This window comes from Streptomyces sp. NPDC001450, from assembly GCF_053597295.1.
Window position 1 is genome coordinate 1 of record NZ_JBSFHY010000019.1, and the last position, 114,056, is coordinate 114,056.

General features: G+C 70.9%; 89 protein-coding genes, 3 tRNA genes and 7 pseudogenes (1 of these 99 running past the window's edge). 39 read left to right on the top strand and 60 right to left on the bottom strand.

The features are described 5' to 3' along the window. Window positions 1-170 precede the first annotated feature (170 nt). Both ACWC5O_RS21790 and ACWC5O_RS21795 read right to left on the bottom strand, forming a co-directional pair. Window positions 171-1,035 (bottom strand): annotated as a pseudogene (locus ACWC5O_RS21790) (hypothetical protein). Continuing rightward, window positions 1,035-1,442, bottom strand: coding sequence for an ATP-binding protein (locus tag ACWC5O_RS21795; RefSeq protein WP_450589816.1), 408 nt, complete (start codon window positions 1,440-1,442; stop codon window positions 1,035-1,037). The pseudogene ACWC5O_RS21790 and the gene ACWC5O_RS21795 overlap by 1 nt, the downstream one beginning before the upstream one ends. A 198-nt stretch (window positions 1,443-1,640) precedes the next feature. Between ACWC5O_RS21795 and ACWC5O_RS21800 the strand changes: the two genes are divergently transcribed. Together ACWC5O_RS21800 and ACWC5O_RS21805 are read left to right on the top strand one after the other, a co-directional pair. Further along, window positions 1,641-2,492 carry a helix-turn-helix domain-containing protein gene (locus ACWC5O_RS21800; RefSeq protein ID WP_450589817.1) on the top strand — a complete coding sequence of 284 codons (852 nt, stop codon included), beginning with the start codon at window positions 1,641-1,643 and terminating at the stop codon, window positions 2,490-2,492. 8 nt (window positions 2,493-2,500) lie between these two features. Then, window positions 2,501-2,695, top strand: a complete 195-nt coding sequence (locus ACWC5O_RS21805) for a DUF397 domain-containing protein (RefSeq protein WP_450589818.1) — start codon at window positions 2,501-2,503, stop codon at window positions 2,693-2,695. On the opposite strand, the gene ACWC5O_RS21810 is transcribed toward ACWC5O_RS21805, so the two are convergent. From ACWC5O_RS21810 to ACWC5O_RS21830, 5 genes are read right to left on the bottom strand one after another with little or no spacing between them, the layout of a single operon-like run. Then, a complete protein-coding gene (locus tag ACWC5O_RS21810) occupies window positions 2,692-3,618 on the bottom strand; it encodes a dihydrodipicolinate synthase family protein (RefSeq protein ID WP_450589819.1) in 927 nt (308 codons plus the stop codon). The genes ACWC5O_RS21805 and ACWC5O_RS21810 overlap by 4 nt on opposite strands. Then, the gene (locus ACWC5O_RS21815) at window positions 3,618-4,634 is read right to left on the bottom strand and encodes an oligopeptide/dipeptide ABC transporter ATP-binding protein (protein ID WP_450589820.1); all 1,017 of its coding nucleotides are present in this window, start codon (window positions 4,632-4,634) and stop codon (window positions 3,618-3,620) included. Before ACWC5O_RS21815 ends, ACWC5O_RS21810 begins: the two co-directional genes overlap by 1 nt. Further along, window positions 4,631-6,607 carry a dipeptide/oligopeptide/nickel ABC transporter permease/ATP-binding protein gene (locus tag ACWC5O_RS21820; protein WP_450589821.1) on the bottom strand — a complete coding sequence of 659 codons (1,977 nt, stop codon included), beginning with the start codon at window positions 6,605-6,607 and terminating at the stop codon, window positions 4,631-4,633. The genes ACWC5O_RS21815 and ACWC5O_RS21820 overlap by 4 nt, the downstream gene beginning before the upstream one ends. Next, window positions 6,607-7,563: an ABC transporter permease gene (locus tag ACWC5O_RS21825; RefSeq protein WP_450589822.1), complete on the bottom strand. Its 957-nt coding sequence runs from the start codon at window positions 7,561-7,563 to the stop codon at window positions 6,607-6,609. The genes ACWC5O_RS21820 and ACWC5O_RS21825 overlap by 1 nt, the downstream gene beginning before the upstream one ends. A gap of 4 nt (window positions 7,564-7,567) precedes the next feature. Further along, window positions 7,568-9,202, bottom strand: a complete 1,635-nt coding sequence (locus ACWC5O_RS21830) for an ABC transporter substrate-binding protein (RefSeq protein WP_450589823.1) — start codon at window positions 9,200-9,202, stop codon at window positions 7,568-7,570. Window positions 9,203-9,503: 301 nt separating this feature from the next. Here ACWC5O_RS21830 and ACWC5O_RS21835 point away from each other — a divergent pair, with 301 nt between their 5' ends. Genes ACWC5O_RS21835 through ACWC5O_RS21850 form a run of 4 tightly spaced genes read left to right on the top strand, consistent with a single transcriptional unit; the run spans window position 9,504 to window position 12,750 of the window. Then, a complete protein-coding gene (locus tag ACWC5O_RS21835; protein ID WP_450589824.1) occupies window positions 9,504-9,719 on the top strand; it encodes a hypothetical protein in 216 nt (71 codons plus the stop codon). 49 nt (window positions 9,720-9,768) lie between these two features. Continuing rightward, on the top strand, window positions 9,769-10,515 hold the full coding sequence (gene recO / locus ACWC5O_RS21840) for a DNA repair protein RecO (RefSeq protein ID WP_450589825.1): 747 nt from the start codon (window positions 9,769-9,771) through the stop codon (window positions 10,513-10,515). Between the two features lie 20 nt (window positions 10,516-10,535). After that, window positions 10,536-11,384, top strand: a complete 849-nt coding sequence (locus tag ACWC5O_RS21845; RefSeq protein ID WP_450589889.1) for an isoprenyl transferase — start codon at window positions 10,536-10,538, stop codon at window positions 11,382-11,384. Between the two features lie 40 nt (window positions 11,385-11,424). Continuing rightward, window positions 11,425-12,750: a histidine-type phosphatase gene (locus tag ACWC5O_RS21850; RefSeq protein ID WP_450589826.1), complete on the top strand. Its 1,326-nt coding sequence runs from the start codon at window positions 11,425-11,427 to the stop codon at window positions 12,748-12,750. Here the strand turns inward: ACWC5O_RS21850 and ACWC5O_RS21855 are convergent, their stop codons facing one another. Genes ACWC5O_RS21855 through ACWC5O_RS21870 form a run of 4 tightly spaced genes read right to left on the bottom strand, consistent with a single transcriptional unit; the run spans window position 12,751 to window position 15,871 of the window. Next, a complete protein-coding gene (locus ACWC5O_RS21855; RefSeq protein ID WP_386571962.1) occupies window positions 12,751-13,164 on the bottom strand; it encodes a Fur family transcriptional regulator in 414 nt (137 codons plus the stop codon). A 60-nt stretch (window positions 13,165-13,224) separates the two neighbouring features. After that, window positions 13,225-14,127 (bottom strand): metal ABC transporter permease, encoded by a 903-nt coding sequence (locus ACWC5O_RS21860; protein ID WP_450589827.1) that lies wholly within the window; start codon window positions 14,125-14,127, stop codon window positions 13,225-13,227. Then, window positions 14,127-14,894, bottom strand: coding sequence for a metal ABC transporter ATP-binding protein (locus tag ACWC5O_RS21865; RefSeq protein ID WP_450589828.1), 768 nt, complete (start codon window positions 14,892-14,894; stop codon window positions 14,127-14,129). The genes ACWC5O_RS21860 and ACWC5O_RS21865 overlap by 1 nt, the downstream gene beginning before the upstream one ends. A 20-nt stretch (window positions 14,895-14,914) precedes the next feature. After that, window positions 14,915-15,871 carry a metal ABC transporter substrate-binding protein gene (locus ACWC5O_RS21870; RefSeq protein ID WP_450589829.1) on the bottom strand — a complete coding sequence of 319 codons (957 nt, stop codon included), beginning with the start codon at window positions 15,869-15,871 and terminating at the stop codon, window positions 14,915-14,917. A 160-nt stretch (window positions 15,872-16,031) separates the two neighbouring features. Between ACWC5O_RS21870 and ACWC5O_RS21875 the strand changes: the two genes are divergently transcribed. Further along, complete coding sequence (locus ACWC5O_RS21875; protein WP_450589830.1) at window positions 16,032-17,414, top strand: glycine--tRNA ligase; 1,383 nt, start codon at window positions 16,032-16,034, stop codon at window positions 17,412-17,414. 57 nt (window positions 17,415-17,471) lie between these two features. Here the strand turns inward: ACWC5O_RS21875 and ACWC5O_RS21880 are convergent, their stop codons facing one another. Continuing rightward, window positions 17,472-18,584 (bottom strand): endonuclease/exonuclease/phosphatase family protein, encoded by a 1,113-nt coding sequence (locus ACWC5O_RS21880; RefSeq protein WP_450589831.1) that lies wholly within the window; start codon window positions 18,582-18,584, stop codon window positions 17,472-17,474. Between the two features lie 193 nt (window positions 18,585-18,777). Between ACWC5O_RS21880 and ACWC5O_RS21885 the strand changes: the two genes are divergently transcribed. Next, window positions 18,778-19,389 carry a LysE family translocator gene (locus tag ACWC5O_RS21885; RefSeq protein ID WP_450589832.1) on the top strand — a complete coding sequence of 204 codons (612 nt, stop codon included), beginning with the start codon at window positions 18,778-18,780 and terminating at the stop codon, window positions 19,387-19,389. Between the two features lie 36 nt (window positions 19,390-19,425). Here ACWC5O_RS21885 and ACWC5O_RS21890 read toward each other — a convergent pair whose 3' ends face one another. Continuing rightward, on the bottom strand, window positions 19,426-20,478 hold the full coding sequence (locus ACWC5O_RS21890; protein ID WP_450589833.1) for a chitinase: 1,053 nt from the start codon (window positions 20,476-20,478) through the stop codon (window positions 19,426-19,428). A gap of 196 nt (window positions 20,479-20,674) precedes the next feature. On the opposite strand from ACWC5O_RS21890, the gene ACWC5O_RS21895 reads away from it, so the two are divergent. Together ACWC5O_RS21895 and ACWC5O_RS21900 are read left to right on the top strand one after the other, a co-directional pair. Then, complete coding sequence (locus tag ACWC5O_RS21895; protein WP_450589834.1) at window positions 20,675-21,685, top strand: aldo/keto reductase; 1,011 nt, start codon at window positions 20,675-20,677, stop codon at window positions 21,683-21,685. Between the two features lie 25 nt (window positions 21,686-21,710). Then, window positions 21,711-22,298: a TetR family transcriptional regulator gene (locus ACWC5O_RS21900; RefSeq protein WP_450589835.1), complete on the top strand. Its 588-nt coding sequence runs from the start codon at window positions 21,711-21,713 to the stop codon at window positions 22,296-22,298. Window positions 22,299-22,350: 52 nt separating this feature from the next. On the opposite strand, the gene ACWC5O_RS21905 is transcribed toward ACWC5O_RS21900, so the two are convergent. From ACWC5O_RS21905 to ACWC5O_RS21915, 3 genes are all read right to left on the bottom strand, one after another. Then, window positions 22,351-23,496, bottom strand: a complete 1,146-nt coding sequence (locus ACWC5O_RS21905) for a serine hydrolase domain-containing protein (protein ID WP_450589836.1) — start codon at window positions 23,494-23,496, stop codon at window positions 22,351-22,353. Between the two features lie 80 nt (window positions 23,497-23,576). Further along, window positions 23,577-23,801, bottom strand: coding sequence for a hypothetical protein (locus ACWC5O_RS21910; RefSeq protein WP_450589837.1), 225 nt, complete (start codon window positions 23,799-23,801; stop codon window positions 23,577-23,579). Between the two features lie 113 nt (window positions 23,802-23,914). Further along, complete coding sequence (locus ACWC5O_RS21915) at window positions 23,915-25,342, bottom strand: MFS transporter (protein ID WP_450589838.1); 1,428 nt, start codon at window positions 25,340-25,342, stop codon at window positions 23,915-23,917. A 101-nt stretch (window positions 25,343-25,443) separates the two neighbouring features. Here ACWC5O_RS21915 and ACWC5O_RS21920 point away from each other — a divergent pair, with 101 nt between their 5' ends. Next, complete coding sequence (locus ACWC5O_RS21920; protein WP_450589839.1) at window positions 25,444-26,334, top strand: helix-turn-helix transcriptional regulator; 891 nt, start codon at window positions 25,444-25,446, stop codon at window positions 26,332-26,334. On the opposite strand, the gene ACWC5O_RS21925 is transcribed toward ACWC5O_RS21920, so the two are convergent. Beyond that, a complete protein-coding gene (locus ACWC5O_RS21925; RefSeq protein ID WP_450589840.1) occupies window positions 26,331-27,782 on the bottom strand; it encodes an MFS transporter in 1,452 nt (483 codons plus the stop codon). The genes ACWC5O_RS21920 and ACWC5O_RS21925 overlap by 4 nt on opposite strands. 82 nt (window positions 27,783-27,864) lie before the next feature. Here ACWC5O_RS21925 and dusB point away from each other — a divergent pair, with 82 nt between their 5' ends. Continuing rightward, complete coding sequence (gene dusB / locus ACWC5O_RS21930; RefSeq protein ID WP_450589841.1) at window positions 27,865-29,031, top strand: tRNA dihydrouridine synthase DusB; 1,167 nt, start codon at window positions 27,865-27,867, stop codon at window positions 29,029-29,031. A gap of 215 nt (window positions 29,032-29,246) precedes the next feature. Here dusB and ACWC5O_RS21935 read toward each other — a convergent pair whose 3' ends face one another. From ACWC5O_RS21935 to ACWC5O_RS21945, 3 genes are all read right to left on the bottom strand, one after another. Further along, window positions 29,247-30,809, bottom strand: a complete 1,563-nt coding sequence (locus ACWC5O_RS21935; RefSeq protein ID WP_450589890.1) for a sulfatase-like hydrolase/transferase — start codon at window positions 30,807-30,809, stop codon at window positions 29,247-29,249. Between the two features lie 772 nt (window positions 30,810-31,581). Beyond that, window positions 31,582-33,519, bottom strand: a complete 1,938-nt coding sequence (locus ACWC5O_RS21940) for an amylo-alpha-1,6-glucosidase (RefSeq protein ID WP_450589842.1) — start codon at window positions 33,517-33,519, stop codon at window positions 31,582-31,584. After that, window positions 33,516-35,000: an MGH1-like glycoside hydrolase domain-containing protein gene (locus ACWC5O_RS21945; RefSeq protein WP_450589843.1), complete on the bottom strand. Its 1,485-nt coding sequence runs from the start codon at window positions 34,998-35,000 to the stop codon at window positions 33,516-33,518. Before ACWC5O_RS21945 ends, ACWC5O_RS21940 begins: the two co-directional genes overlap by 4 nt. A 120-nt stretch (window positions 35,001-35,120) precedes the next feature. Between ACWC5O_RS21945 and ACWC5O_RS21950 the strand changes: the two genes are divergently transcribed. Both ACWC5O_RS21950 and ppdK read left to right on the top strand, forming a co-directional pair. Continuing rightward, window positions 35,121-36,341, top strand: coding sequence for an ROK family protein (locus tag ACWC5O_RS21950; protein ID WP_450589844.1), 1,221 nt, complete (start codon window positions 35,121-35,123; stop codon window positions 36,339-36,341). 417 nt (window positions 36,342-36,758) lie between these two features. Continuing rightward, complete coding sequence (gene ppdK / locus ACWC5O_RS21955) at window positions 36,759-39,479, top strand: pyruvate, phosphate dikinase (protein WP_450589845.1); 2,721 nt, start codon at window positions 36,759-36,761, stop codon at window positions 39,477-39,479. A gap of 152 nt (window positions 39,480-39,631) precedes the next feature. On the opposite strand, the pseudogene ACWC5O_RS21960 reads toward ppdK, so the two are convergent. After that, window positions 39,632-39,967 (bottom strand): annotated as a pseudogene (locus ACWC5O_RS21960) (helix-turn-helix domain-containing protein); the annotation flags it as partial. Between the two features lie 216 nt (window positions 39,968-40,183). Next, window positions 40,184-40,636: an iron chaperone gene (locus tag ACWC5O_RS21965; RefSeq protein WP_384473555.1), complete on the bottom strand. Its 453-nt coding sequence runs from the start codon at window positions 40,634-40,636 to the stop codon at window positions 40,184-40,186. A 162-nt stretch (window positions 40,637-40,798) separates the two neighbouring features. Here ACWC5O_RS21965 and ACWC5O_RS21970 point away from each other — a divergent pair, with 162 nt between their 5' ends. Both ACWC5O_RS21970 and ACWC5O_RS21975 read left to right on the top strand, forming a co-directional pair. After that, a complete protein-coding gene (locus tag ACWC5O_RS21970) occupies window positions 40,799-41,389 on the top strand; it encodes a TetR/AcrR family transcriptional regulator (RefSeq protein WP_450589846.1) in 591 nt (196 codons plus the stop codon). A 673-nt stretch (window positions 41,390-42,062) separates the two neighbouring features. Then, window positions 42,063-42,245 (top strand): annotated as a pseudogene (locus ACWC5O_RS21975) (tyrosine-type recombinase/integrase); the annotation flags it as partial. A 101-nt stretch (window positions 42,246-42,346) separates the two neighbouring features. Here ACWC5O_RS21975 and ACWC5O_RS21980 read toward each other — a convergent pair. Further along, entirely contained in the window at window positions 42,347-42,880 is a 534-nt protein-coding gene (locus ACWC5O_RS21980) for a DUF4232 domain-containing protein (RefSeq protein WP_450589847.1), read from the bottom strand. Between the two features lie 411 nt (window positions 42,881-43,291). On the opposite strand from ACWC5O_RS21980, the gene ACWC5O_RS21985 reads away from it, so the two are divergent. The 5 genes from ACWC5O_RS21985 to ACWC5O_RS22005 all read left to right on the top strand — a co-directional run bounded on the left by ACWC5O_RS21985 (window position 43,292) and on the right by ACWC5O_RS22005 (window position 47,602). After that, entirely contained in the window at window positions 43,292-44,215 is a 924-nt protein-coding gene (locus ACWC5O_RS21985; RefSeq protein ID WP_450589848.1) for an oxidoreductase, read from the top strand. A gap of 86 nt (window positions 44,216-44,301) precedes the next feature. Further along, window positions 44,302-45,570 (top strand): ABC transporter substrate-binding protein, encoded by a 1,269-nt coding sequence (locus ACWC5O_RS21990; RefSeq protein WP_450589849.1) that lies wholly within the window; start codon window positions 44,302-44,304, stop codon window positions 45,568-45,570. Further along, entirely contained in the window at window positions 45,567-46,469 is a 903-nt protein-coding gene (locus ACWC5O_RS21995; protein WP_450589850.1) for a carbohydrate ABC transporter permease, read from the top strand. Before ACWC5O_RS21990 ends, ACWC5O_RS21995 begins: the two co-directional genes overlap by 4 nt. Then, on the top strand, window positions 46,462-47,295 hold the full coding sequence (locus ACWC5O_RS22000) for a carbohydrate ABC transporter permease (protein ID WP_450589851.1): 834 nt from the start codon (window positions 46,462-46,464) through the stop codon (window positions 47,293-47,295). Before ACWC5O_RS21995 ends, ACWC5O_RS22000 begins: the two co-directional genes overlap by 8 nt. Window positions 47,296-47,314: 19 nt before the next feature. After that, window positions 47,315-47,602: a hypothetical protein gene (locus ACWC5O_RS22005; protein WP_450589852.1), complete on the top strand. Its 288-nt coding sequence runs from the start codon at window positions 47,315-47,317 to the stop codon at window positions 47,600-47,602. A gap of 10 nt (window positions 47,603-47,612) precedes the next feature. Here ACWC5O_RS22005 and ACWC5O_RS22010 read toward each other — a convergent pair whose 3' ends face one another. From ACWC5O_RS22010 to ACWC5O_RS22050, 9 genes are all read right to left on the bottom strand, one after another. Continuing rightward, a complete protein-coding gene (locus ACWC5O_RS22010; RefSeq protein WP_450589891.1) occupies window positions 47,613-48,380 on the bottom strand; it encodes an SDR family NAD(P)-dependent oxidoreductase in 768 nt (255 codons plus the stop codon). A gap of 83 nt (window positions 48,381-48,463) precedes the next feature. After that, window positions 48,464-49,048 (bottom strand): TetR/AcrR family transcriptional regulator, encoded by a 585-nt coding sequence (locus ACWC5O_RS22015; RefSeq protein WP_450589853.1) that lies wholly within the window; start codon window positions 49,046-49,048, stop codon window positions 48,464-48,466. Between the two features lie 58 nt (window positions 49,049-49,106). Further along, entirely contained in the window at window positions 49,107-50,219 is a 1,113-nt protein-coding gene (locus tag ACWC5O_RS22020; protein WP_450589854.1) for a Vgb family protein, read from the bottom strand. 220 nt (window positions 50,220-50,439) lie between these two features. Next, a complete protein-coding gene (gene nirD, locus ACWC5O_RS22025) occupies window positions 50,440-50,799 on the bottom strand; it encodes a nitrite reductase small subunit NirD (RefSeq protein WP_450589855.1) in 360 nt (119 codons plus the stop codon). Further along, on the bottom strand, window positions 50,796-53,402 hold the full coding sequence (gene nirB, locus ACWC5O_RS22030; RefSeq protein WP_450589856.1) for a nitrite reductase large subunit NirB: 2,607 nt from the start codon (window positions 53,400-53,402) through the stop codon (window positions 50,796-50,798). Before nirB ends, nirD begins: the two co-directional genes overlap by 4 nt. Continuing rightward, the gene (locus ACWC5O_RS22035; protein WP_450589857.1) at window positions 53,403-54,617 is read right to left on the bottom strand and encodes an NAD(P)/FAD-dependent oxidoreductase; all 1,215 of its coding nucleotides are present in this window, start codon (window positions 54,615-54,617) and stop codon (window positions 53,403-53,405) included. Window positions 54,618-54,746: 129 nt separating this feature from the next. Then, on the bottom strand, window positions 54,747-55,367 hold the full coding sequence (locus ACWC5O_RS22040; protein WP_450589858.1) for a class F sortase: 621 nt from the start codon (window positions 55,365-55,367) through the stop codon (window positions 54,747-54,749). Window positions 55,368-55,521: 154 nt separating this feature from the next. Continuing rightward, a complete protein-coding gene (locus ACWC5O_RS22045; protein WP_450589859.1) occupies window positions 55,522-56,163 on the bottom strand; it encodes a hypothetical protein in 642 nt (213 codons plus the stop codon). Window positions 56,164-56,491: 328 nt separating this feature from the next. Continuing rightward, window positions 56,492-57,223 (bottom strand): TetR/AcrR family transcriptional regulator C-terminal domain-containing protein, encoded by a 732-nt coding sequence (locus ACWC5O_RS22050; protein WP_450589860.1) that lies wholly within the window; start codon window positions 57,221-57,223, stop codon window positions 56,492-56,494. Window positions 57,224-57,390: 167 nt separating this feature from the next. On the opposite strand from ACWC5O_RS22050, the gene ACWC5O_RS22055 reads away from it, so the two are divergent. Continuing rightward, window positions 57,391-58,887, top strand: a complete 1,497-nt coding sequence (locus ACWC5O_RS22055) for an MFS transporter (RefSeq protein ID WP_450589861.1) — start codon at window positions 57,391-57,393, stop codon at window positions 58,885-58,887. Between the two features lie 65 nt (window positions 58,888-58,952). Here the strand turns inward: ACWC5O_RS22055 and ACWC5O_RS22060 are convergent, their stop codons facing one another. Continuing rightward, window positions 58,953-60,602: a M4 family metallopeptidase gene (locus ACWC5O_RS22060; protein WP_450589862.1), complete on the bottom strand. Its 1,650-nt coding sequence runs from the start codon at window positions 60,600-60,602 to the stop codon at window positions 58,953-58,955. A gap of 152 nt (window positions 60,603-60,754) precedes the next feature. Here ACWC5O_RS22060 and ACWC5O_RS22065 point away from each other — a divergent pair, with 152 nt between their 5' ends. Beyond that, complete coding sequence (locus tag ACWC5O_RS22065) at window positions 60,755-61,186, top strand: gamma-glutamylcyclotransferase family protein (protein ID WP_450589863.1); 432 nt, start codon at window positions 60,755-60,757, stop codon at window positions 61,184-61,186. A gap of 1 nt (window position 61,187) precedes the next feature. On the opposite strand, the gene ACWC5O_RS22070 is transcribed toward ACWC5O_RS22065, so the two are convergent. The 3 genes from ACWC5O_RS22070 to ACWC5O_RS22080 all read right to left on the bottom strand — a co-directional run bounded on the left by ACWC5O_RS22070 (window position 61,188) and on the right by ACWC5O_RS22080 (window position 65,039). After that, window positions 61,188-62,018: an arylamine N-acetyltransferase family protein gene (locus ACWC5O_RS22070; protein ID WP_450589864.1), complete on the bottom strand. Its 831-nt coding sequence runs from the start codon at window positions 62,016-62,018 to the stop codon at window positions 61,188-61,190. Between the two features lie 83 nt (window positions 62,019-62,101). Beyond that, window positions 62,102-64,258, bottom strand: a complete 2,157-nt coding sequence (locus tag ACWC5O_RS22075; protein WP_450589865.1) for a molybdopterin oxidoreductase family protein — start codon at window positions 64,256-64,258, stop codon at window positions 62,102-62,104. 103 nt (window positions 64,259-64,361) lie between these two features. After that, window positions 64,362-65,039 carry a SanA/YdcF family protein gene (locus ACWC5O_RS22080; protein ID WP_450589866.1) on the bottom strand — a complete coding sequence of 226 codons (678 nt, stop codon included), beginning with the start codon at window positions 65,037-65,039 and terminating at the stop codon, window positions 64,362-64,364. A gap of 168 nt (window positions 65,040-65,207) precedes the next feature. Here ACWC5O_RS22080 and ACWC5O_RS22085 point away from each other — a divergent pair, with 168 nt between their 5' ends. The 4 genes from ACWC5O_RS22085 to dnaG all read left to right on the top strand — a co-directional run bounded on the left by ACWC5O_RS22085 (window position 65,208) and on the right by dnaG (window position 70,818). Next, window positions 65,208-66,068: a sirohydrochlorin chelatase gene (locus ACWC5O_RS22085; RefSeq protein WP_450589867.1), complete on the top strand. Its 861-nt coding sequence runs from the start codon at window positions 65,208-65,210 to the stop codon at window positions 66,066-66,068. Between the two features lie 168 nt (window positions 66,069-66,236). Continuing rightward, window positions 66,237-67,511 (top strand): deoxyguanosinetriphosphate triphosphohydrolase, encoded by a 1,275-nt coding sequence (locus ACWC5O_RS22090; protein ID WP_450589868.1) that lies wholly within the window; start codon window positions 66,237-66,239, stop codon window positions 67,509-67,511. Between the two features lie 104 nt (window positions 67,512-67,615). Then, window positions 67,616-68,881: an NAD(P)/FAD-dependent oxidoreductase gene (locus ACWC5O_RS22095; protein WP_450589869.1), complete on the top strand. Its 1,266-nt coding sequence runs from the start codon at window positions 67,616-67,618 to the stop codon at window positions 68,879-68,881. Between the two features lie 29 nt (window positions 68,882-68,910). Beyond that, the gene (gene dnaG / locus ACWC5O_RS22100; protein WP_450589870.1) at window positions 68,911-70,818 is read left to right on the top strand and encodes a DNA primase; all 1,908 of its coding nucleotides are present in this window, start codon (window positions 68,911-68,913) and stop codon (window positions 70,816-70,818) included. On the opposite strand, the gene ACWC5O_RS22105 is transcribed toward dnaG, so the two are convergent. Further along, window positions 70,815-71,801, bottom strand: coding sequence for a nucleotidyl transferase AbiEii/AbiGii toxin family protein (locus ACWC5O_RS22105; protein ID WP_450589871.1), 987 nt, complete (start codon window positions 71,799-71,801; stop codon window positions 70,815-70,817). The genes dnaG and ACWC5O_RS22105 overlap by 4 nt on opposite strands. Next, a complete protein-coding gene (locus tag ACWC5O_RS22110) occupies window positions 71,798-72,436 on the bottom strand; it encodes a hypothetical protein (protein WP_450589872.1) in 639 nt (212 codons plus the stop codon). The genes ACWC5O_RS22105 and ACWC5O_RS22110 overlap by 4 nt, the downstream gene beginning before the upstream one ends. 200 nt (window positions 72,437-72,636) lie before the next feature. Here ACWC5O_RS22110 and ACWC5O_RS22115 point away from each other — a divergent pair. Then, a pseudogene (locus ACWC5O_RS22115) lies at window positions 72,637-73,837 on the top strand (RNA polymerase sigma factor). Between the two features lie 36 nt (window positions 73,838-73,873). Here ACWC5O_RS22115 and ACWC5O_RS22120 read toward each other — a convergent pair. The 4 genes from ACWC5O_RS22120 to ACWC5O_RS22135 all read right to left on the bottom strand — a co-directional run bounded on the left by ACWC5O_RS22120 (window position 73,874) and on the right by ACWC5O_RS22135 (window position 79,607). Next, window positions 73,874-75,802, bottom strand: a complete 1,929-nt coding sequence (locus tag ACWC5O_RS22120; protein WP_450589873.1) for an ABC transporter ATP-binding protein — start codon at window positions 75,800-75,802, stop codon at window positions 73,874-73,876. Next, window positions 75,802-77,535, bottom strand: coding sequence for an ABC transporter ATP-binding protein (locus tag ACWC5O_RS22125; protein WP_450589874.1), 1,734 nt, complete (start codon window positions 77,533-77,535; stop codon window positions 75,802-75,804). The genes ACWC5O_RS22120 and ACWC5O_RS22125 overlap by 1 nt, the downstream gene beginning before the upstream one ends. A 131-nt stretch (window positions 77,536-77,666) precedes the next feature. Then, the gene (locus ACWC5O_RS22130) at window positions 77,667-79,124 is read right to left on the bottom strand and encodes a xylulokinase (RefSeq protein WP_450589875.1); all 1,458 of its coding nucleotides are present in this window, start codon (window positions 79,122-79,124) and stop codon (window positions 77,667-77,669) included. Between the two features lie 177 nt (window positions 79,125-79,301). Next, entirely contained in the window at window positions 79,302-79,607 is a 306-nt protein-coding gene (locus ACWC5O_RS22135; protein WP_450589876.1) for a YtxH domain-containing protein, read from the bottom strand. A 159-nt stretch (window positions 79,608-79,766) separates the two neighbouring features. On the opposite strand from ACWC5O_RS22135, the gene ACWC5O_RS22140 reads away from it, so the two are divergent. From ACWC5O_RS22140 to ACWC5O_RS22150, 3 genes are all read left to right on the top strand, one after another. Continuing rightward, window positions 79,767-79,839 (top strand) — tRNA-Asn (locus ACWC5O_RS22140). 6 nt (window positions 79,840-79,845) lie between these two features. After that, window positions 79,846-79,918: transfer RNA gene (locus ACWC5O_RS22145), tRNA-Asn, on the top strand. Between the two features lie 176 nt (window positions 79,919-80,094). After that, a tRNA-Ile gene (locus tag ACWC5O_RS22150) sits at window positions 80,095-80,171 on the top strand. 716 nt (window positions 80,172-80,887) lie between these two features. On the opposite strand, the gene ACWC5O_RS22155 is transcribed toward ACWC5O_RS22150, so the two are convergent. The 5 genes from ACWC5O_RS22155 to ACWC5O_RS22175 all read right to left on the bottom strand — a co-directional run bounded on the left by ACWC5O_RS22155 (window position 80,888) and on the right by ACWC5O_RS22175 (window position 86,938). Then, on the bottom strand, window positions 80,888-81,937 hold the full coding sequence (locus tag ACWC5O_RS22155) for a LacI family DNA-binding transcriptional regulator (protein ID WP_450589877.1): 1,050 nt from the start codon (window positions 81,935-81,937) through the stop codon (window positions 80,888-80,890). A gap of 155 nt (window positions 81,938-82,092) precedes the next feature. Next, a complete protein-coding gene (locus ACWC5O_RS22160) occupies window positions 82,093-83,496 on the bottom strand; it encodes a GH1 family beta-glucosidase (protein WP_450589878.1) in 1,404 nt (467 codons plus the stop codon). 160 nt (window positions 83,497-83,656) lie between these two features. Then, window positions 83,657-84,562 (bottom strand): carbohydrate ABC transporter permease, encoded by a 906-nt coding sequence (locus ACWC5O_RS22165; RefSeq protein ID WP_450589879.1) that lies wholly within the window; start codon window positions 84,560-84,562, stop codon window positions 83,657-83,659. Continuing rightward, complete coding sequence (locus ACWC5O_RS22170; protein WP_450589880.1) at window positions 84,559-85,506, bottom strand: carbohydrate ABC transporter permease; 948 nt, start codon at window positions 85,504-85,506, stop codon at window positions 84,559-84,561. Before ACWC5O_RS22170 ends, ACWC5O_RS22165 begins: the two co-directional genes overlap by 4 nt. A 127-nt stretch (window positions 85,507-85,633) precedes the next feature. Further along, on the bottom strand, window positions 85,634-86,938 hold the full coding sequence (locus ACWC5O_RS22175; RefSeq protein WP_450589881.1) for an ABC transporter substrate-binding protein: 1,305 nt from the start codon (window positions 86,936-86,938) through the stop codon (window positions 85,634-85,636). 782 nt (window positions 86,939-87,720) lie between these two features. Here ACWC5O_RS22175 and ACWC5O_RS22180 point away from each other — a divergent pair. Then, window positions 87,721-88,668 (top strand): annotated as a pseudogene (locus tag ACWC5O_RS22180) (glycoside hydrolase family 16 protein); the annotation flags it as partial. 472 nt (window positions 88,669-89,140) lie between these two features. After that, a complete protein-coding gene (locus ACWC5O_RS22185) occupies window positions 89,141-90,931 on the top strand; it encodes a coagulation factor 5/8 type domain-containing protein (RefSeq protein WP_450589882.1) in 1,791 nt (596 codons plus the stop codon). A 332-nt stretch (window positions 90,932-91,263) separates the two neighbouring features. Here the strand turns inward: ACWC5O_RS22185 and ACWC5O_RS22190 are convergent, their stop codons facing one another. Beyond that, window positions 91,264-92,400 carry a PP2C family protein-serine/threonine phosphatase gene (locus tag ACWC5O_RS22190; protein ID WP_450589883.1) on the bottom strand — a complete coding sequence of 379 codons (1,137 nt, stop codon included), beginning with the start codon at window positions 92,398-92,400 and terminating at the stop codon, window positions 91,264-91,266. Window positions 92,401-92,753: 353 nt separating this feature from the next. On the opposite strand from ACWC5O_RS22190, the pseudogene ACWC5O_RS22195 reads away from it, so the two are divergent. After that, a pseudogene (locus ACWC5O_RS22195) lies at window positions 92,754-92,954 on the top strand (VapC toxin family PIN domain ribonuclease); the annotation flags it as partial. Window positions 92,955-93,211: 257 nt separating this feature from the next. Here ACWC5O_RS22195 and ACWC5O_RS22200 read toward each other — a convergent pair. Then, entirely contained in the window at window positions 93,212-93,406 is a 195-nt protein-coding gene (locus ACWC5O_RS22200; RefSeq protein ID WP_450589884.1) for a hypothetical protein, read from the bottom strand. 219 nt (window positions 93,407-93,625) lie between these two features. On the opposite strand from ACWC5O_RS22200, the gene ACWC5O_RS22205 reads away from it, so the two are divergent. Next, the gene (locus ACWC5O_RS22205) at window positions 93,626-93,769 is read left to right on the top strand and encodes a universal stress protein (RefSeq protein WP_450589885.1); all 144 of its coding nucleotides are present in this window, start codon (window positions 93,626-93,628) and stop codon (window positions 93,767-93,769) included. 626 nt (window positions 93,770-94,395) lie between these two features. On the opposite strand, the gene ACWC5O_RS22210 is transcribed toward ACWC5O_RS22205, so the two are convergent. From ACWC5O_RS22210 to ACWC5O_RS22245, 8 genes and pseudogenes are all read right to left on the bottom strand, one after another. Then, a complete protein-coding gene (locus ACWC5O_RS22210) occupies window positions 94,396-95,043 on the bottom strand; it encodes a CBS domain-containing protein (protein ID WP_450591103.1) in 648 nt (215 codons plus the stop codon). A 267-nt stretch (window positions 95,044-95,310) separates the two neighbouring features. Then, window positions 95,311-95,460, bottom strand: a complete 150-nt coding sequence (locus tag ACWC5O_RS22215; RefSeq protein ID WP_450591199.1) for a hypothetical protein — start codon at window positions 95,458-95,460, stop codon at window positions 95,311-95,313. Next, window positions 95,460-95,699, bottom strand: a pseudogene (locus tag ACWC5O_RS22220) (dihydrofolate reductase); the annotation flags it as partial. The pseudogene ACWC5O_RS22220 and the gene ACWC5O_RS22215, both read right to left, overlap by 1 nt. 34 nt (window positions 95,700-95,733) lie before the next feature. Beyond that, window positions 95,734-96,267, bottom strand: a complete 534-nt coding sequence (locus ACWC5O_RS22225; RefSeq protein WP_450591104.1) for a hypothetical protein — start codon at window positions 96,265-96,267, stop codon at window positions 95,734-95,736. Window positions 96,268-96,332: 65 nt separating this feature from the next. Further along, on the bottom strand, window positions 96,333-96,929 hold the full coding sequence (locus ACWC5O_RS22230) for a TetR/AcrR family transcriptional regulator (protein ID WP_450591105.1): 597 nt from the start codon (window positions 96,927-96,929) through the stop codon (window positions 96,333-96,335). A gap of 208 nt (window positions 96,930-97,137) precedes the next feature. Further along, on the bottom strand, window positions 97,138-97,836 hold the full coding sequence (locus ACWC5O_RS22235; protein WP_450591107.1) for an NADPH-dependent F420 reductase: 699 nt from the start codon (window positions 97,834-97,836) through the stop codon (window positions 97,138-97,140). A gap of 109 nt (window positions 97,837-97,945) precedes the next feature. Beyond that, window positions 97,946-100,951 (bottom strand): carbohydrate binding domain-containing protein, encoded by a 3,006-nt coding sequence (locus ACWC5O_RS22240; protein WP_450591108.1) that lies wholly within the window; start codon window positions 100,949-100,951, stop codon window positions 97,946-97,948. A 75-nt stretch (window positions 100,952-101,026) separates the two neighbouring features. Then, the gene (locus ACWC5O_RS22245; RefSeq protein WP_450591109.1) at window positions 101,027-103,393 is read right to left on the bottom strand and encodes an alpha-amylase family glycosyl hydrolase; all 2,367 of its coding nucleotides are present in this window, start codon (window positions 103,391-103,393) and stop codon (window positions 101,027-101,029) included. Window positions 103,394-103,644: 251 nt separating this feature from the next. On the opposite strand from ACWC5O_RS22245, the gene ACWC5O_RS22250 reads away from it, so the two are divergent. From ACWC5O_RS22250 to ACWC5O_RS22260, 3 genes are all read left to right on the top strand, one after another. After that, window positions 103,645-104,388 carry an alpha/beta hydrolase gene (locus ACWC5O_RS22250; RefSeq protein ID WP_450591110.1) on the top strand — a complete coding sequence of 248 codons (744 nt, stop codon included), beginning with the start codon at window positions 103,645-103,647 and terminating at the stop codon, window positions 104,386-104,388. 209 nt (window positions 104,389-104,597) lie between these two features. Then, window positions 104,598-106,073 (top strand): extracellular catalytic domain type 1 short-chain-length polyhydroxyalkanoate depolymerase, encoded by a 1,476-nt coding sequence (locus tag ACWC5O_RS22255; protein ID WP_450591111.1) that lies wholly within the window; start codon window positions 104,598-104,600, stop codon window positions 106,071-106,073. Window positions 106,074-106,152: 79 nt separating this feature from the next. After that, on the top strand, window positions 106,153-107,427 hold the full coding sequence (locus tag ACWC5O_RS22260; RefSeq protein ID WP_450591113.1) for a protein kinase domain-containing protein: 1,275 nt from the start codon (window positions 106,153-106,155) through the stop codon (window positions 107,425-107,427). Window positions 107,428-107,651: 224 nt separating this feature from the next. Here the strand turns inward: ACWC5O_RS22260 and ACWC5O_RS22265 are convergent, their stop codons facing one another. Further along, window positions 107,652-108,152 (bottom strand): LysR substrate-binding domain-containing protein, encoded by a 501-nt coding sequence (locus tag ACWC5O_RS22265; RefSeq protein WP_450591115.1) that lies wholly within the window; start codon window positions 108,150-108,152, stop codon window positions 107,652-107,654. 8 nt (window positions 108,153-108,160) lie between these two features. Between ACWC5O_RS22265 and ACWC5O_RS22270 the strand changes: the two genes are divergently transcribed. Then, the gene (locus ACWC5O_RS22270) at window positions 108,161-108,694 is read left to right on the top strand and encodes an MFS transporter (RefSeq protein WP_450591116.1); all 534 of its coding nucleotides are present in this window, start codon (window positions 108,161-108,163) and stop codon (window positions 108,692-108,694) included. Between the two features lie 172 nt (window positions 108,695-108,866). Here ACWC5O_RS22270 and mreB read toward each other — a convergent pair whose 3' ends face one another. Both mreB and ACWC5O_RS22280 read right to left on the bottom strand, forming a co-directional pair. Then, on the bottom strand, window positions 108,867-109,904 hold the full coding sequence (gene mreB, locus ACWC5O_RS22275; protein ID WP_450591118.1) for a rod shape-determining protein MreB: 1,038 nt from the start codon (window positions 109,902-109,904) through the stop codon (window positions 108,867-108,869). A gap of 122 nt (window positions 109,905-110,026) precedes the next feature. Then, window positions 110,027-114,056 carry the 3' portion of an SAV_2336 N-terminal domain-related protein gene (locus tag ACWC5O_RS22280; protein ID WP_450591119.1) on the bottom strand. It continues 770 nt past the right edge of the window, so 4,030 of the gene's 4,800 nt are visible here — the last part of the coding sequence; its start codon lies beyond the right edge, outside the window — the gene reads right to left on this strand; it ends in the stop codon at window positions 110,027-110,029.

A 114,056-nucleotide genomic window follows, 5' to 3' on the forward strand; every position in this document is an offset into this window, starting at 1 on the left:
GTTTCCCCGGGCCGCCCGCTCGCTTCTTCCCCGTGCTGGAGCGAGCCGTGTCAAGGGTCGGCCGCAGGCCGATCGCCGAAGGCGACGCGGACGCGTAGCGGGAGCGCCCTTGACTCGGCTCGCGGAGGCACGACACTGGCCAAGAAGCGGGCGGCCCACTTCAGCCCCGCTCACTCCTCGACGAACAGCTCCGCCGCGTCCGTCGCGTGCACAGCTCGCTGGGCCCACAGCTCAAGTTGGTCCAGATCCGTGCAGGCGCTCACTCGCTCGCGGACAGTCTCGGGCACCGGGATGCCGCGCCACTCCAGGATGCGGAGTGTCATCTCCTGACGATCCTGGATACGGCCCTCCTCACGTACCCGCTCGGCCAGCGGGTGTCGCCAGAAGTACTGGATCGCCGTCATCAGGTCCCTCCACATCTGCTTCGCCTGGGGGTCGGCCAGGCATGAGTCGACGAACTGCACGAAGACCGCGGCGCTGTCGGGGTCGATGGTCCGCAGGGCGGATGCCAGGGACTCCAGTATGGCCGCCGCCTGCGGGCCCCGCCCGTGTGTCATGGCCGAGAGCACCGCAAGGGGGACGTCCCGCTCCGCCTGCCGCTCATCCGCGATCACCGGAACGTTGTCCGGGCCCAGCACCAGCGGCCGTACCGTCAGCGAGTGCCAGTCACGGAAACCGAGCCGGATCGGGCGGGACGCCACTTGGCCGTGGCGCTGCTCTGCGTGATGACGATCAGCACCGGCTCGCAGCGGTACTTCTCGTAGAGGTAGGAGAGGTAGTACGGCCAGCTGCCCCGCTTGCGGTCGTCCACCTTCCCCTGTGACTCCACCACCAGGAGATACGTGCCCTCGTCCGTCTCCGCCCGCAACAACGTGTCCACTCGACGCTCGACCGGCTCGATCTCCGTCAGGTCAGCGCCGCGATCTCACGCGGCTCGGGAAACGGCACGTGCAGCACCCGCTGTAAGGCCCGGGTCAGCAACGCCGGATCCTTCTGGAAGATCCGGTGCAACGCCTCATGCGACGAACCCACCATCACGCAGCCCCCAGCTCACACCACACGAACTTCCCCCGGTTCCCGAACCTCGCCGACGGCTGCCAGCCCCAGAAGTCCGCACAGGCCCGGACCAGCGCCAACCCCCGCCTCTCCTCCTCCAGCTCCGCTACCTGCTCCAACGGCCGCGGAGGCTTCGGCGGCCCAGGGTCCGTGTCCCACGCCCCGATCCACACCACCCCTTCCCCCGACCGACGCACCCTGAGCGCAGCTGGCCCCTTCGTGTGTCGTACAGCGTTGGAGACCAGCTCCGTCGCGAGGGGTTCGGCGATGTCCACCAGGCCGATCAGCCCGTGCATGGTCAGGATCAGACGCAGGGTGCGGCGGGAGATGGTGACGGCTCTTAGGTCGTTCGGGATGTACAGCGTGTAGTCCCAGGTTTCAGTCATGCGTCAACTCCGCTTCCGAGATGGGGATTTCGCGCGCAGTGGCATTGCCGCAGCGTCATGGCAGGACGGTGCAGTGCGCTTCCGATGCGTGTTCGTCGCATCACAGACGGTAGACCTAGATTTTTAAGTTTCGCAAGCCGACCGCGTAACCTGACCCCGAACGAGTCGCGCATACAGGCACGTTGGGAGGAGAGGGTCATGGCACTGAGGAGCGAACCAACGGCACGTCAGATGCGGTTGGCAGTTGAGTTGCGCAGGCTCCGCGACGCCGCAGGCCTCCAAGCCCGCGAGGCAGCGGCAATGCTCGGAGTGAGTTCAGCGCAGATCAGTCAGATCGAGACCGGCCTCACGGGCGTGAGCGAGAAGCGGCTGCGCCTTCTCGCCGCCAACTACTCCTGCTCGGACAGCGAGCTGATCGATGCCCTGGTGGCCATGGCGACCGACCGAACGCGGGGCTGGTGGGAGGAGTATCGGCAACGGCTGCCCACACCGTTCCTGGACCTCGCCGAGTTGGAACATCACTCCACGTACCGGCGCGACGTCGAGTTCCTGTTCATTCCCGGCCTGCTTCAGACGCCCGCGTACGCCCGCGCCGCGTTCTCCTCCAGGATTCCCGAACTCCCCGAGGAGGATCTCGAACTGCGTGTCCAGCATCGCATGCAGCGCAAGGCGATCCTCGTGGGGCCTGATCCCACCCCCTACGAGGCCGTCATCCACGAGGCAACACTGCGCATCAGACTCAGCGACCGAGACGATGCGCGGGCCCAGCTATTCCGTGTCCTGGAACTTTCCGAGGCTGACCACATCACCGTGCGTCTGATCCCCTTCGACCTGGACGGCTTCGGCGGGGCCTGGAGCCCCGTGATGCTCGCGGGCGGTGCGGTGCCCAAGCTGGACACGGCCGTTCGCGACGCACCTCACGGCACCGGCTTCATCGACGCCGAGGCTCAACTCGGCGTCTTTCGAACGCTCTTCCGTAGGGTAGAAGCTGTATCACTCGACCCCACTCGTTCGCGTGACGTCATCCACAGAGTGGCCAAGGAGCTGTGAGACCTACCGTGACCAACCCCGACAACTGGCGGAAGTCGTCCTACTCAGGCGGCGGCGACGGCAACAACTGCGTGGAGATCGCGACCTTGCCCGTCCACATAGCCGTCCGCGATTCAAAGGCCCCGGCCGTCGGCACCCTCACTTTCCCCTCCGCAGCCTTCACACCCTTCATAGATGCCCTGAAGGAGACCCCCCGCCCCTAGAGCAGCCCCGCCCCCGCCAAAAACTTCCCCACCCTCACCACCTCGTCCCCCGACAACGGCACCTGCGGCTCCGCCGTCACCGGGCAGGCGATGACGCCCCGCAGATGCAGCGCAGCCTTGAACGCGCCCAGTGCCGAAGAGCTGCCGCCCATCCGCGCCGGGTCCCCGACCCCGACCATTCCGAACAGCGCGCACAGTCGGTCCTGCTCGGCCCGGGCAGCCTCCCAGTCGCCCGACCGGCACAGGCGATACAGGCGGACGTACCCGTGCGGGTCCACGTTGGCCAGACCCGGCACCGCCCCGTCCGCGCCCAGCGCCAGCGCCGCGTCGACGATCAGCTCGGAACCGGTCAGGACGCTGAAGCCGGGGTGGGCGCGGGCGCCGGTGACGATCTCCCGGAAGGCGGCCAGGTCGCCGCTGGAGTCCTTCAGGCCGGCCAGCACCCCGTCGCCGGCGAGACCGAGCACCACCTCGGCGGGGAGCTTGGTGTGCACGGCGGACGGGATGTCGTAGGCGATCACCGGGACCGGGCTCGCGGCCGCGATCCGGCGGTAGTGGTGGACGATCTCGGCGGGGTGGGTGCGGGCGTAGAAGGGGGCGGTGACGACGACGGCCCGGGCGCCGGCGGCGGTGACCGCCGAGACGTGGTCGAGGACGCGCGGGGTGGTCATGTCGATGGCTCCGGCGAGGACGGGCAGCTGTCCGCCGATGTGGCCCACGACCGCCTCCACCACCTGCCGGCGCTGCCGGTCCGTCAGGAAGGCCGCCTCCGAGGTCGAGCCGAGCAGGAACAGCCCGTGGACCCCGCCCTCCACCAGGTGCTCGACCAGCCTGAGCAGCGAGGGGACGTCCACCTCGCGGTCCGGTGTCAGGGGGGTACAGACGGGCGGAACGACACCGGTCAGCGGGGCGGGAAGCGTCATCAAGGCTCCTGGGGCAGGTTCTGGCGAACCAGATCGCGGGTCGACCGGTCCTCCTCCACAGGATGGTGGCAGCGGTAGCGGTGTCCGGGCTGTGACGCGGCCGAGAAGCCCGGCATCGAACCTGCACAGACCTCGTCCGCCTTCCAGCAGCGCGTACGGAAGGGGCAGCCGCTCGGCGGGCGGGTCGCCGACGGCACCGGGCCGGTCAGCGGGATCGGGTCGATGGGGTCGAGCAGACCGGGCGTGGCCGAGAACAGGGCCCGGGTGTACGGGTGCCGGGCCTGGTCGGTGACCCGGCCGGCCGGGGTCTCCTCCACGATCCGGCCGAGGTACATGGTGATCACGCGGTCGCTCATCCGCCGTACGGTCTGGATGTCGTGGGAGACGAACACCAGGGCGAGACCGAGGCGTTCCCTCAGGTCCAGGAGCAGGTTGAGGATCTGTGCGCGGACCGAGACGTCCAGGGCGCTGGTCGGCTCGTCGGCGACGACGAGACCCGGGTCCAGAGCCAGCGCGCGGGCGATGGCCACGCGCTGCCGCTGCCCGCCGGACAGCTGCCCGGGCAGCGCGTCGGCGAGGGCCCGGGGGAGACCCACGAGGGCCATCAGCTCCCGCACCCGGTCCTCCCGCTCGGCCCGCGTCCCGCGCCCGTGGACGTCCAGCGGGTCGCGCAGGATGCGACGTACCGTCAGCCTGCGGTTCAGGGCGGTCGAGGGGTCCTGGAAGATCATGCCGGTCCCCGCGCCGACCGTGGCCCGGCGTTCGGCGGGCGGCATCGACCACAGGTCCCGGCCCCGGAACGACACCGTCCCGGAAGTCGGCCGCTCGATGCCCACCAGCACCTTCGCCAGCGTCGACTTCCCGCATCCCGACTCGCCGACCACCCCGACCGTCTCGCCGGGCGCCACGGTGAGATCGGCGCCGGTCAGGGCGTACACCCGGTCGCGGGTGAACAGGCCGCCGCTGCGGGCCTTGTGGACGACGTGGGCGTCCCGGACTTCCACGACAGCTGTCACTGCAGGGCCTCCTCGCTCTCCGCCGACGTCAGCTGCACCGCAGGGTGGTGACAGGCGGCCGTGTGCGTGGGGGTCCCGGAGAGGACGGGCGCCGTCGTACGGCACACCTCGGTCGCCAGCGGGCAGCGGTCGGCGAAGCGGCAGCCCGCCGGGAAGTCCGCGGGGGACGGTACGACCCCCTTGATCTGAGTCATCCGCTCCTCGGCCGACTCCAGCGAGAGCACGCTGCCGAGCAGGCCGCGCGTGTAGTGGTGCGCCGGTGCCTCCACCAGGTCTGCGGTCACGCCCGTCTCCACGATCTGCCCGCCGTACATCACCACCACCCGGTCGGTGACGTCGGCGACCAGCGCCAGGTCGTGCGAGACGAGGACCAGCGCGAAGCCCAGTTCCTCGCGCAGCCGCAGCAGCAGCTCCATGATCTGGGCCTGCACGGTGACGTCCAGGGCGGTGGTCGGCTCGTCGGCGACGATCAGGGCGGGGTCGCGGGACAGGGCCATGGCGATCAGGACGCGCTGACGCTGGCCGCCGGAGAGTTCGTGCGGGTAGCTGCGCAGCGTGCGGTCCGGGTCGAGGCCGACCAGCGAGAGCAGTTCGTGCGGGCTGCGGCGGCCACCGCGGCGGACGAGCTGTTTCAGCTGGGCGCGGATGGTCATCGCCGGGTTCAGCGAGGACAGGGCGTCCTGGTAGACCATCGCCATCTCGTGGCCGAGCAGCCGGCGTCGTACTCGCACGGGCTCGGCGAGCAGGTCCCGTTGGTGGAAGCGCACCTGCCCGCGTACCCGGGCCTCCTTCGGCTGCAGGCCCATGACGGTGAGCGCGGTCAGCGACTTGCCGCAGCCCGACTCGCCCACCAGGCCCAGCACCTCGCCGGGGTGCACCTCGAAGCTGACCCCGTCCACGATGTCCACGCCCCGGTGCCGGTCCGGGAAGCCGATGGCGAGGTTCTCCACCGCGAGCACCGGCCGGCCGCCGGGGGCGGGCCGGGGCCGGGCCCGGGAGCGCAGGCGACGGGCGGCCTCGGTCAGCCCCGGCAGCCGCACCACCTCCCCGCCGCCGGGTTCCGGTGTCTCCAGCCGGTCGTCGGGCGCGGCGACCTCGCGGGCGGCCGGGGCGGCCCAGGCGTCCGAGACGCCCTCGGAGAGGATGTTCAGGGACAGGACGGTGAGCAGGATCAGCAGTCCGGGGAAGACGGTCGCCCACCAGCCGCCGGTCAGCACCATGTTCTTGCCGTCGGCGATGACACTGCCCCAGGACGGGTCCGGGGGCTGTACGCCCGCGCCGATGAAGGACAGCGACGCCTCGAAGACGATGGCCTCGGCGACCTGGACCGTGCAGAACACCAGCACCGGGGCGGCACAGTTGACGGCCACGTGCCGCAGCACGATGTGCGCGGTGCGGGCGCCGATCACGCGTTCCGCGGTGACGTAGTCCTCCCCGTACTGGTCGAGCACGTTGGCCCGCACCACCCGGGCGACCGGCGGGGTGAACAGGAAGGCGATCGCGCAGATCAGCACGCCGATCCCGCCGCCGAAGACGGCGACCAGCACGGCCGCGAGCGCGATGCCCGGGAACGCCATCACCACGTCCAGACAGCGCATCAGCGTCTCGTCCACGGACTTGCGGGAGGTGGCCGCCAGCGCCCCGACGACCGCACCCACGACGAGCGCGAGCGCGGTCGCGCCCAGCCCGATCGCCAGCGACCAGCGGGCGCCGTACATCAGCCGGCTGAGGATGTCCCGGCCGAGGCTGTCCTGGCCCATCCAGTGCGCGGCCGACGGGTGTCCGGTGCCGTCGACCGGGTCCTGCTGGTCGAGCGGGTCGTGCGGGGCGAGCACCGGGGCGAGTACGGCGACCAGGACGACCAGGGCCAGGAAGCAGACGGCGGCCTTCGACAGCGGCGGCAGCCGGCGTCGGCCGCGGAGCCGGACGCCGGGCCGGGAGAGCCGCTCGGTGAGCTCGGCGCGCGTGACCATCAGGCCGCCCTCAGACGTGGGTTGACGAGCAGGTAGAGGATGTCGATGACGAGGTTGACGACGACGAACCCGGTCGCCGTGGTCAGCACGACCCCCTGGACGACGGCCGGGTCGCCGTTCTGCACGGCGTCGATCATCAGCTTGCCCATGCCGGGCAGCGAGAAGATCGTCTCGATGACGACGGCACCGCCGAGCAGATAGCCGACGCGCAGGCCGAGCACGGTGAGCGGATTGACCAGCGCGTTGCGCAGCACGTTCCGGCCGACCACCACCCGGGGCGGCAGGCCGCTGCCGATCGCGGTGCGCACGTAGTCCTTGTCCAGCTCCTCCACCACCGACGTCCGCACGATCCGGGTCAGCTGGGCGGCCACCGGCAGGGACAGCGCGAACGCGGGCAGGGCCATCGTCTTCAGCCAGCCGGTGAAGGAGTCGGCCGGGTTGATGTAGCCGCCGGTCGGGAACCAGCCCCGGTCCACCGCCAGGTACTGGATCATCAGCAGCGCCAGCCAGAAGCCGGGCGCGGCGACCCCGACGAGGGAGACGACCCGGATGACCTGGTCCGGCAGCCGGTCGCGGTACACGGCCGCGGTGACGCCACCCGCCAGCGCCAGGACGACCGCGATGCCGAGGCCGAGGAAGGTCAGCTGGAGGGTGAGCGGCAGCGCGGTGGCGACCTGGTCGGCGACCGGGGCCCGGGTCAGGGCGCTGGTGCCCAGGTCGCCGTGGAGCAGGTCGCCGACGAAGTGGACGTAGCGCACCGGGAGCGGGTCCAGCAGGCCGCCTCGCTCCCGGAAGTCGTGCAGTTGCTGCGGGGTCGGGTTCGCGCCCTGGAAGAACGCGGACGCCGGGTCGACGTCCGAGAACCGCATCACCAGGAACACGAACAGCACGATCCCGAGCAGCAGCGGCACGAGCAGGACGACGCGGCGGAGCAGGATCCGTACGACAGCCGTCATGCCGTCAGGTCCACTGGGCTTGCAGGAGGTTGACGCCCGGGTAGGGCTGCGGCCTTATCCCGGTGAGCTTGTGCGGGTCCCAGGCGGTCATCAGCTCGTTGTGCACGACCGGGTAGAGCACGGCCTGCTCGGCGACGACGTCGACGTAGTCCTGGATCATCGCCTTCTTCTTCGCCGGGTCCGGCTCCCGGGTGGCCCGGTCCATGTCCTTGAAGAGCTGCCCCGCGACCGGGTCGTCGGCCCACCGCGTGTACTGCATCCACAGGTTCTGGGGGCCGTAGTTGTAGTGCATGATCAGGTCGGCGTCGAGCCCGAACTGGTTGGGGTTCGAGGCCGCGGCCACCACCTGGTAGTCCTGCTTCTGGTCCATCTTGGTGAACACGGCCGTGGTCTCCTGCGGCGCCAGGGTCGTCTCCACGCCGATCGCGTCCCAGGAGGACTTGACGGTCGGCAGACAGTCCACGATCCAGCTGACGTTCACGGCGAGGATCTCGATCTTCAGGCCCTTGACCCCGGCGGCCTTCAGCAGCGCCTTCGCCTTCTCGGGGTCGTAGCCGTAGACGGTCTTCGCCCGCCGGTAGCTGGGGTTGCCCTCGTTGAGGAACGAGGACGCGGGCTTGCCGTGCCCCTTGAGCGCGACCTGCACCATCTTCTCGGTGTCGATCGCGTAGTGCAGCGCCTGCCGCACCCGCACGTCGTCGAAGGGCTTGTGCTTGGTGTTGAACATCAGGAACAGGTTGTTCATCCCGGCGCCGCCCGCGACCTTCAGACCGCCCTGCTCCAGGCGGGCGATGTTGGCGTAGGGGATGTTGTCGGCGATCTGCGCGCCCGCGCCGGTGCCGGAGATCTTGGCCACGCGCGGGGCCGCGTCCACGATCGTCAGCCAGTTCATCCGCTTGAAGGCGGGCTTGCGCGGGCCGTTGTAGGCGGCGAACGCCTCGAAGGTGGTGTTCGACTTCGGGTGGTGCGCGGTCTGCCGGTACGGTCCCGAGCCCACCGCGAGCCCCTTGATCGCGTCGTCCCAGGCGCCGGGCCGGGAGAACACGTGCCTGGGCATGATCTTGGCCAGCGTCAGCCGGGCGAGCCCGTCCGGGAAGGGGAACTTCAGAACCAGTTCCACGGTCTTCGCGTCGACCTTCCGGGCCTCCTGCAGCCAGCTGACGAAGAAGCCCTTGGCGAGGGTCTGGGTCTTCGGGTCGAGGATCCGGTCGAAGACGAAGACGACGTCGTCGGCGGTGACGGGCTTGCCGTCGTGGAAGGTCGCACCGGACCGCAGCGTGAACCGCCAGGTGGTGGCGTTCGGGTCCTTCGGCACCTCGGTGGCGAGCGCCGGGTACGGCACCCGGGAGATCGGGTCGGTGTCGAGCAGCCCCTCGTAGATGTGGTTGTTGGCGGCCATGGCGAACGCGGACGCCGTCTGCGTCGGGTCCCAGCTGCCGTCGTTGCCGTACCCGATCACCGCGGTCAGCGTGCGGTCCTTGCCGCTGCCCCCGTTCCCGGTGTCGTTCGTGGACTGCGGACCGGAGGAGCAGCCCGCCAGCGCCGGGGGAAGAGCGGCGGCCGCGCCCAGTGCCCCCGTGTACTTCAGGAACGACCGGCGGCGCGGTGCCGGCACGTCGGGGGTCACGTCGTCGCGCACGGTTCCTCCAGCGGGGTCGGGGGGAGGGGGAGGTACGACGTCCTACGTCCGATCGGTCAGCGTGACCATAAGAGCGCCTGTGGGGGTGGTCAAGAGATCGCACACGAATGGCGTAGCCGCCACAGGTCGCACCAATGACGGGGCGAAATGGCCTCTGCGGGACGTGAGTTGACGCAGCTCACCGGGAATGCGGTGCATGCTGCGCAGGGCAGACTCCGGCCGAGTCTAGGCACGCTGGGCCACCAGTGGCATGCGAAGCGTGAAATTGCCGGAGGCAGGGGAGCCACCGGGGGTGGACGCGATGAAACTCCCGGTCGGCTCCTGCGCCGTTGACACCCACACCGGACGCCTCGGCATCGTCATGGGGCACGAAGGGCCGTATGTGCAGCTTCGGCCGTACGGCGGCGGGCGGGAGTGGGACGCGAGACCGGAGGCCGTCCGCCAGGCCACCCAGGCCGAGCGGCTGAGCGCGGCGACGGCCCATGCCAATGCGCGCAGCCGGGGCGAGGTGCCTTGAAGAGCCGCCCGCGGCCCTGAGACACGGCACGGGCGGGCAGAATGGAGCCATGAGTCTGTTCCGGGACGACGGCATCGTCCTGCGCACCCAGAAGCTCGGAGAAGCGGACCGCATCATCACGCTCCTCACGCGCGGTCACGGGCGGGTGCGTGCCGTGGCTCGTGGGGTGCGGCGGACCAAGTCGAAGTTCGGGGCCCGGCTGGAGCCGTTCTCCCACGTCGACGTGCAGTTCTTCGCGCGGGGCAGTGAGCTGGTCGGGCGCGGGCTGCCGCTGTGCACGCAGAGCGAGACCATCGCTCCGTACGGTGGCGGGATCGTGACCGACTACGCGCGCTACACCGCCGGCACGGCCATGCTGGAGACCGCCGAGCGGTTCACGGACCACGAGGGCGAGCCGGCCGTGCAGCAGTACCTGCTGCTGGTGGGCGCCCTGCGCACCCTCGCCCGGGGTGAGCACGCCCCCAACCTCGTCCTCGACGCCTTCCTGCTGCGCTCGCTGGCCGTCAACGGCTACGCGCCCAGCTTCGGCGACTGCGCCAAGTGCGGAATGCCCGGTCCCAACCGCTTCTTCTCGGTGGCCTCCGGCGGCTCCGTCTGCGTCGACTGCCGGGTGCCCGGCAGCGTCGTACCCTCGCCGCAGACCCTGGTACTCCTCGGCGCGCTGCTTACGGGAGACTGGGAGACGGCGGACGCGTGCGAGGCGCGCTACGTCCGGGAGGGCGGCGGGCTGGTGTCCGCCTACCTGCACTGGCATCTGGAGCGCGGACTGCGCTCCCTCCGGTACGTGGAACAGTGAGCAAGGGAGACGAGAAGCACATGGTCGTACGCGGGATCCTGGGACGCCAGCGCCGCGAGTACAAGGCGCCTGAGCCACACCCGTCCGGTGCCCGCGCGCCGAAGCTCCCGGGCGAGCTGGTACCGAACCACGTGGCGATCGTCATGGACGGCAACGGCCGCTGGGCCAAGGAGCGCGGGCTGCCCCGCACCGAAGGCCACAAGGTCGGCGCCGAGCGGGTGCTCGACGTGCTGCAGGGCTCCATCGAGATCGGCGTCCGCAACATCTCCCTGTACGCCTTCTCGACCGAGAACTGGAAGCGCTCGCCCGACGAGGTCCGCTTCCTGATGAACTTCAACCGCGACTTCATCCGCAAGACCCGCGACCAGCTCGACGAGCTGGGCATCCGGGTGCGCTGGGTGGGCCGTATGCCCAAGCTGTGGAAGTCGGTCGCCAAGGAGCTGCAGGTCGCCCAGGAGCAGACCAAGGGCAACGACCTGCTCACGCTGTACTTCTGCATGAACTACGGCGGCCGAGCGGAGATCGCCGACGCCGCTCAGGCTCTCGCGGAGGACGTGAAGGCGGGCCGCCTCGACCCCTCCAAGGTCAACGAGAAGACCCTCCAGAAGTACATGTACTACCCGGACATGCCGGACGTGGACCTGTTCCTGCGCCCCAGCGGTGAGCAGCGAACCTCCAACTACCTGATCTGGCAGAGCGCGTACGCCGAGATGGTCTTCCAGGACGTGCTGTGGCCGGACTTCGACCGCCGCGACCTGTGGCGGGCCTGCATGGAGTTCGCCTCCCGCGACCGCCGCTTCGGCGGGGCCGTCCCGAACGAGCAGCTCCTCGCCATGGAGGCCGCCATGAAGGGCGATTCCACCTCGTAGCCACCGGCGGTTCACAAGGGTCGCCGAGGATGCGGGACTCATGAGACGTCTCACCCCTCTCCTCGCCCTCGGCGCCCTGCTGCTCGCCGCGCTGCCGGCCCACGCCTCGGACGGTCCCGCGCACCGGGACTCCTACGGCACCAAGGCGCCCTACACGCCCGAGCAGAACCCGCGCACCTACCAGCGGCCCCCCGCCGGGTACACCCCCGTCTTCACCGAGAACGTCTCCCGGCACGGCTCCCGTGCCGCCACCGACAGCGAGGACGGCGACCTCGTCCTCGCCCTGTGGGACAAGGCGCAGGAGCAGGGCCAACTCACCCGCAAGGGCGAGGAGTTCGGGCCGACGGTACGGGCCCTGCTGGCCGCCATGTCGCAGGTCGGGTACGGCAGCCTCAGCGGACGCGGCAAGCAGGAGCTGACGGACACGGCCGTGCGCATGCGGCAGCGGCTGCCGTCCCTGTTCGGGAGGATCGCCGCGGAGGGCGAGAAGATCGACGTCGTCAGCTCCGGTCAGGGCCGGGCCGTCGACAGCGGAAACGTGTTCGCGGGCGCCCTCGCCGACAGCGACCCGGCGCTCAAGCCGCTGATCGGGCCCACCCGCACCGACAAGGACCTGCTGTACTTCCACAAGGCGGCGGGCGGCGCGGCCTACCGTGACTACATCGCGCACGACCAGCGCCTCGCGGACACCCTGAAGTCGATCACCGACCAGCCCCGGACGCACGAGGTCGCCCACCGCGTCCTGCGCGGGATCTTCAAGGACGACTTCGTCGAGCAGATCGCCGACCAGGTCCCGGCCGCCCAGGCCGTCTACAACCTGTACGCCATCGCGCCCGCGATGAGCGAGGAGAGCCCCGACGGGCAGGGCTGGGGCATGGAGCGGTACATCTCCCGCTCCGACGCGGTCTGGTTCGGGTACCTGAGCGACGCCGAGGACTTCTACGAGAAGGGTCCCGGCTTCGCCGACAGCGACATCACCTACAAGATGGCCGGCGTCCTCCTGGACGACTTCTTCAAGCAGGTGGAGGCCGAGCGGGACGGCACGAGCGACCTCGGCGCCGAACTGCGCTTCACCCACGCCGAGGAGATCATCCCGCTGGCCGCGCTGATGGGCCTGCCCGGCAGCACCGAGCCGGCGACGCCCGGGGAGCCGTACACCTACGCCGACAACCCCTGGCGGGGTGCCTCCGTGTCCCCCCTGGGCGCCAACATCCAGTGGGACGTCTTCCGAAACGGCGACGACTACCTGGTCCGCATGCTCTACAACGAGAAGGAGACGGCGTTCAAGGCGGGCTGCCGTCCCCTCGCCAAGGGCAGCGCCTTCTACGACCTGGACGAACTGGAGCGGTGCTTCGGGCGCGACTGATCAGCGCTTCGCGGCGCACTCAGCGCATGTACCGAAGATCTCCACGGTGTGCGCCACGTTGACGTAGCCGTGTTCCGCCGCGATCGCCTCGGCCCACTTCTCCACCGCCGGGCCCTCGACCTCGACCGCCTTGCCGCAGCCGCGGCAGACGAGGTGGTGGTGGTGTTCGCCGGAGGAGCAGCGGCGGTAGACGGACTCGCCGTCGGAGGTGCGCAGGACGTCGACCTCGCCGGCGTCGGCGAGGGACTGCAGGGTGCGGTAGACCGTGGTCAGGCCGACCGAGTCGCCCTTGTGCTTGAGCATGTCGTGCAGTTCCTGCGCGCTGCGGAACTCGTCGACCTCGTCGAGGGCCGCCGCCACGGCTGCGCGCTGCCGGGTGGAGCGGCCCTTCACGGGCGGTCCAGCGGTCGTCACCGTCGTCTCCTCACGTCTCGCGTCTGCCCGGGCCATTGTGCCAGCCCGGACTGTGCGCGGTCAGACGCCGACCTCGTCGCCCGCCCCTCGCGTGGCCGCGAGCGAGCACTCGGCGGGGTCGCCGGCGGGCTGTGCCGCGGCGGCCGCGCGGGCGCGTCGGCGGGCCAGCGGGGTGGCCAGGGCGGTGAGGACGACGAACGCTCCGATGGTCAGCAGGACGATCGTCGCACCGGGCGGAACGTCCTGGTAGAACGAGGTGACCGTGCCGCCGATCGACACGCTGACGCCGATGGCGACGGCGATCGCGAAGGTCGCGGCGAAGCTGCGGGTGAGCTGCTGCGCGGCGGCGACCGGTACGACCATGAGCGCGGACACCAGGATCAGGCCGACCACCCGCATGGCGACGGTCACCGTGACAGCCGCCGTGACGGCGGTGAGCAGGTTCAGGGCGCGCACCGGGAGCCCGGTGACCCGCGCGAACTCCTCGTCCTGGCTGACCGCGAACAGCTGGCGGCGCAGTCCGAGGGCCACGGCGATCACGAACGCGGCGAGGATCATGATCGCGGTCACGTCCGAGGGGGCGACCGTCGACAGCGAGCCGAACAGGTATGACATCAGGTTGGCGTTGGAGCCGCCCGGCGCGATGTTGACGAACATCACGCCGCCGGCCATGCCGCCGTAGAAGAGCATCGCGAGGGCGATGTCGCCGCGGGTCTTCCCGTACCAGCGGATCAGTTCCATCAGCACCGAGCCGAGCGCGGAGACGGCCGTGGCCATCCACATCGGCGAGGCGTTCAGCAGGAAGCCCAGGCCGACGCCGGTCATCGCCACGTGCCCGATGCCGTCGCCCATCAGGGGCTGGCGGCGCTGGACGAGGTAGATGCCGATCGCGGGCGCGGTGATGCCGACCAGCACGGCCGCGATGAGCGCCCGCTGCATGAAGGCGTAGTCGAGGAGGTCCATCAGCTCAGCAGTCCCGTGCGGAGAGGTTCGGCGCCCGCGGGTGCGTGCGGGTGTACGTGGTCGTGGCCGGGCAACGCATGCTGGCCGACTGCCTGCGGGGGCGGGCCGTCGTGCAGGACGCAGCCGTCGCGCAGGACGACCGCCCGGTCGATCAGGGGCTCCAGGGGGCCCAGTTCGTGCAGGACCAGCAGGACCGTCGTACCGGCCGCGACCTGCTCGCGCAGGGTGCGCGCGAGCACCTCCTGGCTGGCCAGGTCGACGCCCGCCATCGGCTCGTCCATGATCAGCAGCTGGGGTTCGGCGACCAGGGCGCGGGCGATCAGCACCCGCTGGTGCTGGCCGCCGGAGAGCGCGGTCACCGAGTCCTTGGCGCGGTCCGCCATGCCGACCAGCTCCAGGGCGCGCTGTACGGCCGCTCGGTCCGCCTTGCGGAAGACGCCGAAGCGGGTGCGGGCCAGGCGGCCCGAGGAGACGATCTCGGTCACCGTGGCGGGCACCCCGCCCGCGGCCGTGGTGCGCTGCGGTACGTACCCCACGCGCGCCCAGTCCCGGAAACCGCGGCGCGGGGTGCCGAACAGCTCGATCGTGCCGCCGCTGACCGGCACCTGGCCGATGATGCTGCGCACGGCCGTCGACTTGCCGGAACCGTTCGCGCCGAGCAGTGCGACCACCTCACCGCTGCGCACGGTGAGATCGATGCCGCGCAGAACCGGGCGCGAGCCGAGTTCCGCGGTCACCCCGCGCATCGCTATGACGGGCTCGCCCATGGTGTCGTCCTCCGTGCCGGTCACTTGGCGCCCAGGGCCTGCTGGAGCGCCTTGAGGTTGGCCTCCTGGACCGAGAAGTAGTCGGTGCCCCGGGACTTCTTCGTGATGCCTTCGAGCGGGTCGAGGACGTCCGTCCTCAGGCCCGCGTCGCCCGCGACGGTCTTCGCGGTCCGGTCGCTGACCAGCGTCTCGTAGAAGACGGTGGTGACGCCGTCGGCCTTGGCCATCGTCTCCAGGTCCTTCACGCGCGCGGCGCTGGGCTCGGACTCGGGGTCGAGGCCGTTGATGGCCTCCTCGGTGAGGCCGTAGCGCTCGGCGAGGTAGCCGAAGGCGGCGTGCGTGGTGATGAAGACCTTGGTCCTCGAGTTCGCGAGGCCGTCCTTGAACCGTGTGTTCAGGTCGTCCAGCTTCTTGACCAGGGCCGCGGTGTTCTTCCGGTAGTCGGCCGCGTGGTTTGGGTCGGCCTTCTCGAAGGCCTTGCCGACGCCCTCGGCGACCTGGGCGTAGCGCACCGGGTCGAGCCAGATGTGCGGGTCCTTGCCGCCGGACTCCTCGCCCTCGTGCGTGTCGTGCGCGGCCGCGTGGCCGCCGACCTCGTTGCCGTGCTCCTCCAGCGTGGTCAGGGAGGCCGCGTCGATCTTCGTCTGCACCGGGGACTGGGCCACCGCGTCGTCGACGGAGGGCTGGAGGTTCTTCAGGTACAGGACCGCGTCGGACTCCCCGAGCCCGGCGATCTGCTGCGGGCTGATCTCCAGGTCGTGTGGTTCCTGGCCGGGGGAGGTCAGCGTGGTGACGTGAACGTGGCTGCCGCCGATCCGCTCGGCGAGGAAGGCCATCGGATAGAACGACGCGACGACGTCGAACCTGCTCGTGTTGCCCGCGGCGCTCGCGCCGGAGCAGGCGGAGAGGGTGGCGAGGCCGAGGGCGGTGACCGCGGTCGTCGCCACCGCGGGTATGAGCTGTCGTCGTACGTTCATGACAGTCATTTTCAACAAACATGGAAACCGTTGTCAACAAGGCTTGTGAGGGGTCCAAGGTGGGGGCCGATTTGGCCGTGGGGGAGCCTGCGCCGGTAACCTGAATCATTCGCTGGAAGCATCTCGCTTCAACGCCCGTCGTCGTAATGAAGAGAGCACCGTGGCCGCCGACAAGATCGACACCATCGTCAGCCTGAGCAAGCGCCGTGGCTTCGTTTTCCCGTGCAGTGAGATCTACGGCGGACAGCGTGCCGCCTGGGACTACGGACCGCTGGGTGTCGAGCTCAAGGAGAACATCAAGCGCCAGTGGTGGCGCTACATGGTGACGTCGCGCGAGGACGTCGTCGGTATCGACTCGTCCGTCATCCTGGCCTCCGAGGTCTGGGTCGCCTCCGGTCACGTCGCCACCTTCACGGACCCCCTGACCGAGTGCACCTCGTGTCACAAGCGGTTCCGCGCCGACCACCTGGAAGAGGCGTACGAGGAGAAGAAGGGCCACGCCCCGGCGAACGGCCTGGCCGACATCAACTGCCCGAACTGCGGCAACAAGGGCCAGTTCACCGAGCCCAAGCAGTTCTCGGGTCTCCTCTCCACCCACCTCGGCCCGACCCAGGACTCCGGCTCCGTCGCCTACCTGCGTCCCGAGACCGCCCAGGGCATCTTCACCAACTTCGCCCAGGTCCAGACCACCTCGCGCCGCAAGCCGCCGTTCGGCATCGCGCAGATGGGCAAGTCCTTCCGCAACGAGATCACGCCCGGCAACTTCATCTTCCGCACCCGCGAGTTCGAGCAGATGGAGATGGAGTTCTTCGTCAAGCCGGGCGAGGACGAGAAGTGGCAGGAGTACTGGATGGAGCAGCGCTGGAACTGGTACACCGGCCTGGGTCTCCGTGAGGAGAACATGCGCTGGTACGAGCACCCGCAGGAGAAGCTCTCCCACTACTCCAAGCGCACCGCCGACATCGAGTACCGCTTCCAGTTCGGCGGCAGCGAGTGGGGCGAGCTGGAGGGTGTCGCCAACCGCACCGACTACGACCTCGGCGCGCACGCCAAGGCCTCCGGCCAGGACCTCTCCTACTTCGACCAGGAGGCCGGCGAGCGCTGGACGCCGTACGTCATCGAGCCCGCGGCCGGTGTCGGCCGCACGATGCTGGCCTTCCTGCTCGACGCCTACGTCGAGGACGAGGCGCCGAACGCCAAGGGCAAGATGGAGAAGCGCACGGTGCTGCGCCTGGACCACCGCCTGGCCCCGGTGAAGGTCGCGGTGCTCCCGCTGTCCCGCAACCCGGAGCTGTCCCCGAAGGCCAAGGGCCTTGCCCAGGCGCTGCGTCAGCACTGGAACATCGAGTTCGACGACGCGGGCGCCATCGGCCGCCGTTACCGCCGTCAGGACGAGATCGGCACGCCGTACTGCGTGACGGTCGACTTCGACACGCTCGAGGACAACGCTGTGACCGTGCGTGAGCGTGACTCCATGAAGCAGGAGCGCGTGTCGCTGGACCAGATCGAGGGCTACCTGGCCAGCCGTCTGCTGGGCTGCTGACCTGAAGTTCGTCCCGGTGCCGGGCCCCTGTTCCCAGGGGCCCGGCACCGGTGTGTTTCAGAGGTCCAGGTCCACGAACAGCGCCGCGTGGTCCGAGGCCGCGTTGCCCTTCGACGTGACGGTGTCGAAGGACTTGATGCCCTTCGCGAAGATTCCGCGGGTCTCCACACCGACGTGCTGCACCTCGGGCCACAACGACGGCGGGAGCAGCACGTAGTCGAGCTTGTCCCGCTCGCTCTTGCACTCCCCGTGGGTGCCGGGCACGCCGCGATAGGCGTGATGACTCATCACGTCACGCAGACCGGTTTCCCCCAGCTCCACGGCCGGCGCGCTGTTGGGGTCGTCGTTGAGGTCACCGGCGACCACGACGTGCGGGGTGCGCTCCAGCGCGGCCTGGCAGATCTCCGCGACCCGCCTCGCCTGGGCCAGCCGCAGCTCCGGATCGTCCTGGAACTTGCTCTTGAGATGGTTGCCGAGGATCACGAGGGGCGATCCGTCGAGCCGGATCTCGAACTCGGGGCAGTCACGGCTGAAGAGGCGCTGGTCGGGGCGTTCCGGGTTGGTGTCGAAGATGTGGCTCCGGACGGACGTGATCGGGTGACGGCTGAGGATCCCGATGTCGATGCCCCGGGCGTCGTTGCCGTCGATCAGCAGGTTGTAGGGGTACGGCCGCCTGCCGAGCGCCCCGGCCAGGACCTGCGTGTTGAAGCGCTCCAGGGCGAGCCGGTCCTCGACCTCCACCGTGAGCAGGATGTCGGCGTCGACCTCGGAGACCACCCGGCCGGTGTTGCGCACCACGTCCAGATCGAGGTCGTCCTGCCCCAGCTCGGCCCAACCGGCCCACCCGGAACGGCCCTTGGCGGTGATCTCGACGGTGGTGTCGTTCCCCGACCCGTGCGTCATGAACAGCCCGGAGCCCTCGCCCGGGCGGGACTGGTTCACGAAGATCGGCGGCGGGTTCAGCGGGTCGATGGCGTACGCCCGGTGCTTCTGGATGAGGCCGGCGATCTCCGCCTTGTCGGCGTCCTGATACGCCGGCAGGTCGAGGAGAGTGACCAACTTGGCGAAGTCGCTGAGGACTTCCTCGCGCTTGGCCGGATTCGAGAGGCGGAAGGCCGTGGGCCGGCGGAAAAGGTTCTCCATGTTGAAGGTGGCGATACGGATGCTCATCGCGGGCCTCCTCGGCGGCGCGAGAGCACCGCACGGCCGACGGCAGGCGCCGCCTGAGAGACTGCTCGCCGACAGTCCCATTCTCCGAGCTCCGCCGAACCGTGTCCAACGGAGCAGGTCTTGCGAATTGGTCCTCCATGAAGGCCCGGGATTGGCCCTGTCCGGGGATCACGCGGGTCACCAGGGTGGCCTCATGAGCCTTGCCTTCCTGCTGACCACCCTGGTGGTCGTCGCCACCCCGGGTACCGGCGTCGTCTACACCCTTGCCGCCGCCCTGTCCCACGGCCGCCGGGCGAGCGTGGTCGCCGCGTTCGCCTGTGCGCTCGGGATCGTGCCGCACGTCCTCGCCACCGTCACCGGGCTCGCCGCGCTGCTGAACGCGAGCGCGGCCGCCTTCCAGATCCTCAAGTACGCCGGTGTGGCCTGTCTGCTGTACATGGCGTGGGCGACGCTGCGGGACAAGGAGGCGATCGTCGTCGAGCGGGACAGCGGGCCCCGGTCGGCGGCGCAGGTGATCGCCCGGGGCGTGCTGATCAATCTGCTCAACCCCAAGCTGACGATCTTCTTCTTCGCCTTCCTGCCCCAGTTCGTCAGCCCCGACGAGCCGCACGCACTGCCGCGCATGCTGGGCCTCAGCGGCGTCTTCATGCTGCTGACCTTCGTCGTCTTCGCCCTGTACGGGGTGCTGGCGGCCTCCGTGCGCAGTCATGTCACGTCCCGGCCCAGGGTCATGGCCTGGCTGCGGCGGAGCTTCGCGGGGTCCTTCCTCGCACTCGGTGCCAAACTCGCCCTCACGGCCCGCTGAAAGACGGCTGCTGGAACTGGTGGCGCTGCAGGGTCGTCAGCGGCCCTGCAGCGCCTTCACGTTGTCGCCGAAGGTCCAGTTCTTCGAGCCGTCCCAGTTGATCGACCAGGTCATCAGGCCCTTGAGCGAGCTGCCGTAGTGCTTCCAGGCCTGGGAGACCAGGGACGGTGACATGTGGCCGCCGCCCGCGCCCGGCTGCGCGGGCAGCCCCGGCACCTGCTTGTCGTACGGCACCTTGACGGTCGTGCCCTGCACCACCAGGCCCTTGTCGAGGCAGTCGGTCTGGGCGGTGAAGCCCGCGACGGTGCCGGCCGAGTAGGAGTCGCCCGAGCAGCCGTACATGCTGCCGTTGTAGTACTGCATGTTCAGCCACCACAGGCGTCCGTTGTCGGCGTACTTCTTGATGATCGGCAGGTACGCGCCCCAGATCGAGCCGTAGGTGATGCTGCCGCCGGTGACGTAGGCGGTCTCCGGGGCCATGGTGAGCCCGAAGTTCGACGGCATCCGGGCGAGGACGCCGTCGATGACGCGGATCAGATTGGCCTGGGAGACGGACAGTTGGGAGATGTTCCCGCTGCCGACCAGGCCGGTCTCGATGTCGATGTCGATGCCGTCGAAGTTGTACTTCTTCAGGATCGGGACGATGGTGGCCACGAACCGGTCGGCGACCGCGCTGGAGGAGAGGTCGATGCCGGCCGCCGCGCCGCCGATCGACAGCAGGATCGTCTGGCCGGACGCCTTGGCCGCACACATCTCGGCGGGCGTGGCCACCTTCACGCCGCTGTCCATGCCGTCCTCCCACAGGGCCGTGCCGTCCGAACGGATGACCGGGAAGGCCGCGTTGACGACGTTGTAACCGTGCGCGGGGATGCGGGAGTCGGTGATGGGGGTCCAGCCGAAGGGCGGGTGGACGCCGCCCGCCGAGCCGTCCCAGTTCTCCCAGTAGCCCTGGAGCACCTTTCCGGCGGGGCGGGACTTCACGGCGCAGGTGTCGGCGGCCGAGGCGGTGGGGGCGACGGCGATCGCGAGCGGGGCGAGGGCGGCCGTGGCGAGCGCTGCGGTGAGCAGCCTGAGCGTGCGGCGGAGCATGCGGATCCTCCCGGTGGGGGTGCGGTGAGGCGTCGTAGGCATGACGGTGCGTCGTCCGTGGTGGTGTGCTGTTCATGACAGTGCATGTGGTCCAGACCTCTCGTCAATAGGTCTGGACCAACTGGTGGCTCGGGGGGTGACAAGTATGGACTGACAGATATTGAAATCTGTCAGCTGTCATGGCAGGGTGGAGGACATGACGATGCGAACCCGAACCCTCGGAACCACCGGCCCCCAGGTCTCCGCCCTCGGCCTCGGCTGCATGGGCATGTCCGCGCTGTACGGCGACGCCGACCGCGCGGAGTCCGTCGCGACCATCCACGCCGCCCTGGAGGCCGGCGTGACGCTGCTGGACACCGGCGACTTCTACGGCATGGGCCACAACGAGATGCTGATCGGCGAGGCCCTGCGCAACGCGCCCGCCGCCCTGCGCGAGCAGGCGTTGGTCAGCGTGAAGTTCGGTGCCCTGCGCGGGCCCGACGGCGGCTGGACCGGTTACGACGGCCGCCCCGCCGCGGTGAAGAACTTCGCCGCCTACTCCCTGCAGCGCCTCGGCGTCGACCACATCGACGTCTACCGGATCGCCCGCCTCGACCCGGACGTCCCGATCGAGGAGACCGTCGGCGCGATCGCCGAGCTGATCGAGCAGGGGTACGTCCGGCACGTCGGCCTGAGCGAGGTCGGCGCCGAGACCATCCGGCGGGCCGCCGCCACCGCGCCGATCGCGGACCTGCAGATCGAGTACTCGCTCATCTCCCGCGGGATCGAGGAGTCGATCCTGCCCACCACCCGTGAGCTGGGCATCTCCGTCACCGCGTACGGAGTTCTCTCCCGCGGCCTGATCTCCGGCCACTTCTCCCGCGACCGGCAGCTGGCGGCGAACGACTTCCGCGCCTACTCGCCCCGCTTCCAGGGCGACAACCTCAAGCACAACCTGAACCTGGTCGACGCGCTCCGCAAGATCGCCGAGCAGAAGGGTGTGACGGTCGCGCAGATCGCCATCGCCTGGGTGCTCTCCCGCGGCGAGGACATCGTGCCGCTGATCGGCGCCCGCACCCGCGAGCGGCTGAGCGAGTCGCTGGGCGCGCTGGACGTGACCCTGGACGAGGCCGACCTGACGGCGATCGAGCAGGCCGTCCCGGCGGACGCCGCGGCCGGCGACCGCTACCCGGCCGCCGCCATGGCCCACCTCGACAGCGAGCGCTGACCATGGCGCCCGGTACGGTCTAGGCATGGCACCGCCCACCGAGACCCTGACCGCCGAGCGCATCCTCGAAGCGACCGAGGAGGTGCTGCGCCGCCACGGCCCGGCCAAGGCCACCGTGGTCGACGTGGCCCGCGCGCTCGGCGTCAGCCACGGCAGTGTCTACCGGCACTTCCGCACCAAGGCGGCGCTGCGTGAGGCGGTGACCAAGCGGTGGCTGGACCGGACCTCGGACAAGCTCGCCGGCATCGTCGCCGGGGACGGCACCCCCGAGGACCGGCTGCGGGCCTGGCTCGCGGCCCTGTTCGAGGCCAAGCGGCACAAGGCGGGCGACGACCCGGAGCTGTTCCGGACGTACACGGTGCTGACCGAGGAGAACGTCACGGCGGTCGGCGAGCACATCACCGACCTGACCGCTCAGCTCACCCGGATCATCGAGGACGGCGTCGCCGCCGGCGCCTTCACCGCCCCCGACCCGGCCGCCGCCGCCCGCGCGGTCTTCCAGGCCACGGGCCGCTTCCACGACCCGGGCTACGCGCGCGAGTGGCAGCAGCCCGGAGTCGAGGAGGAGTTCACCGCGGTGGTGGACCTGTTGCTGCGCGGTCTGCTCACTTGACGGTGACTTCGAGGATCTTGTCGCTCATTCCCCGCACGGACGACGGACCCCCCTAGGACTCTGCCGTGCACCTCCAGAACTCCCGCATCAGCGGTGTCGGTGTCGGGTCGGCCATGCCCACCTGGGTGAGGAGCAGCGTGATCGTGCCGGTGGCGGGGACGAGGTGGGCCGTGGTGCCGGTGCCGCCGACCCAGCCGTAGCGGCCGGGCACGTTCCAGGGGTCGCACGGAGCGACGTCGACCTGGCCGCCGTAGCCCCAGCCCTGCCCCTCCAGGAAGAGCCGGCCGATCTCCCGCTGGCGGGCGCTGAGGTGATTGCTCGTCATCCGGCTCACCGAGGTGGGCGACAGCAGCCGCCGGCCGTTCGCCTCGCCGGCACCCAGCAGCATGCGGGCGAAGGCCAGGTAGTCGTCGGCGGTCGAGACGAGACCGCCGCCGCCGGACGGGAAGGCGGGCATCCGGCTCCACTCGCCGTCCGGGGTGTCCGCGAGCTCCAGGGTGCCACCGGTGCCCCGCCGGTAGTACGTGGTGAACCGGTCCCGTTTGTCCGTGGGCACCTCGAATGCCGTGTCCGTCATGCCGAGCGGCTCGAAGACCCGCTCGGCCAGGAACTCCGGGAGGCTACGGCCGGACACCCGCGCGATCAGCACACCCTGCAGATCGGAACAGGTGCCGTAGAGCCAGGCCGCGCCCGGCTGGTACAGCAGTGGCACCCGGGCCAGGGCGGCCAGCCAGGCGTCCGGGGCCGGGTAGGCCTGCGGGGCGCGGCCGTCCTTCTGGACCTCGAACAGCACCTGTACCGCCGGCAGGGTGAAGTCGGAGGGGAAGCCCCAGCCGGCCCGGGAGGAGAGCAGGTCCTCGACCGTGATCGGGCGGGCCGCCGGCACCAGGTCGTCCGGCGGGCTCGCGGGCGTCCGCACGGCCATCGGCTCGGCCAGCTCAGGCAGCCACTCGTCCACCGGATCGTCGAGACGGATCCGGCCGTCCTCGACCAGCATCAGCACCGCCGCCGCGGTCACCGGCTTGGTGATCGAGGCGATCCGGAAGAGGGAGTCCCGCGCCATCGGGGCGCGGCCGCCGACGTCCGCGTGGCCGACGGTCACCACCTCGACCTCGTTCCCGCGGGCGACCAGGGCCACCGCGCCGGGCACGGTCCCGTCGTCCACGTACCGGCGCAGGGTGTCGTGCAGTGCGGTCATGGCCCTCGGCCCTCCGGTCAGCCGTCGTCGTCGTACGTACGACTCCTGCCGCCGCCGGAAGTCATCGCCCCTACCCGCCGTCAGCGGGACGGCTGCCGGGTGCCCGCCGGGTCCACCGTCGCCTGGTGGGCCTCTGCCAGATGCTCCTGCGCCTTCAGCCAGGGCAGGAACTGGGCGCTCTTGCGCCAGCCGCAGGTGTCGCATCTGATCGTGCGCTGCACACCCGTGCGCTGCACCCGGACCACGTGCTCCCGGCCGTGCTGGTCCCAGCGGCTGACCTTGCTCGTGCTGTTGTCCTGCGGCATGACGCCTCCCCGCGTCCGGCACACCTCGACCACACCTCGACGGCAGGAGTGTGCAGCAGGACCAACATCGACAGGGAGTCATTCACGGCGAGTTGGCCAAGCCGTGTCCCGGCTCAGCCGACCGTGCGGGGCAGCCGCAGGCCGAGCAGACCGGTCAGGACGATCCCGGCCAGCTGCACCAGCAGGGTGATGACCAGCGCGTCCCGCATGCCCAGGTGCGGGACGAGGGTGAGGAAGAGGGTGCCGAGGGTGGCCACGCCCAGGGCGAGCGCGGACTGCTGGGTGGTCACCATCACACCGCTGCCGACGCCCGCCCGGGCCGGCGGCATCTCGGACATCACGATCCGCATCAGGTTGGGGAGTTGGAGCGCCTGCCCGGCCCCGGCGACGGCCGCGCCCGGCAGCAGCGAGCCGAAGTCCAGGTGCGGCCAGTCCCGCCAGGCGGCCAGGACGATCAGCAGCACGCCCACGCCCTGCACGGCGGACCCGGCGGTGACCACCCGGGTGCCGAACCGGGCGACGAGGCGCGGCCCGGCGAGCGAGACGAACAGGAACACCACGGCCATCGGCGCGAGCGCGAGTCCCGCCTGCACCGGCCCGAGCCCGGCCCCCTGCTGCAGCGCCAGCGCGATGACGAACATGAACCCGCTGAACCCGATCGAGAACGGCAGCATCAGCACCAGCCCCCGCCGCAGCGACGCCAGCGCGAACAGGCTCGGCGGCACCAGCGGCGTCCGCCCTTGCCGGTCCGCCCGTCGCTCCACCGCGTAGAACGCGGCCGCGGCGAGCGGGAACGCGGCCAGCGACAGCCACGTCCACAGCGGCCAGCCCGCGGCCCGTCCCTCGGTGAGCGGAGCCAGCAGCGTCAGCAGGGACACCGCGAGCAGGACGGTGCCGGGCCCGTCGACGGGCTCCGGGCGCTGCGACCGGGTCTCCGGCACGAACCGCACGGCCAGCACCAGGCCCAGCACCACGACCGGCACGTTCACGAGGAAGATCGACCGCCATCCGCTCCCGGCGATGTCCGCGGCGACCAGCACGCCACCGAGGATCTGCCCCACCACCATCGACAGCCCGGCCGTGGCGCCGTACAGACTCATGGCCCTGGCCCGCCGGCCGCCGCTCGTGGCGGCCTGGATGGTGGCGAGCACCTGCGGCAGCATGGCCGCCGCCGACGCGCCCTGTGCGACCCGCGCCGCGACCAGGCTCCAGGCACCCGGGGCCAGCCCGCACGCCAGCGAGGTCAGCCCGAAGGCGGCCATGCCCCCGAGGAACAGCCGCCGGCGCCCGAACAGGTCCCCGAGCCGCCCGCCGAGCACGAGCAGCACCGCGTAGGCGACCCCGTACCCGGCCACGACCAGTTCGAGCACGGCCTCACCCGCGGCGAGATCGGCACCGATGGTGGGCAGGGCGACATTGACGATGAAGAAGTCGACCAACGGCAGCGCCGCGGCCAGCAGAACGGTGAACAGCCCCGGCCCGCTCAGCACGGGGGATTCCGCCCGGGCGCGGACGGCGGGAGTCGTGACGGTCTCTGTCATGCCCCCGAGCCTGCGCGCGCCCTCAGACTGGTACCAGAGTCTTCTTGTCCTGGTACAAGAACCACCTGGAAACAGTGTCCGCGCGACGGCACCCTGGAGGTATGACCACGATGGCCCAGGAGACCGCCGCCCCGGTGACACGGGGTTCGGAGATCCGCCGGCACGAGCTGGCCGCCTTTCTGCGCAGCCGGCGTGAGCGCATCACGCCCGAGCAGGTCGGGCTGCCACGAGGCACCCGGCGCCGCACCCCCGGCCTGCGCCGGGAGGAGGTCGCCCAGCTCTCCGCGGTCGGCGTCACCTGGTACACCTGGCTGGAGCAGGCCCGCGACATCCAGGTCTCCGTGCAGGTCCTGGACGCCCTGGCCCGCACCCTGATGCTGGACGCCAGCGAGCGCGCCCACCTCTTCCAGCTGGCCGGCGCCACCGACCCGACCCCCGCCGCGAGCTGCCCCAGCGTCACCCCGACCCTGCGCCAGGTGCTCCGCGCCCTGGAGCCGATCCCGGCCTGCGTCCAGAACAGCCGCTACGACATCCTCGCCTACAACCGCACCTACGCCCGCCTCATGGGCGACCTGGACGCGGTCCCGCCGGAGGACCGCAACTGCATGCTCCTCGTGTACACCAACAGCGACTGGCGCGCGGCCATCGTGCACCTGGAGGACAGCCAGCGCCTGATGGCCGCCCGCCTGCGGGCCTCCATGGCCGGCCACCTCGGCGAGCCCGCCTGGAAGATGCTCCTCAAGCGCCTGGAGACGGAGTCCCCCGAGTTCCGCGAGAACTGGGAGCGCTACGAGGTGGTGGGCAGTCGCACCAAGACCAAGGAGTTCCTCAATCCGTACGTGGGCCACCTGACCCTGGAACACACGGACCTGTGGCTCGGGCCGGAGGCAGGGGCCCGGATGGTGACGTACAGCCCGAAGAACGAGGAGACCCGAGAGCGCTTGGAGAAGCTGCACGAAATAGCGAAGGGGAGCCGCACCACCCGCGGCTAGGCCCGCTCAGAAGCCCCCACAGCCTGCCGCGCCTCAGCCGACTCCAGCATCTCAGCCGTACGCTCAGCGGTCCGCCGAGCCCACCGCCCACTGCTGACCAGGCCGAGCACCAGCACGGCCACCCCACACGCCGTCAGAATCCACCAGCCGGGCCGCGCCGCCGACACGAACATGTCCTTGTACGACGACGAGCCGATCCCGGACGCGAGTACGGCTCCCACTACCGCCACCCCGAGCGTCTGCCCCAACTGCCTGCTGGTGGAGGCAACCGCAGCCGCAACCCCCGCCTGAGCCCGAGGCATCCCCGACACCGCCGTATTGGTGATCGGCGCGTTCACGAACCCGAACCCGATCCCGAACAGCACGTACCCGGCGAACAGCGTGGCATCGGACGTCTCCGCCTCGAACGCGGCGAACAGCACCCCGCTGGCGGTCATCGCGGCGCCCGCCACCAGCAACGGCAACCGCGGCCCCCTGCTGCCCACCAGCCGTCCGGACAGCGGCGCGCACAGGAACGTCGGCCCGGCCAGCGGCAGCATCCACAGGCCCGCGTGCAGGGCGTCGAGGCCGCGCACGTTCTGCAGGTACAGGGTGGACAGGAACAGGAAGCCGCCCAGCGCGGCGAAGGCGCTGACCGCGATCACGGTGGCCCCGCTGAACGGAGCGGAGCGGAAGAAGCGCAGGTCGATGAGGGGTTCGGTGCGCCGGGGCTCGTACCAGAGCAGTGCGAGCAGCGCGGCGCCGGCCACCACGGCGAGGGGGAGGACCGTGCCGAGCCCGGAGTCCGGTGCCTCGATGATCGCGTACGTCAGCGAGCCGAACAGGGCGATCACCAGCACCTGGCCGACCGGGTCGGGGCGGCGGGCCTTGGGCGCGCGGGACTCGGGGACGAAGCGCAGGGTCAGCAGCAGGGCCGCGAGGCCGACCGGGAGGTTGACCCAGAAGATGGAGCGCCAGCCGACCGACTCCACCAGCAGTCCGCCGGCGAGCGGTCCGGCCGCCATGGAGATGCCGACCACCCCGCCCCAGACGCCGATCGCGCGGGCGCGTTCACGGGCGCCGGTGAAGGTGTTGGTGATGATCGACATGGCGACCGGGTTGAGCATCGAGCCGCCGACCGCCTGGACCATGCGGAAGGCGACCAGCAGGTCCAGGTTCGGTGCGAGCGAGCACAGCAGGGAGCCGGTGGAGAAGACGACCAGGCCCGCCGTGAACACCTTCCGGCGGCCGATCCGGTCGGCGGTGGAGCCCGCGAGCATCAGCAGCGAGGCCAGCACCAGCGTGTAGGCGTCGATCGTCCACTGCAGGCCCGAGGTGGGAGCGTCCAGGTCCCGCTGCAGCGAGGGCAGCGCCACGTTCAGGACGGTGTTGTCGAGGCTCACGATCAGCAGGCTCATGCAGCAGATCGCGAGGATGAGCAGACGTCGGCGGTGGCTCAGCTCCGGCATGCGGCTCATCGTACGCCGATTTCAATAGTGCGGCTAACTAATGACTGTTACATGATCTTTGCCGATACGCGACAATGGAGCAATGCCCACGCCCGAGTCGCCCTTGCAGATCGGCCCGCACACCGTGCAGCCGCCCGTTGTGCTGGCCCCCATGGCCGGCATCACCAACGCACCCTTCCGCACCCTGTGCAGGGAGTTCAGCGGTGGCAAGGGGCTGTTCGTCAGCGAGATGATCACGACCCGGGCGCTGGTCGAGCGCAACGAGAAGACCATGCAGCTGATCCACTTCGACGCGACCGAGAAGCCGCGCTCGATCCAGCTGTACGGCGTCGACCCGGCGACCGTCGGCAAGGCCGTCCGCATGATCGCGGAGGAGGACCTCGCCGACCACATCGACCTGAACTTCGGCTGCCCGGTCCCGAAGGTGACGCGCAAGGGCGGAGGCTCGGCTCTGCCGTACAAGCGGAACCTGCTGCGGGCCATCCTCCGCGAGGCCGTCACCGGTGCCGGGGACCTCCCCGTCACCATGAAGATGCGCAAGGGCATCGACGACGACCACATCACCTACCTCGACGCCGGCCGCATCGCCGTCGAGGAGGGGGTCACGGCGATCGCGCTGCACGGTCGTACGGCCGCCCAGCACTACGGCGGCACCGCCGACTGGGACGCCATCGCCCGCCTGAAGGAGCACGTCCCGGAGATTCCGGTGCTCGGCAACGGCGACATCTGGTCGGCCGAGGACGCGCTGCGGATGGTGCGGGAGACGGGCTGCGACGGGGTGGTCGTGGGGCGCGGCTGCCTGGGGCGCCCGTGGCTGTTCGCCGACCTCGTGGCGGCCTTCGAGGGACGTACGGAAGCCCGTGCCGAAGGCACTGATGGATGCAGCCTGCGGCCGACCCTCCGGGAAGTCGCCGACATCATGGTCCGCCACGCCACCCTGCTCGGGGAGTGGATCGGTGACGAGGCGCGGGGTGTCATCGACTTCCGCAAGCACGTCGCCTGGTACCTGAAGGGCTTCGCGGTCGGCTCGGAGATGCGTAAGCGCCTCGCGATCACGTCCTCGCTGGCGGAGCTGCGGGCCGGCCTGGACGAGCTGGACCTCGACCAGCCCTGGCCGGCCGGCGCGGACGGCCCCCGCGGCCGCACGTCCGGCAACAACCGAGTGGTGCTGCCGGACGGCTGGCTGAAGGACCCGTACGACTGCGCGAGCGTCAGCGAGGACGCGGAGCTGGACACCTCGGGTGGCTGACCGACTTCTTTTGCCCGCCCACCCACCCGACTCGGTCGGCCAGGAGGTGACCGTCCGGGCTCTGCCCGGAGCCCCGGCGGCGCGCCGCGCAGAGGTACCGTCCGGGCTTCACCCCGGGCCCCGGCGGGGGCGTCGCGTCCGCACTCCTGCGGCGGCGCCGATCCGCCAGGCCGGTGCACCAGCCCTCCTCGCGGGTGATCAGCCCTTCTTGGTGATCAGCCCTTCTTCGGATGCGGAGTCGAGCCGTACGCCGTCAGGAAGCGGTCGCGGAACGCGCTCATCTTCCATACGGGGGCGTTGTGCGCGGGGCGCAGGCCGTCCGTCCAGCCCCAGCCGGCGATCTTGTCCAGGACCTTCGGGTCCTTGGCCACGATCGAGATCGGTACGTCACGGCTGGCGTGGTTGCCGCTGACGCGGGCGATCGGCTGGTGGTCGCCGAGGAAGACGAGCACGGTGTCGTCGGTGCCGTAGCGTTCCAGCCACTCGGTCAGCGCGGTCACCGAGTACTGGATCGACTTGCCGTACTCCTCGCGGGACTTGGTGGTGTCGGCGATGACGTCCGCCGGCTTGTTGCCCGCCGCCTGGATGCCCTTGAAGATCGAGCCGTCGCCCAGCTGGTCCCAGCCGACCATCTTCGGGATCGGCGCCCACGGCTGGTGGCTGGAGGTCAGGATGAGCTCCGACATCATCGGCTTGTCGTGCTTCCGGCCGTGCACCCGCTGCTGGAACTGCTCCAGCGCGTACTGGTCCGGCATGGTCGACCAGCTGAACTTCGGTCCCTTGTAGCCGAGTTCGAAGGCGTTGTAGACTTTGTCGAGGCCGTAGAAGCTCTGCTCCGGCCAGGCCTTCTGCACACCCGGCATCACACCGACCGTGTTCCACGCGCCGGTCTTCTTGAAGGCCTTGGTGAGGCTGAGGTGGTCGCTCGCCATGACGGTGCGGTAGCGCTGCTGGTTGTTGATCCACAGCCCCGACAGCGTGGTGGAGTGACCGAGCCAGCTGCTGCCGCCGTAGGTCGCCGAGGTCAGCCAGCCGCTCTTGGCGTGGTAGCCGGCCTTGGCGAGGGCCTGGGTGCGCGCGTCCAGGGTGCTGTCGACGCCGGGCGCCATGATCGGGTCCTCGACGGCGCTGCGGCCGTAGCTCTCGATGAACGTGAAGATCATGTCCTTGCCGCGCAGGGCGGGCACGAGCTGGGAGGGCGGGGTGTTGCCGAAGGCGTCCACCTTGGCCACCTTCTGGAACTCCGCCTCGTCCCGCAGGGTGTCCGCCACCCGGCGGGCCTGGATCTTCACGGCGGTGGCGGTGCGGTCCGAGGCGATGGGCACGCCGGAGATCTGCAGGCCGAGCGAGGAGCAGGTGATCCAGACGACGCCCGCGATCAGCGTGCCGCGGGTCGCGGTGCCGGTGTGCCGGGCGAGGAGGTTGCTCAGCCGGACCGTGGACAGCGCCAGCAGCACGAACAGCAGCAGGATCACGGCGATCAGACCGGCGGTGGCGGCGAGGGTGGCCGTGCGGCCCAGCGAGTCCTCCAGGTACGACTGCGCGTCGCCGAGCAGGCTCCAGTCGAGGACGAGGTTGAAGCTGCGGCCGAGGTACTGGTTGAACCCCATGTCGAGCAGGTTCAGCACGGTCATCGCGGCGAGCGCGACCCCGGACACGGCGGCCAGCACGATCCGGGGCCGGCGCGGCAGAGCGAGCATCAGCGCGGCGCCGATGACGGCCTCTCCGGGTATGCGCAGGAACTTCTCGGGCCCGAGGTTGACGACGCTGTTGGGCATCACGAGCGCGGCGACGACGAGGAGGGCGGCCAGCACGTCGACGGTCACGGAGAGGACCCGGCCGGCGGTCGGGTGTGCCTCCCGCCACCGCCGCCACCACCGCGTCCGCGAGGACCAGACTGCCCAACTGCGGTGGGTGGGGCGGGGGGTGGCCTTGTCGGCGGTTGCTCCGGGGGCTTGCCCGGCGGTTTCCCCGGCGGTTGCTTCGGGGGTTTGCTCTGCGGTTTCCCCGATGGGTTTTTCGGACGCTTCCTCGGTGGGTTCCTTGGAGGCTTCCTCAGGGGCGTGCGCGGCGGGTTCCTCGGCAGGCCCCGTGAGGGATTCCGCGGTGGATTCCGCGGTGGATTCCGCGGTGGATTCCGCGGTGGGCTTCTCGGCGGTCTCCTCGGGTGCTTCCTCGGCTATGCAGTCCGCGACCTCGGCCGCCGGTGCGCCGTTCTCGAGGCTGACTTCCGCGGCCTCCGTGGAGCCGGCCGGTTTCGCGGCCGGCGTTCGCTCCTCGTCCCGTTTGTCGAGGACAGCCTCGGCTCCCCCGGCCGTACCCGATGACTGGCGCGTGCTCGTGTGCTGAGGCAACCCGGAGGTCCTTCCGTGCGAGACCCGTGACGGAGTCGGCGGGCCACGCTGGGGAGGCTGGGCAGGGCCGGAGAGACCCCGGCCCGCCTGGCCCGCCGTCATCTCCTACGGCCGGCCCTTCGCCCCTGTTCACAGCACCGGGCAAACACCCGGCAAAGCAGACCCCCAACGGCGAACACGGCTGCCCCCCGGAGGGCTAGGCTCCTCCGACCGCCGTGAGCAGCGCGAGCGGAGCCGCTGCCGAGCGGGACTCGCGGATGCACGCGTGCGGGTAGGGGACCGGCTCGGAACGGGTGTCGCGGCCGTAGCCCGCCAGCACCTCCGGCAGCCGGTGTCCGGCGGCCGTCGCCGCGTCGACCAGGGCGTGCGCCACCGTACGAGCCTCGTCGTGCAGGCCGTAGCGGGCCAGGCCCAGCGTGATCAGCGCGTTGTCGTGCGGCCAGACCGACCCCCGGTGGTAGGAGAGTGGGTGGTACGCCGGCTGGCCGGAGGCGAGGGTGCGTACGCCCCAGCCGGAGAAGAAGTCCGGTTCGAGGAGGCGTCGGCCGACCACCTCGCCGTACTCCTTGTCCAGCAGCCCCGACCACAGCAGATGCCCGGCGTCCGACGCCAGCGCGTCGACCTGGTGACCCTCCCCGTCCAGCGCGAGCGCCGGGAAGGACCGCTCCTGCATCCAGAAGTCCCGCTGGAAGCGGTCCCGCAGGTCGGCCGCCGCCTGTTCCAGCAGGGCGCCGTACGTCTCGTCGGCCCACACCGTGCGCGCCACCCACGCCGTGCGGCGCAGCGCGTCGTACGCGTAGCCCTGGGCGCCCGCCGCCATCACCGCGCCGGTGGGCCGGGTGCCGTCGGACCAGCAGATCGCGCCGGGGGAGTCCTTCCAGTTCTGGTTGGCGAGGCCGCCCTCGTCGGCGCGGTAGACGAGATAGCCGCGCGAGGTCAGCCCGCCGTGGTCCAGCATCCAGCCGATCGCCCCGCGGGCGTGCGGTTCGAGGCGGCGGGCCAGGACGGCGTCCCCGGTCTGTTCGACGTACGCCCCGAGCAGGATCAGGAACAGCGGGGTCGCGTCGACCGAGCCGTAGTAGCGCCCGAACGGCACCTGCCCGAAGTGCGCCAGCTCGCCGTGCCGCACCTCGTGCACGATCTTGCCGGGCTGGGCGACCCTGGACGCCGCGGTCCCGGTCGCCTGGGTGGCGGCCAGCGCGGGGAGTGTGGCCGCGGCCAGCTGAGGGCGGTACGGCAGGGTGAACAGGGCGGTGAGCAGGGCGTCCCGGCCGAGCAGCGTGAGGAACCAGGGGGCGCCCGCCGCCGGGACGCGCAGCTCCTCGCCGTCCGGTCCGGTCGCCGGGACCTGCAGCGCGGCCAGGTCGGACAGGCCGCGGGCGCAGGCCGCCGCCAGCTCCGGCCAGCCGGTCGGGAAGGCCACGCCCTCCACGAACCTCTCCTCCAGCGCGAGGACCTGTTCGTTCACCGAGGCGGGGGAGCGCGGCACGCGCAGGGCGCGCCTGTCGCCGTGCGGGCGGGCCATCACGCGCAGCACCAGCTCGGCCGTGCCGTGGGGTGCCAGGTCCAGGGTCCACACCAGGCGGCGGGCCCCGGTGCCGGTCTCCTCGACGGCGTCGGGCGCGGGGTCGGCGGTGATGGTCGTACAGGACCGCCATTCGGCCCGCCGGTAGGTGAACTCGATGCCGTCGTCGAGGACGTGGCGGGAGCGTACGGCGCCGGCCTTGACGTAGGTGCGGTGGTCGGAGCGCAGCTCGAACTGGTCGGTGAAGTCGGCGTCGGCGGTGATGGCGAGCCGGACGGTGGTGGGCGCGGGGCGGTTGCTGGTCACCCGCAGGGACTCGACGAACGAGCTGTCGCCGACGGCCTGTTCACGGAAGAGCGTGTGGGCGGGCGGCTCCTGCCGGCCGCCGCGCGGCACCAGCACACAGCGGGTCGTGTCGCCGTCCGTGACCGGCGTGAGCACCTCGGGCACCGCGCCGTCGACGGTGAGCTGCCAGCGGCTGAGGTGCCGGGCGTCCCGTACGAATAACCCGTCCGGGGCGCCGCCGCCCCGCACCCCGCTGATGTCGCCCCGGTCGCCCACGGCGGCGAACGTCGCCCCGTGCACGAGCAGATGATGCCGGTCCGTCATGCCCGGTCCCCTCCCTTGTCACTCCTGTCGAACGTGCCGGGGCCCGTGGGGGACACGTCGTGTCCCACGGGTTGGTGGAGCAGGTCGAGCGCGAGTGCGGCGGTCCAGCCGAAGCCGGTCGCGCCGCATGCCTCGCCGGTGTACGGGTCGACGTACTCGGCGAATTCGGTGGCTCCGGCGAGGCTCAGCACCGCATCCCGCAGCGCGTCGGCCCGCTCCCGGTCGCCGTGGGTGCGCAGCCCGCGCTCCAGCAGCCAGCTCGTGTTGAACCACGCCGGGCCCCGCCAGTACCGGTGCGGGTCGAAGGCCTCGCCGACCAGGTCGTAGCTCGGCACCAGCCTCGTGCCGGCGCCGAGCCCGAAGTGCGGGCCGCCGAGGGTCCGGACGAGGGCCGAGACCACGTCGCGCGGAAGGCCGGGGAGGAGGAGCGGGACGAGGCCGGAGACGCTGCGCTCGGGAACCAGCCCTCCGCCCCGCAGGTCCCGGCACAGGAACATCCCGCTCGCCGGGTCCCACAGCCGGTCGACCAGGGCCGCAGTCAGCCGCTCGGCGCGCGCGTGGCGGGCGGTGCCGGGCGCGCCCAGCGCCCCGGCGATCCGCGCCAGCGCGTGCTCGGAGGCGATGAGCAGGGCGTTGAACGCGGGGTCCTCCACAGCGAACTCGCCCGCCCGTCTCCCGCCACCGCCCTCGACCGAGGCCCGGCGGGCCGCCCCCGTGTCTGCCCCGTCGGCATATCCGGAGTCCCGGTAGTCCGCGGCCAGCCGCACGTACCGCCCGTAGTCCAGGTCCGTCGGCCGGTCCTCGGCGGCGCCGTGGTCGAGGTCGGCGCGGCGGAAGGAGCGGGCCGGGGCCGGGGTGACGCGGGCGAGCGGGGCGTCCCAGCAGGGGCTGTTGTCCATACCCTGTTCCCAGGGGTGCACGACGGACACCAGACCGCCCCCGCCCAGGTCCCGCCGGTGCAGCAGATACCGGTGCCAGGCGGCCAGCCGCGGATACACCCCCGCGAGGAAGCCGCGCGCCCGCGACAGGCCGGGGTCGGCGCAGTGCACCAGCCAGGCCGCCAGCGCGTGCACCGGTGGCTGCACGATGCCGGAGGTCTGTACGGTGCGCGGGGCGCCCGCAGCGCGCCCCGCGGTCGAGGAGCGCCAGAAGTCGGGGCTCGGGAAGTACGCGTCGAGCGGTACGGAGGGGTTGAAGACGATGTGCGGGACGCGCCCGTCGCCCCACTGGGCCGCCAGCAGCGTCTCCAGCTCCGTCTGCGCCCGCAGCGGCGAGAGGTGCCTGAGGCCGATCGCGATGAACGCCGAGTCCCACGACCACTGGTGCGGATACAGGCTCCGGGAGGGCACGGTCGAGCTGCCCGTCCAGTTCGCCTCCAGCACCCCGGCCGCCCTGACGTGCAGGGACGTGTACGCGGCCGGCGGATCGTATGCGATCTCGCGTTCCGTGACACGGGCAGTGAGCTGGGCAGTGCGATCCACTCGGGGCTCCCCGAAGACGTCCGGCTGACCGGGTTTGGTTGTGGCTACCGCAGGGTTACGTCTATTTAACACGCAAAACTCAATATGTAAGGCAAGCTTGAGAAACACAAGGGGGTGTGCATGACCGGACGGCCCGGCAGGGCAGGCAAGGGCGGCAGTCAGGCCAGCGCCGGCGATCTGCTCGAACTGGTGCGCAGTGGGCGGGCCGTGACCCGCGGCGCCCTCCAGCAGGCCACCGGACTCTCCCGCGCCACCGTCGGCCATCGCCTCGACCGGCTGTTCCGGGCCGGCTGGCTGCGCGAGGGCGCCGGCGGCCCGGTCGACTCGCCGCTCGGCGGGCGCCCCTCCATCACCCTGGAGTTCGACGACTCCCACGCGGTCGTGCTCGCCGCGGACCTCGACACCCGGCACGCCCGGGCGGCCGTCCTCACCCTGGCCGGCGAGATCCTCGCCGAACACTCCGGCACCCTGGTCGTCGAGGACGGACCCGAGGTCGTACTGGGTGAACTCGGCCGCTGGTTCGGTGAGTTGCTGGTCAAGGCGGGGCACCGGGCGGAGGAGGTGTGCGGCATCGGGCTCGCGGTGCCCGGGCCGGTGGACAGCGAGACCGGCCGGGTGGTGCAGCCGCCGATCATGCCGGGCTGGGACGGCTACGACATACGGGGCCGCCTCTCCCGCGCCTTCACCGAGCACACCGGCGCCCCCGCGGTCCCGGTCCTGGTGGACAACGACGCCAACCTCATGGCCTACGGCGAACAGCGCACCGGACACCGCGACTGCTCGGCGTTCGTGCTGGTCAAGGTGTCCACGGGCATAGGTGCCGGAGTCGTGGTCGACGGCTCGATCTACCGGGGCGTCGATGGCGGCGCGGGCGACATCGGGCACATCCGGGTGGGCACCGAGGCGCTGTGCCGGTGCGGTTCGTACGGCTGTCTCGCCGCCGTCGCCAGCGGCGGCGCCGTGGCCCGGCGGCTGGCCGAGTCCGGGGTGCCTGCCGCGTCCGGCTCGGACGTACGGGACCTGCTGGCCTCCGGGCACCCGGAGGCGGCCGCGCTGGCCCGGGAGGCCGGGCGCCGGGTCGGGGACGTGCTGGCGACGGTCGTGACCCTGCTCAATCCGGGCGTCCTGATGATCGCCGGGGATCTGGCCGGAACCCCCTTCCTCACCGGTGTCCGGGAGCTGCTCTACCAGCGGGCGCTGCCCCGCTCCACGGCCCACCTGGACGTCGTGACGTCCCGGCTGGGTGAGCGGGCCGGGCTGCTGGGTGCCGGGGCGCTGGTCGTGGAGCATCTGTACGCGCCGGAGCGGGTGGAGGAGCGACTCCTCGCGCTGGGCGTGTGACGTGTGGGTTTCTGATTGTTTTCGGTCTCAGAAGGCGTCCGCATGGTGAAATCCGGTCTCCTGTGGCAGCGTGATTCTCGCCACCCTTGATAAGGGTTGCGCTCAGATGAGCGGATCATGGGCGACTGCACTTCTCCAAGGGGTGGCACTCGGTGCCACCCCTTGATCGTTCATCGATCGAAATCAGATGTGCTGGCAGTGCGCTCATCTGAGCGGAAAAGCGGCCCTGTGGGGCTTGCTGTCTTCAAGAAGTGAAAACATCAGCCCCGCTGAGCTTGTCAAGCTTTGACTTTCGATCCGCTGGCGGACGACTGGTTACAGGCCCATGACGCACAAGTGGACGTACCCAGACGCCTTCGATCTGGGTATGTTCCTCGCCGTCAGGGCAGCCACCGCGGCCTCAAGGAGTCGAGACCCGTGTCGGAAAACAAAGAATCCCACGTAGCGAAGTTCGTTTACGACTTCACCGAGGGCAACAAGGACCTCAAGGACCTCCTCGGCGGCAAGGGCGCCAACCTCGCCGAGATGACCAACCTGGGTCTTCCGGTCCCTCCCGGCTTCACCATCACCACCGAGGCCTGCAAGGTCTACCTGGAGAGCGGTGAAGAGCCCGCGGCACTGCGTGACGAGGTGAGTGCGCACCTCGACGCCCTCGAGCAGAACATGGGCAAGAAGCTCGGCCAGGCCGACAACCCCCTGCTGGTCTCCGTCCGCTCCGGCGCGAAGTTCTCCATGCCCGGCATGATGGACACCGTCCTGAACATCGGCCTCTCCGACAAGTCGGTGCAGGGCCTGGCCAAGCAGGCCGGTGACGACCGGTTCGCGTGGGACTCCTACCGCCGCCTCATCCAGATGTTCGGCAAGACCGTCCTCGGCGTCGACGGTGAGCTCTTCGAGGAGGCTCTCGAGGCGGCCAAGGCGGCCAAGAAGGTCACCGTCGACACGGACCTCGAAGCGGCCGACCTGAAGAAGCTGGTCACCAAGTTCAAGAAGATCGTCAAGACCGAGGCCGGCCGGGACTTCCCGCAGGACCCGCGCGAGCAGATGGACCTCGCCATCAAGGCGGTCTTCGACTCCTGGAACGGCGACCGCGCCAAGCTGTACCGCCGCCAGGAGCGCATCCCCGGTGACCTGGGCACCGCGGTGAACGTCTGCTCCATGGTCTTCGGCAACCTCGGCCCCGACTCCGGCACCGGCGTCGCCTTCACCCGCGACCCCGCCTCCGGCCACCAGGGCGTCTACGGCGACTACCTGCAGAACGCGCAGGGCGAGGACGTGGTCGCGGGCATCCGCAACACGGTCCCGCTCGCGGAGCTGGAGTCGATCGACAAGAAGTCGTACGACCAGCTCATGCAGATCATGGAGACCCTGGAGAACCACTACAAGGATCTCTGCGACATCGAGTTCACCATCGAGCGCGGCCAGCTCTGGATGCTCCAGACCCGAGTCGGCAAGCGCACGGCGGGCGCGGCCTTCCGCATCGCCACCCAGCTGGTGGACCAGGGCCTGATCGACGAGACCGAGGCGCTCCAGCGCGTCACCGGCGCCCAGCTGGCGCAGCTGATGTTCCCGCGCTTCGACGAGCACGCCAAGGCCGACCAGGTCGGCCGGGGCATCGCGGCCTCGCCGGGCGCCGCGGTCGGCAAGGCGGTCTTCGACTCGTACACCGCCGTGAAGTGGTCCCGCTCGGGCGAGAAGGTCATCCTGGTCCGCCGGGAGACCAACCCCGACGACCTCGACGGCATGATCGCGGCCGAGGGAATCCTGACCTCCCGCGGTGGCAAGACCTCCCACGCGGCCGTGGTCGCGCGCGGCATGGGCAAGACCTGTGTCTGCGGCGCCGAGGAGCTGGAGGTCGACACCAAGCGCCGCCGTATGACGGTCCCCGGTGGTCACGTCGTCGAGGAAGGCGACCTGATCTCCATCGACGGCTCCAGCGGCAAGGTGTACCTCGGCGAGGTCCCGGTGGTCCCGTCCCCCGTCGTGGAGTACTTCGAGGGCCGGATGCACCCGGGCGCCGACGACGCCGACGAGCTGGTCGAGGCCGTGCACCGCATGATGGCCTTCGCCGACCGCAAGCGCCGCCTGAGGGTGCGCGCCAACGCGGACAACGCCGAGGACGCGCTGCGCGCCCGTCGCTTCGGCGCCCAGGGCATCGGCCTGTGCCGCACGGAGCACATGTTCCTCGGCGAGCGCCGCGAGATGGTCGAGAAGCTGATCCTCGCGGACACCGAGGAGGTGCGCGAGGCCGCCCTGCGGGAGCTGCTGCCCCTGCAGAAGAAGGACTTCGTCGAGCTGTTCGAGGCGATGGACGGTCTGCCCGTGACCATCCGTCTGCTCGACCCGCCGCTGCACGAGTTCCTGCCCGACATCACGGAGCTGTCGGTCCGCGTGGCCCTGGCCGAGTCCCGCCAGGAGCCGCACGAGAACGACCTGCGCCTGCTCCAGGCTGTCCACCGTCTGCACGAGCAGAACCCGATGCTGGGCCTGCGCGGCGTCCGCCTGGGCCTGGTCATCCCCGGCCTGTTCACGATGCAGGTCCGCGCCATCGCCGAGGCCGCGGCCGAGCGCAAGAACGGCAAGGGCGACCCGCGCGCCGAGATCATGATCCCGCTCGTCGGCACGGTCCAGGAGCTGGAGATCGTCCGCGAGGAGGCGGACCAGGTCATCGCCGAGGTCGAGGCGGCCACCGGTACCCGGCTGAAGCTGGCGATCGGCACGATGATCGAGCTGCCGCGAGCGGCCCTCACGGCCGGCCAGATCGCGGAGGCGGCGGAGTTCTTCTCCTTCGGCACGAACGACCTGACCCAGACGGTGTGGGGCTTCAGCCGCGACGACGTGGAGGCCTCGTTCTTCACGGCCTACCTGGAGAAGGGCATCTTCGGCGTCAGCCCCTTCGAGACGATCGACAAGGACGGCGTCGGCTCCCTGGTGAAGGCGGCGGCGAAGGCGGGCCGCGAGACTCGTCCCGACCTGAAGCTCGGCGTCTGCGGCGAGCACGGCGGCGACCCCGAGTCGGTCCACTTCTTCCACGAGGCCGGCCTGGACTACGTCTCCTGCTCCCCGTTCCGCATCCCGGTCGCCCGCCTCGAGGCAGGCCGCGCGGCCACCCAGTCGGAGGGCAGCGACCACCGCTGACCTCCCCCGGAGGCCCGGCCGCAGCGCCCAGCCTCCCCTGACCCCGGAGCCGCCGTCGGTCCCCGACCCTCAGACCGATCGGCGGCGGCTCCGGCGCACGAAAGAGGAGGGGCGCCACCCTGTGCGGGGGTGGCGCCCCTTCGTGCATCATTCGAAAACGGCAGGCCGTGTTCGGCCGGCTTGGACTTGGCGATCTTCTTGATCTCACGGCGTTCCGAGAGGGTGAAGGTCTTGGGTCGCCCGCCCTTGTACTTGGGGTAGAGCGAGTCGAAGCCGTCGGTGTTGAAGTTGTGGATCACGTCCCGGATCCGGTCCGCGCTGGTGAACGTGACCTCGGCGATCTTCGCCACGGGCATGCCCTGGGCGGACAGCAGCACCATCTGGGCCCGCCGCCAGGTCACCACCGACCCGGTGCCCCTGCGGGTGATCCGCAGCAGCCGTCTGCCCTCGGCGTCATCGATCTCGCGGACCCGCACTCGCTCTGCCATCGGCCCAGCCTGGCGCACGCGCGCCGTCCGAAGCGGCACCCGGACGGCGCGTCACATCTGCGACTGAGCATGTAGTTGGCAGGATTTGCCACCTGCTGTGGTCAGCCTGGCGCCTCGACGTCGTCAGTGAAGGCGCGCAGCAGATGCTGTACCAGCAGCGCCAGGCCGCCGAGCACGCTAAGGTGCCACAGGCCCAGCCCGTTCACCGGGCGCGCCTTAGCTCACCGCCTGCTTCACGAGCGCACCGATCCGCGCCTCCACCTCGGCCGTCACCTCGGTCAGGGCGAAACCGGCCGCCCACATCGTGCCCTCGTCCAGCTTCGCCTGGTCGCTGAACCCGAGCGTCGCGTAGCGCGCCTTGAACTTCTCCGCGCTCTGGAAGAAGCACACGACCTTGCCGTCCAGCGCGTAGGCGGGCATCCCGTACCAGAGCTTCGGCGCGAGGGCCGGGGCGCTGGCTGTGATGACGGCATGGATCCGCTCAGCCATGATCCGGTCCGAGTCCTGCATCTCGGCGATCTTCGCGAGCACGTCCCGCTCCGCCTCCGCCGCCTTGTCCGCGCGCGAGCTGCGGCGGGCTGCCGTCTTCAGTTCTTGGGCGTGGTCCTTCATCGCGGCCCGCTCCTCGGCCGTGAATCCCTCGTGCGTGCTGCTTTCGGTGCTGCTCATGGCAGATCTCCCTTTGAGGGTCTGATGTGCTGGATCTTGGGCGCGTGGGTGGCGACGTGTCGCCACATCCGACATCGGCACGCGACGTGCCGATCGAGTCTGAATACTGCGCGCAGCCCTCGACATTGTCAACGGCACGCCATGTGCCGTTAGGATGGTGGCATGACCGACACGCCCGCCACGCCGAGGCGCCGAGGCGCCGCGCGCACCGAAGAGCTGCTGCAGGTAACCCTCGATCTGGCTGCGGAGGTCGGATACGCGGGCCTGAGCATCGAGGCGGTCGGCCGGAGGGCCGGGGTCGGAAAACACACGATCTACCGGCGCTGGCCGTCCATGCCGGCGCTGCTGCTCGACGCGCTCAGCCGCGTGTGGACCAGCGACCTGGACTATCGCGACACCGGGGACGTTCGCGCGGATTTGCGCGAACAGTTCCTACGCTCGGGCCTCGCCCTCTCCAGCCCGCCGATCGGCCCCGTCTACCGCGCAGTCATCGCCGAGGCGCAGGCCGATTCAACGCTGCGGGCGACCCTGCACGAACGATTCCTGGTCACCGTCGAGCAGAGCACCCTCGACCGAATCACCCGCGCCCAGCGCACTGGTGAACTGACCGCGGAAGCGAATCTGGAATTCGCCGCCGAGGTGCTGTGCGGCACGCTGTACTACCGCAGCCTGCTGTCAACCCGCCCCATCGACGAGGACGCGGTCGACGGACTGCTGGACATGTTCATGGCCGCCTACGGAACCAGCAATTAGGACTCGACCACACAAGTCGGACCTACTCTCCCGATCCGAGGACCGTACAGGTCACAACCGCACAACAGGGCGAAGGTTGTCTGATGCGGCACTAGGCTGCGTCACGCGCCGTGGCGGCCGCCGAGCACGCGTATCTGGCGGAACCGAGCCCGCGTAACCCGCTCTGCAGGTTTGTCCGGGTTGACCAGAAGCTGGTCCAAGCCCGTTCACCGGGGTTCATCCCCGCGCGGACAGCCATGCCCCTCGGTAGGCCCAGCTCGGGCATCCGGGCGAAATGGGTGCGTCTTCGTAGCCATCGACGGGCAGTACTGGCATTCATTCCCTGTGCGAGACGAATAGAGGGGCGACAGCAACGAGCAGCTGCGCCGGACGCTCCCGCGGCGCGTCGCTGGATGGATCGCCGTCGCCGCAAGCCTGGCCGGGATTTTGGCGGGGGTACTCCTGATCAAGGATCGCTATTTTCAACCCTCCTTCACCCTCATCAATTGGACAAAGGAGGTCAACGCGGTCTGCGACCAGCGCTACACCGACATGATCACCGCGATCAATCGATCAAGAGACTCCATGTACGCCGTGAATTCCGCCGTCGACAAGCTCGGAAAACCATCTGGACCGACCTTCGAGGATCTGAAGCCTCTCTTGAGCGCGGCTGCGAATGACCTGGACGTTCTATCACGATCTGCGGCACTTCTATGCCTCAGTGCTGATCAAGAACGGGGCGACGCCGAAGCAAGTACAGATGAGGCTTGGCCACGCCAAGCCGTCGATCACGCTGAACGTTTATACCCACTTGTGGGAGGCGGAAGAAGATCGGACAGCCAGCATGATGGAGGCGACTCTGGGCGATGTGCCCTGAGAGTGCCCTCCAGGTGTGGCGGACGGCTGACTTCCCAGCTCAGGAAGTCAGCCGTACACCCTGTGCGGGGGTGGCGCCCCCTGTGCTGCTCGACGGCACTGTCAGACAGTGCCCTCGTTGTTGACCGGGCCGACCTGGAAGACGTTGGAGCAGATCGTCCAGCGAGCCGGGACGAGGGTCGCGGTGTGCGAGGCCGGCGGGTAGATCCGCAGGTAGGTGCCGGTGCGCAGACAGGGCCCGCCGACGGGGCCGTTGGTGGTGCGGATGACCGCGAGGGTGGAGTGGGCGGGGGTGAGCGTCACCGTCGAGTAGGACTCGCCGGTGCGGGTGGCGGCCGGTCCGATCTGCCGGTGTGCGGTGTCCAGGGCGCTGACGCCCGGGTAGCCGCGCAGGGCGCACTTGGTGGTGCTGGTGTTGGTGAACCGGATGGTCCAGTAGAGCGATCCGGCCGCGCCCTCCTTGCGGCCCATGGAGAGGTAGAGATCGCTCGCGGAGCAGGTGCGGACCCCGGCCGACGCCTGCGCCGCCGTCGAGGTCACGCCCCATGCGGCTCCGCCGGCCGTGAGCCCGGCGAGCGCGGCGGTCAGCAGGGCGACCGTGCCGCGACGGGAGAAGTGGTGAGGGAACAGAGACATGGCGCATCCGCCTCCATCGGGCGAATGGATGGATGAAGGTCATTGTGTTGGATGCGCCCTCACCGGAAAAAGTTGTGCCGTTCACCGGGAAAAATCCGCCCGGCCGTAGGCGCCTCCCGGACGGGGGTGCCTCCCGGCCGGGGCTCACCACCCCTCGACGCCCTTCGCGAGACGCCGGTGCCACCAAGGTTCTGTCCGCGCCGCCAGCGGATCAGGAAGCGTGAGGCGCAGGTAGCGGCGAATCCGGCGGGCGGCCGCTCTTCCGCCGCAGCCGGTGTAGGAACTTCACCGGCTGCCGGGCAGGCGGGCGGCACGGCGTCGGGGGAACCGTGGTCGTCGCGCCTACGCTGGAGCCGTCAGCCCAGGGCCGAGCTGTCGGTCCGTCCGACGAGTGCTGCCTGGAGGAGCCCCATGGGCTGGACCGCGCAGGACATCCCTGCCCAGACCGGCCGCCTGGCCATCGTCACCGGCGCCAACAGCGGCCTCGGATACGTCACCGCACGGGAGCTCGCCCGCAAGGGGGCCCGCGTGGTGCTCGCGTGCCGGAGTGAGGCGCGGGGGCGTGACGCCGGGGAGCGGATCGTGGCGGAGGTGCCGGGGGCCGAGGTCGAGGTGGAGCGGCTGGACCTCGGGGATCTGGCGTCCGTGCGGGACTTCGCGGACCGGGTGCCGTACGAGCGGATCGACCTGCTCGTCAACAACGCGGGTGTGATGGCGCCGCCGTACGGAACGACCGCGGACGGGTTCGAGACGCAGTTCGGGGTCAATCATCTCGGGCACTTCGCCCTCACCGGGCTGCTGCTGCCCGCCCTGCTCGCCACCCCGGGCTCCCGCGTCGTGACCGTCTCCAGCATGATGCACGCCCTCGCCAACATCGACGTCAACGACCTCAACAGCGAGCGCCGGTACCGGCGTTGGGTCGCCTACGCCCGGTCCAAGACCGCCAACCTCCTGTTCACACACGAGTTGGCGTGGAGGCTGACCAGGCACCACGCCGACCTCGTCGCGGCCGCCGCCCACCCCGGCTACGCCGCCACCAACCTCCAGACCGCAGGGCCGCGCGCCGAGGGGCGCAGGGGCGCCGAGCGGGTCATGGAGATCGGCAACCGGGTCTTCGCCCAGCCGGCGGAGGCGGGCGCGCTGCCCACGCTGTACGCGGCGACCGCGGCCGGCGTACGACGGGACGCCTTCTTCGGGCCGTCGTTCGCGATGTGGCGGGGTGAGCCCGCGCCGTCCTGGCGGGCGCCCTGGACGCTCAACGACGAGGTGGCGAGCATGCTCTGGGATGCCTCGGTGCGGCTGACAGGCGTGGAATTCGGTGCTCTCAAGGTGTGACACACCACCGCAACACCCCCTCCGTAATCCCGGCGCACGGTTGATCGTTGTGCCGTGCAACGACGACCGACGTCAGGGGGCACACGATGAGGAGCATCAGCCGCAGGACGCTTCTGGCGGCGGGTGCGGGCGCCGGACTGCTCACGGCATGCGGGTCCGACACGGGGCGCGGGGCAGGCTCGGGGCCGACGCTGTCGCAGTGGTACCACCAGTACGGCGAGGCCGGCACCCAGCAGGCCGTGCAGCGGTACGCCGCCGCGTACCGCAAGGCCGACATCGGCGTGCAGTGGCGGCCGGGCGACTACGACCAGCAGACCGCCGCCGCCCTGCTCACCGGCGCCGGCCCGGACGTCTTCGAGGGCAGCCCCACGCTCGACCAGATCCAGGGCGGCCAGGTCGTGGACCTCACCGATCTCCTCGACGGGGTCGAGGACGACTTCAACCCGGCCGTCCTCACGCCCAAGACCCACGACGGGAAGATCTGGGGCATTCCCCAGGTCGTCGACACGCAGTTGCTCTACTACCGCAAGAGCCTGCTCGCAGACGCGGGAGTCGAACCGCCCGCCACCCTGGACGCCCTCGTCGACGCCGCGAGGAGACTCACCAGCGACAAGGTCAAGGGACTCTTCCTCGGCAACGACGGGGGAGCGGGGGTCCTTGGCGGAACTCCGCTCTACGCGGCGGGACTCCGGCTCGTCACCGACGACGGCAAGCCCGGCTTCGACGACCCCTGCGCCGCCCGCACCCTCGGCAAGCTCCACCAGCTCTACGCCGACAAGTCCCTCCTCCTCGGCGCACCCGCCGACTGGGCCGACCCCTCCGCCCTTCTCCAGGGACTGACCGCCATGCAGTGGTCCGGACTGTGGGCGCTGCCCCAGGTGCAGAAGGCGCTCGGCGACGACTTCGGGGTGCTGCCCTTCCCGAAGGACGGCAGCGCCGGCCGACCCGCCGTTCCCGTCGGTGCGTACGGCGCCGTCGTCAGCGCGCGCAGCAGGCATCAGGAGGCCGCCAAGGCGTACGTGAAGTGGCTGTGGGTCGAACGCACCGACTACCAGGAGGACTTCGCCCTCTCCTACGGTTTCCACATCCCCGCCCGGATCTCCCTCGCCGAGAAGGCCACCAAGCTGAAGTCGGGCGCTGCCGCCGACGCCGTCCGCTTCACCACCGAGCACGGCTACGCCCAGCCCCTGCTGTGGACCCCGGCCAGCCAGACCGCCTACCAGGACGCGCTCAGCCGGATCATCAAGGGCGGTGCCGGTCCGGAGAACGAACTGCGGGCCGTCGTACGGAAGGTGTCCGCCGAGCTCGACCGCGCGAAGAAGAATGCGAAGAAGAATGCGAAGAAGAAGTCGTGAGCAGGCGGAACACCCTGTGGTTCTGGGTCTTCGTCGGGCCCTTCGCCCTCGGCCTCGCCCTGTTCACGTACGTCCCGCTGCTGTGGAGCGCGGCGCTCAGCTTCTTCGACGCGCACAACACCGTCACGCCCACGCACTTCGTCGGACTGGACAACTACACGGCGATACTGCGGGACGCCCCGTTCGTCGACAGCCTGCGGACCTTCCTCGTCTTCACCGCGTTCATCGTGCCCGTCACGTACGTGTGCTCGCTCGCCCTCGCGCTGATGGTCAACCGGCTCAGGCGCGCCCGGGCCTTCTTCCGGTCGGTGTTCTTCCTGCCCGCCGCGTGCAGTTACGTCGTCGCGGCGCTCGTGTGGAAGATGTCCCTGTTCAACGGGGTGCGGTTCGGGCTCGCGAACACCGTGCTGGGGTGGTTCGGCGGCGATCCGGTCGCCTGGCTGTCCACCACCGAGCCGCCCTGGTACTGGCTGGTCGTCGTCACCGTACGGCTGTGGCTGCAAGCCGGGTTCTACATGATCCTCTTCCTCGCCGGGCTGCAGCGGATCGACCCCGCGCTGTACGAGGCGGCCGCCGTGGACGGGGCCCGGCCCGGCTGGACCGTGCTGCGGCACATCACGCTGCCCCAGCTGCGGGCCACCTCGGTCGCGGTGGTGCTGCTGCTCGTCGTCAACGCCTTCCAGGCCTTCGACGAGTTCTACAACCTGCTGTCCGACGCCAGGGGGTATCCGCCGTACGCCCGGCCGCCGCTGGTCTACCTCTACTACACCGCCCTCGGGCAGGGGCAGAACCTCGGGCTCGGCAGTGCGGGGGCGGTGATCCTCGCACTGGTCGTCGCCGTCGTCACGGTGGGGCAGGCGCGGTGGCTGCGGCTGGGGAGGACGGACGCCGATGGATGACGCCCTGGTGCGGGCCGGGCGGGCACTGCGGCTGGTGCTGCTGATCGCGCTCGCCCTGCTCTTCCTGATCCCCTTCTATCTGCTGGTCCGCAACGGTCTGTCGAGCGAGCAGGACATCACCTCGCCCGAATGGACCTTCCTGCCGGGTGAGTTGAGGTGGGGGAACGTCCGGGAGCTGTTCGACGATCCCTCCGTGCCCTTCGCCCGCTCCCTCCTCAACTCCGCGCTGATCGCCGTCGCGACCACACTCGGCACCCTGCTCCTCACCTCCCTCGCGGGCTACGGCCTCGCCCGCATCCCCTACCGGCACGCGGACAAGGTCTTCTACGGCGTCCTCGGCACCCTCCTGGTCCCGGCCGCCGTGACGTTCGTACCGAGTTTCGTGCTGGTGTCCTCGCTGGGCTGGATCTCCACGCTCCGGGGACTGATCGTCCCGACCTTGTTCTCGGCCTTCGCCTGCTTCGTCTTCCGGCAGTACTTCCTCGGGTTTCCCCGGGAGGTGGAGGACGCGGCACAGGTCGACGGGCTCGGGTACTGGCGTACGTACTGGCTGGTCGTCGTGCCGAACGCACGGCCGGTGTTCGCCGCCGTCGGGACCATCGTGTTCCTCGGCGCGTGGAACTCCTTCCTGTGGCCGCTGGTCATCGGGCAGGACCAGAGCGCCTGGACGGTGCAGGTGGTGCTGTCGACCTTCACGACGTCCCAGGTGATCCGGCTGCACGAGCTGTTCGTGGCCGCCGCCGTGTCGATCCTGCCGTTGCTGCTGGTGTTCCTGTGCCTCCAGCGGTGGATCGTGGCGGGGGTGGAGCGGACGGGGATCGACTAGGGCCAGTAGGGTTCCCGGCATGCGGTGCTGGATATGCGGCTCGGACCGGCTGAGTCCGGTCGGGGAACTCACCTCGGGTGAGCGATGGAACGAAAGCCTTCAGCTCAGGTTCCGCCGCCCGGGAATCCTGAAACCCCGGCCGACGTTCGACGCCGGACTCGCGCGTGCCTGCCGGGACTGCGGAGCCCTGTTTCCGTTCCTCGACGAGTACGCCCGGCAGCAACTGGACGCGGTGGCCGACGGCCTGAGCGATGTCGAGGGGGCCCAGTCGCACCACTACGGGGTGTCCGACGGCTCCGGCCCGTGAACCCGCGTGCTCACAGGGAGCCGCCGCTGTCCACCACCAGGTCGGTGCCGACGACCGAGGCCGCGGCGTCGGAGGCCAGGTAGAGGACGGCGGCGGCGACCTCCTCGGTGGCGGAGATCCGGCCGAGCGGGAGGGTGGCCTTCGCGCGCTCGGTGCGGTCGGCCTCCGTCTCGCCGGGGCGGAGCGACATCGAGGTGGCGGTGGCACCCGGGCTGACCACGTTGACGCGCACGCCGTCGCCGATGTGGTCCAGGGCGGCACCCCGGCTGAGGGCGGTCACGGCGGCCTTGGTCGCCGCGTAGGCGGCCGCTCCGGCGGAGGTGGCGTGCCGGCCGAACGTGGAGGACACGTTCACGATCGCGCCGCCCGACGGCTGGGTGCGCATCTGGCGGATCTGGGCCTGGAGGGCCAGGTGGACGCCGGTGACGTTGATCGCGAGCTGGGTGTGCCAGTCCTCCTCCGGCAGCTCCGCGAGCGGCTGCCCGCCGCGGAAGACGCCGGCGTTGTTGACGGCCACGTCCAGCGAGCCGAAGTACCCGACGGCGGCCCGGACCAGCGCCTCCGCGTCGTCGGACCGGGAGACGTCGGCGGTCACCGCGAGGGCCTTGCCGCCCTGCTCCTCGATCAGCCGGACGGTCTCCTCCAGGGGGTCCCGCCTGCGCCCGGCGGCGACGACATGAGCGCCCTCCGCGGCGAACGCGAGGGCGACGGCCCGCCCGATGCCGGAGCCGGCGCCGGTGACGAGGGCGGTCCTGCCGGTGAAACGCCTGGTGGTCATGGCCTCAGTCATGATCTCCCCTTTTCTTGACCGATCGGTTCAGTATGAGGGTGGGCAGAGGCCCTCTCATGGAGGGCCGTACATCAGTCCAGCAGGGTCAGTGCCTGCTCCGCCGCGTCCCGCACGCGGGCCGGGTCCGAGGACGCCTTGCCGACGACCCGCAGGCCCTGCATCAGCACCAGCAGCGTGCGGGACAGGGCGAGCGGGTCGCGGTCGGACGGCAGCTCGCCCTGGGCCCGGGCGCGGACCAGCGCGGTGCGCAGGACCGTCTCCAGGTGGTCCCAGTTGCGCTCGACGCGCCGGGCGGCGGCCGGATCGTGCGGGGCCAGCTCGGCCGCCGTGTTGGTGACCAGGCAGCCGCTGCGGCGCAGTTCCCCGTGCGCCGCCTCGTCCGCGTAGCGCCGTACGACCGCTCGTACGGCCGGCAGCGCGGGGCCCGGCTGGGACAGCTCGTGCACGATCCGCGCGAGTCCGGCCTGCTCGTACCGGTCGAACGCCTTCAGGTACAGCTCGTGCTTGTTGCCGAACGTCGCGTACAGGCTCGCCCTGCCGATGCCCAGGTGCTCGACCAGGTCGTTCATCGACGTCGCCTCGTAGCCGCGCCGCCAGAACAGCTCCAGGGCGGACTGCAGCGCCGCGTCGGGGTCGAATTCCTTGGTCCTGGCCACGTGACGCAGCCTAGGTATTTCTGGAACGATCAGTCAAGCGATCCGGCTGCTATGAGGTTCATGCGGCAGCGCGTCCCCGGCAGAGGAGCGTGCGCAGGCGGTCCGGGAGTGCGGGGCCGTGGGTGCGGTGGGCGCACAGGAGGGGTGGGCCGGTGCGGCCGTCGCGGACGGAGGTCCTTCCCGGCTTCGCGACGTGACCCGAGGCCGGTTTCGTGGCGCGGCCGGGCAGGGCCTGGACGCGGCCGACGGCGTTGCCGAACAGTTCCGTGAACCACAGGTGCCGGTCGGGGCCGGTCGCGATCTGGAAGGGAACCTTGTCCGCGCCGTCCGGCACCGGGAACTCGGTGATCCGGCCGTCCGGCGTCACCCGGCCGACGCGGCCGGACTGCTCGGCGAACCAGAGGTTGCCGTCGGGGCCGTGGGTGATGCCGTCCGGGCCGGAGTCGGCGGACGGCAGCGGGAACTTCGTGATGTGCCCCGATCGGTCGATCCGCCCCACGGCGTTGGCGCCGGGCGCGGTGAACCACATCCCGCCGGGGCCCGCGGTGATGTCGAAGGGGAAGTCGAAGTCTCCCAGCGGGAATTCGGTGACCCGGCCGTCCCTGTCGACGCGGCCGATCCTGCCGCTGATCGTCTCCGTGAACCACACGGTGCCGTCCGGCCCGGCGGCGATGCGGTAGGGGTCACTGTCCGGCGTCGGGATCGGGTACTCGGTCACGGTGCCGTCGGGTGCCCTCCGGCCGATGCTGTTGGTCCCGGTTTCGGTGAACCACAGAGCGCCGTCCGGGGCGCTGGTGATCCCGGTCGGACTGCTGTTCGCGGTCGGCAACGGGAACTCGGTCACCTGGCCCTTGGTGGTGATCCGGCCGATCTTGTTGCCGGAGAACTCGGTGAACCACAGGGCGCCGTCGCGTCCCTCGGCGATGTCGAAGGGAGAGCTGTCCGGGGTTGGGACCGCGTAGTCGGTGACGGTGCCGCCGGTCGTGATGCGCCCGATCCTGGACGCCCCCGACTCGGCGAACCACAGCGCCCCGTCCGGCCCCGCCGTGATGGCGGCGGGGAAGCTGTCGGCGGTGGTGGTGATCGGGTACTCCGTCACCTCCCCCGTGCCGGCCCCGGCGGGGGCGGCCACCGCTGTGGCGCCGATCAGGCCGCCGACGAACGCCGTCATCAGTCGGGGCGTACGTCGGCGAGACCTAGGACGGTCGGGCATGGGGGCAACCCTTCTCCAGGAACACCGAATCCGGACATACGGTCATGAATCTGACTGTATGTCCGGACTCAGGCTAGGGTTCGCTCCCGGGCCGCACGAGTCGACTGCTCCAAGCGGCTGACCGGCTCCGGGTCAGGTGCTGCGCACCGCGTTCGTCAGGTGCTGCGCACCGCGTTCGTCAGGTGCTGCGCACCTGGTATGCCGCCACCCGCACCGACTCGTCGTCCAGGCACTGCCCGGACTCCAGGTCGAAGCGCTGCTTGAGCAGCGGGGACGCCACGAACGGGCGGCCCTGGTGGGTGCCGGTCAGGCCGCGGGAGAGGACCGCCGCGCCGCCGAACGGGTCGCGGTTGTCGATGCCGTACAGCCGGCCGGTGCGGTCGCGGAACAGGGCGACCTGGCGGCCGTCCGGCAGCAGGGCGGCCACGCCCCGGCCGGGCAGCAGCCGGCTCAGGTCGCAGACCGTGAACCACGCGCCCTCTTGGGAGTCCAGCCGGATCTGAACCTTCAGGTCGGTCGTCTCGGGTGCCAGGGTCATCGCTGGGCGCTTCCTTCCAGGGGGCGGTGGCCGATGGTCAGCAGCGGCAGGTCGGGCTTGATCTGGTCGCGCTCGGGCACGAAGCCCACGACCGGGTCGGGGGTGTCCGGCGCGTTGACGAAGGACACGAACCGGGCGAGCTTCTCGGGGTCGTTGATGGTGGTCGCCCACTCGTCGGCGTAGTGGGACACGTGGTCCGCCATCAGGGACTCCAGCTCCTCGCAGATGCCGAGGGAGTCCTCCACGACCACGTCGCGCACGTGGTCCAGGCCGCCGGGGATCCGCTCCAGCCAGGTGGAGGTGCGCTCCAGCCGGTCTGCGGTGCGGATGTAGAACATCAGGAACCGGTCGATCAGACGGACCAGCTCGGCGTCCGACAGGTCCTGGGCCAGCAGGTCAGCGTGGCGCGGGGTGGCGCCGCCGTTGCCGCCGACGTACAGGTTCCAGCCGTTGGAGGTGGCGATCACGCCGAAGTCCTTCGACTGGGCCTCCGCGCACTCGCGGGCGCAGCCGGAGACCGCCGACTTGAGCTTGTGCGGGGAGCGCAGGCCCCGGTAGCGCAGCTCCAGGTCGATCGCCATGCGGACCGAGTCCTGGACACCGTAGCGGCACCAGGTCTGCCCGACGCAGGACTTCACCGTGCGCAGCGCCTTGCCGTAGGCGTGGCCCGACTCGAAGCCGGCGTCCACCAGGCGGGTCCAGATCAGCGGGAGCTGCTCGACCCGCGCGCCGAACATGTCGATCCGCTGACCGCCGGTGATCTTCGTGTAGAGACCGAAGTCGCGGGCGATCTCACCGATCACGATCAGGCCCTCGGGGGTGATCTCACCGCCGGGGATGCGCGGCACGACCGAGTACGAGCCGTTCTTCTGCAGGTTGGCCAGGAAGTGGTCGTTGCTGTCCTGGAGCGCCGCCTGCTCACCCTCCAGGACGTAGCCGCTCACGCCGATCGTCGGGGCGAGGGAGGCGATGATCGACCCCACCGCCGGCTTGCAGACCTCGCAGCCGTCGCCGCCCCGGGCGTCCTCGCGGCCGTAGCGGTCGAGGAGGTCCTGGTAGGTGTTGATGCGCAGGGCGAGGACGATCTCGTACAGCTCCTCGCGGGTCTGCGAGAAGCAGCCGCACAGGCCCTTGTCGACCTCGACGCCGGAGGCCTCCAGCTCGGCGGTGACCAGCTGGCCGAGCACCTTGACGCAACTGCCGCAGCCCGTACCGGCCTTGGTGCACTTCTTCACCTCGGGCACGGTCGTGCACCGGTGGTCGGTGACCGCGCCGCGGATCGTGCCCTTGGAGACGTTGTGGCAGGAGCAGATGATGGCCTCGTCCGGCAGGGCGGACGGGCCGAGCTGGGCCCCCGAGCCCGCTCCGGCGGGCAGGACGAGCGACTCGGGGGAGATGGGCGGGACCGAGCCGGTCAGGGCGCGCAGGGTGCCGTAGGCATCCGCGTCGCCGACCAGGATGCCGCCCAGCAGCGTGCCGTCCCGGCCGATGACCAGCTTCTTGTACAGGCCTGCGCGGGAGTCGGAGTAGACGACGTCCAGGCAGTCCTCGGTGGTGCCGTGCGCGTCACCGAATGAGGCCACGTCCACGCCGAGCAGCTTCAGCTTGGTGGACAGGTCGGCACCGGTGAACGTCAACTGATCGGTCTCGTCGGCGGCGATCGTGGCCGCCGCGGTCTCCGCCTGCTCGTAGCCGGGCGCGACCAGGCCGTACACCCGGCCGTCCGCGGCCAGCGCGCACTCGCCGATCGCGAACACGTGCGGGTCGGAGACGGTTCGGCACTGCTCGTCGACCGTGATGCCGCCGCGCTCGCCGACGGTCAGGCCGCAGTCGCGGGCCAGCTGGTCGCGGGGGCGGACACCGGCGCTGAACACCACCATGTCGGTGGCCAGCTCGGAGCCGTCGGACAGCTTCATGCCGGTGACGGCACCGGCCTCGTCGACCACGATCTCCTGGGTGCCCACGCCCGTGTGGACGGTCAGCCCCATGTCCTCGATCGTGCGCAGCAGAGCCGCGCCGCCGCCCTCGTCGACCTGCACCGGCATCAGGCGCGGCGCGAACTCCACGATGTGGGAGGTGAGCCCGAGACCCTTCAGGGCGCCGGCCGCCTCAAGTCCCAGCAGGCCGCCACCCACCACGGCGCCCACCTGGGCCTTCGCCTTAGCGTACGCCTCGATCGCGAGCAGGTCCTCGATCGTGCGGTAGACGAAGCAGCCCTCGGCGTCCTTGTTGGGGACCGGCGGCACGAACGGGTACGAGCCGGTGGCGAGGACGAGAGTGTCGTACTCGAAGACCTGGCCGGACCTGGCCGTGACCTTCTTCGCCGCGCGGTCGATCGTCTCCGCGGGGTCGCCGACGTACAGCTCGATGCCGTGCGTGTCGATGAACTCCATGTCGGTCATGGACAGTTCCTCGGGCGTCCGGCCCGAGAAGTACGAGGTGAGGGCGACGCGGTCGTACGCGGGACGCGGCTCCTCGCACAGCACGACCACGCGGTGCGTGGCGGTCAGGCCGCGCTCGGCGAGCGCTTCGAGGAAGCGCTGGCCGACCATGCCGTGGCCGACGAGCACGATCGTGGGGGTGGCCCCCAGGGTGGCGGTCATTCAGGAGCCTCCATCGTTGGTGAGCAGGTGGAGCAGCGGGCCTTGGTCGGGGAGCGGCTCTGCTCCCTCCCAGGCGCGGGCGAGCGCGCCGACGGTGCCGAGTTCACCGACGAGGACCCCGCCGACCAGGCGGTCGTCGCGGACGACGACCTTGCGGTAGGTGCCCCGGGTGGCGTCGGTGAGCTGTACGACGTCGTCGCCGGGGCGGGGTTCGGTCTCGCCGAACGCGGCGAGGTCGAAGGGGGAGTCGGGACCGGTGAGGGTCAGCCGGGTCAGCGCGCGGGTGCCGGTGTAACGGGCGCTCGTGTCGCCCGCGAGCAACTCGGCGAGCAGGTCGGCCTGTTCGAGGGCCGGGGCGGCGAGGCCGTAGACCGTGCCGTCGTGCTGGGCGCAGTCGCCGATGGCGTGGATGTGCGGGTCGGAGGTGCGCAGCTCGTCGTCGACGAGGACGCCCTTGCGGACGGCGAGGCCCGCCTGCTCCGCGAGACCCGCGCGCGGCCGCACCCCGCAGGCGAGGACCACGAGGTCGGCGTCGAGGGCGTACCCGTCGGCCATCTCCACCGAGCGGACCGCGCCGCCGACGCAGCGCACGTCCCGTACCCGGCACTCGGTGTGCACCTCGACGCCCAGGTCCCTCAGGTGCCGCAGCACCAGCCGGGAGGCGTTCGGGTCCAGCTGGCGTTCCATGAGCCGCTCGGCCTGCTGGGCGAGGACCACCTGCGCGCCGCGCACGGCCAGCGCGCGGGCCGCGGAGACCCCGAGCAGCCCGCCGCCGATGACGACCGCCCGCACACCCGGGCGTACCGCCTTGGACAGGCCCAGGCAGTCGTCCATCGTGCGGAACGAGTGGACGCCCTCCGGCAGCTGGTGGTCGGGCGCGAACAGGCCGCGCAGCGGCGGCAGCACGGGATTCGAGCCGGTGGCCAGCACCAGCGTGTCGTATGCGATCGACGAGCCGTCGGCGCACTCCAGCCGGCGCGCCGTGCGGTCGATGCCGGTGACGCGGGTGCGTACCAGGCCGCCGGGTGCGGGGAGGGAGATCACTTCCGGGGCGTACCGGCCGGCCAGCACCTCGGCGAGCAGGACCCGGTTGTACGGCCGGTGCTCCTCATCGCCGACGAGCAGCGCGGGCATGCCCAGCTCGCCGAGCCGCCGGGCGAGCCGTACGCCCGCGAGGCCGGCGCCGATCACCACCACACGCGTATTCGAGGTCATGCAAAGGAGCGTGCGGCCCCGACGTTACCCGGCCGCATCACTCCTGTTTCCCACGAGGAACGCTGCCCTCAGCAGGGGCGGACCGGCGGTGTGAGGGTCCCGCGCGCGCACCTCGGAGCGCTGTGAGGGTCAGCGGCTGCCGGTCAGGTGGGCGAAGACCACCACGTTGCCCTGGTAGCCGGTGGCCCTCGAATAGGCGCCGCCGCAGGTGATGACCCGCAGCTCGGGGCGCCTGGCCGCGCCGTACACCTTCTCGTCGGGGAAGTTCCGGGCCGCGTACACCTCCACCGCGTCCACGGTGAACACGGCGGTGCCGCCGTCCTTGCGGTCCACCTCGACGACGGCGCCCCGCTTCAGGGCGCCGAGGTTGTAGAAGACGGCGGGGCCCTCGGTGTTGTCGACGTGGCCGGCGACGATCGCGGTGCCCGTCTCGCCGGGCGTGGTGCCGGCCTCGTACCAGCCGGCGAGGTTCTTCTCCGCGGCGGGCGGCACGTCCAGGCTCCCGGCACTGGTGAGCGCGAGGCCCATGAGGGGGGCGCTCACCTTGATCGCGGGGATGCGGATCCGGGTGGGCGGGGACGGGTCGAGCGCGGGGGCCGCCAGCCGCTCCTCGCCCGGGTCGGGGCGGCCCTCGGCGGCCGCCGGCTGCGGCGGCGCGTGCGTCGCGGCCCCCGTGCCGAGCAGCCACACCGCCGAGCCGAGGGCCACGACGGTGACCGCGGCTATGGCGGTGTCCCCGATCCTTCGCATACGAAACCACTCTCCCGGAGGCGAACCTCCCGCGAGGCGGGACTTGGGTGGGTCCCCTGAAGCGGACCCCCGTCCCCCTCCGAGCCGCGAGGGGCATCGGACCCGGAGGGGGCGGGACTTGCGGTACCGGCGGACGGACAGCGGAGGGTGTCCGTCAGATCCCGTCGCCTCTCGCCCGGCGATGCAGGAGCCAGGTACCGCCCGCGGCGGCGACGGCCAGAGCCGCCACACCCGCCGTGGTCTGCACGGGGTCGGTGCCGAGTGCGCCGCCGACCCCCGTCTTCACGCTTCCTCGCGGCTGCACCTGCTCGTGCGCCGCGCCCAACGCCACGACCAGGTCGCCCGTGACCTGCCTGGTGCCCTCCGCGCACTGCGCGACGATCTCGTACGTCCCCGGCTGCGCGCTCGGCGGCACCCGGAACTGTCCGATCGCCTCGCCCTCGTGCGTGCTGGGTGCCAGCGTGAAGGTCCCGGCGCCGACCGCGCCCGCGTCACCGAGCGCCGTGCCCCTGTCCCCGCAGGCAGCCGTGTTCACGGTGACCTGGCTGCCGGGCATGGTGGTGGACGGGTACACCTGCAGACTGCCGGCGAGGGAGTCGAAGGGGCGCGCCGGTGCCGAGAGCGCGAGCGCGCGCAGGCCCGCAGGGCTGAGCACGGTCGCGCTCTCGGCACCGGCTGGAGCGCCCCGGAGGCGAGCCGCCGTGCGTACCGCCTCGCCGTGGGCCGGTGCCGTGGCGAGGCCTGCCGCGGCGACGGCGAGCGCGGTACCGGTCAGCAGACGGGCGGTGCGTCGCATGGTGCTCCCCAGGGCTTGTCCGACTCGTTGATCCGACTCGTACAGGGGGCGCGGCCCCTGCCCTTCCGAGGTAAGTCGCACTCGAGCCCGTCCGCTTCCTGAGACTCTGTCAGAAATGCGATGAACGGGTGGCGCCCGCGGCCCCCGCACGGCCTAGCCGGGTCGAGTTCTGGCAGGTCATGGGCGTGCGTGAGGATCTGTATGAAAAGAACACAAATGGCGCCCCGTTCGGGTGTGAACGGGTGATCCGGCGACCGGTGCGGCCTGCCCTACGGATCGTCAGCCCTCCCCAACCGCCCCCGGAGCGCTGGCACCTGACTCCGCGGGACTAACGCGGCAGGCGCTGGACCAGGCCGTCGAGGACGACGTCCAGACCGTAGTCGAACTTGGCCTCGCGCTGCTGTGCGGGGTCCGTGGCGGCGGCGTCGGTGGAGGCGTAGGCGGCGGCGAGGTTGGTGTGGTCGGCCGCGGCCTGCTGGGCGGCGGGCAGCAGACGGGCGACGAACTCGGCCTCGGTCTGTCCGGAGCGGGCGACCGTGGTGAGCCAGGCGGCCTCGGTGGTGCTCATGCCGATCACGTACGCCAGCAGTGCGCTGATCGCCCCCTCGGGGTCGGGGAAGCCGGTCCCGGCGAACAGGGCGGCGAGCCGCTCGTTGAGGGCCATCAGATTGGGGCCCAGATAGGCGAGGCCCGCCTGGCCCATGACCGTGGACAGCCAGGGGTGCCGCAGGGCGGTGGCGCGGAAGGAGTGCGCGGTCTCGGCGGCGGCCGCCCGCCAGTCGGGGCTGTCGGCGGGCGGGACCCGGATCTCGGCGGCGACCTCGTCCACGGCCAGTTCCATCAGCTCGTCCTTGGTGGCCACGTGCCGGTACAGCGAGGTCGCGCCGGCGTTCAGCCGGGCGCCGAGCTTGCGCATGCTGAGCGCCTCGATGCCGTCGGTGTCCAGCATGGCGATGGCCTCGCGGACGATCGCCTCCCGGCTGAGGGAGGGCTGGTCGGCCTCGCGCCGCTGCCGGGCCCAGACGGAGGGGATCGGGTTCGGCTCGTTCCTTGCGGCCATCGGCGGACTCCTCTGTGTGCGTACGTCGTTCGCATCCAGCGTACAGAGTTCAAGGGTTGCGCACACTGTTCCGAGATGCGTACGCTGTGCGCATCACAAGGAACGGTGTTCGCAAGATCGGAACGCTGTACGCAGCACGGTGTACGGCGACACAAGGGGGAACTCCCATGGAAACCCGCAACCCACGTCGCTGGTGGATCCTCGTCGTGCTCTGCCTGAGCACGCTGGTCCTGGTGATCGACAGCATGGCACTCACCGTGGCGGTGCCCGCGATGACCGAGGACCTCGGCGCGAGCGCCCAGGCCGTCCAGTGGATCCTCGACTCCTACGTCCTGGTCTTCGCCGGCCTGCTGCTCACCTCCGGCAGCCTCGGTGACCGCTTCGGCCGCCGGAAGGTGATGCTGATCGGCCTGCTGCTGTTCGGCGCGGCCTCACTGGCCGGCACGTTCGCCGCCGACCCCGGCCAGGTGATCGCCGTACGGGTGGCGATGGGCGTCGGCGGAGCGCTGATCATGCCGTCCACGCTGTCCATCCTCATCACCGTCTTCGACGAGGAGGAACGCGGCAGGGCGATGGCGGCGTGGGGCTCGGTGTCGATGCTCGGCCTGGTCGGCAGCCCGGTGCTGGGCGGTGTGCTGGTCGACCACTTCTCCTGGCACTCGATCTTCTTCCTCAACGTCCCCGTGGTCGCGCTTGCCGTCCTCGCCGGCGTGACCCTGATGCCGGAGTCGAAGGCGCCCTGGCAGAAGGCCGACCCACTGGGCGCGGTGCTGTCCGCGGCCGGGATGACCGCGCTGGTCTGGTGGATCATCGAGATCCCGCAGCACGGTGCCTTCGGCGGCCGTTCCCTGGTCAGCCTGACCGTCGCGGTCGCCGCGCTCGCCGCGTTCGTGGTCCGGGAGAACGTCACCGAGTCCCCGATGGTCCCGCTGGTCCTCTTCAAGCACCGCAATTTCACCGGTGGTTCGCTCTCCCTGGCCCTGGTCCAGATCGGCAACGGCGGCCTGCTGCTGGTCCTCACCCAGTACCTGCAGTTCGTCCTCGGCTACTCGGCCATCAAGGCGGGCCTGGCCTTCCTGCCGCTGGCCGTGACCGCGATCATCGGCAACACCGGGGGCGTGAAGCTGGCCGCGAAGATCGGCAACCGCTTCGTGATCCTGACCGGCATGCTGATCATGGTGGCCTGTTTCGCCCTGCTCACCACGGTCGACGCGGGCTCCGGCCTCACCGTCCCGGCGATCGCCCTCGGCCTCCTCGGCCTCGGTGCCGGCGCGGCCATGCCGGCCGCGGTCGGTGCCCTGATGGGCACCATCCCGGCGGACAAGGCGGGCGTCGGCTCGGCCCTGAACGACACCGTCCAGCAGGCCGGCACCGCCCTCGGCATCGCGATCCTCGGCTCGCTGCTCTCCAGCGGCTACACCGACCGGATGCCCGCCGACGCCCCCGCCCAGGCCCGCGAGTCCATCGCCGGCGCCGTCGCCGCGGCCCACCCGGGCCTCCTCGGCACCGCCCGCGAGGCCTTCACCTCGTCGATGTCCACCACCTTCGCGCTCAGCGCCCTCGGGGTGCTGGCGGCGGCGGTGCTGGCGGCGGTGGTGATGCGGGACGGCGAGCCGGAGCGGGTCGGGGAAACCCCGGGGCGGGAGGCGGAGTTGGCGGCCTGAGCGGAGCGCACACCAGAAGGCCGGTGCCTGAACAGGCACCGGCCTCGTGGCGTTCCAGGGGCGGTTCAGCTCACGTTCACCGCGCTCCAAGCCGCCGCCACCGCGTTGTACTCCGTGCTCCCCGCGCCGTAGAGGTCCTTGGCCGCGTTGAGGGTGGCCGTGCGGGCGGCCTTGTAGTTCGTGGAGGACGTCATGTAGACCGTCAGCGCCCGGTACCAGATCTTGCCGACCTTGTCCCGGCCGATGCCGGTGACCGTCGAGCCGTTGTAGGTCGGCGAGTCGTAGCTGACCCCGTTGACGGTCTTCGCACCGCTGCCTTCCGCCAGCAGGTACGCGAAGTGGTTCGCGACGCCCGATGAGTAGTGGACGTCGAGGTTCCCCACCGACGAACTCCAGTAGTCCGCCGAGTTGCCGTCCTTGGACGGCTTGTCCATGAAGCGCAGGGCGGGCTTGCCGAAGCCGGACTTCACGATCTTCTCGCCGATGAGGTAGTCACCGGGGTCGGACGGGTTGTTGGCGTACCACTCGACCATCGTGCCGAGGATGTCGGAGGTGGCCTCGTTGAGCCCGCCGGACTCGCCCGAGTAGGTCAGCGCGGCCGTCTTCGAGGTCACGCCGTGGGACATCTCGTGCCCGGCCACGTCCAGCGCGACCAGCGGCCCGAAGGTGCTGCCGTCACCGTCGCCGTACGTCATGCAGAAGCAACTGTCGTCCCAGAAGGCGTTGTTGTAGTTGTTGCCGTAGTGGACGCGGTTGTACGAGCCCTTGCCGTCGCCCGCGATGCCGCTGCGGCCGTGGACGTTCTTGTAGTAGTCCCAGGTCTCGTTGGTGCCGTACTGGGCGTCGACGGCGGCCGAGGAGCGGTCGGAGTTGCTGCCCGTGCCCCAGTGGTTGTCGGCGTCCGTGAACAGGGTCGCGGGGGCCCGGCTGAAGCAGATGCCGAAGAAGCACAGGTCGGTCTTGTTCTCCGCGTCACCGGTGTAGGTGTTGCCGCGGGTCGGGTCCTTCAGCTGGTACGAGGAGCCGGACTGGGTCGTCTCCAGCGGGACCGTTCCGCCGTACAGCGACTTGCCGTCGCCGGTGGCCGTTTCGATGCTGTCCCAGGCGTCGATCTGGGCGCCGGTGCGGGCATCGGTCAGCACGGTCCGGGCGACCGGGTTGCCGAGCGAGTCCTGGCCGACGGCGTTGGTGCGCCAGGCGAGCTTCGGGGCGCCGTGCAGCGCGTCGACGACCAGCTCGGGCTTCGCCTTCAGGTTCCTCAGCGTGTCACCGAGGTTGACGGCGCGCAGCGCGTTCACTGCGAGGTCGGCGGCCTTGGGGCCGGACACCTTGGGGACGATCGAGGACAGGGAGACACGGGTCCTGGTCGCCCGGTCGGCGCTGCGGAAGGCGCCGCTCGGAGCGAGATGGACCACGAAGTCGCCGCCGAGTACCGGGAGTTGGTGGTACGTGCGGTCGTAGCGGACGTGCTGGGTGCCGTTTCTGTCGACGATCACGTCCCGGACGCTGGTGTCCTGCGCGGAGGTCAGACCCAGGCTCGCGGCGTGCGCCACGAGGGCCGAGGCCGCGTTCTCGATGGCTCCGGCCCGGGTCGGCCGGGTGTCGGCGTGCGCGGCGGGGGAGAGGGCGGCGGCCAGCAGGGTCGCGGTGGTGGCGGCGATGCCGGCGGTGGCGAGACGATGCGTTCCTCGGACGTGCAGACGTATCCGGCTCATCTGTCTCCTTGGGGAGGCGCCTTCGAGGCGTGGGGGTGGGGCGTGGGGGTGGCGCTGATGTCCGACTGAGATTTAAGGGCGCATGACATGTCATGTCCATAGCGACGTCATGGAGATGTGTGCGGAGTCGAAGGGGGTACAGAATCGTTTCCGTGATCACCCCGGACGCCCGAGACCCGCTGCCGTTCTTCGTCTACGGCACCCTTCGCCCCGGCGAGCCCAACCACGACCTGTTCCTGCGCGGCCGCACGCACACGGAGGAACCGGCCCGTCTCCCGGACGCGGTGCTCTACGACGGCCCCGGCTACCCCTACGCCGTCGAGGCCCCCGGGGAAGCGGTCAGCGGCGACCTGGTCACCGCGCTCCCTCAGGCCTACGGCCGGCTGCTCGCGGAACTGGACCGGCTGGAGGAGTACGCCCCGGACGACCCGCGCAACCTGTACGAGCGCGTCGCCCGGGACGTCGTACGGGCCGACGGCACGGCCGTCCGGGCCTGGGTCTACGTGGCCGCGCCGCGCGTCGCCGCCCGGCTGCGGGCCCGGGGGCGGCTGATAGCGGGCGGGGACTGGCTCGCCCGCCGCTGACTCAGCCCAGCAGCGTGAGCCCCTCGGGCACGGCGATCCCGAACTCCTCCTCCACCACGCGCCGCGCCTCCGCCTCGTCGGCGAGCCTGCGCTCGGTCACCGTGCCGTCGGCCCGGGTCTCGACCAGCCGGTCACCGTCGAGGGCGAGATGCCGCTCGGGAGTGGTCCGCTGCAGGTAGAGGCGGTGGGTGAAGGGGGAGCGGGGGTTTGTGCCGACGTGCCAGTTGAACACCTCGAAGTCGGGTGCGGCGAACGGCTCCATGGTGAACGCGTACTGGCTCACCCAGTCCCGCGCGTTCCGGTCGTACGTCTGCAGCGCCCACAGCTCCAGCGGCCCGCCGTGCGGCAGGTGCACGAACCGGTGCCGGCGTCCCGCGCCCTCGAACTCCTCGCCGGCGGTCAGCGGCACCGGCGCCAGCAGCGCCCCGGCCGCTCCGAACCCGACGTCCGCCAGATACGGCAGCGGCTCACCCGGCACCTCCACCCGCAGCGTCATGTGCGTACGCGGCCGGCTCTCGGGTGTCTGCGCACCCAGGACGACCCGGCCGGCCAGCCCGGTCACACGGAACCCGAGCGCCTCCAGGGCCAGCCTGAGCAGGGTGTTGTGCTCGTAGCAGTAGCCACCGCGCCGACCGCGGACGATCTTGGCCATCAGGTCGCCCGGGGCGAGGGAGGGAGCCCTGCCGGACAAGGGGTCCAGGTTCTCGAAGGGGAGGGACAGCGCGTGGGCCAGGTGCACACCCCGCAGAGTCGCGAGATCGGCCCGCCTGCCCCCCTCCCATCCGATGCGCACCAGATAGGCGTCGAGGTCGAACTGCTCGGTGTCGGACATACCGCGAACCTACGCGAGCCCCACCCGCCACCACCGCGTCCCGCGGACGGAACTGCACTACTCCTGTGGCCCTAGGGCCCCTGTCACGCAGGCCTGACGGCCTCCACCCGCACCGCACACGTCTTGAACTCCGGCATTCGCGAAGTCGGGTCCAGGGCCGGGTTGGTGAGGGTGTTGGCGCGGCCCTCGCCCGGCCAGTGGAAGGGCATGAAGACGGTGTCGGGGCGGATGGCGGTGGTGATGCGGGCGGGTGCGACCGCCCGTCCTCGCCGGGAGATCACTGCCAGCGGGTCGCCCTCGGCCGCCCCGAGCCGCGCTGCCAGGCGCGGGTGCAGCTCCACGAACGGGCCCGGCGCGGCCGCGTTCAGCTCCGCGACCCGCCGCGTCTGCGCGCCCGACTGGTACTGCGACACCACCCGGCCGGTCGTCAGCAGCAGCGGATACTCCGCGTCCGGCTCCTCCGCGCTCGCCCGGTGCGTCACGGGCACGAACCGCGCCCGGCCGTCCTCGGTGGCGAACCGGTCCAGGAAGAGACGCGGGGTTCCGGGGTGCACCGAGGTCTCGGCGTCCTGGGCCGGATCGTCGGGCAGCGCGTCGAGCGCCGCGTCCTCGCCGTCCTCGGCAGCCGCCTCCGTGACCGACGGACACGGCCAGAACACCCCGTTCTCCTGCGCCAGCCGCCGGTAGGTGATCCCCGAGTAGTCCGCCGGGCCGCCGGCGCTGGCCCGGCGCAGCTCCTCGAAGACCTCCTCCGGGTCGGTAGGGAAGCCCTTCTCCACGCCCAGCCTGGCGGCCAGTTCGTGCAGGACGTGCAGGTCGCTGCGGACGTCCGGCGGCGGGGCGATCGCCTGCCTGCGCAGCAGCACCCTGCCCTCCAGGCTCGTCGTCGTGCCCGTCTCCTCGGCCCACTGGGTGACCGGCAGGACGACGTCCGCCAGCTCCGCCGTCTCCGACAGCACGACGTCCGCAACCGCGAGGAAGTCCAGCGAACGCAGCCGCTCCTCGATGTGGGCCGCGCGCGGCGCCGACACCACCGGGTTGGACCCCATCAGCAGCAGCGTCCGGACGTCCGTGCCGAGCGCGTCCAGCAGCTCGTACGCGCTGCGCCCCGGCCCGGGCAGCGAGTCGGGGTCCACGCCCCACACCTCGGCCACGTGCCGTCGCGCCGCCGGGTCGTCCAGCTTGCGGTAGCCGGGCAACTGGTCGGCCTTCTGGCCGTGTTCCCGCCCGCCCTGCCCGTTGCCCTGCCCGGTCAGACAGCCGTACCCGGACAGCGGACGGCCCGCGCGGCCGGTCGCCAGGCACAGGTTGATCCACGCGCCGACCGTGTCCGTTCCCTTGGCCTGCTGCTCCGGCCCGCGCGCGGTGAGCACCATCGCCGACTCCGGCTCGCAGAACAGCCGTACCGCCTCCCGCAGCTGTGGCACGGACACCCCCGTGATCCGCTCCACGTACTCCGGCCAGTGGGCCATCGCCGCCGCCCGGGCCTCCTCCCAGCCGGACGTGCGCTCCTGGATGTACGCCTCGTCCGTACGGCCCTCCGCCACCACCAGGTGCAACAGGCCGAGCGCCAGCGCCAGATCCGTCCCCGGACGGGGGGCCAGGTGCAGGTCCGCCTGCTCGGCGGTCCGCGTGCGGCGCGGGTCCACGACGATCAACGTGCCGCCGTTCTCCCGCAGCTCGCTGAAGAAGCGCAGCGACGGCGGCATGGTCTCGGCGAGGTTGGAGCCGACGAGGATCACGCACCCGGTCTTCGGGATGTCCTCCAGCGGGAACGGCAGCCCCCGGTCCAGACCGAACGCCTTCGTGCCGGCGGCCGCCGCCGACGACATGCAGAAGCGGCCGTTGTAGTCGATCTGCGAGGTGCCCAGCACCACCCGCGCGAACTTGCCGAGCGTGTACGCCTTCTCGTTCGTCAGCCCGCCCCCGCCGAACACCCCCAGCGCGTCGGGGCCGTACCGCTCCCGCGTCGTCCCGAGCCGCTCGGCGATCAGGTCCAGCGCCTCCGCCCAGGAGGCGGGCACCAGCCGGCCGCCGGACCGCACCAGCGGCGAGGTCAGCCGCACCGCCGACGACAGCACCGCCGGGGCCGTACGACCCTTGCCGCACAGCGCGCCCCGGTTCACCGGGAAGTCCACGCGTTCGGTCACCTCGACGCCCCCCTGCGGCAGGGGCGTGATGTTCATCCCGCACTGCAGGGCGCAGTACGGGCAGTGGGTGGGCGTCGAGGTGGTCTCCATGCCGACCAGCGTGCTTCGGGCGTGTTACGTCCCGTGACGGCTCCCTGTTACACGGCCGGGAAGCCGACCTCCCCGCGCCGGTGCGGGCACCGTGAGGCGGCGGTCACCGGCCCGCGGCGAGCGCCCGCGCCACCCCGGGCTCCTTGGGCCCGAGGAACGTCGGGTCCGGATGGAACACCGAGTCCAGCGCCGCCTTGGCCGCCGCGAACACCTCGCGCGTACCGCCGTAGTACCAGGTCACATCGTGTTTGGCGTCGACCCCGATCCCGTACGAGTCCACCCCCGCCGCCTCGCACAGCGCCACCGCCCGCCGGATGTGGAACCCCTGGCTGATCAGCACCGCCCGGTCCACCCCGAAGATCTTCCTGGCCCGCACGCAGGAGTCCCAGGTGTCGAACCCCGCGTAGTCGCTGACGATCCGGTCGTCCGGCACCCCGTGCTTTCCGAGGTACGTGCGCATGGCGTCCGGCTCGTCGTAGTCCTCGCGGCTGTTGTCGCCGGTGACCAGCACGACCTTGATCCGGCCCGCCCGGTACAGCTTCGCCGCGGCGTCGAGCCGGTGCGCGAGATACGGCGACGGCTCCCCGTCCCACAGCCCGGCCCCGAACACCACGGCGACGTCGGTGCGCGGCACGTCCGCCGTCGTCCGCAGCCGGTCCGCCGTCGACACGTACAGCCAGGTGGGAGGCAGCAGCGCCAGCACACACACGGCCATCACGGCCTGCATCAGCCGCCGCTGCCCCCTGCGCGTGCGCGGCAGCCGCGGTCGACGGATCTTCATGCGGTCCCCCAGTGATCGGTCCCCCAGTGATCGGTTCCGACCTTGGAGGACGCGCGGGACACCGATCCGGTTCGCCTCACATCGTGCATCCGTACGACGTGAACGCGCGGAAAATACCCGTGACGGCCCCGCAACGGCGGCGCAACCTCCCTCGGCCAGGATCCTTCCATGACGGCGTCGAACCCTCCTCGCGACGAGTCCCGCATCCACCTCGACAGCACGGCGCACCTCATGAACAGCATCAGCAGCCAGCTCGCCGGCCGGCTCCGGCTCGTCTCGCCGATCGGCCGCCACCGCCCGGCCCCGCCCGCCCTGGTCCTGGTCGCCCACGGCAGCCGCGACCCGCGCGCGCTCGACACCGTACGGGCCCTGACGGACCGGGTACGCGAGCTGCGCCCCGCCCTCCCCCTCCACCTGGGCCACATCGAGCTGAACGAGCCCTTGCTCCCCGACACCCTCGCCGCCCTCGGCGACACCCCCGCCGTCCTCGTCCCCCTCCTCCTCGGCCGCGGCTACCACGTCAAGCAGGACATCCCCGAGATGGCCGCGGCAGCCCCGACACGCGCGCGTGTGGCCGCCCCGCTGGGCCCGCACCCACTCCTGGTGGAGACCCTGTACGCCCGCCTGGTCGAGGCCGGCTGGCCGACCCGGATGGACGAGCCCACGCGTCGCTCGACCGCGGTGGTCCTCGCGGCAGCAGGCTCCCGCGACCCCGACTCGGCGACGGACACCCGCCGCACGGCCCGCCTCCTGGCTGACCGGCTGGGCGTCCCGGTGGTGCCGGCATACGCCTCGGCGGCGACGCCGACGGTGGAGACGGCGTTGCGCGCCTTGACAGCGCGTGGCCGACACAGGGTGGCGATCGCGTCCTACTTCACGGCACCGGGGCGATTCGCTACGCAGTGCGCGGAGCAGGCCCCGTGGATCGCCGCGGCTCCCCTGGGCGCGTACGAGGCGATGGCCCGCCTGATCCTCCACCGCTACGACCAGGCGCGGGCGACGACGGAGGCGGAACTCGCCTCAGCTTGAAACAGCGGCCGGCGGAAATCCCCTGGGGGCGCGGGGCTGTACCGATATGCGGCTCCGCCGCGTGGGCGCGACCAGCCAACGCACCCGCACCCGCCAAATGACAGAACCCGGCAGACGAGTAGGCGCCCGGCACCCCCAATTGTCACTGCCGACCCTTACTGTCGAATCATGGAAGGCACCGCACCCGGGAACGACTACGACCCGACGTCAGTCGAACGCTGGGCACCCGAACCCGACAAACGCCCAGGCCGCACCGCCTTCCAACGCGACCGCGCCCGCATCCTCCACTCCGCGGCCCTACGCCGCCTCGCGGGCAAGACCCAGGTGGTCACCCCGGGAACCCGCACCCAGGCATGGGACGCCAGCCCCCGTACCCGGCTCACCCACTCCCTGGAGTGCGCCCAGGTGGGCCGGGAGCTGGGCGCAGCCCTCGGCTGCGATCCCGACCTGGTGGAGGCGGCCTGCCTCTCGCACGACCTGGGTCACCCGCCCTTCGGCCACAACGGCGAGGTCGCCCTGAACGAGTTCGCCGACGACTGCGGCGGTTTCGAGGGCAACGCCCAGTCCCTGAGGCTCCTCACCCGCATCGAGCCCAAGCGCTTCACCCCCGAAGGCTCCGTCGGTCTCAACCTCACCCGCGCCGCCCTGGACGCCGCCACCAAGTACCCCTGGCAGCGCGGCGACCACCCCACCGACCCGGCGTCCCCGAAGTTCGGCGTGTACGAGGACGACCGCCCGGTGTTCGACTGGGTCCGCAAGACCGCCCCCGGCACCCGCACCTGCTTCGAGGCCCAGGTCATGGACTGGTCGGACGACGTGGCGTACTCGGTGCACGACGTCGAGGACGGCCTGCACGCGGGTCACATCGACCCCAACTGCCTGCACGCGGAGTCCGAGCGCCAGGCGGTGTTCGAGGTGGCCATCGGCCGCTACGTCCCCGCGGACACCGACCCGGCGGAGCTGGCCGCCGCCCTCGACCGCCTCCAGGACGAGGAGTGGTGGCCGCACGGCTACGACGGCACGGCGGTCGCCCAGGCCCGCCTCAAGGACGCCACCAGCCAGCTCATCGGCCGGTTCTGCCTGGCCGCCGAGACCGCCACCCGCGCCGCGTACGGCACCGGCCGGCTCACCCGCTACGGCGCCGAACTCGTCGTACCCCGCGAGACCCGCATGGAGTGCGCGGTGCTCAAGGCGGTCGCCGACCGGTACGTCATGCAGCGCGCCGAGCAGGAGCGGCTCCGTGCCGACCAGCGGGTGGTCGTCGGCGAGCTGGCCGAGGCGCTCACCGCCCGTGCGCCGGACGGTCTGGAGCCGCAGTTCCGGGCGCTGTTCGAGGAGGCACCCGACGACCATGCGCGCAAGCGGGTGATCGTCGACCAGATCGCCTCCCTCACCGACGCCTCCGCACGCTCGCTGCACGCGAGACTGACGGGGCATATGTGAAGGGAACGTGACCCAGGGTGGCCTGATCGGGGCACTCCCTCTTCCCGCATCACGCTGCGTGCGGGACGCTCGCATGTGGCGGCACCCTTACGAGGAGGCATCAAGTGGTCGACGCGGATCAGACATTCGTCATCGTCGGAGGCGGTCTCGCCGGTGCGAAGGCGGCCGAGACGCTCCGGGCGGAGGGCTTCAGCGGCCGGGTGATACTGATCTGCGACGAGCGCGACCACCCGTACGAGCGCCCGCCCCTGTCCAAGGGCTTTCTGCTCGGCAAGGAGGAGCGGGACAGCGTCTTCGTGCACGAGCCGGCCTGGTACGCGCAGAACGACGTCGAGCTGCACCTCGGCCAGACCGTCGACCGGATCGACCGTGTCGCGAAGACCGTCCGCTTCGGTGACGACGGCACCCTCGTCCACTACGACAAGCTCCTGCTCGCCACCGGCGCGGAGCCCCGCCGCCTCGACATCCCCGGCACCGACCTCGTGGGCGTCCACCACCTGCGCCGCCTCGCCCACGCCGAGCGGCTCAAGGGGGTCCTCCAGCACCTCGGCCGGGACAACGGGCACCTCGTGATCGCGGGCGCCGGCTGGATCGGCCTGGAGGTCGCGGCGGCGGCCCGCGAGTACGGTGCCGAGGTCACCGTCATCGAGCCGCTGCCGACGCCGCTGCACGGCGTGCTCGGCCCGGAGCTGGGCAACGTCTTCGCCGAGCTGCACCGCGAGCACGGTGTCCGCTTCCGCTTCGGCGTCCGGTTCACCGAGATCGTCGGCCAGGACGGGATGGTTCTCGCGGTGCGCACGGACGACGGTGAGGAGCACCCGGCGCATGCCGTCCTCGCGGCGATCGGCGCGGCGCCGCGGGCCGCTCTCGCGGAGTCGGCGGGTCTGGAGATCGCGGACCGGGCGCACGGGGGCGGCGTCGTCGTGGACGAACGGCTGTGCACCTCCGACCCGGACATCCACGCGGCCGGAGACGTCGCCGCGTTCCCGCTGGCGCTCTTCGGTACCCGGATCCGGGTCGAGCACTGGGCCAACGCCCTCAACGGCGGCCCGGCCGCCGCCCGCGCCATGCTCGGCGGCGACGTGGTCTACGACCGGGTGCCGTACTTCTTCACCGACCAGTACGACCTCGGGATGGAGTACAGCGGCTGGGCGCCGCCGGGCTCCTACGACGAGGTCGTCATCCGGGGCGACGCGGGCAAGCGGGAGTTCATCGCGTTCTGGATCAAGGAAGGGCGTGTCCTGGCCGGGATGAACGTGAACGTGTGGGATGTCACAGAGCAGATCCAGAACCTGATCCGCTCCCAGACCCGGGTGAACACGGAGGCCCTGGCGGACCCGCACATTCCGCTCGAAAGCCTCGTCTCTTGAGTGTCGGTCCGCCCCCGTAGAATCACCTCGTGGCAGGACGGATCAACGACGAGGACGTGAAGGCGGTACGGGACGCGGTCCCGATCGACGCCGTGGTCTCCGAGTACCTCCAGCTGCGCAACGCCGGTGGCGGCAACCTCAAGGGGCTGTGCCCCTTCCACGACGAGAAGTCGCCGTCCTTCCAGGTCAGCCCGAGCAAGGGTCTCTTCCACTGCTTCGGCTGCCAGGAGGGCGGCGACACCATCACCTTCGTCATGAAGGTGGACCACCTCTCCTTCTCGGAGGCGGTCGAGCGCCTGGCCGCCCAGGCCGGTATCACGCTGCGCTACGAGGAGGGCGGGTACAACCCCGCCCACCAGCGCGGCGAGCGCATCCGCCTGGTCGAGGCGCACAAGATCGCCGCCCAGTGGTACGCCGAGCAGCTCGCCACCAGCCCTGAGGCCGAGACCGGCCGGATCTTCCTCGCCGAGCGCGGCTTCGACCAGGCCGCCGCCGTCCACTTCGGCGTCGGTTACAGCCCCCAGGGCTGGGACCACCTCACCCGCTACCTGCGCGGCAAGGGCTTCAGCGACAAGGAGCTGATCCTCTCCGGCCTCTCCCAGGAGGGCCGCCGGGGCCCCATCGACCGTTTCCGCGGCCGCCTCATGTGGCCGATCCGGGACATCGGCGGCGAGGTCGTCGGCTTCGGCGCCCGCAAGCTGTACGAGGCGGACAACGGCCCGAAGTACCTGAACACGCCCGATACGGCGATCTACAGGAAGTCCCAGGTCCTGTACGGCATCGACCTCGCGAAGCAGAACATCGCCAAGTCCAGCCGGGCGGTCGTCGTCGAGGGCTACACGGACGTCATGGCCTGCCATCTGGCCGGGGTGACGACGGCCATCGCCACCTGCGGTACGGCCTTCGGCGGCGACCACATCAAGATCCTCCGCCGGCTCCTCATGGACAACGGCTCGGCCCGGGTGATCTTCACCTTCGACGGCGACGCGGCCGGCCAGAAGGCGGCCCTGCGCGCCTTCGAGGACGACCAGAAGTTCGCCGCCGAGACCTACATCGCGATCGCCCCCGACGGCATGGACCCCTGCGAGCTGCGCCTCGCCAAGGGCGACGAGGCGGTCGCCGACCTGGCCGAACCCCGCACCCCGCTCTTCGAGTTCGCGCTGCGCCAGATCGTGAGCCGCTACGACCTCGACACCCCGGCCGGCCGCGCGGCCGCCCTGGACGAGGCCGCGCCGATCGTCGCCCGCATCAAGAACAGCGGCGCCCAGCACGAGGTGGCCGTCGAACTCGCCGGCATGCTCGGCATCCTCGACACCCAGTTCGTGGTCAAGCGCGTGGCCCAGCTGGCCCGCTGGGCCCGCGAGCGCGGCGGCAAGGGCGGCCCGCAGCAGCAGCCCCGCGGTCCCCAGCAGCAGTGGGAGGCCGGCCCCCGCCCCGGCCCCTCCGGCCCGGCCCTCACCCTGCGCAACCCCGTCTTCGCCGCCGAGCGCGAACTCCTCAAACTCGCCCTGCAGCGGCCCGAACTGGTCTCCCCGGCCTTCGACGCGTACGGCATCGACGAGTTCACCGCACCGCCCTACGCCGCCGTACGCCAGGCGATCGCGGAGGCGGGCGGCGCCGAGTACGGCATCCCGGACTCGCAGGAGTACCTGGTCCGCGTCCGCGAGGCCGCGCCCGACGACGCCGTCCGCGCGATGGTCACCGAACTGGCCGTCGAGCCGATCCTGCGCCGCACGGTGGACGAGACGTACGCGGGCACCGTGCTGGTGCAGATCCGCCGCCGGGCCGTGGAGCGCCGCATCCGCGACATCCAGTCCCAGCTGACCCGCCTGTCCACCGGCGGCGACCCCGCCCAGCTGGCCGCCGTGCAGAACGAGATGTGGGTCCTGCAGCAGTACGACCAGACCCTGCGCGAGCGGGGCGCGGCAGCGCTCTAGCCGGCCTGGGGCGGGAACGCCGGTGCCACCGCCCGCACCAGGCGTTCCGCGAACTCCTGCCCCCGCGCGGCGAACTGCGGGTACTCGGTGACGAAGTGCTGCCACTCCGTGTGCCCGGCGGCCTGCACGACCTCCGCCAGGGGGATCGGCCGCTCCAGCGAGGGGTTCGGCCACTCGCCCGACTCCCTGACCACCTCCTGCAGCAGCTCGTGGGAGAGCGGATGGTGTTCGGCGAGAAGGACGGCGTCGTACAGGTCCTTGCCCTGCGGATATATGTCTGTGATCAGCCACATGAGCTTCCAGGCGAGCGACAGCCCGGGCGTCGCGGCGAGCAGGGTCGCACCGCCCGGCAGCTCCACGGGCTCGGGCGCCTCCGGCAGCCGCTCGTTGAAGACGAAGTCGAGCTGGACGTGCCCGCCGGGCAGCCCGGGTGCCGACCAGGGCAGGACCATGCGACGGCCGGGTACCCGCTCGTAGGTCCAGATGTCCTCCACGACGGCCTTCCGTGCGGAGAAGCGAACATCGCCTTCCCGGGCCTCGGCCGCCTCCGCGATGCCGTCGAGCATGCGGGCGGTGCGCTCCTCGTTGATCCGCCGGTCGGCCGGTACGACGACGAAGTCCAGGTCACCGGGGTCTCGGGCGGACTCCCCGAACCACATCGACATCAGCATGCTGCCGCGCAGCACCAGCGCATCGGCCCACTCGGAGTCCGAGATCGAGGCCAGCACGAGATGCAGCGCCTGCCGACGGGCCGTACGCCATGCCTCGCCGCGCGCCGGGTCGGTGAAGGCGGGGTCGGTGGCCCGGTAGGCGTTCTGGTACTGCTTCAACGCCGGCTCGAAGACGGGCCGCTGGGTCACGCCGTCGCCGGGCACCCAGGTCAGCGTCCGGGGCAGATCCTTCGCCTGCCGAGTCGCGTCGTCCAGCGGCTCGTGCGGGATCTTCTCGCTGCGCCATCCGAACTCCCGCCATGTCCCGCTCATCCGCGCACCCCCTGAGACACCGGCTCCTCGAGCCACCCCTCGTCCACCGACTCGTCGCTGTCGTAGAGCACGAACTCCCGCTCCACGGACAGCACGTCGAACCCGTCCAGCTCCGTCAGCAGCCGCTCCAGCGCCCGCCCCGCGTCCTCGTCCGCCACGCCCCGGCAGCGCTGCGTCACGAACCGCTCGTGCCGTCCGCCTCGGTGCACCCACCGGGCGTTCCACGACAGGTGCGCGCCGTGCGGGACGACCCGTGCGGTCAGTGCGCCGAGGTCGGTGTCCGCGTCCAGCAGCAGCTTCACGTGGTGCTCGAAATACTGTCCGCCGGACCGCCCGCCCCCGCACGGCCCGTCCGGCACCTCCGGTGCCCACGGCACCGACTCGATCTTCACCCGGACCGGTGCGAAGCCGTCCGCCCGCAGCGCCGCCACGGTCCGGTCCGCCCGCGCCGACTCCTCGGCGTACGACGTCGATCCGGCGAGGGTGAGCATCGGCTGCTGCCGCATCCGGCCGCGGGCCAGCACGATGTGCGTCAGCTTCAGCCCCGCGGCGGCGGCCCAGACGTGCAGCCGCTCCGCCTCGGCGGGGGCCGCACAGTCGACGGTCACATGGGTTTCGTACAGGAGTCCGGACATCGGGAGATCGTCGCAGACCGGCCGGGGTGCGGCACCCGTGTTTCCGGCCCTGGTCACCAACCGGTCACGAGCCGGATGCAAAAAGTCACCGCACGCCCCTCGTGGCGGAGATGTGTCTTACCCCACACTGGGGGCGGTGCCCGAGTCCCCAGGGCCTGTCCAGGAGCGCAGGCCGTCGACTCTCCGCTCCCGAAGTACCGCTGCCGCACACCTTGAGCAGCGATCATCCTGGAGGTCGCCCCCGTGCAGACCCAGACCCTCAGCCAGACCGACAGCAGCACCAGCACCACCGCCGACGAGTCGGACGCCGAGTCCGACGTCCTCGTGGCCGTGCCCCCGCAGGGTCGCGCCCTCGGCCACCCGGAAGGCGTCCCCGAGCCGGCGGAGCCGCCCGCCGAGGCGCTGCGGGAGGAACCGGACGAGCCCGACGCGCCGGAGGAGACCCCCGAACCGGTCGAGGCCCCGGCCGCCGCCCGTGCCGAGACCGGCGGGCCCTCCTCGGACCTGTTCCGGCAGTACCTGCGCGAGATCGGCCGCATCCCGCTGCTCACCGCGGCCGAGGAGGTCGAACTCGCCCGCCGGGTCGAGGCGGGGCTGTTCGCCGAGGAGAAGCTGGTCAGCACCCCCGACCTGGACAGCGAGCTCGCGCTCGACCTGGACCGGCTCGTCGTCATGGGCCGGATGGCCAAGCGCCGCCTCATCGAGGCCAACCTGCGGCTCGTGGTCTCCGTCGCCAAGCGGTACGTCGGCCGCGGCCTGACCATGCTCGACCTGGTCCAGGAGGGCAACCTCGGGCTCATCCGGGCCGTGGAGAAGTTCGACTACGCCCGCGGCTACAAGTTCTCCACCTACGCCACCTGGTGGATCCGGCAGGCCATGTCCCGCGCCCTGGCCGACCAGGCCCGCACCATCCGCGTCCCCGTGCACGTCGTGGAGCTGATCAACCGGGTCATCCGGGTGCAGCGCCGCATGCTCCAGGAACGCGGCTACGAGCCGACGCCGGAAGAGGTCGCCGCCCATCTGGACCTGCCCCCCGAGCGGGTCGGTGAGGTGCTGCGCCTGGCCCAGGAGCCGGTGTCCCTGCACGCCCCGGTCGGCGAGGAGGACGACGTCGCGCTCGGCGACCTCATCGAGGACGGCGACGCCACGAGCCCCGTCGAGTCGGCCGCGTTCCTGCTGCTCCGCGAGCACCTGGAGGCCGTGCTCTCCACCCTCGGCGAGCGGGAGCGCAAGGTCGTCCAGCTCCGCTACGGCCTGGCCGACGGCCGCCCGCGCACCTTGGAGGAGATAGGGCGCCTGTTCGGCGTGACCCGGGAACGGATACGGCAGATCGAGTCGAAGACGCTGAACAAGCTCAGGGACCACGCCTTCGCGGACCAGTTGCGGGGATACCTGGACTGAGGGGGCCGCCCACCTGACGTGAGCGACCCCCGGGCATCAGTCGACCTCGGCCACGGCCTGTGCGAACTGGGCCTTGTACAGCCGCGCGTACGCCCCGTCCGCCTCCAGCAGCTCCGCGTGGGCGCCCTGTTCGACGATCGAGCCGTTCTCCATCACCAGGATCGTGTCGGCGTCCCTGATGGTGGAGAGCCGGTGCGCGATGACGAACGAGGTCCGCCCGTCGGCGAGTTTGGCCATCGCCTTCTGGATGAGCACCTCGGTGCGGGTGTCGACGGAGCTGGTCGCCTCGTCCAGCACCAGGATCGTCGGGTCGGACAGGAACGCCCGCGCGATGGTGATGAGCTGCTTCTCACCGGCGCTGACCCCCGTGCCCTCGTCGTCGATCACGGTGTCGTACCCCTCGGGCAGGGTTCGGATGAACCGGTCCGCGTGGGCCGCCCGCGCCGCCTCCTCGATCTCGCCCCGGACGACGTCGCGCGAGGCGCCGTACGCGATGTTGTCCGCGATGCTGCCGCCGAACAGCCAGGTGTCCTGCAGCACCATGCCGATCCCGGCCCGCAGTTCGTCCCGGGACATCTTCCGGATGTCCACGCCGTCCAGGGTGATCCGCCCGCCCGAGACGTCGTAGAACCGCATCAGCAGGTTGACCAGTGTCGTCTTGCCGGCACCGGTCGGGCCGACGATCGCCACCGTCTGCCCGGGCTCCACCGTCAGCGACAGGTCCTCGATCAGCGGCTTGTCCGGGTCGTACCGGAAGGACACGCCCTCCAGCGCCACCCGCCCGCGCAGCTCCGCCGGCCGCTCGCCCGGCACCGGATCCGCCTCCTGCTCCTCCGCGTCCAGGAGTTCGAAGATCCGCTCGGCCGAGGCGACACCCGACTGCACCAGGTTCGCCATCGACGCGACCTGCGTCAGCGGCATCGAGAACTGCCGCGAGTACTGGATGAAGGCCTGCACGTCACCGATGGACAGCGCGCCCGACGCGACCCTGAGGCCACCGACGACCGCCACCAGCACGTAGTTCAGGTTCGACACGAACATCATCAGCGGCTGCATCACACCGCTGTTGAACTGTGCCTTGAACCCGGCCTCGTACAGCGCGTCGTTCTGCTCGGCGAACTGCTTCGCCGACTCCGCCTGCCGCCCGAACACCTTCACCAGGGTGTGCCCGGTGTACATCTCCTCGACGTGCGCGTTCAGTTTGCCGGTGGAGCGCCACTGCTGCACGAAGTGCGGCTGCGACCGCTTGCCGACCCGGGTGGCGACCACGAACGACAGCGGCACCGTCACCAGCGCGACCAGCGCGAGGATCCAGGAGACGTAGAACATCATCGCGAGCACGCCGATGATGGTCAGCACCGAGTTGATCAGCTGGCCCATCGACTGCTGGAGCGTCTGCCCGATGTTGTCGATGTCGTTGGTGGCCCGCGAGAGCACCTCGCCGCGCTGGCGCTTGTCGAAGTACGACAGCGGCAGCCGCGACAGCTTCGTCTGCACGTCCTCGCGCATCCGGTACATCGTGCGGTTCACGGCCCGGTTGACCAGCCGGGTGGCGACCGCCATCAGCAGACCGGCGACCAGGAACGTGCACAGCGCGAGCAGCAGGACGTTCCCGACGGCATCGAAGTCGATGCCCTTGCCGGGGGTGAAGTCGGTGCTCTTCAGCATGTCCGCGATGGAGCCCCGGCCCCCCTCGCGCATCGACTGGAGCACCTGCTCCTTGGTGGCCCCGGCCGGCATGTTCCGGCCGACGATGCCTGCGAACACCAGGTCGGTGGCCTTGCCGAGGATCTTCGGGCCGATCACGTTCAGGGCCACGCTGACGACCACGCACAGCAGCAGGGCGTAGATGGTGACCCGTTCGGGTTTGAACCGGGCGACGAGCCGTTTGCCCGACCCCTTGAAGTCCATCGAGCGCTGGTCGGGGCCGCCCCCGGCCATCATGCGTCCCATGGGCCCGGCCATCAGGCTGCCTCCGCTTCCGTGAGCTGGGAGAGCACGATCTCCCGGTACGTCTCGTTCGTCGCCATCAGCTCGTGGTGCCGGCCGGTGCCGACCACCAGGCCCTCGTCCAGCACGACGATCCGGTCCGCGTCCCGGATGGTCGCCACGCGCTGGGCGACGATGACGACGGTCGCCTCGGCGGTCTCCTGGGCGAGCGCCGCGCGCAGCGCCGCGTCCGTCGCGTAGTCGAGCGCGGAGAAGGAGTCGTCGAAGAGGTAGATCTCCGGGCGCTGGACCAGCGTGCGGGCGATGGCGAGGCGCTGGCGCTGACCGCCCGACACGTTCGTGCCGCCCTGCGCGATCGGCGCGCCCAGGCCGCCCTCCAGCTTCTGCACGAAGTCCTTGGCCTGCGCCACCTCCAGCGCGTGCCACAACTCCTCGTCGGTGGCGTCCGGGTTGCCGTAGCGCAGGTTGGTCGCGACCGTCCCCGCGAACAGGTACGGCTTCTGCGGCACGAGCCCGACGGTCTTCGCGAGCAGCGCCGGCTCGACCTGCTGGACGTCGACACCGTCCACCAGGACCTCGCCCTCGGTGGCGTCGAACAGCCGCGGGACCAGACCGAGCAGCGTCGACTTGCCGCTGCCGGTCGAGCCGATCACGGCGGTCGTCTCACCGGGCCTGGCCACCAGCTCGATGGACTTCAGCACAGGCTCCTCGGCACCCGGATAGCGGAAGCCCGCGCCCCGGATCTCCAGATGCCCGTGCCGGCGCAGCTCGACGACCGGGGAGTGCGGCGGCACCACGCTCGAGTCGGTGTCCAGGACCTCCTGGATGCGCTCGGCGCACACCTCCGCGCGCGGCACCATCATGAACATGAAGGTGGCCATCATCACGGACATGACGATCTGCATCAGATAGGCGAGGAACGCGGTCAGGTCGCCGATCTGCATCCCGCCGCTGTCGATGCGGTGCGCGCCGAACCACACCACCGCGATCGACGACAGGTTCACCACCGTCATGACGATCGGGAACATCAGAGCGAGCATCCGGCCGGTGGCCAGCTGCATCTCGGTCAGGTCGCCGTTGGCCTTCCCGAACCGGTCCTGCTCGTACTCGTCCCGGACGAAGGCGCGGATCACCCGGTTGCCGGTGATCTGCTCGCGCAGCACCCGGTTCACCGTGTCCAGGCGGACCTGCATGGACCGGAACAGCGGCCGCAGCCGGCGCACGATCAGCGTCACGGAGATGCCGAGCACGGGCACGACGGCGACGAGCACCGCGGACAGCGGCACGTCCAGGCCGAGCGCCAGCACGATTCCGCCGACACACATGATGGGCGCCGACACCATCAGCGTGAACGTCATCAGGGCCAGCATCTGGACCTGCTGCACGTCGTTGGTCGTACGGGTGATGAGCGAGGGCGCCCCGAAGTGACCCACCTCACGGGCGGAGAAGGACTGTACCCGGTCGAACACGGCGCCGCGCACGTCCCGGCCGAGCGCGGAGGCGGTGCGGGCGCCGTAGTACACGGCACCGATGTTGCAGACGACCTGGGCCAGCGAGATGCCGATCATCAGGGCGCCGAAGGTCAGGATGTAACCCGTGTCCCCCTTCACGACACCCTTGTCGATGATGTGCGCGTTGAGTGTGGGCAGATAGAGGGTGGCGCAGGTCTGCAGGAACTGCAGCAGCACCAGAACAGCTATGGGTTTCTTGTAGGGCCTGAGGTAGGTCCGCAGAAGTCGTATGAGCACGCCACGTCTCTCGGATCGGCGGTGGGGGGCTGGTCGGTTGCCCCTGGCCCCTATCGTCGAACACTCCACCCGCGTTACCACAACCGATTAACCCAACGGCGGCGCCCGTACGGCCTTGTGGGTTTGTGGCGCTATGGGCGAAATGCCCCCGGATGGGTCTGCTCTCGCACCGACACGAACTGCTGCCGCACGGCCTGACCCACAGCCAGTTCGTCGCCCGGCTCCAGGACCTGCGCGGCCGGCCCCGGCCAGGCCGGCGGGGTGCGCGGGTCGAGTGTGCCCTGTGACACACCGAGCGCCCACGCGGCCTGCCGGGCCGCGCCGATCGCCGCGTAGTCGGCGGGCTGCGGTACGACGACCTGCGCACCGAACAGCGAGGGTGCCGCGGCCTGCACGGCGGGCAGCTCGGCGGCCGGGCCCAGCAGGAAGATCCGCCGCACCTCCACGCCCCGCCCGCGCAGCACGTCCAGCGCGTCGGCCAGCCCGCACAGCATGCCCTCGAACGAGGCCCGCGCCAGATGTTCGGGCTTCATCGACTCGCGCCGCAGCCCGGCGAGGGTCCCGGCGGTGTGCGGCAGATTCGGCGTCCGCTCACCCTCCAGGTACGGCAGGAGCACCAGCCCGTGCGACCCCGGCGTCGACTTCATCGCCAGCTCGGACAGGCTCTCCAGGTCCGGCAGGCCGAGGAGTTCGGCGGTGCCGCGCAGGGTGCGTACGGCGTTCAGCGTGGTGACGACCGGCAGGTGCATCCCGGTGGCGTCGGCGAGGGACGTGATCATCCCGCTCTGGTCGGCGAGCGCCTCCGGGTGCACGGCCATCACGGACCCGGAGGCCCCGAGCGACACGACCGCGTCCCCGAGCCCGATGCCGAGCCCGAACGCGGCGGCCATGGTCTCCCCGGTCCCGGCCGAGATCAGCAGCCCCTCCGGGGTCGTACCGGCCGCGTCCGCCGGGCCGATCACCTCGGGCAGCATCGCCTGGTGGCCGAGCGCCAGCTCGACCAGGTCGGGCCGGTAGCCGCCGGTGGCGGCGGACCAGTACCCGGTGCCGGAGGCTCCGCCGCGGTCGGTGGTCCGGCGCACGGGCCGTCCCAGCAGCTGCCACACCAGCCAGTCGTGAGCCTGCAGGAGAGCGGCGATTCGGCGGGCGCTCTCGGGTTCGTTCTTCGCGAGCCAGCGCAGCTTGGTCACCGGCTGCGCGGCCTGCGGCACACAGCCGACCGCCTGTGCCCAGGCCTCCCGGCCGCCGAGCGCGTCGATGAGGTCGGCCGCCGCGACCTGTGCCCGCTTGTCGCCGCCGACCAGCGCCGGACGCACGGTGTTGCCCTGCGCGTCCAGCGGGATCAGCGCGTTCTGCTGCGAGGAGACACCGATGGCCTGCACACCCTCCAGCAGACCGCCCCCCGCGGCCTCGCCCAGGGACAGCAGCCAGGCCTGCGGATCCACGTCGCTGGGCCGCCCGCCCGCGCCTTCCGGCGTCTCCACCGGATGCGGGGCGTACCCCTGCCTGAGTACGGCGCCCGTGTCCGCGTCACAGACGACGATGCGCGTGAAATCGGGCGAGCTGTCCAACCCGGCGACTATCCCCATGTCCGAAATTCTGCCGCATCGCTGCGCCTGCTTTGGCCGTGGGCGCCTACTCGTTGCGGGCGTGTCGGTCGGCGGGTGCGCGTCGTGTGTGGCTGGTCGCGCCCACGCGGCGGAGCCGCGAACCGATACAGCCCCGCGCCGCTCAGGGAGTGACGGTGCCCCTGGTGAGAAGGCCCCCTACGTGTTGCTCGTGCCCCAGTCGTCCTCCGGGAAGCCGTTGGCGTTGCGTTCGCGGAGGGAGCGGACGCGCTGGGCCACCGAGTCGGGGACGTGGTCGCCGACCTTGTGGGTGACCGTGTGGAAGGCCTTGCCCGCGTACACGCGGCCCTGCTGGGCGGCGGTCTCCGCGGTGTTGCGTACGGCGGGGTTCTGCGCGATCTGACGAGCGGATTTCTTCAGCTGCTCGTAGCGCTCGCGTCCGGCCCTGGTGCCGAGTACGTAACCGAGGGCCAGTCCGGCGACGAACGTGAGCCGGTAGCGCATGGCTGCCACCCTTCCCTGGGGTAGGTCTGTGGTGCGGCGTCGGGACCAGGGGGGAACCGATTGGCGGAGCACCCCCCTGCTTGCGCTAATGTATGTGTCGCAGCGAGCGCCCGCCGCCTGGCGAACACCCAGGTAGGTACGTTCGATGCAACGAGGCGATCCTCCGTAGCTCAATTGGCAGAGCAGCCGGCTGTTAACCGGCAGGTTACTGGTTCGAGTCCAGTCGGGGGAGCTTCGGTCCTCCGTAGCTCAATTGGCAGAGCAGCCGGCTGTTAACCGGCAGGTTACTGGTTCGAGTCCAGTCGGGGGAGCGCGCTGAACGAGGACCCTACGGGGTCCTTTTTCATGCCCGCGGGAACCACGGCGTGCGCGCCGAAGTCCTCAAGGTCAGGAAGCAGCGCAGAAGCCGACCATCCGAAGCGGGAGATCGTATGAGCGGCTATGCTGCGGCAGACGGCGCGCACACATGTACGCGACACGCCGCTATGGGGCGGTAGCTCAGCCGGTTAGAGCAGCGGACTCATAATCCGTCGGCCGTGGGTTCGAGTCCCACCCGCCCCACCAGGCACCGCAGATGCAGAAGCGTTTCTACCTGCGGGGACGTGAGAAAGGGGGTCGCCGCTCCGAGGCGGCGACCCCCGTTCACTCGCTCAGACCAAGATCCAGGGGTCCTACAGGGGCCGAAGGCGTCCGAGATGCAACGAGTGTGCCGAAAGCCTTGGAATCACCTGGGGTGACCACGCTCGGCTGGTCAGGGAGCGTGATGGCGGTGAACCCACTCGAATCACTGGCCGGCCACCGAGGGCCCTGCCGGTGGGGGCCGATTTCGCCCTACCGCAGCGTGACATGCCCTGCGGGCCCGAAATCGCCGGAGCAACCGCGAACGCTGCTGGCACGCGCGCCCTCCAGAGCGAGGCAGCCGCCGGTGACGCGACCGCCGGCAGTGCGAGCTGACGCTCTGGCTTCGTCGCGCGCCCCCGCACACAGACCGCAGGCCGTCGAGTCGGGCCGGCCTGGTCGACGGCTGGAGGTTCGGGCCGGATGCGGTCGCCCTGGTCCTGGCGGCTGTCAAGCGCGGCGACGACACGCGCGCTGCCCAAGCGGTGGATCGTCGAGCGGTGCTTCGCGCATCCGATGCGCACACGCCGTCTGGTCCGCGACTTCGAACGCCGCACCGCCAGCGCCGAGGCGGCGATGTGCTGGTCGGTGATCCTGCTCATGCCGAAGACCGCCTGTGCCGGTCACTGCCGCACGGTCGACCGCCGGCGCGTCGGTGTGGGTCAGCCGGTGGCCCGACGGATCAGCCGGGTCGGGGTGATCACCGAGGACAGGGGGCGGCCGACGCTGTCCTCCTTCGCCGGTTCGTCGAGACTGCGCAGCAGCAGCCGCACCATTAGCCGGCCCATTTCCTCGATCTCCTGACGGACCGTGGTCAGCGGGGGGTCGGTCAGCTCGGCCACCTTGGCCATGTCGTCGAAGCCGACGACCGCGACGTCCTCCGGTACCCGGCGCCCGTGCTCCCGCAGGACGCGCAGTGCTCCGCAGGCCATGAGGTCGGAGGCGACGAAGACGGCGTCCAGGTCCGGGACGCGGCCCAGCAGCTCGGCCATCGCCCGTGCGCCGCCTGCTTCCGTGAAGTCCCCTTCGACGATGAGCTTCGGGTCGGCGTCCATGAGCATGTCGTGGTAGCCGTCGAGCCGGTCCACGGAGGCCGTCTGGTCCATCGGCCCGGTGATGGTCGCGATGCGTGAACGTCCCAGCGAGATGAGGTGGCGCACGGCCTCGCGGGCGCCGCCGCGGTTGTCGGAGTCGACGTACAGGATGCTGCGGTCCGCTTCCGCCCCCGGCCACCCGGGGCGGCCGCCGAAGACGGTCGGAATCCCCACCCGGCGGGTGATGGCGGGCAGGGGGTCGTCGTTGTGCAGGGAGAACAGCAAGGCGCCGTCCGCGTGGCCGCCGGCGAGATAGCGGCCCACGCGGTCGTAGTCGGCCGTTCCCTCGACCAGCAGCAGCACGAGCTGGAGGTCGTGGCCGGCCAGTTCCCGGCTGATGCCGAGCAGTTGTTCGGCGAAGAACGGGTTGGAGAAGACCTTGGTCTCCGGCTCGGCGACGATGACGGCGATGGCCCCGGTGCGCCGTGTGACCAGCGTGCGGGCCGCGTGGTTCGGTACGTACCCCAGTTCCTCCACTGCGCTGCGGACCTTCTCCACCAGGGCCTCGCGTACGCCGCTGCCTCCGTTGACGACACGGGAGACGGTGGCCCGGGAGACGCCGGCCCGTTCGGCGACGGCTTCCAGGGTGGGGCGGGGTACGAAGCTCTGGTCGGACAAGGAGCACTCCTCTCGGGACGGGAACAGGGTAGCTCCCGCGTGACCGGGTGAGAGCCCCTTCATAGAGAGCGCTCTCATCGGTTCACGTACGAAAAGGCGTCCGACCGGTCCGATCCCGCGAGCGTGGCGCGGCTCCCCCGGCACCCCGGCGGCGGTCAGTCCTGCGGCAACCTGCCGTGAGCCACCACATCCGCGTACCAGCGGGCGCTGTCCTTCGGCGTGCGGCGCCCGGTCGCGTAGTCCACGTGCACTATGCCGAAGCGCTTGCTGTAGCCGTAGGCCCACTCGAAGTTGTCCAGCAGCGACCACACGAAGTAGCCGCGGATGTCCGCGCCGGCCGCCATCGCCCGGTGCACGGCCTCGAGGTGCGCCCGGAGGTAGGTGACCCGTTCGGGGTCGTGGACGGCTCCGCTGGGGTCGGCGTAGTCGTCGTAGGCGGCGCCGTTCTCGGTCACGAGCAGCGGGGTGTCCGGCAGTTCCTCCCGCAGCCGCGTCAGCAGCTCGTACAGGCCCTCGGCGTCCACCGGCCAGTCCATGGCGGTGCGCGGGCCCGGCGCGGGTACGAACCGCGCGTGGTCCTGTGCGGCCGGCCACGGCGAGGGCAGGGAGTGGGAGCCGGCGGCGACCACGGTCGGGGTGTAGTAGTTGATGCCGAGGCTGTCGACGGGGCGGGAGATCACCGGCAGGTCGCCGTCCCGCACGAAGGACCAGTCCGTGAGCTGCGCGGTGTCCGCCCGCAGGTCCTCCGGGTAGCGGCCGTGGAAGACGGGGTCCAGGAAGATCCGGTTGGCCAGCGCGTCGATGCGCCGTGCCGCGTCCGTGTCGGCGGGGCTGTCGCTCAGCGGGCGGACGGCGGCGAGGTTCAGTGTCAGCGACACCTCGGCCGACAGGTGCGCCTGCTCGCGCAGCACGCCGACGGCCAGGCCGTGGGCCAGGTTCAGGTGGTGTGCCGCCCGCAGCGCCGCCTCCGGCTCGGTGCGGCCCGGGGCGTGGACGCCTTCGGCATAGCCGAGGAACGCCGCGCACCACGGCTCGTTCAGAGTCGTCCAGGTCCGTACGCGGTCGCCGAGCGCCTCCGCCACGAGGGCCGTGTAGTCCGCGAACCGCTGCGCCGTGTCGCGCTGGGGCCAGCCGCCCGCGTCCTCGAGTTCCTGCGGGAGGTCCCAGTGGTAGAGGGTCAGCACAGGGCGGATGTTCTTGGCGAGGAGCTCGTCGACCAGGGCGCGGTAGAAGTCGAGGCCCTTCTGGGAGGCCGGGCCGCGCCCCGTCGGCTGCACGCGGGGCCAGGACACGGAGAAGCGGTAGTCCGTCAGGCCCAGGTCGGCCATGAGCGCGACGTCCTCACGCATGCGGTGGTAGTGGTCGGCCGCGATGTCCCCGGTGTCGCCGTTGCGTACTTTGCCCGGCGTCCTGCTGAACGTGTCCCAGATGGACGGTGTCCGGCCGTCGTCGTCCGCTGCTCCTTCGATCTGGTAGGCGGCGGTGGCGGCGCCCCAGCGGAACGCCGGTGGGAACGTCACCGCGGCGGCGGTCGCGGTGTGGGGGGCGATGAGGGTCATCGGGGCTCCGTCGTGGTTGTTGCGGATGGTGGTGACCGGGGCTTTTTTTCAGCCCTGTTGCGGGGAGGATCGACCGCGCCGGGGGCACAGGGCGGTGGACCGGGGACCGTCCGGGGCGGGCGCGTCGCGCCCGCCCACGGCGGTGCGGGGAGAGCCGCGCCTACCCCTTCACGGCGCCCTGCATGATGCCGCCCACGATCTGCCGGCCCAGCAGGCCGAAGACGAGGAGCACGGGCAGGGTGCCCAGCAGGGTGCCGGCCATGATGACGGACTGGTCGTGGACGTATCCCCCTCCCAGCTGCCGCAGGGCGACCTGAACCGTCGGCTCCTGCGAGGTCAGCGCGATGATCGGCCAGAAGAAGTCGTTCCACGAGGCCATGAAGGTGAGCATCGCGAGGACGGCCATGCCGGGCCGCGCGATGGGGACGACGATGCTCCAGAAGATCCGCGCTGTGGACGCGCCGTCGACGCGGCCCGCCTCTATCAGCTCGTCGGGCAGCGCCTGCACGAGGTACTGGCGCATGAAGAACACACCGAAGGCGGACACGAGCCCGGGCAGGATGACGGCCTGGAGCTGGTTCACCCAGTGCAGCTCGGCGATGACCATGAACAGCGGGATCACGCCGAGCTGCGGCGGAATCATCATCGTGCCGATCGTGAGCGCGAGGAGCGCGTTGCGCCCCCGGAAGTGCAGTTTGGCGAAGGCGAAGCCGGCCAGCGTCGAGCACAGCACGGTCCCCGCGGTCACCGATCCCGAGACGATCAGGGAGTTGAGCACTGCCTTGCCGATGTCGGCCTGCTGAAGCACCTGCTGGAAGTTGTGGATCAGGTTGCCGCCCGGCAGCAGCGCCGGCGGAGACTTCGCCAGGTCCGCGTTGGAGCGTGTGGCCGCCACGATCGTCCAATAGAAGGGGAACGCGGAGACCAGTGCGGCGGCGATGAGGAGCGCGTAGGCGAGACGGCCCCCGTGGTGCTGGCCTCCCGCCCGCCCCCCGCGCGGGCGGGGGGCAGGTCGGGAGGGCCCGGCGGTCTTCTTGGTGCGCTGCGGCGTGGCGAGTGCGGTCATCGCTTGGTCTCCTTACCGCTGCGGCGGCGGGCGAGGGCGGTGTTGACCAGCACCAGGAGCACGATCAGGAGGAACATCACCCAGGCGACGGCGGCGGCGCGGCCGAGGTGGAAGAAGCCCCAGCCCTGTTCGTACATGTAGAGGCCGAGGGTCTGGTACTGGTGCGAGATGCCGCCGGAGATGCTGCCCTCGAACAGCAGCGGCTCGCCGAACAGCTGGGTGGCGCCGATCGTGGACACCACGATGGTGAACAGGATGGTGGGGCGCAGGCCGGGCAGCGTGACGTGCAGGAACTGCCTCCACCGGGAGGCACCGTCCAGCTCGGCCGCCTCGTACAGGTCGGCCGGGATGGACTGCATTCCGGCGAGGTAGATCAGCGCGTTGTAGCCGGTCCAGCGCCAGGTGACGATGGTCGAGACGGCGATCTGCGAGGCGACCGTGCCGGACTGCCAGTCGACCGGGTGGATGCCGACCATGCCGAGCAGATAGTTGATGAGCCCGAAGTCGCGGCCGAAGAGCTGGGCGAAGACGAGGGTGGCCGCGGCCACGGACGTGGCGTACGGCAGCAGCATGGTGACGCGGAACAGGGTGCGGCCGCGCAGCTTGTAGTTGAGCAGGTGGGCCAGGCCGAGCGCCATCATCAGCTGCGGCACGGTGGAGATGACGCCGATGGTGAAGGTGTTGCGCAGCGCGGTCCAGAAGTACTCGTCACCGAAGAGCGCGGTGTAGTTGCCGAGGCCCCGCCACTCCATCTGCCCCGGCGTCTGGAGTTCGACGCGGTAGAGGGAGACGTACGCGGTGTAGAGCAGCGGGAACAGCCCGAAGGCGGCGAACAGGGTGAAGAACGGCGTGATGTACGCGTACGGCGACAGCCGGGCCAGGCGCCATCGCAGGGGGGCCGGCGGCCGCGTGGTCCGCGCCGAGGCGGTGGCGGTCAGGGGCATGGGCGAGACCTTCGGTCGGGGGGCAGGTCGGGGGAGGTCCGTGGGGGAGCGGCAGGGCAGATGCCTCGAGGACAGGGCGCGAAGGGCCGGTGACAGCCGGGAGAGGTCCTTCGCGCCCGGGAGGGGGTCAGCCGACCGCGTTCTCGATGCCCTTCTCCGCGTGGCTCCAGGCGGTGCCGGCGCTGGTGCCCTTCTGTTCGACCTCGCTCAGGGCGTCGGTGATCTGCTGTGTCACATCGCCGTCGTGCACGCCCAGCACCTGCACGGGAGAGGTCTCGGCGGCCTTGCCGAAGATCTCGCCGGTCGGGGCGTTGCTGAAGTAGGCGTCCTTGACGTCCTTGACCGCCTCGATGGCGCCGAGGCTGGAGGGGAAGCTGCCCTGCTTCTTGAAGAGCTTCTCCTGCTGCGGTGCCGCCGTCAGCCACTTGATGAGCTCGTACGCCTCCTTCGCGTGCGGCGAGCCCTTGGGGATGGCCAGGTACGAGCCGCCCCAGTTGCCCGCGACGCCACCGGGCAGCGGGGCGACGTCCCACTTGCCCTGGCCGCCGTTGCCGGCCTGGCCCTTGATGTAGCCCAGCATCCAGGCGGGGCAGCCGATGGTGGCGAAGGACCCGCTGCTGAACGCCTGGTTCCAGCCGGGCGTCCACTGCCTGAGCTTGGCGCTCAGGCCTTCCTCGGCGGCCTTGACCGAGGTGTGCCAGGCCGACTTCACGGCCGGGTTGTCCTGGTAGACGAGCTTTCCGGAGGCGTCGTAGTAGCGCTCCTTCTGCTGGCCGACCATCAAGGAGTAAAGGCTGCCGACGCTGTCCATCCAGTGGCTCTTGGAGCCGGCCTTCGCCTGGTACTGCTTACCCAGCTCGAGGTAGCCGTCCCAAGTGGACCACTTCTTGGCCAGCTCGTCGCGGTCGGTGGGCAGTCCGGCCTTCTTGAACAGGTCGGTGCGGTAGCAGATCGCCTCGGGGCCGACGTCGGTGCCCAGGCCGAGTGCGCGGCCGTCGGCCGTCGTGGCCGCCGCCCACTTGGCCGGGGAGTAGTCGTTCTTGAGGTTCTGGGCGCCGAACGCGTTCAGGTCCTCGAACTTGTCGGCCTGCTGCTGGGTGACCGCGGCGACGCGGCCCACCTCGATGCCTTGGACGTCGGCGAGACCGCCACCGCCCGCGAGCCGGGTCTGCAGCGCCTTCCAGTAGTCGTTCTCCTGCTCGGTGCTGGACTCCTTGATCGTGACGCTCGGGTGGAGCTTCTCGTACTCCGCGTACAGGCCGGCTTCCTTGAAGCCGAACGTGCCGAACAGGTCGACCGTGAGCGTGACCTTGCCGCCGTCGCTCGCGGACGAACCCGACGAACCGGACCCGCAGGCGGCGAGGAGAGCACCGGCGAGTGCGACCGCCCCGAGTCTGAGGGTGGTGCGTCTGACGGCTCGGGAGATGGGCATGGAAGCCTCCCATGGCTTCGGGACGGGATGCGGGCGTGAGATCTGAGAGCGTCGTTCGTGAGGGCTCTTGAGAGCGCTCTCAGACGGTGCCCAGGAGATTGCCGCAGCGGCGCAGACCCCGTCAAGAATCGAATGCATAACGGATCGGATCGGGCCGCGCCCGGGCTCTCTGGGGTCGTCGTCGGCGACGTTCAGGGGCGGGCTTGTCCGGCGAGAGCTGGGCAGGAGGCGAACGGGGAGCGTCCTGGCGCACCCGTGCCGGATGCGGCTGCGGCGGGGATGGTCGTGGCGGGGAAGCCCGCAGGCAGGTCTCGCCCGGTCTCACGGTCGAAGGTGTGCCGGAGCGAGGGCGGCGGCCGGGATGCACGGCACGCACCGCGGGGAGGGGTGGCGGCGGGAAGGAAGCAGCTGACGCCGAGGCGGCAGACCGCAGCGCCGGGGAGGTCGCACCCTTGCGTACGGCGTGCATCGTGCAGCCCCGACAGCTGGACCCGGTGCGGTCATGTCAGGTGCGACGCAGGTGCGGCGGTCCATGTGGGGTCGGGGCCGGAAAGCGCAAAGCCGTCTGGCGACGCGACAGCTGCAGTGGGGGCGATGCCTGGCCGACCTCTGTGCACCTCCGGCCGGGCGTACCGGATTTGTCCCTCCCTTCCCCGGAAGGACTCTCTCCGTTTCACCTCTTGACAGCCGAGGGGGCGGAGAGCACATTGAGCCGTCATTCAGCGCTTGAGAGCGCTCTCACGACGCCCGCGCGTCAACTCCCCGTACCCCGAGAGGCCCCCATGAGTGATTCCTCCGGCATCCCCCGCAGACGGCGCTCCCTGAGGCGGGCGCTCGTCGCCGTCCTCAGCACGATGGGACTCGCCGTGGCCGTCGCCATCGCCGCCGCGCCGTCCGCGGACGCTTCGGCCCCCGCTCCCCCGACCGGCTGGACCCAGGTCTTCCTCGACGACTTCAACGGCCCGGCCGGCTCCGGCGTCGACACGTCGATGTGGCAGTACGACACCGGGACGTCCTACCCGGGCGGCCCCGCCCACTGGGGCACCGGCGAGGTCGAGACGATGACCTCCAGCACGAACAATGCCGCGCTCGACGGCAACGGCAATTTGCTCATCACCCCGCGCCGCAGCGCCAACAAGTGGACCTCGGGCCGCATCGAGACCGTCCGCTCCGACTTCCAGCCTCCGGCGGGCGGCAAGCTGCGGGTGGAGGCGCGCCTGCAGATGCCGAACGTCACGGGCGCCGCCGCCAAGGGCTACTGGCCCGCGTTCTGGATGCTGGGCGCACCCTTCCGGGGCAACTACCAGAACTGGCCGGGCATCGGTGAGCTGGATGTCATGGAGAACGTCCAGGGCCTGAACACCACATGGGCGACGATGCACTGCGGCACCAACCCGGGTGGCCCGTGCAACGAGACCAACGGCATCGGCAACTCCACCGCGTGCCCGAACACCACGTGCCAGTCCGGCTTCCACACCTACACCATGGAGTGGGACCGTTCGGCGAGCCCGGAGGCGATCAGGTTCTACGTCGACGGCGTCAACTACCACACCGTCACGGCGAACCAGATGGACGCGACGACCTGGGCCAACGCCACAAACCACGGGTTCTTCGTCATCCTGAACGTGGCGATGGGCGGCGCCTTCCCGAACGCGTTCGGCGGCGGCCCCACCGGCACCACCGAGCCCGGCCACCCGATGGTGGTCGACTATGTGCAGGTCCTTCAGGCCTAGCGCTGATCGCAAGGGTGGGACGACGCAGCGCCGTCCCGCCCCTGACCCTTCCCCGGCTGTCCGCTCACGGCAGTGCGCGCCGTGCGGATCGCACAGTCGTCACCGCTGCGCGCTGCGTCTCTCGCGCCACCCCATGGTGCGTGCCCGTGGCCGCCGACGCCGCGCCCGGCCGGCAGCCAGACCGGCAGGGACAGAGCGTCCACGCCGGCCGGCACGCAGTCGACGGTGGACAGCCGCAGCACGGTGTCGCGGCCCCGGAACCCTCGTCCCGGCATCGCTGCCCGCCCAGCCGCAAGGGAAAAGGGCCGCGGTGAGGACGGGCAGCGGCGAACCGACGGCCCCCAGCAGCTCGGAGCCGGCGCAGGCCGGCCGTGGGCGGGCCGGACGGGGCAGAAACAGCACCACCCGACCGTGAGAGCGCTCTCTCGCCTCGTGGTCGGCCCGACCCCACCCCTAGACAGGCAGGCAGATGAGACCACTCGACCACTCCCGCCGCCGTTTCCTCAGCCTCACCGCCGCCTCGGCCGCGTCCCTCACCGCCCTCGGGCTCCCGGCCGTGCCGGCCACCGCCGCGCCCCGCGGTGCCGGTGGTGGCGACCCGGACCTCGGCCCGAACGTCTTCGTGTACGGCCCGGACACCCCGGCCGAGGAGATCCAGGCCACCCTGGACCGGCTCTTCGCCGCGCAGGAACGCAACGAGATGGGCGCCGACCGGTACGCCGTGCTCTTCAAGCCCGGCCGCTACGAGGTCGACGCGAAGCTCGGCTACTACACCACCGTCGCCGGCCTGGGCGCGCACCCGGACGACGTGGAGATCCACGGCGCGGTACGCGTGATCGGCCAGCCCGACCCGAACTCGCCGGCCGGGATCTCGGCCCTCACCAACTTCTGGCGCTCGGTGGAGAACCTCGCCATCAGCCCGACCGACTGGTCGAACCAGTGGGCGGTCTCCCAGGCGTCACCGATGCGCCGGGTGCACGTCAAGGGCATCCTCTGGCTGGAGCCCGGCAACGGCGGCTACTCCAGCGGCGGGTTCATCGCCGACTCCAAGGTGGACGGCATCACCATCAACGGCTCTCAGCAGCAGTGGCTGACCCGGGACAGCGAACTCGGTGGCGACTGGACCAACGGGGTCTGGAACCAGGTCTTCTCCGGCGTGGTCGGCGCGCCCGCGCAGGGCTTTCCGAGCCCGCCGTACACCACGCTGCCGACCAGCCCGGTGACCCGGGAGAAGCCACACCTCTTCATCGACGGGGAGGGCTGCTGGCGGGTGGCTGTACCCGGGCTGCGGCACGACACCGCCGGCACCACCTGGGCTGCGGGCGCCCGGCCGGTGCCCGCGCTGCCGCTGGCCGACTTCTTCATCGCCAGGCCGAGCGATTCGGCCCAGCGGATCAACCAGGCGCTGTCCCGAGGTCGGCACCTGCTGCTCACCCCCGGCGTCTACCACCTCGACCGGGCGCTGCGGGTCAAGCACCCGGACACCGTCGTGCTCGGCCTCGGCATGCCCAGCCTCGCCCCGACCACCGGCGACGCGGCCCTGCGCATCGAGGACGTGGACGGCGTGCGCATCGCCGGGGTGCTGGTCGACGCCGGGCCGGTCGAGTCGGAGGTGCTGGTCGAGGTCGGCAAGCGGCACAGTCACCGGTCGCACGCGACCAACCCGATCTCGCTCCAGGACGTCTTCTTCCGGATCGGCGGCCGGTACGTGGGCCGGGCGGTCACCAGCCTGGTGGTCAACAGCCGGCACACCCTGATCGACAACATCTGGGCCTGGCGGGCCGACCACGGCAAGGCGGGCTCCATCGGCTGGACCGTCAACACCGCCGACACCGGCGTGGTGGTCAACGGTGACGACGTGACCGCGTACGGGCTCTTCGTCGAGCACTACCAGCGGTGGCAGACCGTCTGGAACGGCGAGCGCGGCCGGACCATCTTCTACCAGAGCGAGCTGCCGTACGACCCGCCGAGCCAGGCCGCCTGGCACAGCCCGACCGGACGGGGCTGGGCGTCGTACAAGGTCGCCGACCACGTCCACGAGCACGAGGCCTGGGGGCTGGGCGTCTACTCGTACTTCAACCAGGGCGTCGACATCCGCTGCGACCGGGCGATCGAGGCGCCACGCCGGGCCGGGGTGCGACTCCACGACGCGGTGACCGTCTTCCTCGACGGCAGCGGCGGCATCGAGCGCACCGTCAACGAGGCCGGCACCCCGGTCGTCGGCTCGTACGGCACCAGCCCCGTGATCAGCTACCCCTGAGCCGGGTGCGGGCGCGACGCTCCGGCGATGGAACAAGATTCGCCGGAATGCGCCGCGCCCGCCACGGCGTGCGGAGGACGCGTCAGCGGACCGCCTGGACCGTGACTTCGTCGCCCCGGCCCCCAACCGCACCTGGGTGGCCGGCTTCACGCACCTCGCCGCCTGGGCGGGCGTCGTCTATGTCGCGTTCGTCGTGGACACCTTCGTCCCCGGCAAGCTGGTTCACCACTCGGATAGTGAGTATGTGAGGACCGGATGTCCCGGGCTGCGCACTTGGACTGCCACAGCTCCTGCCTCCGTCCTCAGCGGTTCGAGGAAGGAGAGCTCCTCGGCTACCTCTCCGCCGAGTACGTGGGGCGCGTGGAACGGGCTGTACGCGCCGTGCTCGACGTGTATCCGCTGCCGGTGGTGTCCTCGTCGAGCCGGTCGACGAGGATCATCGCCACGTCGTCCGTCAAGCGGCCTCCGGTATGGCGGATCAACGCCTGGTGCAGTTCCTCCAGGAACTCCCGCGGGGTGGTGCTCGCCCGTATCCTCTCCATGGTCTCCGGCAGAGGGAAGAAGTCGTTGTCGCGATTGCGGGCTTCGATCACGCCGTCGGTGTACAGGAGCAGACGGTCGCCGCGTACGAACGGAAAGCTCTCGGCCTTGGCGGTAAGGCCGTCCGCGAGGTCTTCCAGACCCAGCGGCGGCAGTGGCGTGTCGGGCGTCAGGGTCTGAACGCTGCCCCGGTGCAGCACCAGCGGAGGCGGATGGCCACGGTTGACCACGAGCACCACCTGTTCGTCCGGCACCTGGGCCATGAGGGTGGTGATGAATCCCTCCGTCAGAACTTCCTGAGAGTACGCACCGGGCACGGCCATCTCCCGTCGCATCGCGGCCTCGCAGCAGCGCATGACCTCCGTCAGCTCGTCCTCGTAGTGCACGGACACCCGGAACGCGCCCAGGGTCACCGCGACCGCGCGCATGGCGGTCAGCCCCTTGCCCCTCACGTCCCCCACGATCAGCCGGACGCCGTACGGCGTCTGCACGGCCTCGTACAGATCACCGCCGACCAGCGCACCCGTCCCCGCAGCGAGGCTCAGGCTGGCGGCCCGCACCGGGCCCAGCCGCTCGGGGACGGGCCGCAGGACGACCTCCTGCGCCGCCACAGCGATCCGGCGGACCTGGTCGAGCTCGCACTGCCTGCGCGTACGCATGGCGTTGCTCAGGATGACACTGGCCACGGACACCACGAACAGCCCCAGGAAGTTCCCGGTGATCAGCTGGGTCAGCGTCCCCCACGAATGGTTGTAGGTCGCGGAGGCCGCGTTCACACCTGCGGCGAGGACTGCCGTGGACAGCGTGCCCATCGGCCCCATCGTCAGCGCGGCCAGCGCCGGCGTCGTGGTGAGCACAGGACCGGTGACCAGATAGTGCGCGGGCGAGAGCTCGATGCCCAACACGGCCAGCACGATCGCGAAGGGCACACACTGCCCCAGCCTGAACGGAACCCCGCCGTGACGGCCCGCTCCTGGTCGAGTGGACGCTCCGGGCCGCAGAGAGGGGCGGAGGCGGGAACGCATACGTACAGCCTGCCTCGCCGGAAGGGAGCGTTCCACCCCTCGGCCCGCGCCGGTCTCCCGGATCATCGGACCGGAGACCGGTGAACGCGTCCGCGCGCGCCGTACCGCCCCAGCCGCCCTTGGGCCTGCCCAGTCCGTAGAGCGCGGCGACCGTCGGAGCCACGTCCATCGTGCGGGCCGGGGCGTCGCTCACTGCCCGTGGTTGCCCGGAATCGAGTTCGAGAACACGCTCGGGTCCGAGAATCGGTAGCCGGGGCGTACCGAAGAACGCCTGGCGCTGGGTGGACACCGCCCAGTACAAGCTCACCCAGCACGGACAGCACCGTGCGGCCGGCCCTATCGATCTCCTTGTCTGCGCGACGGCGGTCCACCACGGCCACACCGTGCTCCATGTGGACAACGACTTCGTCGCGGTGGCGGACGTTGTGAAGGAGGCCCAGCAACGGCAAGTCCGCAGTCGATCGCCTTCGTCTGCCCTCGGAGCGCCTTTCGCGGGGTGGCGGGGACGGCATGAGGTACCCACTCATGGCCGCGACCGAGGGGCAGTAGAGCGGTCAGCGGCGCGCTTGCTTTGGTTTCGGCCTCGGTGGTCGGACGCCACCATCTGCGCAAGAGACGCCGGAGCCCGTGACGGCGAGGCGTGGCCCCGGGCACATGGCTCGTGAGGAGCGTCCGACGATGTCCGCCGTGGGTGGTCCGCACCCACGGCGAGCACTCAGGGCGATTTCCCCGTCCCGCTGCCCTGGCGGTCCGCGCTCGCGGCGACAGCGAGCCCGATGGCGCCGACAGCCATCATGATCAGTCCGACGAGGGGCCGGTCGGCGCTGCGCCATTGCCAGTCCACGGCGAAGGTGAGGATGGCGCCGAAACCGATCGAAGTGATGGCGCCGATGGCAAGCAACCCAGCCATGGCACACCCCCTTTGTCTGTGGTCCACAAGGCTCCGTTTTCCGTGCCGCCTTCACTGTTCCGAAGGCTCCGGGGTGCTCCCAGGGGTCTGTTGACCCCTGTGCGCGCCATACGGCCCTCGCCGGCGGCAAGGCGAACTGCACGGGCTTTGCCCCCTTGCCGCTGTTCCCGGGAACGGATCGGACATGAACAGCCCGGTTCCCATGTCGCCGCCGGACCGATGGCCGAGGCATCCCGCGACGCCCCGCTGGTCGTGGTGGGACGCCGGAGCCGCCGCGCACGGATAGGCAGCCATATCGGCGCCGTCACCCATGGGGTTCTGCACCATTCCATGGCTCCCGTCGCGGTCGTACCGCACGACTGATACGAACGGCCGCCGGTGCGGCCGGAAAGCTGCGTCGCGGGGAGATGGCACCCACGGATGAGACGGGCAACCTGCAATGAGCACCTATGTGCACGACTCCTCCGAGGGCGGCCGGGACATGGCCGAGCGGCTCGGAGGAAAAAGGCGCGAACCTCGCGGAAATGGCCCGCATGGGCTTGCCGGGCTTCACCGTCGCCACCGAAGCGTGCCGTGTCCTTCTGGCCGCGGGAGCCACCGGCGGACCCGGACAGCAAGGTCGGCGAACAACTCGCGGCGCTGGAACGAGCCGTCGGTAAGCGCGCTCTTCGAAGAGCTTCCCGAACTACGTTCACAATGCCGAACACGACTGCTGCGTCTCCAGTACGAGGACTTCCGGCCGGCACGCCGAGAGCACGCACCGGACGCCGCTCCTCGACGGGCAAACGTTGCCTGCCGGGGCACTAGGGGGTGTCGTTTGGATCAGGTCGGCCGTGACAAGCGGTGCGGACTGGCCGACCCGAGCGGGGCCTGGTGCGTGCAGCTGCAAGGCGGAGGAGGGAGGCGACGCGGAGCGTCGGCGAGTGACGACAACGCCGCAGATGTGCGTGCCAGGCCCCGCGGCACCGGGATGATCCGAACGACACCCCCTAGCCCTGTCGGGTTGCGGCGAGGCGGGCGTCCAGGGCGACGACTCCGTCGACGCCCTGGCAGAGGCCCACGACCACTGGGACGAGACGCGGTTCCGGAACGTGGCCCCGCAGGGTGACGACCCCGTCGTGGACCTCGACCGCGACGGTGCCTGCGTCCAGGCCGAGGATGCGTCCCAGGACGTCCCGCTCGATCTCGCCGCGGATCTCGGCGTCGGAGCGGATGAAGGCGTCGAGCAGGTCGCTGCGGCTGACGATGCCGGTGAGGAGTCCGTCGTCGCCGACCACCGGCAGTTGCTTGACGTGCCGCCTGCGGAGTTCCCGCGCGGCCCGGGGGATCGTCCAGTCGGCGCGGGCGGTGAAGACGGGGCTGCTCATGAGCGCGCCCGCGGTCCGGGCCCGGGCCTTGCCCCAGGCGCGCTCGTCGTTCCCGTGCTGCCCCTGCGGATCGGGCATGCCGGTCTCGTGCCGCAGCACGTCGGACGCGGACACGACGCCGATGGGGGCGCCGCCGTCGTCTTCGACGACCGGGGCCGCGACGATGTCATTCGCATCCAGCAGGGCGGCGACCTCCTGGATCGGTGTGTCGGGGCGGAGGGTGACGACCTCCTCGGTCATCACGTCGCCGACCGTGCGGCGGTGCAGCATGGCATCGACCTCCTCCGCTTTGCGACGGGGCAGCTGCGGTCGGACCGCCGGGCGTACGACGCGGCGCTTCAGCCTCCGCGGCCCTGCCATCCTCGTCCACGCAGTCTTCCCCACCCATGACAGCACCGTGCCGCTCCGGCGGCCAGTCACGTTCGGCCTGGCCAGGAGGGCCGGCGGTCTCACGACCGGAACCGGCCGACGGGCGGCCGTGCACGAGCCGGTCGAGGACGGGCGCACCGTTGTCGAGCACTGCGCGGACCATCGTCTTCACTCCGTCGGGTCGGCCATGTCGAAGGCCTCGGTCACCGGTCGGCTGAGCAGTTGCTCGACAGGAGCACCGCGCATGCCTTCGGAGGCGGTGTTGACGCGCAGGACGCGCAGGACGCGCAGGTCCGCGTCCACGACCACATGACCCACCGGTGACCAGGTGAACAGAGCGTCCAGGATCGCCGGGCCCCCTCCGTCAGCTCCAGGTGCCGGTCACCGGCGACATGCAGCAGACCGTCGCGCTCCACGCGCGCCACCGTCTGGCTCACCGTCGGCCCGCTCTGGTCGAGCCGCTCGGCGATGCGGGCGCGCACGGGGACCACGCCTTCCTCCTCGAGCTCCAGGACGGTGCGGAGATACATCTCCATGGTGTTGATGAGTCGGGACATGCTGCCCGTCAGGCGGGGGTTTCGGCGGTAGCGGTCAGGACCGCGCGGCCGAGAATGCGGTCGGCCATGGTGAAGCCGAGGACGGCCGGGGTGGCGTCGGCCGCGACGCCTGTGGACTCGACGGGGAGCCGCGGCCCGCACCGGGGCCGCGGGTCCCGGTGCGGGCCGCGGCGTACAGCTGGTATCCGGTCGGGGCCTTGTCCAGATCGAGCCGGTAGAGGCGGCCGACGTCCAGGGTGTGACCGGCGGCCCAGTGGTTGGTGCCGTCGTCGACGTAGCCGGACACGCCTGAGTTGCGGGCGATCTTGATCAGCCTGGGGATGAAGCCGATCCGGTCGCGCGTGCTGTGGGTGACCGGCGGGATCGCGACCAGCATGGCACGCACGCCCTGCTCGGTGGATGCGGCGATCGCGCGAGGGCGGAGCGAGGGGTTGGCGTCGATCGCCGCGTCCCGCGTTGCATCGCCGGTGTGTGTCAGGCGGACGCCGATGAGGGTCTTGCCCGTGCCGGCCAGCGCGTCGCCGAGGGTGCGCACTACGGCCAGGTTGGCGGTTGGTGGGTAGAGCAAAGCCTCACCCCGCGTGTCACCGGTGTCGGAGGCCCTCCGGACGCGGAGCCCGTACGAGCACGGGCTCACACACGAGGCGCGCGCAGACCGGTCAGGACAAGGTCCACTGCCTGTTCGGCCCACTCAGGGCGGCCGCCGCGTCCTGCCATGTAATCGGCGTAGAAGGGACCGAGGAGCGCGGAGACGGCAGCCTCCAGGTCGGAGCCCTGCCGGATCTCACCCCGGTGTTCGGCCCGTTCAAGTACCTGGCGCAGCAGGGCCCGGCGGGGCAGTACGGTCCGTTCGCGCAGCAGGATGAGCAGGTCGGGGGTGTGGGCCTCCTCGGCCAGGCAGGTGCCGATGAGGGCCATGCCGCGCACCTGTTCCACGGTTGCTGCGAAGTCCTGAAGGATCGTCACGAGGTCCGCTCGTGTCTCCCCGCAGGCGGGCGGGGCGTCGGCCATGCGAATGGCCTCCAGAGCCGCGGTGAGCAGGTCCGCCTTCGTCTTCCAGCGCAGGTGGATGGTGGACTTGCTGACCTGGGCGGCCGCGGCGACCTGGCTCAGGCTCATACGGGTGTAGCCGTGGGTCGCCAACAACTCCAGGGCTGCGCTGAGAATCGCCGTGTCCTTCTCCGCGGAGCGCGGCCGCCCCGCGCCCTTCGTCGTGTTCGTTTCGCGCATTGTCGCAGGATAATGGCCTACCGTACCGAGCGGTTCGGTCCCGCTATCCCTTCGCCGGTGATCAGAACGTCTTGCCGTCCATGACGGTGGCCATGGGTGCGAGCACCGGGGCGATGGCCCCGGCGGCACCGTGGACGTCGTGGACGGAGGGGCGTCCGCGTGCCGGGGTTCGGCGGATACCCCCGGCGCACAGCCGCCCGGCTCGGGGTCAGGCGCCGGTGCGGGCGCCCTGAATGCGGAAGTTGAAGTCGGCGTGGCCCAGCGCGCCCCACAGGCGGAGCCAGACCGGCAGCAGCATCTCGGTGCCGCGTGCGGCCGTGATGTCGCCGAGGTCGATCACGCTCTCCCGGGGCCAGCCGAACTCCGTGAGGAACTCGGTGGCGAACTTCTTGGCGCCGGTGTCGTCGCCGCAGACGAAGACGTCGTGCCCGCCGGCCACCCGGGACGGCTCCACCATGACCTGGGCGTTCATGGTGTTGAGCGTCTTGACGACCTTCGTCTCGGGGAAGGCGCGCTGGATCTGCTCGCCGAGGCTGTCGGTGTTGACCGGGTTCAGCGAGGGCGGCATGCCCTGGGAGAAGTCCAGGGGGTTGGCGATGTCCAGCAGGATCTTGCCCGCGAGGTTGTCTCCGCCCGCGGCCTGGAGGGCCTGGAGCGAGGCGGCTCCGGCGGTGGTGTTCACCGCGGCCTCGCCGAAGGCCGCGGCGTCGGCGAAGGACAGCAGACGCACCTGCGTGTGCTGCGCCAGCCACTGGGCGATCGGCGGGTTGCCGTAGCCGTCGGGTTCGGTGCGGGCAAGGGTGGCCTGCGGGTCTCGGGTGCCGATGGCGATCTCGTGGCCGAGGGAGGCGAGCTTGCCGGCGATCGTCCGGCCGACGACGCCGGTGCCGAGGACTGCGTAGCGCATGAGGACGGGGTCCTTTCCGGAAGTGGGTGCCGACACGCGGTCTCCGTTTCGGCACCCCTAAAAACTAAACCGAGTGGTTCGGTATTGCAAGGAAAGGCGGTCATCCCTGTTACTTCAGATACGGCCCGTCCGTGCCGATCTTTCCGGGTGCCGCGTTGGCGCCACCCAGGTCGAGGACGTAGACCCGCAGGTTGCCCTTGCCGGAAACGGGGACGTCGAGGGTGCCGTCGGTGACGGTGACGGTCTGGCCGGTGACGGCCTCCTTGTAGGTGCCGTTGAGGATGCCGGTGAACGTGGCGCCGTTGCCGACCGAGACCAGGGCGTAACTGTCGACGCCGGCGGCCGTGTCGGTGTAGCGGCGCTTGAAGGCCATGTCACCGCTGACGCCCTCGGTGGAGTACTGGCCCATCTGCAGTGCGGGAATGGCACGGCGGATCTGGTTGAGGCGCTGAAGGTGTTTGACCAGGGGCTGCTGCAGCGTGGTGGCCACCGCGCCGGAGGCGCTGGAGACCTTGGCGAAGTCGCTCGCCGTGACCTCGCCCTCCACCTTGTCGCCGTAGTAGGCGCGGCCGGTGGTGGCCAGCGGGCAGGTGGGGCCGCAGTCGATCTGCTTGCCGGCCTGGAACTCGATCTCCGATCCGTAGTAGAGGGTGGGAATGCCGCGGAACGTCCACATGAGGGACATGTTCTCGGCCCAGGCGTCGGTGCCCCCGGCGTAGCGCGTGCTCGACTTGTTCGGGCCGTAGTCGTGGCTGTCGACGTAGACGACGTTGTAGGTGGCGTCGTTGGTGGAGTCGTCGGAGTCCTTGCCGTTGTCGAAGGCGTTGGACGCGTAACCGAAGTTGTTGTGCATCCGCATGTCGATGATGTTCATGCCGCTGAACTGGCTGTGGTCCGGCGTGTGGTAGCTGTTGCCGTTCAGGAAGGCGTTGCTCGACGTGGGCTGTCCGGCGGGACCCAGGTTCTCCTCGTAGGTGTACTGGTCGAGTGCCGCCTGGACGTCGTCGTCGGTGTAGGTCCTGCGCTCCTTCCAGGTGTAGAACTGCGCGGAGTGGTTGACCGAGCCGTGGTTCCACTTGTCGTTGACGAAGGCCGCGACCTCGCCGAAGACGAAGAAGTCCTTGGCCTTGTCCGCGCCGAACCTACGGGTGACCTCGTCGTGGATCGCGGGCAGGAAGCGGCGGTTCCAGGTGATGCGCGGTACGTGTACGGCGGTGTCGATCCGGAAGCCGTCCACGCCCATGTCGATGTACTTGTCGTACGCGCCGATCAGGTACTGCTGCACGGTCGCGTTCTCGGTGTTGAAGTCGGCGAGGTCCTCGTGGATCCAGCAGGAACGGGAGTCCTCGCCCTCCCAGTTGCCCAGCCAGCACTGGTGGTAGAGCGACGCGGGGAAGAGCTTGTTGGTCGGGCTGGGCCACTGACAGTTGTAGATCGTGTAGCCCTCGGCGCTGTGCTGGCCGGTGGGGGTGCCCCAGTTGAGGCAGGTGTTGCCTCTGGGCTCGGCCGTCGACCACAGATCGCCGTTGTAGTACGACTTGCCGGAGACGGGTTCGACGGTCAGTCCGTCGTAGTCGAAGTTCGCGTTGGGCTGGTCGTAGTACCAGGACCACTGGGAGTCGCGCACGCCGTAGACCTTGGGGACGAACAGGCCCTTGGCGCCCCAGCGGGAGGAGTGGTTGTAGACCACGTCCTGGTAGATCTTCATGCCCTTGGCGTGGGCGGCGTTGATCATGTCCTGGTAGGAGGCGCCGGCGGACTCCAGACGGGGGTCGACCCGGTAGAAGTCCCAGCCGTGGTAGCCGTGGTAGTCGTAGTCCGAGCGGTTGAGGACGACGGGGGTGATCCAGACCGCGGAGAAGCCGAGGGCCTTGATGTAGTCGAGCTTCTGGACCAGGCCCTTGAAGTCGCCCCGGAACATGGGGTCGTTGTTGGCCGCGTTGCCGGACTTCACGTCCTGGCTGCCGCCACGGTTGTTGGAGCTGTCGCCGTCGTAGAACCGGGCCGTGAGGACGAAGTAGATCGGGTCCTTGCGGGGGTCGCCGCCGAGCGGGGTGCCGGCGGCGGGCGGCGGCGGTGTGTCGCCGGTGGTGGCGCACTCCGACGCGCTCGCGGCGGAGAGGTTGCCCGCCGCGTCCAGGGCCTTCACGGTCCAGCAGTAGGAGGTGCGGGCCGCCAGACCGGTGACGGACAGGACGGTGGAGGAGGTGTTGGTCACCGAGGTGCCGTCGCTGCCGCCGGTGCGGGTGACCTGGTAGCCGGTGACGCCCACGTTGTCGGTGGCGGCGTTCCAGGTGAGCACCACGGAGGTGTCGGTGACGCTCGCGCTCACGCCCGAGGGCGCGGTGGGCGCGGTGGTGTCGGGTTCGGCGGCGGCGCAGGGATCGGTGGCGTCGGCCGTGACCGTGTGGTTCACGACCTTCGAATTGCCCTGAGCCAGCTGGTAGTTGGCACCGTTGTTGTTGTCCCAGACGCCGTTGCCGTTGTTGAACGTGGCCTGCCAGGTGGCGGCGGAGCCGAGGTCGACGGTCTTCTTCACCCAGCCGGTGCAGGCCGGTTCCATGCCGACGCCGGGGACGGTGGTCCAGCTGCCGCCTGCCGGCGCCCAGTGCAGGTTGACGGTGGGCCAGCCGACGGAGGTGGTCGAGTACCAGACGGTCGCCGCGTTGCCCGCCGGGGGCTGTGTCGAACCGCACGGGTCGCTGTGGGCGACCACGCCGTCCTTGACCGTGATGGTTCCGGTGCCGAGCTGGTAGTTGGCGCCGTTGTCGTTGTCCCAGGTGCCTGAGCCGTTGTCGAAGGTCGCCTGCCAGGTGGTGGCGGTGCCGAGGTCGACGGTCAGCTTGACCCAGTCGGTGCAGGCGGAGTCCATCCGGGTGCCCGGGACGGTGGTCCAGCTGCCGCCCGCGGGTGCCCAGTGCAGGTAGTACGAGGACCAGTTCCGGGTCGGCGTGTAGTAGTAGACCGTGGCGGAGTTCGCCTCGGTGGCGGCGGTCGTCACCGCGTGCGCGGGCGCGCCGGAGAGCAGGGACGCGAGCAGGCCGAGCAGTGCGGCGAGGAGGGCGGCCAGCGGCCGGACTCGGCGCCTTCTGCCGGGGGGAAGAGTGCGGGACATGGTGGGGGAGCGCTCCTCGTGCCGGGGCCGCGGTGGGGGCGCGGCCGTGCGGGTGGTGGTGTCGCGGTCCGGCGGTTACTTGGCGATCAGGACCAGGACGGCGCGGCCGTGCAGCCGGTACACGGTGCCGGAGCCGCCGATCGGGGCCTCGCTGCCGGGGCGGGCGACCTGATCGGTGCCTTCGGCCCAGGTGGAGGTGTCGGTGACGCGGTACCAGGACTTGCCCGCGCCGGGGGAGGGGAGCGTGAAGTCGACGTCGCCCGACCAGCCGTTGTAGGCGACGTAGATCGCGCTGCTCGGGTCGCCGAGTTCGGTGCCGTCGTAGCGCCGGGCGAGGGCGTGGTTGCTGGGGTTGTCCCAGTAGGTGCCGTCGGGTGTGCCGCCTGCGGGGGTGAACCAGTCCAGTTCGCCCATGCCGTTGCCGTTGCCGTCGGCGGAGCTGTAGAAGTCCGCCGGGCGCAGGGCCGGGTGGGCGTTGCGGAAGGCGATCAGGCGCTCGGCGTAGGTGCGGAAGGTGCTCTGGTCGCCGGTGAGGGACGTGGTGAGCCAGTTGGCCGAGGAGTCCAGGTTGTAGGGGTTGTTGTTGCAGTTGACCGAGCGCAGGTACTCGTCGCCGCCGGTCATCATCGGCGTACCGGCCGACAGCATCAGGAACGCGAGGCCGTTGCGGGCGGCCTTGCGCTGATCGGCCGCGTTCCCACCCTGGTCCCAGGACAGGTTGTAGTCCGACCCCCCGTCGGACGGGCCGTAGGGCCAGGCCTGGGTGTTGTTCTTGGTGTTGCAGCGGTAGAGGTCGGCGAGGGTGAAACCGTCATGGGCGACCATGAAGTTGACGGAGTTGAAGGGCGCGCGGCCGCTTTGCTGGTAGAGGTCGGAGGAGCCGGCGAAGCGGGTGGCCAGGTCGCTGGGGGTGACGTTCTCCACGCCCATGGCGTTCTGGTCGCGGCGCATGGTGTCACGGAACTTGTCGTTCCATTCGGACCATCCGGCGGGGAAGTTGCCGACCTGGTAGGTGCCGCTGCCCAGGGCCCAGGGTTCGGCGATCCAGTCGGTGCCGGAGCCGCCGGCGGCGGGCCGGGCGGGCATCAGGGCCGTGATGCGGTTCAGCGCGGTGTTCGGGTCGGTGCGGCTGTACTGGAAGCAGCCGTGCTGGCAGGTGTTGCCGAGGACCGGCGCGAGGTCGAAGCGGAAGCCGTCGACGCCGAGGGTGTCCTTCCAGTACGCCAGTGAGTCGGTGATCAGGTTGCGGGTGACGGGGTTGTAGGCGTTGACGTTGCCGCCGACGCCGGTGTTGTCCCAGGGGCTCTGCATGTCGCTGGTGAGCGAGTAGTAGGTGGGGTTGTCCAGGCCACGCAGGGAGAACAGGTTGTATGTGTTCTTGTCGTTCGCGTTCCAGGGGCCGCCCTCGCCGGTGTGGTTGTAGACCACGTCCGTGAAGACCTTGATCCCGGCGTCGTGGAACGCCTTCACCATCTCCTTGAACTCGCGGGTGGGGCCTCCGGCGCTCCGGTCGGCGGCGTAACGGCGGTCCGGCGCGAAGTAGTCGAGGGTGGAGTAGCCCCAGTAGTTGTCCCCGGCCGTGCTGGTCGGGTCCGCGTCGTTGGCGTCGTTCTGCGTCTCCTGCACGGGCAGGAACTCCACCGCGGTGACGCCGAGGGCGGCGAGGTCGGCGGCTTTGAGGGCGGCGCCCTGGTAGGTGCCGCGGTAGGCGGCGGGCACGGACGGGTCGTTCTCGGTGAGTCCGCGCACGTGCACCTCGTAGACGACGTCGTCCTTCAGGGCCCGGGTCGGCTTGGTGCCGGTGCTCGTGGCGTCGGAGGCGAGGACGATGCCCTTGGGTGCCTGCGGGGCGCTGTCGACGGCGCGGTGCTGGGGGCCGGTGCCGTAGACCGAGGCGTCGGTGGTGCCGGAGGTGACCGGGTCGTGGCTCAGCTCCAAGGCGTAGGGGTCGGTCAGCAGCTTGTTCGGGTTGAAGCGGTTGCCGGCCGCGTCGACGTCCGCCACGAAGCCCGCGGTGGAGCCCTTCGTCCACGCCGGGTCGTAGGGCCAGTTGGGGCCCCAGGCCCGGTAGCCGTAGTAGAGAGGGCCGGTGATGCCGTACTGCTGCCGGATCGTCGTCACGGGGACGGTCACGGACCAGACGCCGGTCGCGGCGTCCTTGGTGAGCTGGAGGGCGGCGGCCTCCTGGCTGCCGGTGGCCGCCCGGTAGAGGTACAGGTCGATGCGGGTGGCGCGGGAGGAGTAGATCCGGAACTCCACGTTCGTGCCGGTCGCGTCGTAACGGGCGCCCAGCGGACCGCCGGCCGCGGCCGCGGCCGGGGTGGCGAGCCCGCCGGGGGTGAGCGGTGCGGCGAGGGCGGCGGTGGCGGCGAGGACCGCTGTCGCGGCACGTATGCCGAGGCGGCGTCTTCTCCGTGTGCGGGCAGGGGGGAACGAAGACACGGCGGCTCCTGAGGGCAGGCGGGGCAAGCCCCGGCGCTGGTCCCGAAGTACCGGTGGCTTGAAAGGAGTTGCTGAATCTTGCCGAAAAGTAGTGCAACATTTGAGTACCGTAAAGACCTCGCGCACGATCGGCAGGCCCCGGATCGCAGGACGGATCACGTGGCCCACGCCCCTTGCGCGCCGGGCTCGACCGGGTCCAGGATCCGTCGGGTCGCTCACCTGCAACGTCCTTGGGGCATCGGGGGATTGTCATGCTCAAAACGCGTTTCATGGCGTTGTCGGCGTTGTCCGCGCTGCTCGTCCTGCCGCTCGCGGCCGGATGCACCCATGACGGGAAGAGTGAGGGCGGCGGTGCGAAGCCGTCGGCGTCGCAGACCCGGGACGACTTCGGCTGCCTGAACGGCGATCAGCTCGACGGGTCGATCGAGTTCCAGGTGGGAGGCTTCCCGGTCGGCGGCTATCTGACGGGCAAGGGCGCCACCGGCGTCGTGCTGTCACACATGGCGAACAGCGACGTGTGCTCCTGGGTGCCGCAGGCCGACGAACTCGCCGGCGAGGGCTATCGGGTGCTGGCCGTGCAGAGCATCGGCGACGAGGTGGCGGAGATCACCGCGGCGGCCCGACTGCTGGCCGGCAAGGGCGTCACCCGCGTCATCCTCATGGGCGCCTCCAAGGGGGGCACGGCCTCGGTCGTCGCCGCCCCGAAGATCACCGAACCCCCCGTCGCCGCGGTGATCAACCTCTCCGGGCCCAGCCTCTACCAGGGCATGGACGCCGAAGCGGCCGCCGCGCACCTGACCGTCCCCGTGCTGTACGTGGCCGCGAAGCAGGACTCCGGCTTCGCCAGGGAAGTGACGGCCCAGGACAAGAAGTCCGGGAAGTCACCGGACGCGAGGCTGCACCTCGTCGACGGCAACGCCCATGGCACCGACATGTTCGGGGCCGACCCCCAGGTGTGGGAGTTCGTCAAGGCGTTCATGGCCAAGCACAGGTGACCCCGCGGGCGGTCGTCCGCCCGGTGCGCCTGTGTCACAACGGTGCGGGCCCACAGCCCGTGCCGCCGCGAGGTGGGGCGCGTCTCCATTACGGCCCTCGAAAGCCCGGTCGTAACGTTCCCGTAACTCCGAAGCCGCACACCGGAATTCGGAGACGGGCACGGCTGCCTTCCCCCTCCCCACCCGTCGCGATCACCCCAGGTGGCACGATGAACCCCACTTCACCCCCGTCCACACCCCGCCGCTCATGGCCCCGTCCCGCCTCCGCGGCGGCACTGGTCCTGTCCCTGATCGCCGTGGTCCTCGGACTCTCCCCGACTCCGGCGCAGGCCGCGAGCCTTCAGGAGGTCACGGGCTTCGGCTCCAACCCGGGCGGTCTGCGGATGTTCCAGTACGCCCCCGACAACCTGCCCTCCGGCGCGCCGCTGGTGGTGGCCCTGCACGGCTGCACCCAGAGCGCCGGCGACTACTACAGCCACTCCGGCTGGCCCAAGTACGCCGACACGTACGGCTTCGCGCTGGTCTTCCCGCAGACCAGCAGCTCCAACAACGCCAACTCCTGCTTCAACTGGTACCAGTCCTCCGACTCCACCCGTGACCAGGGCGAGGCGCTGTCGATCAGGCAGATGGTGGACTACGCCAAGTCCCACTACGGCAGCGACCCCGGCCGCGTCTACGTCACGGGACTGTCGGCGGGCGGCGGGATGACCTCGGTCATGCTCGCCGACTACCCCGACGTGTTCGCGGGCGGCGCCATCGACTCCGGCATCCCGGCGGGCTGCGCGACCGATCTCTCCAGTGGGCTGACCTGCGAGTACAACGCGGTGAACAAGACCCCGAGGCAGTGGGGCGACGCGGTCCGCAGCGCCTTTGGCGGCTGGGGCGGCCCCTGGCCGCGCGTCGCGATCTGGCAGGGCACCGGTGACACCACGGTCAACCCGGCCAACGCCACCGAGGAACGGGACCAGTGGACCGACGTCTGGGGCATCGGGCAGACGCCGTCCTCGACCACCACCCTGACCGGCGGTACCACACAGGCCGTGTACGACGACACGAACGGCAGGCCCGCGGTGGAGACCTTCTCCGTCTCCGGCATGGCACACGGCCTCGCGGTCGACCCCGGCTCCGGCACCGACCAGTGCGGCAGCACCGGGACGTACTACCTCGACTCCATCTGCTCGTCGTACTGGACCGCGAAGTTCTGGGGCCTGGACGGCTCGGACGGGGGCGGCACCGGCAGCCTCCCGGCACCCGCCGGGCTCACGGTCACCGGCACGACCGACACCACCGCGTCGCTGTCCTGGTCCGCGGTGAGCGGCGCGGCGTCGTACAACGTGTACCGCGGCGGCGGCAAGGTCGGCTCGACCGCCGGCACGTCGTACACCGACACGGGGCTCGGCTCCGGCACGACGTACACCTACACCGTCGCCGCCGTGGACTCCGGCGGCGTGGTCGGCACCCGGTCGCCGACGGTCCCGGCCACCACCACCGGGTACCAGCCGCAGTGCTTCACGGACAACAACTACAACCAGGTCGCGGCCGGTCGAGCCCACCAGAGCCTGGGCTACGTCCATGCCGACGGCTCCGACCAGAGCATGGGCCTCTACAACGTCGCCGTCACCCACACCCTTGAGGAGACCTCGTCCGGCTACTACGTGATAGCCGACTCGGGCTGCCCGTCCTGACGCCGTAGGGGCACCCTGACGCCGGGCTCATGAGCGGGCCGTCGGGTCCCGTGCCCTGCCCGGCGTTCATACTGTGCGCATGGAACGCATAGGGGGCTACCTCGTCGAGCGGAAGCTCGGTGAGGGAGGGATGGGGACCGTCTTTCTCGCGCGGACGCGGGGTGGTCGTGCGGTCGCGCTGAAGGTCGCCAAGGCCGAGCTGGCGGCGGACCCGGTCTTCCGCGAGCGGTTCCGCAGCGAGGTCGAGGCGGCCCGTACGGTCGGCGGCTTCCACACGGCGCCGGTGGTGGACGCGGACGTCGACGGGGAACCGCTGTGGCTGGCGACCGCCTACATTCCGGGACCCACCCTCGCGGCCCGGCTCGCCGCCCAAGGCGCCATGGACGAGCCACAGTTGCGGTCCCTGGCCGCCGCGCTCGCCGAGGCGCTGGAGTCCATCCACTCCTGCGGTCTGGTGCACCGCGATCTCAAGCCCGGCAACATCATCATGGCCGAGGACGGGCCGCGCGTCCTCGACTTCGGCATCGCCCGGGCCGTCGAGTCCACCCGCCTCACCGCCACCGGCACCGCCTTCGGCACGCCCGGCTTCCTCGCCCCCGAACAGGCCCTCGGCAACGATGTGACCGGCGCCGCCGACGTGTTCGCCCTCGGCGCCGTCCTGGTCGCCGCGGCCGGCGGCAGCGCCTGGGGCGAGGGCACGCCCATGGGGCTGATGTACCGCTCCGTGCACGAACCGCCGAACGTGTCCGCCGTACCCGCCGGGCTGGTGGACCTGGTGTCGGCCTGCCTGGCCAAGGACCCCGCGGACCGGCCGACGCCCACCCAACTGCTGGACCGGCTGACCGGGGAACCGCAGGAGCGGACCCCGCCGAGCGCACCGCCGTACACCCCGACGGTCGCCGCACCCGCAACGCCCGCAACGCCCCATCACCCAGCGGCACCACCCGTGTCGTCCTGGACGCCCCCGCACCATCCGGCGACGCCCGCGCAGCCCGCGATGACCCCGCACCTCCCCCCACCGCCCGCGACTGCGCCGCAGGTCCCGTACGGCTTCGGGCCGCCGCTTCCGTACGGCGCGCCGGAGGTCGAGCTCGCCGACCGGGACTCCCGGGTCGTCGTGAACGCGACCGGCGTGATCCTCGAAGTCGCCGGTGCCGCGGCGGACTTCGAGTGGGCGGAGATCGCCGGTGTCGTCCGTACGCCCTCCCCGCGCGGCAGCCGGCTCACCGTGACGGTGCGGTTGTGGGACGGCGGCGTGTACTCCTGCGAGCTGAACGCCCGCCGCTCGGCCCGGCTCGCCGAATGGATCGCACACCTCGACCACGTCCTGGGCCGCTACCTTTCCGGCAGGTAGCCGTTCAAGAACCAAGACATGGCCCGTACTTGGCTTGGACATGCCTTGTCCTGGGCACGCACCTCCTACGGGATCCGCCGAGGGGGCGGTGCCGGCAGGAGGAGGGCGTCATGGACCGTCGGATCCGGGTACGTGTCATTCGTCGGCCCGCCGCCCCGCGCGGGCAGGAGATCGACCGCAGGACGCCCTCGGGGCGCATCCTGCCGTACTGATGACCTGAAGAATCAGGATGCCCGCGCCGCCCGGGTCACCTCGGGCAGCGGGTCCGCGCGGCGGGCCACGTCGAGCAGCGCGCGCAGCGTGCGCTCGCCCGGCCCCAGCCGCGGACGCCACTGGGCGACGATGCTGACCGGGCGGATCCGCTCGGCCAGCCGCAGTTCGACCAGCTCGCCCTCCCGCAGCTCCCGGGCGACCGCCAGCTCCGGCAGCAGCGAGACACCGTGCCCGTGCCCGGCGAGGCGCAGCAGTGCGGACAACGACCCCTGGATCACCGCCAGTTGGGCCCCGGCCAGCAAGTCCGTGCCGAAGCGGTCCACCAGCATCTCCGAGGTGCACCCGGGCTCGGCCACCAGGAAGTCGTACCGCACCATCTGCTCGGGCGTCACCAGCTCCTGCCGGGCCGGCGGACGGCCGGGCCCCGCCACCAGCACCGTACGGTCGTGCCCGACGACCGCGTGCGGGCCGAGCGCGCGGACGCCGTTGTCGTACTGGACTGCCCAAGGCACGGGCGTCCATGGTCGCGGCCGCGGTGTCCTGCTTCGCCTACTTCGGCGGGATGTACATGTTCGCCGTGTGGCTGCAGCACACCTACGACCTGACCCCGCTCAAGGCCGGACCGGCCTCCCTGCCGATCGCGTTCCCCGTGTGCGTCATGCCCTTCTTCACCGGCCGGCTGGTGGCCCGCTACGGCCCCCGCCCGGTCCTGCTGACCGGCATGGCCGCCTCCGTCGTCGCCGGTGTGCTGCTGGCCTGCTGCGGCGGCCACCATCCGCCGCTGCCGCTGATCATCGCCGCCGAGCTGGCGCTCGCCGCCGCCGGCACGCCGTCCATCCCGGGCGCCGCCGCAGCGATGGCCGTCTCGGCACCGCCCGAGTACGCCGCCACCAGCCAGGGCGCGCTCAACGGCGTCCGCCGGGCGGGCTCGGCGCTGGGCGTCGCGGTGCTCGGCACCCTCGGCGCGCTCACCACCTTCGGCTACGTCCTCATCGGCATCGGCCTGCCGGCGGTGCTGCTGGTGGCCGGGTCAACGGCCGAAACCAGTGCCTGACGCCACGAACACGACGTGGCCGACGCAGAAGGACCGGACCCCACCCCAGCTCGCCGGCGCCGTCCACGATGCGCTGCAGAGCCGCTCCAGCTCGGAGCCGACGCCGAGGACGGTTTCCGGGAGGGGCGGCAGTTGGGGGACAGGACCGTCGGGCACGCGCTGCCGGGCTGCCTCAGGCGGCCAGCGGGTCGAGGACCAGCGGCTCGATCCGGCCCTCCATCATGTCCCCGAGACCCTGTACGGCACACAGTTCGGGCCGTTCGGCGATGTGCACCGGGATGCCGGTCGCCTGGCGCAGCATCTGGTCCAGGCCGGGCAGCAGCGCGGAGCCGCCGACCATCATGATCCCGCGCTCGGCGACGTCGGCCACCAGGTCGGGCGGGCAGTCGCGCAGCACCTTGCCGATCCCGTCCAGGACCGCCGTGAGCGGGGTCTGGATGGCGTTGCGCACGGCCTTGGTGTCGACGTGGACGCTGCGCGCGAGCCCGGTGGCCACGTCCCGCCCGTGGATCTCCGTCGAGGCCGGACCGTGCGGGGTGAGTCCGTTGCCGGACAGGGCGAGCTGCAGCGGCCGTACGGCCCGGCTGGGCAGTATCAGCTCGTGCTGGTGCCGCAGATGCTGCACGATCGCGTAGTCCACGGCCTCCCCGCCCACCGGGATCCGCTCGGCGACCACGATGGACCCCAGCGACAGCACGGCCACCTCCGTGGCCGCCGCCCCGCACACCATGATCATGTTGGCCTCGGGCCGCTCCACGGGCAGCCCGCATCCCACCGCGGCCGCGATGAGCGTGTCCACCAGCTCCACCCGCCGCGCCCCCAGCCCGACCAGCGTCTCGATCGTCGCCCGCTGGGCCAGCGGATCCGCGTCGTGCGGGGTGCAGGCCGCCGCGCGCAGCCGGGGCTTGCGGCGCAGCGTCCGGCGCATCTTGTCCCCGAGCAGGTGGCGCAGCATGCGCTGGGCCATCTCGATGTCGACGATCGTGCCGCCGGAGACGGGGCGTTGGACCCTGATGTAACCCGGCGTCTTCCCGGTCATCTCCGCCGCGAACTCGCCCACCGCGATGAGGGCACCGGTACGGGTGTTCACGGCCACGACCGAGGGCTGGTCGACGACGAGACCGGCACCCTTCACATACACCCGGGTACGGGCCGCACCCAGATCGACGGCGAAGTAGCAACGGCGCAGCTGCTCCAGACTGACGGTCACGGCAGATCCTCCCGAGTGCGCAGGTCTTGCGGCCGGACGGCGGCTTCTTTCGCATCCTCTGGGGGATTCCGGCGGCGCGCCTGCGGGAGGGGGCCGGGTGGGGCGCGGCTGAATGGGGGGTTTCACAGGGAGCGGGCGGCGTCGAGGAGGGGGCGCAGGCCATCCTTCCCTGGGATGCCGAGGACGGGGGTCTCGTCGATGGTCGTGCGGGTGGCGCCCACCCAGACGTACTTGACACCCAGGACGTGCGCCGCGGCCGCCTCGGCCATGGTGGTGGCGATCACCAGGCATCTGCGACGGCGGACGCGGGTGGCGCGGACGGCTTCGTCCAGTGTGTTGCCGATGGGCCTCACCGGGGAGTCGACGCCGTAGCGTCCGTGCACTCCACCTCTCAGTTCGCTCATGAGCCGACGCCGCCACAGGTACTGCTCCGCGGCCTGCCTCGCACAGTCGGCGACCACAGCGAGTGTCCGGCCCCGGTCGGCGAGGGTGCGCACCAGGAGGTCGGCGTCGGGCACGGGGCCCGCCAGCGAGGCGGCTGTCGTTTCCAGCGCCGCGAGGCGGGTGCGCAGGTCCGGTGCCGACCTGTGGAGTTCGTGTGCTTGGAGCAGGTTCACGGGATGACGCTGCGGGGAGTCGTCCAGGAACTCGAACTCCCGCCGGAGCGAGGGGACGACCTCGGCCGCCCTGCGCGCGGAGGTGAAGTCGGCCAGGAGTCCGTCGAAGCCCAGAACGACGGCCTGGGCCTTTCGGAGTGCGTCCACCAGATCGGCCCTGACCCGGCGCTTCACAGGAGCGGGCGACGCACCGGCCTTGATCAAGTCGACGGGCCAGCGGACGGTGCACCCCGATACGGCGTCGTCTCTCGGGAGGTCGTTGAACGCGACCCTCGGTGGAGTCGGCGGGTAGTTGAGCGTGAGGTGGTCCAGGTGGGAGCGCACCAACCTCTGGATGTGGCCGCGGGCTGTGCTCCCCTCGACCACGGTGGCAACGGCCGCGACCGGATCGGTGATGCGCCAGACCACCTCGCCCGTGGCCCGGAACAAGCGAACTCCGTCGACGACAGGGCCGCGTTCGTCCAGCTCCGAGCGGCGTTCGGCGAGGTTCACCTCGTAGTAGAACGTCGATCCCGCGGGCCGGTTGAGGGTGAGCCCCGTGCCGTACGTCGTGTACACGACGGCCCTGGTGCCGCCCACGGGCTCCGGGAGGGGAACCCGCGCAGGCAGGCGGAAGGGGCCTTGGACGGGATCAACCGTGTCGGCGGAGGGGGGATGGGCGAGAAGGCACCAGCCGCCTTCGGGGAAGCGGAAGCTCATGTGCTGCAGGCCCTGGACCGGGTGGCCGCCGTCGATCAGCCTGCTCCGGAGCGCGTCGGAGACGCGGACGATGCCCTGGGCGCGGTTCATGTCCCGGATGTGATCGGCGAGTTCATCTGTGGAGTGCCACACGTCCCCGTCCTCGTCGAAGAACGTCACCTGCCATCGGAGGCCGCCCGTCTCGGCGACCCGGTCCGAGAACTCCTGAAGGGTGACGGCAACCAACGGCAGCTCCGACACGCCGAGTTCGAGCCGCACGGACCATCCGTTCTCCCGCGCATCCAGCGCATAACGGGCCGGATCCAGCCCGCTCGCCACCAGCAGCCGTACGACCGCCCGGCCCAGCGCCGCCCGGTCGTCCTCATCCCCGGGTCCGTTCACGCATTCGAACAGGGCTACGGCGCGGGAGGGAGCGACGGGCTCGTCGTGCGTGTCCTCCCCGGTGAACAGGCTCTCCGGCACCTCGTCCCGCGGCAGCGGCCGCTCCTCCGCCGGGTCCTCGGGACCGTAGAGGAGCGACGGTTCCTCGGTGGGGTAGGGGCCTTCCGGCAGTTCGTCGGTGGCGGCCCAGGCGCCGTATTCCGGCCCCGCGTCGTATTCCTGGGCCCGCTCTTCCGGATCCTCGTAGTCGTCGTACTCGCCCCGCAGCTCGTGGCCGAGTGCCAGCAGCGCGGGATCGTTGCCGCCCGACCACTCGTACTCCTGGTACACCTCCAGCGCTTCTTCGATGCGGTCCAGCTTCCTCAGCGCGATCAGCAGCAGCCGACGGAAGTCCTCGTGGTCCGGGTGCACGCGCAGGAGGTCGCCGAGGTCCGTGGCCGCGCGCTCGTACTCGCCCATCTCCAGGTCGACTTCGGCCCGCTTGCGGCACAGGCCGAGCTGGAACTGGCGGAGGCTGGTACGGGCCGTACGGGCCGCGGGGCCCGGGACGTCCGCGAGGGGGCCCGCGCTGCGCCACAGGCGCAGGGCCGACTCCAGGCAGTCCCGTGCCTGCTCGAGGGATCCCTGATCGGCCAGGGCGGTGGCCGTGCGCTCCAGTTCCTCGCAGTGGACCAGGTCCACGTAGTCGGCGCTGGTGTGCAGGGCATAGCCGTCGGGGAGGGTCGCCAGCGTGCCGGGGCCCAGGGCGTTCCGCAGCCGGGAGGCGACTCGGCCCAGGACCGCCACGGCGTCCTCCGGCTCGTCACCGCGGTCCCACAGGCCGGTCCTGAACTGTTCGTAGGTCACCGTGCGGCCGTTCCGGAGCAGCAGGAGGGCCAGAGCGGCCTGCTCAAGAGGTGCGAACTCCGGTGTGCGCACCGGGAGTTCCGCGCACATCGGGCCCAGGACGTAGTAGAACCGCCGGCCGTAGGCCTCCCGGGCCCGCAGCAGCAGTTCCTCGCGCGTGAGCAGGTCAGCGCCGCGTTCCTGGTCCTCCAGTGACGATGACATCAGCAGGTTGAACGCACGGGCGTAGGAATCCTGCAAGGTCCGCGGCAGTCGTCCCAGCTCGTCGGGCCAGACGGGCAGAGTCAGCCGGGAGGTCCCCGCGGTCAGCTGCAGCAGCAGTTCGCACAGCGCCCGCAGGTCCTCGGCCCGCCCCTCCGGCCCCGAGGTACGGCCCGGCTCGCGGACGGCGAGCTTGGCGGCGCCGCCGGGCAGCAGCATGATCTGGGACGGGCCGATTCCGCCATGCGTGAGGCCGGCCCCGTGGAGGGCCGTGACGGCGTGGGCGAGCTCACTCGCGATCGAGGCCACCAACGGCGGCGGAAGGAGATAGCCGCTGCGCGCCGCCAGAGTCCTCTGGGCGACGCCGTCCAGATACTCCATGGCGACATACGGGACGTCACCCTCGATCCCGAAGCCACGGACGGGCACGAGGTTCGGGTGGACCAGTTCCTTCAGCCGGGCCGCATCCCGCAGAAAGGCCTCCCGGCGGGCCGGCTCGGCGACCGGCTCCAGCAGCCGCAACGCCACTCGCTCCGAATCCGCCACGCCCTCGGCCAGCCACACCGACCCGCCCGGAGCGAGCCGCCGCACCAGCCGGTACTCGCCGTACCGGCCCGCCGGAGCGGCGGTCTGCCCGGTCAGTCGGCGTACGGTCTCCGGCCGGACCGTCGCGATCGCCTCCCCGTCGGCCCCCACCGGTCCCGCACCGCCGGTCGCGGGCGTCACCGCCCGGAACTCCCCGGGTGCCGCCCCCGCCCGCTCCTCGATCAACCCGCCCACTCGCGCGAGCAGTTCCGTCGTACGGCCCCGGGACGAGCGCGGCAGGCTGCGCAGGAGCAGGTCCCGTACACCCGGCCGGAAGGCGTACGAACCCGGGGGGCCGGAGACCGAGGTCAGGAGACCGCTGAGGATCACCTCGGCCAGGTGCTGCGGGCGCGGGTCGGCTTCCACCGCGCGCTGGACCAGGCGCATCACCGGCAGGTCGGGGCGGCCGAGGGTCAGATGGCCGGCCAGCCGGAAGGCCTCGGGGGAGGAGGCCGCCCGGAAGCGGAGGACCAGTTCCTCCGGGGAGAGCTGTGAGATGTCCGTACGTGTCTTCGGGGCCAGGGGACGGTCCAGCAGCGCCGCCGAGCCGGGGAACGCCGTCCCACCCGCCGCGGTCAGCAGGCCCGCCCAGTTCGCCAGCCACTTCGGGTCCGGCTCCAGCACGGGCAGCGGCAGGCCGTCGGCGGGGGTGTCGTCGTACGTGTCGTACGGCGCGAAGGTCAGGGCGGCCGTCGGTGCGGCCGGATGCGGTGCCGACAGGAGGCCCGGGGCAGCCGGCAGCGCGGTGTCGCGCCACAGGTGCTCGGGGAGGGGCTGGACGACGGCGACGGGCAGCTGCCGGATCCAGCGGCGCAGGGTGCCG

Bases quoted from the DNA above. Each gene is read 5' to 3' on its own strand.
- ACWC5O_RS22040 (WP_450589858.1), bottom strand. From the start codon at position 55,367: ATGCGAAGGATCGGGGACACCGCCATAGCCGCGGTCACCGTCGTGGCC.
- ACWC5O_RS22130 (WP_450589875.1), bottom strand. From the start codon at position 79,124: ATGGGGATAGTCGCCGGGTTGGACAGCTCGCCCGATTTCACGCGCATC.
- ACWC5O_RS22110 (WP_450589872.1), bottom strand. From the start codon at position 72,436: ATGTCCGGACTCCTGTACGAAACCCATGTGACCGTCGACTGTGCGGCC.
- ACWC5O_RS22105 (WP_450589871.1), bottom strand. From the start codon at position 71,801: ATGAGCGGGACATGGCGGGAGTTCGGATGGCGCAGCGAGAAGATCCCG.
- ACWC5O_RS21990 (WP_450589849.1), top strand. From the start codon at position 44,302: ATGAGGAGCATCAGCCGCAGGACGCTTCTGGCGGCGGGTGCGGGCGCC.
- ACWC5O_RS21940 (WP_450589842.1), bottom strand. From the start codon at position 33,519: ATGACGGACCGGCATCATCTGCTCGTGCACGGGGCGACGTTCGCCGCC.
- ACWC5O_RS21980 (WP_450589847.1), bottom strand. From the start codon at position 42,880: ATGTCTCTGTTCCCTCACCACTTCTCCCGTCGCGGCACGGTCGCCCTG.
- ACWC5O_RS21835 (WP_450589824.1), top strand. From the start codon at position 9,504: ATGAAACTCCCGGTCGGCTCCTGCGCCGTTGACACCCACACCGGACGC.
- ACWC5O_RS22120 (WP_450589873.1), bottom strand. From the start codon at position 75,802: ATGGCCGGGCCCATGGGACGCATGATGGCCGGGGGCGGCCCCGACCAG.
- ACWC5O_RS21910 (WP_450589837.1), bottom strand. From the start codon at position 23,801: ATGCCGCAGGACAACAGCACGAGCAAGGTCAGCCGCTGGGACCAGCAC.
- ACWC5O_RS22020 (WP_450589854.1), bottom strand. From the start codon at position 50,219: ATGACGGCGTTCGTCGGCGGCCTGATCGGCGCCACAGCGGTGGCCGCC.
- ACWC5O_RS22235 (WP_450591107.1), bottom strand. From the start codon at position 97,836: ATGCGCTACGCAGTCCTCGGCACCGGCGTCGTCGGCCGGACGATCGCC.
- ACWC5O_RS22005 (WP_450589852.1), top strand. From the start codon at position 47,315: ATGCGGTGCTGGATATGCGGCTCGGACCGGCTGAGTCCGGTCGGGGAA.
- ACWC5O_RS22205 (WP_450589885.1), top strand. From the start codon at position 93,626: ATGGCCGAGGCATCCCGCGACGCCCCGCTGGTCGTGGTGGGACGCCGG.
- ACWC5O_RS22170 (WP_450589880.1), bottom strand. From the start codon at position 85,506: ATGCCCCTGACCGCCACCGCCTCGGCGCGGACCACGCGGCCGCCGGCC.
- ACWC5O_RS21860 (WP_450589827.1), bottom strand. From the start codon at position 14,127: ATGGACCTCCTCGACTACGCCTTCATGCAGCGGGCGCTCATCGCGGCC.
- ACWC5O_RS22050 (WP_450589860.1), bottom strand. From the start codon at position 57,223: ATGGCCGCAAGGAACGAGCCGAACCCGATCCCCTCCGTCTGGGCCCGG.
- ACWC5O_RS22255 (WP_450591111.1), top strand. From the start codon at position 104,598: ATGAACCCCACTTCACCCCCGTCCACACCCCGCCGCTCATGGCCCCGT.
- ACWC5O_RS21880 (WP_450589831.1), bottom strand. From the start codon at position 18,584: ATGAGCATCCGTATCGCCACCTTCAACATGGAGAACCTTTTCCGCCGG.
- ACWC5O_RS22090 (WP_450589868.1), top strand. From the start codon at position 66,237: ATGGAAGGCACCGCACCCGGGAACGACTACGACCCGACGTCAGTCGAA.
- ACWC5O_RS21970 (WP_450589846.1), top strand. From the start codon at position 40,799: ATGACCGACACGCCCGCCACGCCGAGGCGCCGAGGCGCCGCGCGCACC.
- ACWC5O_RS22080 (WP_450589866.1), bottom strand. From the start codon at position 65,039: ATGAAGATCCGTCGACCGCGGCTGCCGCGCACGCGCAGGGGGCAGCGG.
- ACWC5O_RS22055 (WP_450589861.1), top strand. From the start codon at position 57,391: ATGGAAACCCGCAACCCACGTCGCTGGTGGATCCTCGTCGTGCTCTGC.
- ACWC5O_RS22270 (WP_450591116.1), top strand. From the start codon at position 108,161: ATGGTCGCGGCCGCGGTGTCCTGCTTCGCCTACTTCGGCGGGATGTAC.
- ACWC5O_RS22260 (WP_450591113.1), top strand. From the start codon at position 106,153: ATGGAACGCATAGGGGGCTACCTCGTCGAGCGGAAGCTCGGTGAGGGA.
- recO (WP_450589825.1), top strand. From the start codon at position 9,769: ATGAGTCTGTTCCGGGACGACGGCATCGTCCTGCGCACCCAGAAGCTC.
- ACWC5O_RS21925 (WP_450589840.1), bottom strand. From the start codon at position 27,782: ATGCCGGAGCTGAGCCACCGCCGACGTCTGCTCATCCTCGCGATCTGC.
- ACWC5O_RS21905 (WP_450589836.1), bottom strand. From the start codon at position 23,496: ATGACCGCACTGCACGACACCCTGCGCCGGTACGTGGACGACGGGACC.
- ACWC5O_RS22075 (WP_450589865.1), bottom strand. From the start codon at position 64,258: ATGGAGACCACCTCGACGCCCACCCACTGCCCGTACTGCGCCCTGCAG.
- ACWC5O_RS22045 (WP_450589859.1), bottom strand. From the start codon at position 56,163: ATGCGACGCACCGCCCGTCTGCTGACCGGTACCGCGCTCGCCGTCGCC.
- ACWC5O_RS22185 (WP_450589882.1), top strand. From the start codon at position 89,141: ATGAGACCACTCGACCACTCCCGCCGCCGTTTCCTCAGCCTCACCGCC.
- ACWC5O_RS21870 (WP_450589829.1), bottom strand. From the start codon at position 15,871: ATGAACGTACGACGACAGCTCATACCCGCGGTGGCGACGACCGCGGTC.
- ACWC5O_RS22230 (WP_450591105.1), bottom strand. From the start codon at position 96,929: ATGCGCGAAACGAACACGACGAAGGGCGCGGGGCGGCCGCGCTCCGCG.
- ACWC5O_RS21850 (WP_450589826.1), top strand. From the start codon at position 11,425: ATGAGACGTCTCACCCCTCTCCTCGCCCTCGGCGCCCTGCTGCTCGCC.
- ACWC5O_RS21900 (WP_450589835.1), top strand. From the start codon at position 21,711: ATGGCACCGCCCACCGAGACCCTGACCGCCGAGCGCATCCTCGAAGCG.
- ACWC5O_RS22210 (WP_450591103.1), bottom strand. From the start codon at position 95,043: ATGCTGCACCGCCGCACGGTCGGCGACGTGATGACCGAGGAGGTCGTC.
- ACWC5O_RS21820 (WP_450589821.1), bottom strand. From the start codon at position 6,607: ATGGTCACGCGCGCCGAGCTCACCGAGCGGCTCTCCCGGCCCGGCGTC.
- ACWC5O_RS22165 (WP_450589879.1), bottom strand. From the start codon at position 84,562: ATGACCGCACTCGCCACGCCGCAGCGCACCAAGAAGACCGCCGGGCCC.
- ACWC5O_RS21885 (WP_450589832.1), top strand. From the start codon at position 18,778: ATGAGCCTTGCCTTCCTGCTGACCACCCTGGTGGTCGTCGCCACCCCG.
- ACWC5O_RS21935 (WP_450589890.1), bottom strand. From the start codon at position 30,809: ATGCCCAACAGCGTCGTCAACCTCGGGCCCGAGAAGTTCCTGCGCATA.
- ACWC5O_RS22200 (WP_450589884.1), bottom strand. From the start codon at position 93,406: ATGGCTGGGTTGCTTGCCATCGGCGCCATCACTTCGATCGGTTTCGGC.
- ACWC5O_RS21950 (WP_450589844.1), top strand. From the start codon at position 35,121: ATGACCGGACGGCCCGGCAGGGCAGGCAAGGGCGGCAGTCAGGCCAGC.
- ACWC5O_RS21810 (WP_450589819.1), bottom strand. From the start codon at position 3,618: ATGACGCTTCCCGCCCCGCTGACCGGTGTCGTTCCGCCCGTCTGTACC.
- ACWC5O_RS22085 (WP_450589867.1), top strand. From the start codon at position 65,208: ATGACGGCGTCGAACCCTCCTCGCGACGAGTCCCGCATCCACCTCGAC.
- ACWC5O_RS21825 (WP_450589822.1), bottom strand. From the start codon at position 7,563: ATGACGGCTGTCGTACGGATCCTGCTCCGCCGCGTCGTCCTGCTCGTG.
- ACWC5O_RS22010 (WP_450589891.1), bottom strand. From the start codon at position 48,380: ATGACCACCAGGCGTTTCACCGGCAGGACCGCCCTCGTCACCGGCGCC.
- ACWC5O_RS21965 (WP_384473555.1), bottom strand. From the start codon at position 40,636: ATGAGCAGCACCGAAAGCAGCACGCACGAGGGATTCACGGCCGAGGAG.
- ACWC5O_RS22035 (WP_450589857.1), bottom strand. From the start codon at position 54,617: ATGACCTCGAATACGCGTGTGGTGGTGATCGGCGCCGGCCTCGCGGGC.
- ACWC5O_RS21800 (WP_450589817.1), top strand. From the start codon at position 1,641: ATGGCACTGAGGAGCGAACCAACGGCACGTCAGATGCGGTTGGCAGTT.
- dusB (WP_450589841.1), top strand. From the start codon at position 27,865: ATGCCCACGCCCGAGTCGCCCTTGCAGATCGGCCCGCACACCGTGCAG.
- nirD (WP_450589855.1), bottom strand. From the start codon at position 50,799: ATGACCCTGGCACCCGAGACGACCGACCTGAAGGTTCAGATCCGGCTG.
- ACWC5O_RS22240 (WP_450591108.1), bottom strand. From the start codon at position 100,951: ATGTCCCGCACTCTTCCCCCCGGCAGAAGGCGCCGAGTCCGGCCGCTG.
- ACWC5O_RS22060 (WP_450589862.1), bottom strand. From the start codon at position 60,602: ATGAGCCGGATACGTCTGCACGTCCGAGGAACGCATCGTCTCGCCACC.
- ACWC5O_RS21845 (WP_450589889.1), top strand. From the start codon at position 10,536: ATGGTCGTACGCGGGATCCTGGGACGCCAGCGCCGCGAGTACAAGGCG.
- ACWC5O_RS21795 (WP_450589816.1), bottom strand. From the start codon at position 1,442: ATGACTGAAACCTGGGACTACACGCTGTACATCCCGAACGACCTAAGA.
- ACWC5O_RS21895 (WP_450589834.1), top strand. From the start codon at position 20,675: ATGACGATGCGAACCCGAACCCTCGGAACCACCGGCCCCCAGGTCTCC.
- ACWC5O_RS21920 (WP_450589839.1), top strand. From the start codon at position 25,444: ATGACCACGATGGCCCAGGAGACCGCCGCCCCGGTGACACGGGGTTCG.
- ACWC5O_RS22160 (WP_450589878.1), bottom strand. From the start codon at position 83,496: ATGACCCTCATCGCCCCCCACACCGCGACCGCCGCCGCGGTGACGTTC.
- ACWC5O_RS22250 (WP_450591110.1), top strand. From the start codon at position 103,645: ATGCTCAAAACGCGTTTCATGGCGTTGTCGGCGTTGTCCGCGCTGCTC.
- ACWC5O_RS21985 (WP_450589848.1), top strand. From the start codon at position 43,292: ATGGGCTGGACCGCGCAGGACATCCCTGCCCAGACCGGCCGCCTGGCC.
- nirB (WP_450589856.1), bottom strand. From the start codon at position 53,402: ATGACCGCCACCCTGGGGGCCACCCCCACGATCGTGCTCGTCGGCCAC.
- ACWC5O_RS22070 (WP_450589864.1), bottom strand. From the start codon at position 62,018: ATGTCCGACACCGAGCAGTTCGACCTCGACGCCTATCTGGTGCGCATC.
- ACWC5O_RS22175 (WP_450589881.1), bottom strand. From the start codon at position 86,938: ATGCCCATCTCCCGAGCCGTCAGACGCACCACCCTCAGACTCGGGGCG.
- ACWC5O_RS21865 (WP_450589828.1), bottom strand. From the start codon at position 14,894: ATGGGCGAGCCCGTCATAGCGATGCGCGGGGTGACCGCGGAACTCGGC.
- ACWC5O_RS21915 (WP_450589838.1), bottom strand. From the start codon at position 25,342: ATGACAGAGACCGTCACGACTCCCGCCGTCCGCGCCCGGGCGGAATCC.
- ACWC5O_RS22000 (WP_450589851.1), top strand. From the start codon at position 46,462: ATGGATGACGCCCTGGTGCGGGCCGGGCGGGCACTGCGGCTGGTGCTG.
- ACWC5O_RS22135 (WP_450589876.1), bottom strand. From the start codon at position 79,607: ATGCGCTACCGGCTCACGTTCGTCGCCGGACTGGCCCTCGGTTACGTA.
- ACWC5O_RS21890 (WP_450589833.1), bottom strand. From the start codon at position 20,478: ATGCTCCGCCGCACGCTCAGGCTGCTCACCGCAGCGCTCGCCACGGCC.